Genomic DNA, 112,155 nt, shown 5'->3' with positions numbered 1-112,155 from the left:
CCGCATGTCCGGGTACGAGCGCATCCTGGAGGTCCGGCGGCTGATCGCCAAACGCGTTGGGGCCGAGGCGGCCTCGCACTGCTTTACCGACCACACTCCCCCGCGTCCTGTCCTGCCGGCGCTCGGCCTGCCGCAACGGGACCGGGGCGCGGGCCGGCCCACCAAAAAGGACCGCCGCGAGATGGAGCGTTTACGCGGCCCGGCGTGAAAGGCGTGCCGGAGGCATCAAGCGCCGGACCTGGCGCGCGCCTGCACGAGGTTGGCGAACGGCAACCGGCCGAACTCCGCCACGAACGCTGAATGGTAGGCCGCTTCAGCGCTGTTCAGCTGTTCCGCCGGGAGTTCTTTCCACGCAACGGCCAGTGATCCGGCGCCGGCAAGCTGCCAGATGGCGCGGCCGTCCCAATGCCCGGGCGGCTTTCCCTGCCCGAAATCCACAAACTCCTGGATCTGACGCCGGAGCCCCCGGTTCCCTTTGCTTCCGGGCCCGGCTTTTCCGACGTAGAGAACCACCACGCCGTCCAACCACTCGGCAGCCAGAGCGGCTGCAGGCAGGGACGGTTCCTTCTTCTTGAACACGCCCGCCGTGCTTTTCGTGAGGAAGCGCGGCTGGAAACCTTCGGGAGCCACCACGGCGAAGAGGCCTGTTCCTTGCGGGATCCTCATGGTTTCGAGGTCCTGGATCGGCCGGAAGCCGGCGAAGCCTTCGGCCTTCAGGCCCTTCCTGGTGAACTGCATAATCCATTGAACAGCATGTCCCCGGGCCGTTGCTGCCGCCCGGACTAAACTCGGTGTGCCCACCCTTCCCCGCAAAAGCGTAGAGTGACATAGGACGCCTGATTCTGGACGCCTCGCTGCCAAGGAGAAATCGTGACGATTGATTGGGACGAAAAAAAGGCCCTGCTACAGGAACCGAACATCGCGAAGGTAACCCAGCTATGCGATGAACTCATGGAAAAGAAGCCCGGTTCCACAGTCCCCTACATCGACCCCGTCCACGACGAAGATGAATGCAGGATCATCAGCCTCCAGGCCAGCCCCGGCAAGGGGACCGAATCCGGGTTTGTCTCACACAACAACGATGACGAAGCGGCCCGCCGCGCCACCCAGATCTACGAACTCGCTGAACTGGACCCGCGCTACGTCATGCCGTGGAACGCCTACCCTTGGGTCCGTGAGAGCGGCAGCCCATCGGCCCTGAGCGTCCAGGAGAAGACCGACGGCCTGCGTCCTTTCCGGCAGTTCCTCAAAATCAATTCCCGGGTTTCGGCGATCATTGCCCACGGCACTGACGCGTCCACGTTCCTCACCCTGTTCGAGAAGACCTACCATTCATCGCTGAAGAGCGCCGGCATCAAAATTTACAAGGCCTCCGCCCTTGGCGGGAGGGCCTTTGCTGTTTCCGAAGCCAAGCAGGAAGAGCTGCTGGCCAAGAGCGTGGACACCTACCGTGACGCCATGCAGCGGGCAGGCATCCAACACCTGTAGACCCAGTCCTGCTGCAAGCCCACAAAACTGCGCGCACCTTGATCCAACCTTGATCAATCCTTGCTTCTTCATCTTGAGCATTAGTGGAGTAAACACTCAGGATTCTCCGAGGTAGCGCATTAGAACGGCCTCGTTTCCTGCTGCATTTGGGGGAACTTGGCATGAAGAAACTAATCATTGCGTCACTGGCGGCCACTGGCCTGGTGGCAGGATCGTTCGCTGCGGGCGCGGCTGCCAACGCTGGTACTGGCACGGTAATGCGAGTGGTCGACGGGGACACGCTGGTGGTTTCCATCAACAATGGGGACCACACCATCCGGCTTCTGAACATCGACACTCCCGAAACCAAGGATCCAAACCAGCCAGTCGAGTGCCTCGGGCCGGAGGCCTCAAAGTACCTTGAGGATCTGCTCCCAAAGGGGACCCCGGTCAGGCTCGAGTTCGATGCCGAGCGTCACGACAAGTACGGCAGGACTCTCGCGGGAGTCTTCACTGCCGACGGGACCCTGGTCAACGCCAAGATTGCGCAGCAAGGACTGGGAATTCCAGTCGAGTACGGTGGCAACAGAAAGTTTCTCCCGCCTGTAGCAGCAGCATACGAAGAAGCCAGAACGTCCAAGACCGGGCTCTTCTCCGAGAGTATCGACTGCACACTTCCGGCTCAGTTAACTGAGACAACGAAGGGGCTGGAAACCGCCACCGCTGCTTCACCGGCGACAACCTCTGCTGCGGCAGGTACGGCGGCAAGCGTCATCGCGGCCAAAGTGGCAGCAGCGAAGGCACTGCGCAAAGTCCTTAACGGGGACAAAGCAACGGAGCGGGCCCTTTTGTGGGCAGGACTTTCTACTGCCACCCTGGCCAAACACGTATCGAACCTGGATAAGAAGATCACTGCCGCAGAAACGAAAGCGGAAGATACGAAGGCCCTGAAAGCCACCTTGGCAGCGGCGGAGAAAAAGGCCGAGGAGGAGCGTGTAGCGGCGCAGGCCAGGGCCGCTGCCGAACGCAAAGCAGCAGAGGAGCGGGTTGCGGCGGAGAAGAAGGCCGCAGACGAGGCCGCGGCTGCGGCTGCGGCAGCCGCAGCAAAAGCTGCAGCAGATGAAGCTGCCCGGAAAGCCGCTGCTGAGGCTGAGCGTTTACGCAATCTGCCGGTGCCGGCACCAGCCCCGGCGCCCTATGTCGCGCCAGCACCCCAGCCGTATGTTCCGCCTGCGCCCTCCACCAAATACACCGGACCGCGCTGCTACGCGCCCGGCGGCAAAACCTGGCGGCCGTGCTGACCTGGATTCCGCCCAGGTTCCCGGAACGGCCGAAGAGGCGCCGGAGGACCGACAGCGTCGCGGCCGGCACGCTTTCATAGGTTCAGTCGTCTGCCTCGACCTTCCGCCTCTCCTCAATACTCCGGGCCACGTGCAGGATTCCGTCCTCCACTCCCCCTGCGATCGCTTTAGGTGCTGCAGCCACTCCCCCGGCCACGACACTCACTGCGCCCGCCACCGAGGCTCCTGCCGCTTGTCCCAGCTCCATGACCGACTCGTGCCACTCCCGTCGCTGAAACTCAACGTTCAAGGGCATGTCATAGGCGTCAGAAAATGCTTTTAGAAGCCTGTTGATCTCGGCAACCGAGTCGTACAGCTTGGGCATTTCCAGGGGATTCATTACGCGGGACATCATGTCGACTTTGGCCGCCGCAGCAGCAGCTTCAGCAAGCCTTTGCAGTTTGGCCTTCGTGGCGTCGCGCCTGCGCACGCGGGAGCGCTCAACATGCTCAGCGTGGGGACCTGCGTTTCCTTCGGCAGCTCCGCGAATAATCTCGAGCGAATCCATACGCACCATGTTGGTCAATGCAACTGCGGTGATGATGAGCCAATGTTTGAGTTCTCCAGATGCAGCGAATTTGGCTGCATCCAGCCGTTTCCCAAATCCTCTGGCCTCAAGCCCTTCGCTTATCCCGTCAATATGGTTCAGCGCCACCGCCTGCATCTGGGCGAGCACTGCTGCCTGGCCAGCCACTTGGTCCCACAGCGTGTCGCTCAGCACGCCTGTGTCTTCAAAGTAGCCAAAAGCCTTGCCAAGGATGTGGCTGGTCCCCTGGATGTTGCCGAGAGCTTCATTGCGGGTGTCTCTGAGGACGGTATCCAGCTTGGCGTCGATCGATGCGAGTTGCACCTCCAGGCTGTGGATGGCTGTCCGGATGGCAAGCGTTGCTGCCAAGACATAGATGTTCCCCATAGCAGCAGGATTGACGGGAGTAGAACCGACCAGCTCAACCACTGTGTCGATGGTTCCGTCAGGCTGCCTCAGGACACCACTGACTATGCCGAACTTTTCCTTGGTCGAACCCGCCAATTGCAGGTAGCGGGCATATGACTCTGGTGTCATCTGGAAAGAGTTTCCGCTAATGCCGGCATTTGAAACTGCTCCTGCGACGCCCGCAGCCAGGGCAAGCATGTCCGTTAGCGCACTCCCTAACTTCGAAGACGCTTCTGGAGGAACATCCAGTTTTCGAAACAGTTCCGTGATGGCTTCGGGCGTACCTGCAACCAGGGCTGAGTCGCCGTCGACGTAGAGGGCAAGATTCGGGTCTGCATCATCCATAAGGCAAATCTTCACACACCCGTCCGACAGCTGGGGTCTTTGCCCGCCGCTGTCGTCCCATGACACTAAACTCGCATGGGTGATCACAGGTGAAATTAAGTCCCAGGTAGACAAGGTTTGGAATACGTTCTGGAGCGGCGGTATCTCCAACCCCTTGGAAGTCATCGAACAGATTACCTATCTGCTGTTCCTCAAGCGACTCGACGAGAACCAGACTCGCGAGGAGAAGCGCGCCAACCTGCTGGGGCAGCCGCTACAGAACGCCATCTTTCCTGAAGGTTTGGATCCGCAGGGACGTCCGTACTCAGATCTTCGATGGTCCAAGTTCAAGGACTTCTCCCAGTCCGAAATGTTTACGGTCTTTTCCCAGAGCATCTTCCCGTTCCTGCGCAATGAACTTCCCAAGCTGGCCAACGGCGAGGACTCTACCTACAGCCACCACATGAAGGACGCGCAGTTCAAGATCCCGAACGCGGGCGTCCTGAAGCAGGTTCTCGACGTCCTCGACAGCATCAACATGGACGGCAAGGACACCAAGGGGGACCTCTACGAATACATGCTCTCCAAGCTTGCCTCGGCTGGCACCAACGGCCAGTTCAGGACGCCCCGCCACATCATCGATCTCATGGTAGCCATGACGTCCCCGAAGCCGCTGGAGGCGATCTGCGACCCCGCCTCCGGCACCTGTGGGTTCCTGGTGCAGGCGGTCCAGTACCTCCGGGACAACAATCCGAGCCTGCTCACCAACGCGGAGACCGGCAAGTTCTTCCACCACCAGCAGTTCCATGGATATGACTTTGACTCAACAATGCTGCGTATCGGCTCCATGAACATGTTGCTGCACGGCGTCGAAAACCCGGATATCTCCTACCGTGATTCCTTGGCGGACCTCCATGCTGAAGAGGAAGAGAAGTACGACCTCATCCTGGCTAACCCGCCGTTCGCCGGGAGCCTGGATTACGACAACGTGGCCAAAGACCTCTTGAAGGTCGTCAAGACAAAGAAGACCGAACTCCTCTTCCTGGCACTCTTCATCAAGCTGCTCAAGCCCGGAGGCAGGGCGGCTGTCATCGTTCCCGACGGCGTGCTGTTCGGCTCCACCGGCGCCCACAAGTCACTGCGCAAGACGCTCGTAGAGGGCCATAAGCTCGACGCCGTGGTGAAACTTCCCTCCGGTGTCTTCAAGCCGTACGCAGGTGTATCAACGGCCATCCTGTTCTTCACCAAGACCAACTCCGGCGGCACGGACAACGTCTGGTTCTACGACGTAAAGTCCGACGGCTTCAGCCTCGACGACAAGCGCACCCCGCTCGGCTCCTCCGACCTCCCCGACGTCCTCACCCGCTGGAATGAACGTACGACGACGGAACTTGAGCGGGCGCGCACGGACCAGTCGTTCTGTGTGCCGCTCGCAGAGATCGCCGCGAACGACTACGACCTGTCGCTGAACCGCTACAAGGAGATCGAGCACGAAAACATCGAGCACGCCGAGCCGGAGGATATTCTCGCGTCACTCGACAGCCTCGAAGCCGAGATTTCTGAAGACATGGCGGAGCTGCGGGAGCTGTTGAAGTGAATGTCGTTTCGCTTGGGGACATTGCCACGATTGACCGCAGAACGGTTAAGCCGGAAGACATAGTTAGCGGGACAACGTACGTCGGCCTAGAAAACATCATTTCCGGCGGCGAATTCACATCCGTTGGAACGGTCAACAACGGCGAACTTGCCAGCGGAAAATTCACGTTCGACGATCGACATATCCTCTACGGCAAGTTGCGCCCGTACCTAGCGAAGATTGCAGTGCCTTCCTTCAGCGGTATCTGCAGTACAGACATCCTGCCAATTAGAGTGGGGTCTACTGCGGATAAGATGTTCGTAGCTCACTTTCTTCGGCAGGCTCATATTGTTGACCAAGTCAACGGATTAGCGGCAGGGGCCAACCTCCCTCGCATCAGCCCAACTGCTCTCGCCACGATTCAATTGCCGCTACCGCCACTCGACGAGCAGCGGCGAATTGCGGCGATCCTGGAAAAGGCCGACGAGCTCCGCGCCAAGCGCCGCGAAGCCCTCGCCCACCTCGACACCCTCACCCAGTCGATGTTCCACTTCATGTTCGGCGATCCCACAACCGCACCTCACCAGCAACCCTTGGGTCAATTATTGGCGTCGATCGACAGCGGTTCGAGCCCGGTTTCCGCGGACCGTCCAGCAGACACCGACGAATGGGGAATTCTCAAGCTCAGCGCCATCACAAGCCAGACTTACCTGGAGACGGAAAACAAGGCTCTACTCACAACGGCCCCTGACGCTCGCTATGAAGTCCGGACGGGTGACGTACTGTTTACCCGAAAAAACACGCCGAACTTGGTGGCAGCAGTGGTAATTGTGAGACAGACTCGCCCAAAGCTCCTGCTTCCAGATCTGATTTTCCGACTGAATATTGCCGACCGGCAAAGCCTTGAGAGCGAGTACCTCCAGGCAGTGATGTCCTACCCCACCAAGCGAGCGTCGATCCAACGTTTGGCTGGCGGAGCGGCGGCGTCGATGTCAAACATTTCCAAGGCCAAGCTGCTGACCGTGTCGATTCCCGTCCCTTCAATCGAACTCCAGCAGACCTTCGCGATCCGGATTGCCGCCGTTGAGCGCTTGAAGGAAGCACACCGCAAGCACTTGGCCGAGTTGGACGCACTGTTCGCTTCGCTTCAACACCGCGCCTTCAAGGGAGAACTCTAATGTCTGAAACGGCGACGGAAATGGTGGCAACGGAAGTTCCGATTTGGCCTGCACTGATCGTCCCGGTCCTGCAGGCGCTCGAGGACGGCAGGACGCTGCACCGCAAGGACCTGTTTCATCAGGCCGCTGACAATGCAGGCCTTTCAGAGTCGGCACGCCTTGAAACTCTGAATTCTGGCGGGCTTCGGTACGAACAGCGCATGGGCTGGGTCCTCAGTCACGTCACCCGGGCAAAGTGGATCGACCGTCCTTCTAAGGGCCATTACTGCATCATGGATGAGGGTAGGCGGTGGCTTAAGGAGAATCCTCAGGGCATCAACTACAGCCAGGCTCACGAGATTTTCGCGAAGTACTGGCCCAAGTCCGAAAAGGCCGCCGGTTTCCCGGAGGCAGTTGCCACGGAACCTATCGTGTCCGAAGAACTCGAGCCTGTGGAGCAGATCGAGGATGGCATTAACCGCATCCATGCAGAAGTAGGAGTTTCCCTGCTCGCTCGGCTACGCGAAGGCCACCCGGATTTCTTCGAGGAAGCTGTAGTCAAGCTTCTCCTCAAAATGGGTTACGGCGGCGCGGAACAGCGCGGCCGGCGCATCGGTGGATCGGGCGACGGCGGCGTTGACGGGGTAATAGATCAGGATGCCCTGGGGCTCGACCGGATATACGTCCAGGCCAAACGCTAAGCTGACGGCAACACGGTCGGCCGGGAAACTATCCAGGCTTTCGTGGGCGCGCTGCACGGCGTCGGAGCGTCCCGGGGCGTCTTCATTACCACCAGTGCCTTCACGTCCGGAGCACGGCAATATGCGGAGAACGTCCCCTCCCGGATCATCCTGATCGATTCCGCCCGCCTGGTTGGCCTGATGATCAAGTACCGGGTGGGCGTCCAGGTGAAGCAAAGCTACGACGTTGTGGAGTTGGACGAGGACTTCTTCGAATAGCGCGGAACTCTGAGGCGACCATCTTGTCGCACCTGCGCCATAGGTTGGAGCCGTCATCCAACCAAGGGCAGGGGCCACATGATCTCCGACATTATTTCCGGGCTCGACAAGAAGTTTGAAGGACGAATCAATGCGTTCTATACGTTCACGGCGTCCGCGTTAGCGATTGTCGCCATAATAAGCGTTGGAAAACCACCGCTCACCGTCTTGTCGACCGTGAGCAGCGGGTACTTAGGAGCTTCCATCCCTTGGTTTGAAGCCGGGCAGGCTTGGGTCAGTGCCAGGGACTGGCTAACACCGGGAATTTGCACAGCACTGGTCGTGCTTGCCGCCGTGGCTGTTGTGCTGCAGGGGAGGAAAGCGCTTCAAAGCCGCTCATCGGCGACACTTTGGCTTATTGCCGCTCTGGCCGTCTCCCGCGGAACTGACATGCTCGTCATAACTCTTGCCATTTCGGTAGTTCTCACTTGCGGCGGACTCATCAGGCAGCGCATTGATGAGTCCGGTCTTGTGCCTGCCACCGCAGCGACACTTGGTTTGATCGCTGCCCCTGTCAGATTGGTCGAATGGCTCTGCGGCCTCATTCTCAACGAAGATGAAGTCCAGGAGGTCCGAACGGCCGAGCTGGAAAAGCCGCTGCCGTCCGGCGCGCGAATTGTCCGTTGAGTCCTGGCCGAGCTGCTTTACTGATTGCGCCGCACGCCGTGATTGACTAGTGCCAAACATCGCATCGCGGGATCGGAGAAAGCTGCATGGGGGCAGCGGCAGGCAACAGCAACTTTGGGTTCATGCTGGAGGACTGGCCGGAGCTGGCACAGCAGGCACGCCGCTCAGAACAGTTTGCCCTGATCGATCCACGCGCCTCCGTTTTCTACGCCCGCTACACCATCGAACGGCTCGTCGAGTGGCTATACAAGGTAGAGCCAGCACTCGTTCTTCCCTACAAGGACGACCTCAACGCCCTGCTCAGCGAGCCCGCGTTCAAGAACCTTGTTGGCAGCGCCATCGGCAATAAGCTCACTATCATCCGCAAAGCCGGAAACAACGCTGTCCACAACGCCGTCTCCCCCACGCTGCAGGGCGCGGAACTTGTCCTGCGGGAACTGCACCACGTCTGCTACTGGCTCGCCCGAAACTACGCAAAGAACGGTAGCCAGCTGCCGCCGTCGTTGGCATTCGACGCCGCACACCTTGCCCCGGCGCCCAGGGCTGCTCCCCCACAGCAATCACCCGAGCAGCTGCAAGCGCTGGAAGCGAAACTGAAGGCACAGGACGACGCGCTGGCCCAGGCCGCCACTGAGTCCGCAAGCCTTGCTGCCCAGCTGGCGCAGCTCCAGGCCGAGGTAGCCAAGGCCAAGAAGCAAAACCAGGCCGTCCCGGACCAGCACGACTACGACGAAGCGCTGACGCGCCGGCACCTGATCGACCTTGACCTGCACGAGGCCGGCTGGCCGCTGGACAACGTGGAAGACCGCGAGTTCAAGGTGGACACGATGCCCACCGCCGGCGGAACGCTGACTGGCATCGGCTACGTGGACTACGTCCTGTGGGGCGCCGACGGCCTGCCGCTCGCTGTGGTTGAGGCGAAGCGCACCACCAAGGATCCGCATGTCGGCAAACAGCAGGCCAAGCTCTACGCGGACTGCCTGGAACGGCGGTACGGCCGGCGCCCCATCATCTACTACACCTCCGGCTACGAAACCTGGATCTGGGACGACGCCATGTACCCGGAGCGGCCGCTCCAGGGCTTCCACACACGCGACCAGCTGCAGCTGTTCATCAACCGCCGGCAGACACGGAAGCCGTTGGCCGGGCAGCAGATCGACGACGCCATCGTTGAGCGTCCGTACCAGCACAACGCCATCCGCGCCGTCACGGAGACCTACGAGAAGAACTGGGAGCGCAAGGCCCTGGTGGTCATGGCCACGGGCACCGGAAAGACGCGTACCGTCGTCGCGCTGGCAAAGCTCCTGCAGGAGGCGAACTGGGCCAAGCGCGTCCTGTTCCTGGCTGACCGGGTTGCCTTGGTGAAACAGGCCGCCAACGCGTTCAAGACCCATCTGCCCGGCTCCGGCCCAGTTATCCTGGGCGCCGGCGAGGACGCGGACAGCAGGATCCATGTGGCGACGTACCCGACGATGATGAACCTCATCAACGAGACCGAGGGAAAGCTGGGCAAGCGGAGGTTCGGCATCGGGCACTACGACCTCATTGTGGTGGACGAGGCGCACCGCTCCGTGTACCAGAAGTACCGGGCCATCTTCAGCTACTTTGATTCACTTCTGGTCGGTCTCACTGCGACGCCACAGTCAGAGGTGGACCGCAACACCTACAGCCTCTTCGGCATCGAGGACAACGTTCCCACCTTTGCGTACGAACTCAATGAAGCCATCGATGCGGGGTATCTCGTTCCGCCGCGGGTGGTTCCGGTTCCGCTGAAGTTCCCCTATGAGGGCATCTCCTATGACGACCTTCCTGAAGCTGAAAAGGAGCATTGGGACGAGCTTGAATGGGATGAAGAGGGCGAAATTCCCGAGTCCGTAGACGCCAACGCCCTGAACTCCTGGCTCTTCAACACGGACACCGTGGACAAGGCGCTGGAAGTCCTTATGACGCACGGCCACAAGGTCGCCGGCGGGGACCGCCTGGGAAAGACCATCATCTTTGCCAAGAACAACCTCCACGCACAGTTCATCGAAGAACGCTTCGACAAGAACTACCCACACCTAAAAGGCCACTTCGCCCGCGTCATCACCCACCAGGTGAACTACGCCCAGAACCTGATCGACGACTTCTCACAGCCGGACACCAATCCGCACATCGCGATCTCCGTGGACATGCTGGACACCGGCATCGACGTCCCAGAGGCCGTCAACCTCGTCTTCTTCAAAATGGTCCGGTCCAAGACCAAGTTCTGGCAGATGGTGGGCCGCGGTACCCGGCTTTGCCCCAACCTCTACGGCCCGGGCGAAGACAAGGAAGACTTCTTCATCTTCGACCTGTGCCGCAACGCGGAGTTCTTCAACGCAGGCATGGCGGGCAACGAGGGGTCAATGGGCAAGTCCCTCGCCGAAAATACCTTCGCCACTCGAGTCCAGCTGCTGCGCACGACGGCGGACCTCACCTGGGACGCGAACGTCCCCTTCGTGATGGACCTGAGAAATTCCCTGCAGCACACCGTTGACCGGCTCCCCCGCGACAACTTCCTGGTGAAGCCGGCCCGCAAATGGGTGGACAGGTTTGCGGAACCAGCAGCATGGGACGCACTGGACGTCGAAGACTTCGAGGCGCTGGAAACCCGCGTGGCCAGGCTCGCATCCATTGGCGCCCTGCCGGACACCGAAGAGGCCAAGCGGTTCGACTTCCTCATATTGCAGACCGAGCTGGCGTCACTGCAGGGCAAATCCTTGGGACTGTTCCGGACCAAAGTGCAGGCAGTGGCCGCGGCGCTGCAGGACCAGCCAAACGTTCCCGCCATCGCAGCGCAGCTCCAGCTGATTGACGGAATCCTCGACGACGAAGAGTGGAACTCCGTTTCGGTGGAGTGGCTGGAAGAGATCCGGCTCAAGTTGCGGGAGCTGGTGCATCTGATCGAGAAGCGCCGGCGCAACGTCGTCTATACCAACTTCCAGGACGAACTGGGGGAGCTGGAAGAGATCGAGCTCACCGGTGCCAGCAATGGCCACGTGGACCTGGCCCGATACCGGGACAAGATCCGCCAATACCTGGACCAGTACCAGGAGCACGCCTCTATCCAGCGCCTCCGCCGCAACAAGCAACTGACCGCGTTGGACCTCTCCGAACTCGAACGGATTCTGCTCGAGAGCGGGCTGGGTACCCCGGAGGACCTCACCCGTGCAGCCGCCGATGGACTGGGTCTCTACGTACGGTCCCTTGTGGGCCTGGACCGTGAAGCAGTGCAGGAAGCCCTTGCGGACTTTGTTGCCGGGTCCACCCTCACCTCGCAGCAGCTCGACTTCCTGCAGGTCCTGACCAACCACCTGGTAGACAACGGCAGGGTTCCGCCCTCCGCGCTCTTCGATTCGCCCTACAACGAACTGGCACCATCCGGGCCTGATGTCCTGTTTGGGGACGAAAAGGTCGTCCAGCTATTCAGCATCCTCCGCGACATTGAAGGGCGGGCACGAGCGGTTCAGGCGGGATAATTTTTCAATTCAGCTCACAGGCTTCTTTCAGCCACGCGGGCGCATACTCGTAGGTACCCTAACCGGCGAAAGAACCAGGCTGAACCGTGACGCGCTACCCCAACCCTTCCCGTGAGGCGGCATCCCGAGCGGAGGCTGCAGCCGTACGGATGGCCGCCCTCCCCCAGCTGCGCCACTGGATCGCCGTACCCGTCCTCGCGGCAGTCCTGATCATTGCCGGCGGGCTTGCGCTGAGGTTCATCCCCGCACTGACAACAGCGGATATGTCGGTGGACGCCGAGCTGAGCCATGACCACACGCCGCCGCTGACGGCCGTGGCAATGGTCATCAACGTGATGTTCAGCCCGGCAGGCGGCGTGCTGATGATCGCCGCCCTGTGCCTCTACCTCCTGCTGGTGCGCCGCAGCCCCGTCAACGCCGTCGCAACAGGGCTGGTTGCTGCCGGCGGCTGGGTGAGCAGCGAACTGTTCAAGGTGCTGGTGGCACGCCACCGCCCGGACTCCACGGCCCTGTACAACCCGCTAATTCCAGAGCCGGGAACGGACAGCTTCCCCAGCGGCCATGTGGCCCTGGCTTCCGCGCTGGCCATCGCCATCTTTCTGCTGGCCCGCGGCACCAGGTGGCAGCGGCCGGCGGCCGTCCTCGGCATCACCGTCGCCATGGCCGTGGCGTTTTCCCGCGTCTATCTCGGCGTGCACTATCCCACCGACGTCACAGCGTCCTTCCTCACTGCAGCCACCGGAGCGGCGTTCCTGACCGGCCTGTGGAACCGGTTCGGGCTACTGCTGCTGGCCCGGATGCCGTTCCTGGCAAAACTCGGCCCCGTCCCGGCGCCTCGAGGCTGACGCACTGCCATGACGGACTTCATCGACGGCCTCCTGAACGTCAGTCCGATCGTGGCGTATATCGCCGTCTTCTGCCTGGTGTTTGCCGAGGACGCATTGTTCGTCGGCTTCGTCATCCCAGGCGAAACAGCAGCCGTCCTCGGGGGCGTGGTGGCCAGCCGGGGCGAGGTGCAGCTGGGCACCATGATGGCCCTGGTGGTGGGTGCCGCCATCATTGGCGACAGCGCCGGCTACGAGGTGGGCAAGCATCTGGGCTCCCGCATCCTGGACGCAAAAGCACTCCGCCGCCATGCAGGGAGGCTGGAGAATGCGCAGGATTTCCTCCGCCGGAAAGGCGGTTCCGCCGTCTTCCTTGGCCGGTTCACAGCCTTCTTCCGGGCTGTCATGCCCGCCCTCGCCGGCACTTCCCGGATGCCCTACGGCCGGTTCCTCGCCTGGAACGCGGCGGGCGGCATCGTCTGGGGCATCGGCTTCGTCCTGCTGGGCTTCCTCGCAGGCAACTCCTACGAGGCCGTCGCCCAGGCAGTGGGCCGGGATCTCGCCGTCGTCATCGCTGCCGTGGCCGTGGCGGCGCTCATCGTTTGGCACGTGCGTTCACGACGGCGGCGGCAGCGGCGGCGTGCCGCGAACCAGCGGCAGGTCTAGGGAGAGCTTGACAGCAACTGTGACCAGTGCCATATTTGAGGACGTGAACCTGTCAGACAGCCGGACAGCAGGACAGCCTGCGCACCGTCCCCTTGCCCGGCTGAGCGCTGCCGAGGCGGTGTTCAACGCCATCCGAGGGGACATCGAATCCGGCGCCCTTCCGGTGGGAAGCAAGCTCAGTTCAGAGTCCACCCTCTCGCAGCAGTACGGAGTCAGCCGCTCGGTCATCCGGGAAGCCCTCCGCTCCTGCACAGCCCTGGGCCTCACGGTCACCAGGACCGGCAAGGGCACTTTCGTCGTTGCCAGCAAGGTGGCGAACGACCTCACGCTGGGGCAATACTCGGCGCGGGACCTGACCGAAGCGCGTCCCCATATTGAGGTTCCGGCCGCAGGCCTGGCCGCGGAGCGGCGCACTTCGGAGGAACTGGACATCCTCCGCGGCATCGTGGCCGCCATGGCCACGGAAACGGATCCGGAATCCTGGGTGGCGCTCGATTCCAGTTTCCATGCCACCATTGCGCGGGCCAGTGGCAACAAAGTGTTCGCGAGCGTTGTGGCTGACATCCGCGACGCATTGGCCCACCAGTCCGAGACACTGAACATGGTGGCCGACCGCCAGCACGCCTCCGATATTGAGCACCAGCAGATCCTTGCCGCCATCGAGGCCGGCTCCGCGGAAAATGCCCGCGCAGCCATGGCCCACCACCTGGAAGCCGTGGGCGCAGCCCTGGAATCCATCCTTAACAGCTAGCCGAACCCAACCAACCCTCCCAAGGACTCCATGCCATCCCCCGTGTTTTCTGCTGCCCACACCGCTGCCCCGGATCAGCTGGCCCTGCCACAGCACATCCCGCTGGTAGCCGCCCTCCGTGACGGCCTGGTGGAAAGTGTTCACTATGGTTCCGGGATTGCCCTTGGGGCTGACGGTTCAGTGGCGGCAGCCGCAGGTGACCCGCTGACTCCGTTCTATCCCCGCTCCGCGCTCAAGCCCCTCCAGGCCGTGGCCATGGTCCGCGCCGGCCTGGAACTCCCCGCGGATCTCCTGGCGTTGGCCGCCGCAAGCCATTCGGGCGCGGCAGTGCACCGGGACGGTGCCCTGCGCATCCTGGAACTGCACGGGCTCGCCCCCACGGACCTGGCAAACAGCACGGACCTCCCCTACGGCACCACTGAGCGCGAGGACTGGCTGCGCAACGGCGGCAGCGCCACCCGGATCACGCAGAACTGCTCCGGTAAGCACGCCGCCATGGCCGCGACCTGCGCCATCAACGGCTGGCCCGTCCAGGGCTACCTGGATCCCTCCCACCCGCTCCAGCAGCTCGTCGCACGGACCGTTATTGACCTGACCGGCGAGGAGCCGGCCGGCGTGAGCACCGATGGCTGCGGGACCCCTTTGTTCGCCCTGACCCTCTGCGGCATGGCGCGCGCCTTTGGCCGGATCGCCCAGGCGGCCGCACGGCACGACCGCGATACCTTCGATTCGACGAATGCGGAAGCCGCCGTCGGGCTCGCCATGCAGCGGCACCCGCACATGGTGGCCGGGGAAGGCCGCGACGTCACCGAACTGATGCGCCTGCTGCCCGGCGCCGTGGCCAAGGACGGCTTTGAGGGCGTCCAGCTGGTGGGCCTGGCTGACGGCAGTGCCGTGGCCGTGAAGATTTCCGACGGCGGCGACCGCGCCCGGATGCCCGCCACCGTCCGTCTGCTGGAGGCGCTGGGCATGGACACCGAACCCCTCGGTGGGATCGCCACCGCACCTGTGCTGGGCGGCGGCCACCAGGTGGGCCTGCTGCTGGCCACTGACTTTCTGAACACCACCCAGTCCACGCCCGACAACGAAGCCCTGTGAGGACCTCCATGACCATGATCGACACCGCTGCGGACGCCACCGCCGCCCCCACCACCAGGTCCGAGCACGACCTACTGGGCGACCGGGACGTGCCCGCCCAGGCGTACTGGGGCGTGCACACCCTCCGCGCCGTGGAGAACTTCCCCATCACGGGACAGAAGCTGTCCTCCAACATGCACCTGGTCCGGGGCCTGGCCGCCGTGAAGCTGGCCGCCGCCCGCACCAACCGCGAGCTCGGCCTGCTGGACGCCGAACGCGCCGATGCCATCGAGCAGGCCTGCCAGGACGTCCTGGACGGACAGCTTGCCGACCAGTTCGTGGTGGACGTGGTCCAGGGCGGCGCCGGGACGTCGTCGAACATGAACGCCAACGAGGTCATCGCCAACCGGGCCCTGGAAATCCTTGGCCACCCCAAGGGGGACTACGCGAGGCTGCACCCGAACGACCACGTCAACCTCAGCCAGTCCACCAACGACGTGTACCCCACGGCCGTCAAGCTGGGCACCATCTTCGCCGCCAGGGAGCTGCTCGCAGCACTCGAGGAACTCGAGGATGCCTGCGCTGCCAAGGCCATGGAATTCCGCACCGTGGTGAAAATGGGCCGCACCCAGCTCCAGGACGCTGTCCCCATGACCCTGGGGCAGGAGTTCGGCAGCTACGCCGTCACCATCGGCGAGGACCGGCTGCGCCTGGCAGAGGCTGAACTGCTGATCCACGAGATCAACCTCGGCGCCACCGCCATCGGTACGGGCCTGAACGCGCCGCACGGGTACGCCGAAACCGCCTGCCGGCACCTGGCTGAGGTCACGGGCCTGCCGCTGGTCACCGCCGTCGACCTCATCGAAGCCACGCAGGACGTGGGAGCCTTTGTGCACCTGTCCGGCGTACTGAAGCGCGTGGCGGTCAAACTGTCCAAGATCTGCAACGATCTCCGCCTGCTCTCCTCGGGCCCCCGCGCCGGCTTTGGCGAGATCAACCTCCCGGCCGTCCAGTCCGGATCCTCCATCATGCCCGGCAAGATCAACCCGGTGATCCCGGAAGTGGTCTCCCAGGTGGCCTACGAGGTGATCGGCAACGACGTCACCATCACCATGGCCGCCGAAGCCGGACAGCTGCAGCTCAACGCCTTCGAACCCATCATCGTTCACAGCCTCCACAAGAGCATTTCCCACCTGGAAGCCGCATGCCGCACCCTTACGGCCCGCTGCATCCGTGGGATCACCGCCAACACCGAACACCTGCGCCGCACCGTGGAGCAGTCCATCGGGCTGGTCACCGCATTGAATCCCCACCTCGGCTACGCCACCGCCACTGCCATTGCGCAGGAAGCACTTGCCACCGGCAAGGGTGTGGCTGAACTGGTCCTCGAACACGGACTCCTCACCGATGCCCAGCTCCAGGAACTCCTGAGCCCCGAACGCCTGGCCAACCTCAGCAAGTAGTCCCCACCCCCCAAAAGGACACTCCCATGACAAATACCCCACTTCCTGACCACGTTATTGATGGTGGTCACGCGCATGCGTCCGAGACCTCCCTGCACGCGGAGGACAAGGGTTACCACAAGAACCTCAAGCCCCGGCAGATCCAGATGATCGCGATCGGCGGTGCGATCGGTACCGGCCTGTTCCTGGGCGCCGGTGGACGTTTGAACGCCGCGGGCCCGTCCCTGGTCATCGCGTACGCGGTCTGCGGGTTCTTCGCGTTCCTGATCCTGCGCGCCCTGGGCGAACTGGTCCTGCACCGGCCCTCCTCCGGCTCGTTCGTCTCCTACGCCCGGGAATTCTTCGGCGAAAAAGCCGCGTTCGTCTCCGGCTGGTTCTACTGGATCAACTGGGCCACCACCACCATCGTGGACATCACCGCCGCCGCCCTCTACATGCACTTCTTCGGCAACTACATCCCCTGGATGGCCGACGTCCCGCAGTGGGCCTGGGCACTGACCGCCCTCATCGTCGTCCTCGCCCTGAACCTGGTCTCCGTGAAGGTCTTCGGCGAAATGGAATTCTGGTTCGCCCTGATCAAGGTCGCCGCCCTCGTCGCGTTCCTCATCATCGGCACCTACTTCGTCATCTTCGGCACCCCCGTGGACGGCCAACAGGTCGGCCTCAACCTCCTCAGTGACAACGGCGGGATCTTCCCCAACGGCCTGCTGCCCATGATCATCCTCATGCAGGGCGTCCTGTTCGCCTACGCCTCCATCGAACTCGTCGGCACCGCCGCGGGCGAAACCGAAAACCCCGAAAAAATCATGCCCAAGGCCATCAACTCCGTGGTCTTCCGCATCGCCGTGTTCTACGTCGGCTCCGTCATCCTCCTGGCCCTGCTGCTGCCCTTTACCTCCTACCAAAAAGGCGTCAGCCCCTTCGTGACCTTCTTCGGCTCCATCGGCGTCCAGGGCGTGGACGTCATCATGAACCTCGTGGTCCTCACCGCCGCCCTGTCCTCCCTCAACGCCGGGCTCTACTCCACCGGCCGGATCCTGCGCTCCATGTCCGTCAACGGCTCCGCCCCGCGCTTCGCCTCCCGCATGAACAAAGCAGGCGTCCCCTACGGTGGCATCGCCATCACCGCCGTCGTCTCCCTCCTCGGCGTCCCCCTGAACTACCTCGTCCCCGCCGAAGCCTTCGAAATCGTCCTGAACATCGCCTCCGTCGGCATCATCATGACCTGGGCCACCATCGTGCTCTGCCAGATCCAACTCAAACGCTGGGCCGACAAAGGCTGGGTCACCCGCCCCTCCTTCCGCATGTTCGGCGCCCCCTACACCGGCTACCTCTCCCTCCTCTTCCTCATCAGCGTCCTCATCATGGTCTTCATCGACTCACCCCTGACCATGCTCGTCACCGCCATCGCCTCCATCCTCATGGTCATCGGCTGGTACGCCTGCCGCCAACGCATCCGCGACATCGCCGAAACCCGCGACGGCTACACCGGCACCTCACCGGTGGTAGCTAATGCCCCCGCTGAAACCTTCAAGAAGTAGCTGCCGCCACGCGCATTAACTGCTGAAACGCCCGACGGCGGCACCCAGGTTCCGAAAATCCGGAACCCGGGTGCCGCCGTCGTGGTGTTTAACGCAGCGGTTGTCCTACTTTGACGGCTTGACCACCATGGCCGAGCCGCCGCCGCGCCTGACCGGCTCGGCGGCCGCGAGGGTCCTGCCGTCCTTCAGGAATTCGATGGCGGTGGCCGCCCCGATCTCGGAGGCGGACGAGAACGAGTCGCCGGACGGGGCCAGGATGTGGCCAAACCGGCTGGTCAATTCCGCACCGTACTTGGCAATGAAAGCCGGCTCAGCGCTGACTTTTTCCGTGTTCCGCTGTGCCGCACGGGGAGCCGCAATGGCATCCGGGGTGCTCATGCCCAGGTCGATCCGGTTCACCAGGGTCTGCAGGACGGTGGTGATGATGGTGGATCCGCCGGGGGAGCCCAGGGCCAGGAACGGCTTGTCGTCCTTCAGCACGATGGTGGGCGACATGGACGAACGCGGCCGCTTGCCCGGCTCGATTCGGTTGGGGTCAGCCGCGTCATAGACGGTGGAGAAGTCGGTGAGTTCGTTGTTGAGCAGGAATCCGCGGCCGGGAACCACCATGCCGGAGCCGCCGGTCTGCTCGATGGTCAGCGTGTACTCCACCACGTTGCCCCACTTGTCCGAGACCGTCATGTTGGTGGTGGAGATGTTTTCCGTGTCCTTCTCATCGGCGGCAGCGGCGGGTTTGACCGGGCAGGTGCCGTCGTAGTTGGTGACATCGCCCGCAGTCTCCAGCGGCTTCGTGGCTGCCTTCATCGGGTCAAGCTCGCAGGCGCGCTCCTTGCCGAAAATGGGATCGGTCAGGGCCTTGGTGGGCACCTGCACGAAGGCGGGGTCGCCCACGTACTTGGCGCGGTCCGCGAAGGCCAGGGCGCTGGCTTCCAGGTAGTGGTGCAGCACGGAGGGCTGGTCAGCCTTCAGGGCCGGCAGGTCGAACACGTCCAGGATGTTGAGGGACTCCCCTACCGTGGTGCCGCCGCTGCTGGAGGGCGCCATACCGTAAACGTCATAGCCCCTGTAGTCCACGTGGGTTGGGTCCTGGTCCACAACCTTATAGTTCTCCAGGTCCTTCTCGGACATGGAACCTTTGGGGACCGGCAGCGTGGTGTCCTTTGACTTGGGCGGGTTCTGCACAGTCTTGGCGATCTCCTTGGCCAGCGGGCCGTCGTAGAACGCGTCCATGCCCTTATTTGCCAACAGCCGGTACGTGTCTGCGAGGTCGGGGTTCCTGAAGACCGACCCCACTTCCGGGAGCTTCCCGTCGTGCAGATACAGGTCTTTTGTGGAGGTGAAGGCTTCAAACCGGAGCTGGTTGTCCGCCGTCTGCTGGCGGAACGTCTCATCAACGACAAAGCCGTCTTCTGCAACGTCAATAGCCGGCTCAAGTGCATCCCCCAGACTGATGCTGCCCCAACGCTCCAGCGCGCGCTCCCACGTCGCAGGTGTGCCGGGAACCCCCACCGAGACGCCACTGGTCACCAGATCGGGCGTGAATTTGTAGGGCTGCTTCGTCTTCGGATCTATAAAGGCATCACTTTTGATTTTTGCCGGCGCTGTTTCCCGGCCGTCGATGGTGCTGACTTCCTTGCTCTTGGCGTCGTAGTAAACGAAGTAGCCGCCGCCGCCAATGCCTGCACTGTATGGCTCGGTCACTCCGAGCGTGGCTGCTGCGGCGACGGCTGCGTCCACCGCATTTCCGCCCCCGCGGAGGACTTCGATGGCCGCGGCTGATGCCTCAGGGTCAACGGTGCTGACCGCCCCGCCGTAGCCGGTGGCTACGGGGTCCTTGTGAGTGTGCCGCTCATCGTCGTGCTGATTGGTGGCAAAGGCAGGGCTGATGGCCCCGGTGGTAACGCTCATGGCCAGCGCTGCAGTAACAGCTGCGAGCCGGCGTCCAAAATGTGGCATGGTGGCTCCTACGTGGGGGTTCGAGTGATGTGGGCCACGCTACTCTTCGGGTAGGACACACTCAACGGCCCCGGAAAGGGAGAGTGCACCATGGCAGGATCCAAGCTCGCAGTGGTGGGCGCCGGGAGTGTGGGAACATCGCTGGCATACGCCGCGCTGATCCGCGGCTCGGCCAGCAACATCGCGTTGTACGACGTCAACACCCCCAAAGCGGAGGCCGAAGCCCTGGACCTTGCCCACGGCAGCCAGTTCGCCGCGGCGTCGGCCACCGTCACCGGTGGCGGGGATATCGCCGTGACGGAAGGGGCCGACGTCGTGGTCATCACGGCAGGTGCCAAACAGAATCCTGGCCAGAGCCGCCTGGACCTTGCCGGCACCAATGTGCGGATCCTCGAACAGCTGATGCCGCCGCTGCTTGAACGTGCGCCGGACGCCGTCTACGTGCTGGTGACCAACCCCTGCGACGTCCTGACGGTGGCTGCCCAGCGCATCTCGGGGCTGCCCGCGGAGCGGATCTTCTCCTCCGGCACGGTACTGGACACCTCCCGGCTGCGTTGGCTGCTGGCCCGCGAGGCCGGGGTTTCCGTCACCAGCGTCCACGCCAGCATGGTGGGAGAGCACGGGGACACGGAGTTCCCGTTGTGGTCCGGCGCCACGATCGGCCCCGTCCCCATCCGGGACTGGACGGCCGGCGGGAAACGGATCTTCACGCCCGAATACCTCGACAACACCGCACGGGAAGTAGTGCAGGCCGCCTACAAGGTCATCGCAGGCAAGGGGGCCACGAACTACGCAATCGGCCTGTCCGGCGCCCGCATTGTGGAGGCACTGCTCCGCGACGACAACGCCGTCCTTCCGGTTTCCACCGTGCTGTCAGGACTGTACGGGATTTCCGGGGTGGCGCTGTCCCTCCCCAGCGTGGTGGGCAGGGGCGGGGTGCACCGCGTCCTGGAGACCCCCATGGACGACGCCGAGCTGGCTGCCCTGCAGCGTTCCGCTGACACACTGCGGAACACCATGGACAGGCTGGGGGTCTGAAAGGGCGTCATGCAACGCCACTGCAACCCCGCCCGGCAGCTGCTTCACATATGCTCACCTGAGCATGTCCACGCTGGCTCAACCACGACTGGCTCAATGACGAACCAACAGGAGTAACGCATGACCAACTGGCGGATCAGGGATTTCCACTCGGCGGACCTGGACGGGATCCTGCACCTGTGGGAGACACTGAAGGCACACAATGTGGAACCCGTGTACGCCCTGTCCGAGGTCCTCGCGTCCTGCGAAAAAGACCATGCGGTGGTTGCCGTGCAGGGCGAGCAGGTGGTGGGCGCCGCCGTCGGCCGGGCCGCGCACGACCAGGGGTGGATCGTCTTCCTTGCCACCCTCCCCGAGTACCGGGGCAGGGGTATCGGCACCTCGCTGCTGGCCGCCGTCGAAAACCGGATGGCCCCGCACGGCCTGAACAAGCTTTCCGCCCTGATGCCTGAGTCCGAAACCCGCGTGGAGGCCTTCCTGGGCCGCGGCTTCGCGCTGAAGAAAAACCTGCGCTACTTTGAGCGGACCATCCCTGTCCAGCGCCAGGAACTCGGAGCGCTGGGGCAGCTGGGCGGCCGCGTCCTGGCCCGCGACCTCTGGGAAAACGTGGCGGGCATGCGCAGGGAAAAGGAACTGCTGGAACGGCGCCTGGTGCTGCCGCTCGCGGAGGCGGACCTCGCCGATGAATTCGGCGTGGTGCCGCCGCGCGCCGTCGTCCTTTTCGGCCCTCCCGGCACCGGCAAGACCACCTTCGCCAAGGCCATCGCCTCCCGCCTGGAGTGGCCGTTCGTGGAGGTGTTCCCGTCCCGCCTGGCCGGCGACCCGCAGGGCCTGGCCGGCGCACTGCGTGAGACCTTCCTGGAAATCGCCGAACTGGAGCACGCCGTGGTGTTCATTGACGAGGTGGAGGAGATCGCCTCGCAGCGCTCCGGCGAGCCGCCATCGCCGCTGCAGGGCGTGACCAACGAGCTGCTGAAGATCATCCCCGCGTTCCGTGAACAGCCGGGCCGGCTCCTGGTGTGCGCCACTAACTTCATCCGGGCCCTGGACTCGGCCTTCCTGCGCCACGGGCGGTTCGACTACGTCATCCCCATCGGGCTGCCGGACCGGCAGGCGCGCGAGGCCATGTGGCAGCGCTTCATCCCCGCGGCCGTGGTGGACGCCGTGGACGTGGAGCTCCTGGTGGAACGCACCGAAGGCTTTTCCCCGGCGGACATCGAGTATGCCGCCCGCAGCGCCTCCCAGCGGGCGTTGGAAAAGGCAGTGTACGACGACGGCGGGCTGGCCTCCGGGGGCGACGTTTCCGTCCGTACGGCAGTCAGAAAGGGGCCGTCCACACAGGACTACCTGGACGCCATCGGTGATACCCGCACCACCGTGAGCGCGGAGGTGCAGGCGGACTTCCTCGAGGACATCGAGGCGCTGGGTCGGGTTTAGCCGGCGGCTTTCCATCGGAGGTTTGCAGGGACTTTTGCCCCTTTGCCTGGTTCCTGCGGGACGCCAGAGTGGTGGTCATGGCAAAGATCCTGATCCCCTACGGAACCTCCGAGGGCCAAACGGCCCGCATCGCCGACTACATCTCCGATCTGCTGCAGGCCCACGGCCACCAGGCCGACACGTTGGACCTCAAACACGCGGAGCACGACCTGCCTGACGGCTACGATGCCGTCATTGTGGGCGCCTCCGTCCATGCCGGGAAGCACGAAGGGTTCGTGGCCGACTTTGTCCGCCGCAACCGGTCCAGGCTGGAGAGCCTGCCGACCGCCCTGTTCTCGGTCAGCCTTGCCGCCCACGGCGATCCGGAGGATGCGGAAAAGTACGTTAAGGAGTTTGAGGACAGCACCGGCTGGCAGCCTGACAAAGTGGCCATGTTCGGCGGCGCTCTCCTTTATACCCAGTACGGATTCCTGAAGCGCATGATGATGAAGAAGATCGTCAGCAGCCAGGGCAGCGAGGACACCGATACCGGCCGCGACTACATCTACACCGAATGGGACGGGGTGCGGCGGTTCGCGGAGGAGTTCCTGGTCTACGTCGACAGAAACCCCGGGCCGTCGTCGTAACGGAGGTTCTCGTAGTCAGTGTCGTCGGCCTCGTCCAACTGCGCGTCGAATTCCTCCAGCAGCCAGGGGTTGACCCGCGCCAGGATCTTCCGGACTTCATCCTCCTCCACGGCGGCGTAAAGAACGGGCCGGGCATCCCGGTACTTGGTGACCGGGGGCTTGTCCGGCCATTTCTCCGCCAGCGCCTGGACCCGCTCGGGCAGCGAGTTGTGCGCGTTGTCCGCGATCTTGACCAGGGCGGCGTCATGGTCCCCGGCAATCTCACGGATGCCGGACTGGTAATCGTCCGGGTTGCTGTGCAGCCGGTTAGTGACGCGTTCGATGATGTCCACGGAGCGCTCCGGGACCCCCATGTCCAGCAGGGCCTGCCGGGTCATCGGCGTATCCTCGGCAATGTCGTGAAGGTAGCCCGCGATCCGGATTTCGTCGTCGAAGTCCGCCAGGGCGTCGCCGACCGCGAGGACATGGTCCCGGTAGGGCCGCTTCAGCTTGTCCTTCTGCCGGTTGTGGGCCACCTCGGCCAGGACCTTGGCGGTCTCCACCGTAAACGTGGGCGTGCGGACCTGGTCCGGCATGTGCTCGTCTGACATATCCACAAGCTTAGCCAGCGGACAGGCGCTCCGCTCCGGGCCATACCCAAGGTTGGCGCGGCAGCCGTGCGGGGTCAAGTGCCGGCAGTGCCTGCTCCAGCGTTCCGGCGGGCAGTCCCAGGGACTCCAGCAGCAGGTCCCGGACGTCATGTGCGCCAACGCCGGCCTGGGCGAGGTCTGCCAGAGTGACTGCGCCGTCACGCTTTGCCAGCCTCACGCCGTCGTGGTTCACCACCAACGGAACGTGCACATATTCCGGAACAGGAATATTGAGGAGCGAGGCGAGGTAGGCCTGCCGCGGCGTGGAGAGGAGCAGGTCGTCCCCGCGGACCACCTGGTCTATGCCCTGCGCGGCATCATCCACCACCACGGCAAGGTTGTAGGCAGTGACCCCGTCATTCCGGCGAAGCACGAAGTCATCCACCGCCCCCGTGAATGCGCCATGGAGGACATCCTGCACCGTGTATTCCCGCACGTCCGCCCGCAGCCGTATGGCGGCCGGACGGGTGGCCCGCTTGTACTCCAGTTCCGCGGGCTCCAGGTCGCGGCATGTGCCGGGATACGCTCCCAGCGGGGCATGCGGGGCGGATGGCGCCTCCTGGATCTCCCGTCGGGTACAGAAACACTCATAGGTCAGGCCGGCCTTTCCGAGCCGGCTGATCGCGTCGGCGTAGAGGGCCCCGCGGTCCGTTTGCCGGACCACGTGGCCGTCCCAGGCGACGCCCACTGCCGCGAGGTCGCGCAGCTGCACCGCCTCCGCTCCTGCGCGGGCACGGTCCAGGTCCTCGACACGCAGCAGGAAGCGGCGTCCGGTGGAGCGGGCGAAAAGCCAGGCAAGGATTGCAGTCCGGAGGTTGCCTACATGCAGCTCACCGGAGGGGCTGGGGGCAAAACGGCCGGCGGAGGTCATGGATCAACCCTAGACGGAAGCACACAAGAGCCCCTCAGCTACCGATGACTCCGCCGAATGCGGGCGTCGGTAGCTCAGGGGCTCTTGCCGTGTTTACAGAATGAGCGTGGTGTGAACAAGCGTCAATCAGCGGCGGCCTCCTTGCGGGAAGCGGTGTCCAGGTGCCGGGTGGTGTGCCGGGGAAACTGTAGCCTGCGCGGACCAGCGGTAGCTTTTGTCCTTGTTGCCACTATTCCAGCAGAGAACATACAGTTGGGACAAACGGCTGAACTTCGATTGGTCAGTCTGACTAATCACCCGAGTTCAGAGCGACAGGAAGTGATCAGATTGCAGGAACTGGACGCCACGGACCGGCGGATCCTGAATGCGCTGGACCAGGATCCCCGCGTCCCCATCATGGTGCTCGCGCAGCGCTTGGGCCTGGCCCGCGGGACCGTCCAAAGCCGGCTGGAGCGGATGACGGCGTCGGGAGCCCTCCGGCCCAACAGCAGCCGGGTAATTCCGGCAGCCCTAGGACGCGGGGTGGCTGCTGCGGTCAGCGCCGAGCTGGACCAGAGCCACCTGAACGAGGCCATCGCTGCCCTGCGTACGATCCCCGAGGTCCTGGAATGCCATGCGCCGGCCGGCGATACTGACCTCCTCATCCGGGTAGTGGCCAAAAGCCCGGACGACCTCTACCGGGTGTCGGAGGAAATCCGGCTTTGCCCCGGCATTGTCCGCACGTCCACCAGCATGTTCCTCCGCGAGGTCATTCCGTACCGGACCACAGGGCTCCTGCAGGACCAGGCGGAGTAACCGGCGGCACCAGGGGCAGCTCTCCCCATCGCCGCAGGAAAGATGCCCGGCTAGGCTGGCACGCGGGAGATCCAACAGCGGGGGACCAACAGGGGGACAACATGGTGGGGAACTTTTACGGCGGCGATGTGGCGCAGCTGCGGCAACTGGCCAAAGACCTTTCCGCCGGCGCCAACCGCCTCAACGCCTTGGGGCAGCAGCTCAGCAGCAGCGTTGGTTCCGGCCTCTGGAAAGGGCGCGACGGCGACAGGTTCCGGAGCGAGTGGACGTCATCGCACGCAAAGCTGCTCCGTTCTGCAACGGCAGGGCTGGAGTCGGCCGCCAAGGCAGTCCTGGCCAACGCGGATGAACAGGAGAAGGCCAGCACCACCGGATCGGGCGGCGGCGGTGGTGGTTCCGGAGCAGGCGGGCCTGGCGGCAGCGGTACCGCCCTTGAACTGACAGACACACTGAACGGCATGACCCCCGCGGAGCGGCGCGCCTACCTGCAGAGCGACGAATTCCGCCGGTGGGCCGAGGCGAACCCCGATGCTGCAAAATCCGCCATGGATGCCGCCGCGGACTCGGGCCTGATCAGCAAGAACTCCAAGGGGTACCAGGACTTCCTCAATTCCTACTGGAACGGCCAGGCGATGCTGGAGATGGGCATTGATCCTGCCGACTGGGACACGTCAAAGGGTACGGAATACAACTGGGAGACCATCGCCAAGGTCTATGACTTCTACGGCCAGGCCTACCTTGCCAATCCGGACCTGCAGTGGGCAGGGATGGCCAACATGATCGGCCCATCCTTCGCCGGCGGATTCCGGGATATGGCCATGCTGCGGGACCTGGCCCAACAGATCACCGACAACCCGGCCTCCGACATTCCCCTTCCGGTCCTGGACCAGCTGGAGCAGCTCGCAGGGATGACGGATGGTGAAATCCGGTTCTATGAGACCAGCATGCTGGACATGAACAAGGAAATTTTCCTGGACCAGGCCCGCCAGCACCAGGCGTACCTGAACGGCGGCCTCGATGAGATCAACCGCCTTCGCGACTCCGGCGCCATAGACCACGCCACCGCAAACGCCTGGGCGCAGATCGATTCGGGAGATCCCGGCCAGGTCCGGGAGGGCAACACGGCACTCCTGTACCGCGAGCAAAACGAAATCATCGCCGACGACTACGACACCATGCGCAGCCACGCCGGCGGCGAAGCGGTGACCTACATGGTGACGCTTGCCGGTGAACCCTCCATCCCCGGCGCCAGGAGCTACCCTGAGGTGTTCCCGTACAGCTTCAGCGTGGAGAGCCCAGGCCCGGAGAACATCCCTTTCACCAGCTGGGACAACCCCGCGCAGTTCCGCACCGATTTCACCACCGGGTTTCCGGACGGCAACATCGCCGATGCGGACCAGCGCTGGAACCTCATCAGGCAGGACACCCTCCCCGCTTACCAACACCTCCTGGCCACCGACCCGGACCGCGCCGCTCAGATCATCGGCTCCGACTTCGACGGCCGCGTGGACCAGTACCGTCCCACCAACAACATTCCAGGCATCATGGACCGGTTCCTTGACGGGTTTGACGCGGAGGTCCACCAGTGAGTGCGCCACGCCGGGCCGCCGCACCCGGCGGAGGTGCCGCCGTCGTCATTGCCCTCCTCCCAATCCTTGTCCTGACCGGCTGCCAGGCCCCCACGCCGGCCCCCGCTGATCCGACTGCCGCCACTTCACCTTCTGCAGGGAGCACGATGAAAACCTCCTCTTTCTCCACCCTTGACGCCGCCGGCGTGGAAAACATCCGCGCCACCAGGACTGCCCGGCTGGATATGAGCTCGGGACGCCTGGAGAAGGACGCGGTCCGCGTCACCAAGAACAGTTACGGGCCCGAGATCAACACCCGCGACTCGGGCAGGATCAGCCTCAGCATCCTGGCGCCCAACGGCGAAATCACCGCCGAAACAGACCGGATCCGCTTCAACACCACGGACACCCGCACGGACTTCAGCGAGGTCACCTACTTCCTCACGGCCAGCTCCGCAGAGGAGTACTTTGAGCTGATCAGGGACGGCGTCCAGCGGTACGGGATATCGGCGGAATCGGCTGAAGAGTGGATCAGCAGCACACAGGCGGACCCTGCGGCCAGGAGCGATTTCTCCATCACACCCGGAACAGACACCGGGCTGACGGTGAACTACGACCTTCGCTACGACGGCAGCAAGGACACCCAGGTGATCATCGTCCACATCCTGCCTGCAGCCTGACCGGCCGGGTCAGGTTGCTAGACCGGCGGGCCCGCGTTGGACTTCAGGTTCTTCATCACCAGGGTGGAGGTCAGCCGTTCCACGCCTGGCAGGGACGTCAGCTCGGTGTCGTAGAAGCGCTGGTAGGCGGGCAGGTCCTCGGCGATCACCTTCAGCAGGTAGTCCGGTGAACCAAACAGCCGCTGCGCCTCGACGATGTTCGGGTTGTCGGCGACCCGGTTCTCGAAGATCTCCATGGTGGGCCGGTCCACCTGGCGGAGCGTGACGAACACGATTGCTTCGAACCCCAGGCCCACGGCGGCCGGGTCGACGTCCGCCTTGTATCCGCGGATTACCCCGGACTGCTCCAGATCGCGCAATCGCCGGTGGCACGGTGCCACCGTCAGGCCCACCTTCGCAGCGAGCGCGGTGGCAGTCATGCGCCCATCCTCCTGGAGGTGACGCAAAATATTCCTGTCGATACTGTCAATCACGCAATAAACATACAGTCTCTGCCGCGGGGCGGGCGAAAACAGGACAGCACTTTTGGCGGAATTCTCCCTATGGTTGCTCCTGAGAGCCGTCGACAGGAGAAACCCCATGAATCCGCAGCTGTTCCTGGCCTTCCTGGTGGTGGCTGCAGCCCTGGCCTGCACGCCCGGAGTGGACTGGGCCTACACCATCGCGGCGGGCCTGCGGCAGCGCAGTTTCGTCCCGGCCGTTGCCGGGCTCTGCGGCGGCTATATCCTGCATACTGTCCTGCTGGTGGCCGGGTTGGCCGCTGTGCTGGCCGGCATGCCCGGCGTCCTGGGCTGGATTACCCTGGCCGGCGCGGGTTATCTGCTGTGGCTCGGAGTGGGGACCCTTCGTTCCTGGCGCGGCGCCAGCTTCAGCGCCCACGCGGCCGGTGCCGCCGGAACCCAGCTGCGCACCTTCCTGCAGGGGATGGGCACCAGCGGGATCAACCCCAAGGGACTGCTCTTCTACGTGGCCCTCATACCGCAGTTCGTCAGTTCCGAGGCCGCCCTTCCCGTGCCGGTGCAGTCCGGGCTGCTGGGCATGACGTTCGTGGCGCTGGCGGGCCTGGTCTACACGGTGGTGGCCCTGCTCTCGCGCACCCTGCTGCAGAGCAGGCCTGGCGCCGCGCGGGCAGTAACCCTTGCCAGCGGCATCATCATGGTGGCACTGGGAGCCGTGCTGCTGGGCGAGCAACTGCTGCCGTTCGCAGCCAGCCACATCCAATAGCCGGCCGGGTTCTTAGTCCCCGCTGAGTTCCTTCCAGTCCTGCTCCCAGATCCGCCGCATTTCTTCGTCCTTGCGAATGGGCGCCGGAGCCTCCAGCTCGCGCTGCGGTTCCGGGTCCTCGCGCCGTTTTCCCCAGTCACGGGGGTTCAAGGACCGCCGGCCCGATTCGAGCATGAGCAACGCCCGGTCTGTCAGGGCGTCGTTGCGGAGCGCAAGGTGTGTCTTGCGGCGGCGCAGGACTTCGGCGATCGCCTGGTGCGCAGCATCGAGGCGGCCTTCCCTCCGCAGGGCGCGGGCGCGGACCAGCAGCAGGGCGGCGGAGAGGTCGTCCGCGTTCAGCAGCCCCTCCGTCCAGTCGATGACGGTGCGGCTTCGTCCCAAAGTAAGGGCCAGGGAGCAGCGGGCCAGTGCCATGGGGAGCGACGGCGGCAGCCCGGTCAGCGCGTCGAGCGCGGCTTCGGTGCGGCCGGTCTCGCGCAGTGAATGGGACAGGGCAAGGAACACGGATTCTTCGCTGAACAGGACCGGGATCTCCACCCGCTCAGCCAGTTCAATCCGGGTGACGATCCGGGTGAGGTAGGTCGATGAGTAGCGGTTGGCTTCATCGTCATTCCGGGTGGTGAGGCCGCGTTGCAGGAGCTCGGAAGCACGCAGGTAGCCGCCGTGCTTGTACACCAGGAGCCCGCCCATGAGGTAGCAGAGGCCGGCCCATCCGGGATAGGCGCGGGCAAGGGTAATCAGGCGCTCCGGTTCGCGGCTGGTGAAGACGGCTTCGTGGACCACCTTGGCGGGCTTGGGCAGCAGCCGCTTGAGCCGCGGCACCTCGCCGTCGATGGACAGCAGGGCAGGGTTGCGGCCGCCCAGGACGCCGGTCAGCAGGCCACCCACTCCCCCCGCCAGGTCGTGGACCGGGGTGCGCAGCTGCGCCTGCCCGAAAGGGGTGAGGTCGCGGCTGTCCCAGTAGATCGGTGCGGTGTCCCCGGCGCTCATCTTTCCATGCTAACCGGCAAAGGTTCAGGGCCCGGCGCGCCCAATCCGGCCGGTAGTCACGCCTGGGCCTTGTCCCCTGCGTCATTATCGGGAAAGGTTGTAAGCCCCCTTAGTAATGAACCGACGCAAGGAGAATGCCATGCAGATCGACAAGAACCAGATCCTTGAACTCCTCCGGTCGCAGGGAGACCAGGACAAAGCCTCGCAGGCGGAATCGGAGCTGCCGGACCAGGTGGACACCGAACAGCATGCAGGCCTGCTGTCCAGGCTCGGCATCAACCCGGCCGAGTTGCTTTCCAGGCTTCCCGGTGGGCTGGGAGACAAGCTTCCGGGCGGACTGGGCGACAAGCTCGGTGGTCTGGGGCTCTGAGCCCTCAGCTCCTCGCCATGAACCATTCGGTAAAGGAGCTGGCGCGGCCGGATCCGTCGAACGTGATGACCCACAGGTTGTCGTACGTGGGGCGGCCACCCGAGTAGGTGGTGACGCCTTGGACAAAGGCGGTGGGCCCATCGCAGCCCAGCAGTTCCCAGGTGAACGTCCAGTCCGCGGGCTCGTCACGTGCTGCAAGCCAGCCTTGGACGATCCCGTCCTGGCCCCGCCAGGGTTCTGAATCGTGGGGACGCGTCTCGTAGATCGCATCCGGGGTGAAGAGGGCGCGGATGTCCTCCGGGCCGTTACTGGTCCAGGCAGCCTGGTATTTTTCCATCCAGGAGCCGATGAAGTCTCTGGCTGAAGCCGGTTGGGTCATTATCCGGTTGTACCCGCGGAACATCCCGCGCGCAACAACCGGTTCAGCCGTTGGCGGCGGCGATCCACACGCCGATCACCCAGGTGCTGGCGGCAAGGCAGGCCAGCCCGAATTCTGCCAGCATTCCCAGCCCGGTGGCCTTCAGGGCAGCCCAGCTGGACCTTGCCGCCGTCGAAAAATTCCGTGTCCGGGTGAACTCGCTGACCAGCAGCCCGGCCGCGAAGCCAACGAAGAGGCCCACCACCGGGATGATGAACATCCCGGCCACGCCCGCCACGAGGGCCACCACGATGCTGCGGCTGGGAATGGCGTGCTGCTTGAGCTTCCTGCCCGTGAGGACGGCGCCGGCTGTCATTCCCGCGGCGACAAAGACCATGGCCACCGCGAACACCACCCACCCCGCCGTCCCGGCACCGCCCCAGATAGCCCACGCCAGAAGGCTTAGGCCGATGAGGACGCTGCCGGGCAGGACGGGAATGATGGTGCCGGCCACCCCCACCAGGATTGCCAGGCCGCACAGGATGGTCACTACGGTCTCGGAGCTCATGGACCCCAGTCTAGGGGCCGGTCCTTAATGCCCGACGGCGGTGCCTCCTTTGGGAAAGGAGGCACCGCCGTCGTGGTTTCTGCCGGAAGGCGCTACTCCGCTTCGACTGCCGCTGCCACGGCGGCGGTGACCGCGGGTGCCACCCGCGGGTCCAGCGGGCTGGGGACGATGTAGTCGGCCGAGAGGTCTTCGGCGGCGAGCCCGGCGATGGCGCGTGCTGCTGCGAGCTTCATGGCGGGCGTGATCCGGCGGGCACCGGCGTCGAGGGCACCGCGGAAGATGCCGGGGAACGCCAGGACGTTGTTGATCTGGTTGGGGAAGTCGCTGCGGCCGGTGGCCACCACGGCGGCGTACTTGACGGCCACCTCGGGAAGGACTTCGGGGTCCGGGTTGGACAGGGCGAACACGATGGCGTCCTGGTTCATCGATGCCAGGTGTGCCTCGTCCAGCTTGGAGGAGGAGACGCCGATGAAGACGTCGGCGCCAGCCAGCGCCTCAGCGGGTCCGCCGGTGACGCCGCGGGGGTTGCTGCGGCCGGCAATGTCGGCCTTCTTGCTCGCCGGGTCCGCGGCAAGGTCCTTGCGGCTGCTGTTGATGACGCCGCGGGAGTCGAGCAGGACGACGTCGGTGATTCCGGCTGCGAGCAGGATTTCGGCGACGGCGATCCCCGCCGCACCGGCGCCGGACACCACGACCTTCAGGCCCTCGAGGCCCCGGCCGGTCACCTTGGCGGCATTGGTCAGCGCGGCAAGGGCCACGACGGCGGTCCCGTGCTGGTCGTCATGCATCACCGGGCAGTCAAGGGCTTCGATCAGCTTTTCCTCAAGCTCAAAGCACCGCGGTGCCGAGATGTCCTCGAGGTTGACGGCGCCGAAGCTGGGGCGCAGGCGGACCAGCGTTTCAACGATTTCGTCCACGTCGGTGGTGTTGAGGACCAAGGGGATGGAGTCGAGGTCGCCGAAGGTCTTGAAGAGGGCGGACTTGCCTTCCATGACGGGAAGCGAGGCGCTGGCCCCGATGTTGCCCAGGCCCAGGACGGCAGTGCCGTCGCTGACCACCACTACCAGGCGTTCGGCCCAGGTCAGGGTGCGGGCCAGTTCGGGCTTCGCGTGGATGGCCCGGCTGACCTCGGCCACTCCGGGGGTGTACGCGATGGACAGGTCCCGCTTGTTGGAGAGCGGAACAGTGCTGGTGACGGACAGCTTTCCGCCCTGGTGGGCACCGAAGATTTCGTCTGCGGTCAGGGCCGTGGCTGCGGAACTGTCGGTGGCTGTGAATGCGTCAATGGACACGTCGTTGTCTCCTGGTGCTCGCCGTGGGCGCACGGCACATGGGGCTGGAGCCCGGCCGGGCCCAAGCGGGAAAGTAGTGCGGCAGCAAACCCAGGGGTGGCGGGTCTGTGGGAACGCCGGGGATGTTTCCGCCCTGCCGCTCCTGTGCCCCCATGGTAGGCAGCCCGGGAGGGCCGCTTTCGTCCTCCTTGACAAGGGTCGGCCGGGGCAAAACGTTTAACCAGGCCTTTTAGTGGTCTACATCACGGCATTATGGCGTATTTAATACCTTTTTGGTCTAGACCAGTTACGCAGACTTGGCCACTGTGAAGCCCGCCTCTGCCGCAGGGGACAGCCTTCCGCACGCCTTTTTCAGGTCCTCCTCGGCTTCGAAGAGGGACAACCGCCGGTTGCGCACGGACTGGACCAGACCAGTGACCGTCAGGAGGAGGACCCTCGCCCCCACGGCATCACCGCAGGCACCGGCGACGAGCTTTTCACTCAGCGCATCAATCTCGCGCAGGAGTTCCGTGGTGTCCTTTTCCGGGTGGTACACGCCCCTGCTGAGGCATTGCTCCACAGCGGGCTGCATGACGCGCATGTGGAAGATCTCCATCAGCAGCCCGGACAGTGCACGGCCGCGGAAGCGTGGGGACGAGCCCCTGGTCCCGGCTTGCAGCTCGTCCAGCTGCTGGCGGTACAGCGCCAGCATCAGGTGTGTGGGGGACGGAAAGTACCGGTAGAGGGTGCCCAGCGGGACGTCTGCTTTTTCTGCCACCTGGGAGAGTTCCACGGCATCAAGCCCCGTCCGGGCGAACCCGGCGGCCGTGTCCAGGATCCGGGTGTAGCGGAGGCGCTGGCGTGGAGCGGAAGGCCGGGCGGCCATGGGCGGATGGTCTGAAAAAGTCTCGGGCATCAGCATTCCGGGGTTGTGTTTTAGGGACTGCGGCCAGGAGCGCCCCCACTTCCGTACCGCCCTGCAGCCCTGTTCAACTATACGGCACAGCATTGTGCCCTAATTAGTCAGCGGCCTTAGTTTTGGGGCACGGACCGGTCAGTCGACGCCCTTGATTTTCACTACGAAAACCGCGCCCAGCAGTCCGACGGCAGCGGCCGTAAGGAACAGCGTCCGGTAGCCGCCGCCGTAGGTCACTGCCAGCAGCGCCAGGGCCGGAGCAACCACCTGCGGCAGGGAATTGGCCACATTGATAACCCCCATGTCCTTGCCCCGGCTCGCTGCGAACGGCAGGACCTGGGTCAGCAGCGCAAAGTCCACGGCCAGGTAGGCACCGAACCCGATGCCCAGGACCGCGGCGCCGGCGAGCGCGCCAGGCCAGACCGGGAAGAACGCCATGATGGCGCCGGCCATGGCTATGGTGGCGGAGGAACCGATGACGAAGGGCTTCCGCCTGCCCACCCGGTCACTCCACGGTCCGGCCAGCACCGCAGTGATCATCACCATCACCGCGTAGATACCGGTCAGGACCAGCACCCCTGTGGCGGGATCTTTATGCCCGATGACGTCCCGCAGGAAGAAGAGCAGATAGACGATGGTCAGCTGGTTTCCCACGTTGACCAGGAAGCGCGTGAGCCAGGCCCAGGCGAAGTCCGGGTAGACGAACGGACTGATGTAGAAGCCGCGGACAAAAGTGCGCGGCCGGAACGCCTCAAGTTCTTTCCGGGGCAGGGCGGGATCGTTCGGGTGGAACAGGTACGGCAGCACGGACAGCAGCAGGGCGCCCGCACACAGCCAGTAGCCCACCAGGAAGTTCCCTGACACCACCGCGCCGAAGACAGCCCCCGCAAGGATGCCAAGGGTCTGGCCCATGGCCGCGAGGCCGCCCACTCCCCCGCGCTGGATGAGGGGCACCCGGTCCGGGACGGCCGCGGTGATGGCTGCATAGGCGGCGTTTGCGCCCAACTGCACCAGGCACCAGAAAAGGACCATCAGGGACACCGCAGCGGAGAAGGACATGGCCAGAAGCGCCGCCGTGGCCAGGACTGCCCCGGCCAGCACCCACGGGGAGCGCCTGCCGAACCGGAAGGTGGTCCGGTCCGAGAGAGCACCGAAGAGCGGGTTGGCCACCAGCGAAACCGCCGCGCCGCAGGCGGTGACCAGCGAGAGGATGGCTTCCTTGGACGGTGCATCGATACTGATGGCCTGCTGGCCGATGAACACGTTGATGGGCCCGAAAAAGGCGGCGTTGATGCCCACGTTCACCAGCACCAGCCCGGTCACCCAGCGGGCGGTGACCTTCTGCACCGGCTCGGCGAGCGCCGCCGGGGCTTTTCCTGCCGGTGTGCCGTCCAGCGGCGCAGGCGTGTTGAACGGACTCATTGGCTTGGCTCCCCCTGGTGCGGCCGGCTGGCTGTGGAATCAGACTATCGTGGGCGGTACCCTGCCCGGGCACCCGGGGCCAGGCCACCCCGGCATCATGCTGCCGGGACCATGTAACTGAGAAACAAGGAGAACCAGATGGGCGCATCCACCCCGGCCGAAGGCACAGCGGTGAATACCGCGGACCTCTACGACGAGCGCGGCGACCAGCTGGCGTCCGTCTCCCTGCAGTTCCAGTCCATCGGCGGCCGCTCGCACTTCAGCGGTCCGGTCCGGACTATCCGCTGCTTCCAGGACAACGCCCTGGTGAAGTCCACGCTCGGTTCACCCGGCAACGGGGCGGTACTGGTGGTGGACGGCGGGGGGTCGCTGGGCACGGCCCTGATGGGGGACATGATCGCCGAAAGCGCCGTGGCGAACGGCTGGGCCGGCGTCGTCATCAACGGCGCCGTCCGCGACCGGCTGGCCATCGCGGACCTGGACCTCGGCGTCAAGGCCCTGGGCAGCAACCCGAAGAAGAGCCAAAAGGCAGGCGCGGGTGAGGTTGACGTCGATGTGGTGATCGACGGCGTGACTTTCCGTCCCGGCGCCACCGTCTGGTGCGACCCTGACGGCATCCTTGTGGAGATTTTCCAATAGGCTCTTCTCCCTCGGCGGCGGCCGATATGGGCGTTCCCTCAAGCTGACGCGGTCACGGTACGGTCAGGGCCGAGGCAACTGCCTTGCCCAGTCCCTCGGTAGTGGCATTTCCGCCCATGTCGGGTGTGAGGGCTTCGGGTCCGCGGGCCAGCACGGTTTCCATGGCAGCGGTGATGGCTGACGCCGCTTCAGGTTCTGCCAAGTGGTCGAGCATCATTGCGGCGCACCAGATTTGGCCGACGGGGTTGGCGACGCCTTTCCCGGCGATGTCAGGGGCGGAGCCGTGGACCGGTTCAAAGAGACTGGGGAACTTCCGCTCTGGGTTGATGTTGGCGCTGGGTGCAATGCCGATGGTTCCGGTGCAGGCGGGTCCGAGGTCGGAGAGGATGTCACCGAAGAGGTTGCTGGCAACGACGACGTCGAACCAGTCCGGGTGCATGACGAAGTTCGCCGCAAGGATATCGATGTGGTACTTGTCCACGCTGATTTCCGGGTAGGCCGCGGACATGGCCTGCACGCGCTCGTCCCAGTAGGGCATGGTGATGGAGATGCCGTTGCTCTTGGTGGCTGAAGTCAGGTGCTTCCTGGGCCTGCTTTGGGCCAGATCGAAGGCGTACTTGAGGATCCGGTCCACGCCGGTGCGGGTCATGACTGTTTCCTGGACGACGGTCTCGCGGTCGGTGCCTTCGAAGATCTTCCCGCCAATGCTGGAGTACTCACCTTCGGTGTTTTCGCGCACCACGTAAAAGTCCACGTCTCCCGGGACGCGGCCGGTCAGAGGGCTGGGTACCCCTGGCAAAAGCTTGACGGGGCGGAGGCTGACGTACTGGTCGAAGTGACGGCGGAACTGCAGGAGGCTGCCCCACAGCGAGATGTGGTCGGGGACGACGTCGGGCCATCCGACCGCGCCAAAGAAGATGGCATCAAACTGGTTCAGTTCCTCGAACCATCCGTCGGGCAGCATCTTCCCGTGCCGGGTGTAGTAGTTGGCGGACGCGTAGTCGAAGTGCTCGTATTCGAGGTTGAGCTCAAAGGCTGAGGCCGCGGCATCAAGCACGCGCAGCCCCTCCGGCACAACTTCGGTGCCGATCCCGTCGCCGGGAATGACTGCGATGCGGTGGGATTTCGTCATCAGGGATCCTTCGTTGCTCGATGAGGGGTCGGATTAGCGGTCAACAGGGTGTGCCGGTTCCCGGTTTTCGAGGACATCAATGACGGCGTGCGCGGCGGACAGCGCTGCACGGGTGCGTGCTTCAGCTGTCTGACCGGCGAGGTGGGACGTCATGAGGACATTGTCCAGGTCCCGGAGCGGGCTGTCCGCGGGCAAGGGTTCGTTCTGGAGCACGTCCAGGGCTGCGGCGGCGATGGTGCCGTCGTGGAGCGCTTTGGCCAGGGCCTCTTCGTCCACGAGCGAGCCGCGGGCCGTATTGATGAGGACTGCCGTAGGTTTCATCGCTTGCAGCCGCGACGCATCGATGAGCGGGCCGGTTTGCTGGCCTGCCCGCGTGTGCAGGGAGAGGTAGTCACTGGCGCGGATGACGGTGTCAAGGTCGGTGAACTGGAGCGCCTTGTTGTTGGGCTCAGGATGGCTCGTGCTGACCAGGACCTTCATGCCGAGGGCAGCGCCCAGGTCAGCGGTGGCCCGGCCGCTGGGGCCGTAGCCGATGATTCCGAGGGTGGAGCCACGCAGTTCATGGCCGGCTTCGCGTGGCCAACGTCCTTGGCGCACAGCGGTTGTGACCTCGGAGAGGCGGCGTGCGGTCATGATGATCAGCCCGATGGTTAGCTCGGCGACGGAATGGTGGTTGGTTCCGGGAGCATTGCATACCCTGATTCCGTGCGCGGCCGCCGCGTGGAGGTCGATCGAGTCGTAGCCCACGCCGCTGCGCGCGATGACTTTCAGCGAGGAAGCAGCAGCGAACATGCCGGCGGTGACCGGCTCGCTGGCGAGGATCGCGCCGAAGATACCGTCGAAGAGCGCGCGGCGTTCCTCAAGGGGACGTGGACCTTGGAATGGTGAGTAGACGGGTTCCAGCCCGTGGTCGCGCAGGAGCTGGTCCACGGTATCTCCTTCGTGGAGGTAGTCGGTGGTGATCAGGATGCGTGGGGGCATGGCGCTGGCGGGTTTCCTCGTGGGCGGTGTAAAGGCGGCGGCTGCTGGTTCACCCCGGTCAGGGCCGCCGCGAAGTGCGTGGCGGCCCTGCGGGTGGTTCCGGTGTTAGTGGACGTCGGCAGTTTCGGCTTCCACTGGCTCAGGCGTTGTCGCCTGGAGCTCGTTCTTGTTCTTCTGGCTTGAGGCGTGCAGGGCCTTTCGGGCCTGCTCCGGGTCGAAGTCCTTTTCCCATTTGCCGATGACGACGGCGGCCATTGCGTTGCCGAGGACGTTGATAAACACCCGGCCTTCATTCAGGAGGCGGTCGATGCCGACGATGAGGGCGAGGGCTGCCAGCGGGATGCCGCCGACGGAGCTCAGGGTGCTGGCCAGGACGATGAACGCGCCGCCGGCGATGCCTGCGGTGCCCTTGCTGGTGAGCATCATGACGCCGACCATGACCAGTTGCTGTTCCCACGAGAGGTCCATGCCGACGGCCTGGGCCAGGAACACTGAGGCCATGGTGAGGTAGACGGCGGATCCGTCGAGGTTGAAGGAGAACCCGGATGGGATCACGATGCCGACGGTGGACTTGCCGACGCCCATGTTTTCGAGTTTCTTGATCAGCTGGGGCAGGACCGCCTCGCTGGAGCAGGTGCTCAGGGCGATCAGGAGTTCGGCCTTGAAGTAGCGCATGACGGTGAAGATGTTCATGCCGCAGGCCCGGGCGATCGTGCCGAGGATGACGAGGACGTAGACGATGCACGTGGCGGTGAACAGCAGGACGAGGATGCCCAGTTGCTGGAGGCTTTGGGTGCCATAGTTTGCCACGACGGCGGCCAGGGCACCGAAGGTGCCGATCGGGGCGAGGCGCATGACCCAACCGACGATCTTGAAGATCACGACGGAGAGGGCCTGGATGCCCTTGGTGAGGAACTTACCGGATTCTCCGGCGACGTTCATCGCGGCGCCGAACAGGATGGAGACCATGAGGGCGGCGATGATCGTGTGGCCGGTCAGGGCGCCGAACAGTGATTCGGGGATGATGTTGTTGACGAATTCGAGTCCGTCGAAACCCTTGCCGGCTGCTGCGGGGACCTTGCTGGCATCCAGTTTGTCCGGGTCGATGTTCATGCCTGCGCCGGGCTTGAAGACGTTGGCGACGACCAGGCCGATGAGCATGGACACCAGTGACAGGACAATGAAGTAGCCCAGCGCCTTTACGCCGATGCGGCCGGCCTTGCGCAGGCTGTCCATCGAGGCAATGCCGAGGGAAACGACGCAAAAGACCACCGGGATGACGATCATTTTCACCAGGGCAATGAACCAGTCACTGAGGGGTGTGAGCTGCTTGCCGACCGAGGGCAGGAAGAAGCCGACGGCGATGCCCAGGACGGCGCCCAGGACGACTTGGAACCAGAGTTCACGCAGCAGGCGCCCGAAGCGGGACCGCTGGCGGGGCGGGGAGGAATGCTGCGCGTTCTTAAAAGTGTGGGACGACATCCAGGGTGCTCCTTTGCACGTCAGGCTTGGTGTGGGAAGAGAGGTGGGGTCCCGGGCAGTGGTGCTGCCCGGGACCGGGCACGAACAGCTGGCTTTACTCGTGCAGGCCGCGCAGGACCTTGTAGAACTCGGCCTTGCCTTCCAGGCCGATGCCGGGAAGGTCGCCGGGGGCTACGCGGCTGTTGACGATGACAGCGTCGTCGGTGAAGCCGCCGGTGGGCTGGAACTCGCCAGGGTAGGACTCGTTGCCGCCGAGTTTAAGGGCAGCGGCGATGTGCAGGGAGAACTGGTGTCCGCCGTGCGGGATACAGCGGCGTGAGGACCAGCCGTGCTGGGCGAGCATGTCCTGTATCCGGCGGTATTCGGTCAGGCCGTAGCTAAGGGCTGGGTCGACCTGGATGAAGTCGCGGTCCGGGCGCATCCCGCCGTAGCGGATCAGGTTCCGGGCGTCCTGGAGGGAGAACAGGTTCTCGCCCGTGGCGATCGGGTTCCTGTAGTGCTCGGAGAGGGTGGCGTTCAGGGCGTAGTCCAGCGGGTCGCCGACTTCCTCGTACCAGAACAGCCCGTACTGGTCAATGGCCTTGCCGTATCCAAGTGCTGTTTCCAGGTCGAACTTGCCGTTGACGTCGACCATGAGGCGGGAGCCGTCGCCGTCGAGGACCTCGAGGACAGCTTCGATGCGGCGGAGGTCTTCGGCGAGGTCGGCACCGCCGATCTTCATCTTGACTACGTCATAGCCCTTGGCCAGGAAGCCGCGCATTTCGTTCTGCAGGTCTTCGAGGGTTTTACCCGGCGCGTAGTAGCCACCGGCCGCGTAAACGAAGACGTCCTTGTCCGGGTTGCCGTCGCCGTAGTGGTCCGAAATCCAGCGGTACAGCGGCACCCCGGCGATTTTGGCGGCGAGGTCGTGCAATGCCATGTCCGCGACGCCGACGGCGACAGATCGTTCACCGTGCCCGCCGGGCTTTTCGTTGGACATCATCAGGTCCCATGCCTTCTCAGGCGAGAGCCCGCCGTCCTCGTCAAGAAGGTCCTCCGAGGGGGCGTCGAGCAGGCGGGGGAGAATGCGCTCCTCCAGGATTGCGGTTGCGTTGTAGCGGCCGTTGGAGTTGAAGCCATAGCCCACCAGGGGCTTGCCGTCGACAAAGACATCGCTGACCAAAGCAATGATCGTGCAGTCCATCTTGGTGAAGTCGATGAAGGCGTTGCGGATCGACGAGCTGATGGGGATGGTACCAACGTGGGCGGAAACAATCTTCATCTTTGAATTTCTCCTATCAGGGTCTTATTTCTTATAAGTTGTCTTTGCGGTGAGCTGGAGGAGCATGGTCCGGCAGTACCTGTAGAAAAATATCTTATAAGACTTGCTTCAAGGCTAGCCCGAGGTGACGGGGGGCACAAGCCTTTGGTCGAAATTCTTATAAGATGTTTTCAAGCGGAAGCACGGCAGTCTCATTCAGTAGAAGATTCGGAGCGGCATGAGCACCACGAACGTCTTTTCCAGCAAGGGCAGTCTGGCCTATAGCGAACTCCGCCAGCTGATCCTCTCCGGCAGCCTCGCCCCAGGATCGCGCGTCTCGCAGTACGAACTCGCGGACAAGATGCAGATGAGCATCACACCCCTTCGTGAAGCGATCCGCAGGCTCTCCAGCGAGGGCTTGATCATCATGGATACCCACCGCGACTCCCGTGTGGCTGACGTAAGCGCTGCAGAGGCCCGCGAGCTGCTTGAAGTCCGCCTCTCACTTGAGCCATCAGCGACCGAACTGGCGGCACACCGCCGGACTGAAGCTGACATCGCCGCCATGCGGACTGCAGCGGAGAAACTGCTGCCGGTCACCCGTGTCTGGGGTGAGGATGCCATCACGGCACACCGCGACTTCCACCGGGCTGTTTACGCCGCCTCACACAATGCCAGCATGATCAAGCTCCTGGACGACCTCTGGGACAAGTCCGACCGCTATCGCCGCCTCGGCCTGGAACTTCCATCCGGAGATGAACCCCGGACCATCGACCTGAACCAGCACCACCAGATTCTTGAACTCGTAGCCTCCGGTGATGGTCCAGGCGCAGCCGAACTTGCACGAACCCATATCGCCAACAGCCTCACAGCTTCGGTCACCGGAGCCCTGGAGGAACGCGAGAACGTCCAAGGGACGCCTTTGGTGAAGACCGCCTAGTCTCGTCACGGGCACACATATGGTGGCAGGCCTTTGCATCCTGGCCCGGTCAGCAACGACCCGGACGGCATCCTCGTGGAGCCGTAGCAGGAAAACCGGCAGGGCGGGGAATAGAAACAACGAGTAAGATAGTTACTGAAAGCAACTATCGCTGCTTATATCCCTTCCTTTCCCTTGGAGCACCCATGTCCAAAGCCACTGCCGCGCCCCGCGCCGGAGAAGTCCTGACGCAACGCCAGATCGTCACCGTCATGGTGGGCCTGATGCTGGGCATGTTCCTGGCATCCCTTGACCAGACCATCGTCTCCACCTCCATCTACACCATCGCCAATGACCTGGACGGGCTCTCCCTGCAGGCGTGGGCCACCACGGCGTACCTGATCACCTCCACCGTCAGCACGCCGCTGTACGGCAAGCTGAGCGACATCTTCGGACGCCGCCCGCTGTACCTGACCGCGATCGTCGTCTTCCTGGTGGGCTCGCTCTATGCCGGCTCGGTCCACTCGATGACCGAACTCGCGGTTGCCCGCGGCATCCAGGGCCTGGGTGCCGGCGGCCTGCTGGCCCTGGCGCTGACCATCATCGGCGACATTGTCTCGCTCAAGGACCGCGCCAAATTCCAGGGCTACTTCATGTCCGTGTTCGGCATCTCCTCGGTCCTGGGCCCGGTGGTGGGCGGCGCGTTCGCCGGTTCCTCGAACATCCTGGGCTTCGATGGCTGGCGCTGGGTCTTCTTCATCAACATCCCCATTGGCCTCGCCGCCCTGACGGTGGTGTTCCTGTTCCTGCACCTGCCGGCGAAGCACCTGAAGCAAAAGATCGACTACTGGGGCGCCGCCGCCATCACCGTGGCCATTGTTCCGCTCCTCCTGGTGGCTGAGCAGGGCCGCACCTGGGGCTGGACCTCGGTGAACTCCTTCCTCTGCTACGGCCTGGGCGTGGTGGGCATTGCCTGGTTCCTGCTGGCTGAAAGGCGTGCCGGAGACTACGCCCTGATTCCCCTGCGGCTCTTCCATAACGTCACGTTCGGGCTGTCCTCGCTGCTGAACTTCATCATCGGCATCGGCATGTTCGGCGCCATCGCGATGCTCCCGATGTACCTCCAGCTGGTCAAGGGACTCACCCCCACCGAGGCCGGCCTGATGATGATCACCTTCACCGTGGGCATCCTGTTCGGCTCCATCACGGCAGGCCGCACCATCTCGGCCTCCGGCACGTTCCGCATCTTCCCCATCATGGGCACCGGCATCCTGACCGCGGCCGCCCTGGTGATGGGCTTCTCCCTGGCAGTGGACACCGAACTCTGGGTTCCCGGCCTGATCGCCGTGTTCTTCGGCGTGGGCCTGGGCTTCTGCATGCAGCCGCTCACCCTGGCCATGCAGACCTCGGTGCCGCCGCGGGACATGGGCGTGGGGACCTCCTCCGCAGCCTTCTTCCGCTCCATGGGCGGCGCCGTGGGCACTGCCGTCTTCATCTCCATGCTCTTCAGCCTGGCTGCCAGCCGGATCGCCGACGGCATGAAGACCGCCGCCACCGATCCCGCCTTTCTGGCCGTCCTCAAGGACCCTGCCGTCGCGTCGGACCCCGCCAACGCCAAGCTGTACGAGTTCTTCAAGAATGGGGCGTCCAACGATTCCCTGAACGACACGAGCTGGCTGCACACCGCCAACAGCACGCTGACCAGGCCCATCACCGAGGGCTTCGCCACGTCCATCGACACCGTGATGCTGACGGCGGCGGCGCTCACCGGCCTGGCGTTCCTCATCAGCTTTGCCCTTCCCCGCAAGAAGCTGACCGACCAGAAGGCATCCCCGCAGGACAGGGACAGCATGGAGATTCCGGCGCACTGACCCGGGAGCGCAGGGAACGGACGACGACGGCGGCACGGCCCGCCGTCGTCGTCCTGCGTTTAAGGGGCAACAGGCGCCAAGTGGAACCTCGGGCGGTGACGTGCCACACTGTTTAGCGCGTGTGCGCCGGCCCCTCTGGCCGGTACCGCAGCCGACGACGTCCGCACCGCATCCATAAACCCCCAAACCCAGGGAGAACCATGCCCACTGCACAGGAGCAGACCACAACCGGGATACCGCGGCGGGTGATCTGGCTGGCGCTCGCGGGGGCGGTGGGCGGATTCCTCTTCGGCTTCGACTCATCAGTGGTCAACGGAGCCGTGGACGCCCTGAAGGAGGAGTTTGCGCTCTCCGAGGCCGTCACGGGCTTCGCCGTGGCCATCGCCCTGCTGGGCTGCGCAGCCGGCGCCTTCCTGGCCGGTAAGGTGGCAGACCGCTACGGCCGCATCCCGGCCATGAAGCTGGGCGCGCTGCTCTTCCTGGTCAGCGCCGTGGGCACTGGCTTTTGCTTCGGAGTGTGGGACCTGATCTTCTGGCGCCTGGTGGGCGGCCTGGGCATCGGGTTGGCCTCCGTCATCGCCCCTGCCTACATCTCCGAAATTTCGCCGCGGAAGGTGCGCGGACGCCTGGCGTCGCTGCAGCAGCTGGCCATCACCACGGGTATCTTCGCCGCGCTGCTGTCCGACGCGCTCCTGGCCACCAGTGCCGGCGGCGCGGACCAGGCCTTCTGGCTGGGCATTGAATCATGGCGCTGGATGTTCCTGGCCGCCGCCGTTCCGGCCGTCGTTTACGGCTGGGTTGCCTTCACCCTGCCCGAGTCCCCGCGGTTCCTGGTGTTCCAGGGCAAGGAGGACCAGGCCCGGAAGGTCTTCGAGTCCATCGCGCCCTCGGAGGATGCCGACCGCCACATCCGGGACATCCGCGAAGCCATCGAGGAAGACAAGCTGGCCGGCCAGAAGGGGTCCCTCCGCGGCAGGACGTTCGGCCTCCAGGCTGTGGTCTGGGTGGGCATCACGCTGTCGGTCCTGCAGCAGTTCGTGGGGATCAACGTGATCTTCTACTACTCCACCACCCTGTGGAAGGCCGTAGGGTTCCAGGAGAAGGACTCCCTGGCCATCTCGGTGGCAACCTCCATCACCAACATCCTGGTCACCCTGGTAGCCATCGCCCTGGTGGACCGGGTGGGCCGCCGGCCCATCCTGCTGGCCGGATCCGTGGGCATGGCCGTGTCCCTGGGCGCCATGGCCCTGGCCTTTTCCTCTGCAACGGGCAGCGGCGAGGACATCAGCCTGCCGGGTGCGTGGGGTCCCGTGGCCCTGGTGGCCGCGAACATCTTCGTGGTCAGCTTTGGCGCGTCCTGGGGGCCGCTGGTGTGGGTCCTCCTGGGCGAGATCTTCCCGTCCAGGATCCGCGCCCGGGCGCTGGGCCTTGCCGCCGCGGCGCAGTGGGTGGCCAACTTCGCGATCACCCTCAGCTTCCCGGTCATGGCCGCGGCTTCACTGCCACTGACCTATGCCATGTACGCCCTGTTCGCTGCGGCGTCCTTCTTCTTCGTCATGTTCAAGGTCCCGGAGACCAACGGCATGTCCCTGGAGCAGGCGGAGACCCTGTTCGTGCCCAAGGGTTCAGCCAAGTAACGCCCCATCACTTTTGGCGGCCTCCCCCGGGACGCCCCATCAGCTTTCGCAGGAAAACAACAAACCCTCCATCATTTGACGTGATGGAGGGTTTGCTGTTTTGCGGCTGCTTACACGACGTGCGGCTCGTGCGAGGACAGGTAGGCGCGGCCGCCGAATGCCACCAGGATGGCGATGGCCATGGCCACCGCCCCGGCAAAGAACGGAACCTGGGGGCCAAAGTGCTCACCGAGCTGTGCCGCCGCGAACGGGGCGAGGGCGCCGCCCATCCAGCGGACAAAGTTGTAGCCGGAGGAAGCCACCGGCCGCGGCGAATCAGAGACGCCCATGGCCAGTTCCGTGTAAATGGTGTTGTTGATGCCCAGCAGCGCACCGGCAGCAATGACCAGGACGACGACGGCCGGCACCGAGTGCCCCGCCGCGAGTCCCAGCCCGGCCAGGTCCAGCATGAGGACGAACAGCGTACCGGTCAGTACCTTGACGGCGCCGAAGCGGCTCTGCAGGACCGGCGCAACGAAGACGGAGAAGACGGCCACGGCCACACCCCAGCCGAAGAAGACGCCGCCGATGCCGTAGGCGTCCATGCCCAGGATGAACGGGGTGAAAGCCAGGATGGTGAAGAAGCCGTAGTTGTAGAACAAGCCGCTTGCCGCCGTCGTCCGCAGTCCCTTGTGGCCCAGCGCCAGCAGGGGGTCCCGCAAGCGAACCTTGCGCTCTGGCAGGGGCGTTTTGGGCAGGAGCGCGATCAGGGCAATGAAGGCGGCGGCCATCAGGACCGCGGTGCCGAAGAACGGTGCGCGCCACTGCCAGCCGCCCAGGAGGGCGCCGAGCAGCGGGCCGAGCGAGATGCCCAGGCCCAATGCGGCTTCGTAGAGGATGATGGCGGTGCCGGCGCCGCCGCTGGCCACGCCCACGATCACGGCGAGCGCGGTGGCGACGAACAGGGCGTTGCCCAGCCCCCAGCCAGCGCGGAAGCCCACGAGTTCACTGACGCTGCCGGACAGGCCGGACAGCGAGGAGAAGACGACAATCACGGCCAGTCCGATCAGCAGCGTCCGCTTGCCGCCGATCCTGGAGGAGACGAACCCGGTGATCAGCATGGCCAGCGCGGTGACCAGGAAGTAACTGGTGAAGAGCAGGGATACCTGGCTGGGGCTGGCGTCCAGGTTGATGGCGATGGCGGGGAGGATGGGGTCCACTAGCCCGATGCCCATGAAAGCGAACACTGCGGCGAGGGCGGTGGCCCAGACCGCCTTTGGCTGCTTGAGGAACGAGGCCTTTTCGGCCTTCAAGGTTGTTTCTGGTGCTTGCAGGGTTTCTGCGAGCTGGCCGTCCATGGAGGGTTCTCCTAAGTTCGTGGCTGGTTCAGTTCAGTTCTGGAGGGAGGCGTTGATTTTGTCGATGACCGGCAGGGCCGCAGCCAGGGCTTTGCGGTCCTGGTCGGTGAGCGTGCCCAGGATCCCGGCCATCACCTGGTTGCGGCGCCGGTTCGCGGAGTCGACGGCGGCGCGGCCTTCGTCAGTCAGGATCACCCGGACAGCGCGGGAGTCCGCCGGGTCCGGCTCGCGGCGGGCCAGGCCCGCGCGCTCGAGCTTGATGATCTGTTCCGTGGCACTGGGCACGCGGACTCCGAGGTTCCGGGCAATCTCGCCGACGCGCTGGCCCTCGCCGAGCATCATCTTGAGGGTGCTGAGCTGGGACGCACTGAGTTCGCCGTCCCCGTCGAGGCGGCGGACCAGGTAGACGCTGTGGCGCAGGGCTTCTCGGAAGCCGCTGGCGAGTTCCTGCAGTTGGGAGTCGTCGTCATTCATCGTTAGGTAGCCTAACATTTAGGGTACCTAACATGCAAGGGGTTAGAGCGCCAGTTTCATGCCGACATGGCTGGCGTCAAAGCCCAGCTGCTCATAGAACCGATGGGCCGCGGTGCGGCTCTTGTGGGTAGTCAGCTGCATCAGGTTGCAGCCGCGCTTCCGGGACTCCTGGACGGCCCATCCCACCATCAGCTTGCCGATGCCCTGCCCGCGAAGGGACGATGCCACCCGGACGCCCTCCAGCTGCGAGCGCCACGCCCCCTGCCTGGAGATTCCGGGGAGGAAACTCAGCTGGAACGTCGCAACCACCGGCCCGGCTTCTTCGCCGGGAGCCACCAGTTCGCCCACCAACAGCAGGTGGGACGGATCGGCGTCGATCGCTGTGAAGGCCCGCTCGTAGGGCTCCATGTCCATGGCTGCTTCGCGGCCGGCGCCCAGGGCATCATCCGCCAGCAGGCGCACCATGGCGGGCAGGTCGGCCTGGTTGGCATGGCGGAGCCGGAAGGTCCCGCCGTCCACATCGGCGGTGAGCAAAGCGGCATCCGTATTCTGGTTCACCCGCCCAGCTTTGCACAGGATCTGCGCGGGGGTTCGGGAAAAACGCTTCAAAGGTGAGCGGGCGTTGGATGAGGCGCGGCAAAAAGGGCGACGCCGGCACTCGGCTGAGTGCCGGCGTCGCCCTCTCTGCAGTACGTCGATTGGTTCGGAAGGCGGACCCGGTCAGGCGGGGGTGTCGGCCATTTCCGCCTGCCGCTCCTCCACAAGGGTGGCAACGGCGGCGAACAGCGGGTGGCCAGGCGCCAGCCCTGTGATCCTTTCGGTGGCATCGGCGGGGCTGGTCGATGCCAGGATGCCGGCAAGCTCGGTGGCCTCGGCATCAGCGGGGTCATTGAACCGGAGGGCTGCCGCGATGGCACCGAGCAGGGCTTCCGGCACCACGCCGCGTTCTGCCAGTTCGGCGGCCGGGCCGATGAAGCGCTCGTTCCGGCTCAGCTTCCGCAGTGGAGCCCGCCCTACGCGGTTGACGGTGTCCGGCAGGTACGGGTTGGAGAACCTGACCAGGATCTTCTGGACATAGGCTTCCTGCTCGTCGTTGCTGAACCCGTGCTTGGCCACCAGGAGCTGCTTGGTTTCCTCCAGCACGGCCCGGACGTCCTCGGCCACGTCCTGGTCCGCCATGGCGTCGGAGATCTTTTCCAGGCCCGCCTCGAACCCGAAGTATGCCGCCGACGCGTGGCCGGTGTTCACGGTGAACAGCTTCCGCTCGATATAGGGCGAGAGGTCGTCCACGAACGTTGCGCCGGGGATCGCGGGAGCGGAGTCACCGAAGGCAGTGCGGTCGATGACCCATTCGTAAAAGGTCTCCACGGTGACGTCCAGGCCTTGGCCGGCTTCCTGGTTGGGCACGATCCGGTCCACCGCGGTGTTGGCAAAGACGGCTTTGTCGTCCAGGACTGCGGCGGTGGCTCCCGGCTGGGCCGCCACTTCCTTGGCCAGGATGTCCGTGGCATTGATCGCGTTCTCGCAGGCCATCACCTGCAGGGGCGCCCGGCCGGGCTCCCGCGCAACGATGCCCTTGGCGATCACGGGCGCCACGAACTTCAGGATGTGCGGACCCACCGCGGTGGTGACGATGTCCGCCGTCGCGATCTCTGAGACCAGTTCCGCTTCCTGGGCGTTGGAGTTCAGCGCCCGGAAGTTGTCCACGGTGCGCACGGCGGGGTTCTCCCCCACCTCGTGCACGGCGTAGCTGTCCGCTTCCTTGAGCCGGTTGATCAGGTCCTCGGCCACGTCCGCGAACACCACTTCGTAGCCGGCGTCATGCAGGAGCAGCCCCACGAAGCCGCGGCCGATGTTGCCGGCCCCAAAATGTACTGCCTTCACTATGCGTTGACCTTCCCGAAGAGTTCCAGGACTTCATCCTCGGACGTGGCGGCCTCGAGCCGGGCGACCTGTTCCTTGTTGGTGAAGACCTTGGCGATGGAGGACAGGATGTGCAGGTGCTCGTTGTTGATGCCGGCAACGCCCACCACGAACTTGACCTGCTTGCCGTTCCAGTCAATGCCTTCCGGGTAGCGGATCACGGACACGGCTGACTTGCGGATGTGGTCCTTGGCGGCGTTGGTGCCGTGCGGGATGGCCAGGAAGCTGCCCATGTAGGTGGACACGGATTCTTCCCGCTCGTGCATGGCGGCGATGTAGCCCTCATCCACAGCTCCGCGGGCCAGCAGCAGCCGGCCGGCCTCGTCAATTGCAGCGTCGCGGCTGGTGGCCGAACCGCGCATGACCACGCTCTCGCGGGCCAGGATGTCGGAGCTTCCGTTCGTGGAGGCTGCGGCGGCACCTGCTCCGGCAGGGGCTGCGTCCACCGGGGCATCGGCGGCGTGGGCGCCATGGGTGGTGCCGGCGTCGGACGTTCCACCCTCGGTGTTGCTCTCGCGGACCAGGTCCACGATCTCCTCATAGCGCGGGCTGCTCATGAAGTTGTCCACGGAGTAGTGGACGGCGCTGGAGGTGGCGGGCTTGGCCCGTTCGGTCAGGTCCTGGTGGGTGACCACGACGTCGTACGTGTCGCTCAGGTTCGCGATGGAGGCGTTGGTGACCTTGACGTCCGGGAAGCCGGCCGCCTTGATCTTGTTCCGCAGCACTGAGGCGCCCATGGCGCTGGAGCCCATGCCGGCGTCGCAGGCGAACACGATGTTGCGGACGGGGCCGGCCAGGACGCCCACTCCGCCGCGGCCTGAGGCGGCACCGGCGGAAGCCCCTGCACCGGTGAGGGTGGAGGACACTGAGCTCTTCTTGCCCTTCATGGCCTCCATGCGGGCGGTGGCGTCGCCCAGGTCGGCTTCGTCGCTGTGCTTGGTGGTCTTCATGATCACGGAGGCCACCAGGAAGGATGCCGTGGTGGCGAGCAGCACCGACAGGATCACGCCGAGGTAGCTGTCACGGGACGTCTGGGCCAGCACCGCGAGGATGGATCCCGGGGCGGCAGGGGCAACGAGGCCTGCGCCGGTGACGGCCAGGGTGGCGATGCCGGTCATGCCGCCGGCGATGGCCGCCAGGATCAGCAGCGGGCGCATCAGCACGTACGGGAAGTAGATTTCGTGGATGCCGCCCAGGAAGTGGATGATCGCAGCACCGGGGGCCGACGCCTTGGCGGCACCGCGGCCGAAGAACATGTAGGCCAGCAGGATGCCCAGGCCGGGACCCGGGTTGGCCTCGAGCAGGAACAGGATGGACTTGCCCTGGTCCAGGGACTGCTGGACGCCCAGCGGGGTGAGCACACCGTGGTTGATGGCATTGTTCAGGAACAGCACCTTGGCAGGTTCGATGAAGATGCTGGTCAGCGGCAGGAGGCCGTTGTTGACCAGGAACTGCACCACGTTTCCGGCGGCGGTGCTGAACGCCGTCACCAGTGGCGAGATCCCGAAGAAGCCCAGCATGGCGAGCAATGCGCCCCAGATGCCGGCGGAGAAGTTGTTGACCAGCATCTCGAAGCCGGGGCGGATCTTGCCGTCCCACAGCATGTCGATCTTCTTCATGGTCCAGCCGCCCAGCGGGCCCATGATCATGGCACCGATGAACATGGGGATGCCGGCGCCGACGATCACGCCCATGGTGCCGATGGCTCCCACCACGCCGCCGCGGACGTCATAGACGTTCTTGCCGCCGGTGTAGCCGATCAGGAGCGGCAGGAGGTAGGTGATCATGGGCCCTACCAGGCCGATGTTGGGCTTGCCGCCTGTCTCACCGAACCCACCCAACTGCGGAACGGGCAGCCAGCCCTTCTCGATGAAGAGGGCGGTGATAAGGCCCCAGGCGATGAACGCCCCGATGTTGGGCATGATCATGCCGGACAGGAATGTCCCGAACTTCTGGACGTGCACGCGCGCGCTGGTGCGGGGTTTTGCAACTGTCTCTGTTGCCATGTGATTTCCTAACCTTATTCCTGCTGCTCCGCAGGAGTGGTCCGATGATTACGACGACGTACTGCTGGGTACTACGGGGGTTGCGGGGCTAACCGGCGGGGCTGGTGGAGATCCGGTGCAGCCATTCGAGGAAGAGCTTGAGTTCCGAGCTGGAAAGCTGGTCAGAGTGCGAAGCCTGAAGTGCGGCGTTCAGGGCGATCGCTGCCACCACCACCGAGGACTTTCCGGTGCCGCCCGGGGCCGGGCCGCTGGCGGGCTCGGCGGACACCGCGAAGATCATGGCGTCCCGGGTCATGGTGGACAGTTCAAGGTTGCGTTCGGAAGCGGGCTCCGCAATCAGCATCAGCGTCACGCCCACATTGGCCGCCAGGATGGACCTGGCTGCCTCCCTGGGCTGGACGTTCAGCTGGCCCGCCGCCGCTGCCTTGTTCAGCATCTCCTCCATGAGCGCCTCGGCGTCTGCCACGATGGCAGGCCGGCTCTCCGGACGGATGTTGCCGAACATCACCAGGTACAGCTCGGGCTGGTTCAGCCCGAACTGGACGTGGTTGTCCCACATTCTCCGGATGTCCTCGATCGGCTGCCCGGAGGGGGCGAAATCCCTTTCGCCCGCGACATATTCTTCAAACCCTGCGGCGACGACGGCGTCGAACAGACCTTCCTTGTCACCGAAGTGGTGGTACAGGGTGGGCGCCGAAACCCCCGCCAGCTGGGTGATCTGGCGGGTGGACACCGGAGCCCCCGCGGATTTTGCCAGCAGTTCCGCGGCAGCACGGAGCAGCCGCATTTTGGGGGGAAGCTGGCCATCCAAACTCATAACCGCTACCCTAGCACCTATAGCGTTGCTATATGAACTGAATCACATACAATTTTTTCAGGCACGTTTCCCGCCCTGGACGTAGCAGTCCCCGGGCGGACCCGGCACGGCGCCGGAGAACTTGGCGGGCCTGTCTACCGGCAGAGAATGAGGACCTTCAGTGCAGAACTTCCCAGGAGTAGGCGTCAGCCCAGGCCGCGTCATCGGCACCGTCCGGCAGATGCCCAAACCGATCAGTGAGCCTCCCGCCGGTGAACAGCTGGCCCCGGGCACCACTGCCGAGGAAGCCACCGCGGCACTGAAGGCAGCCTCACAGGCCGTGCACGACGAACTGAAGGACCGCGCCGCCCATGCCACCGGCGACGGCAAGGCGGTCCTGGAGGCCACCGCGCTGATGGCCAAGGACACCATGCTGATCAAGGGGGCAGCCAAACTGGTGGCCCGGGGCACCTCCGCCGAACGCGCCATCTGGGAATCCGGTTCCTCCGTATCCGAGATGCTGCACAACCTGGGCGGCTACATGGCCGAACGCGCCACCGATGTCCTGGACGTGCGTGCCCGGATCGTGGCCGAACTCCGGGGGGTTCCAGCACCCGGCATTCCCGCCTCCAACACTCCGTTCGTCCTGGTGGCAGAGGACCTGGCCCCCGCGGACACCGCGACCCTCGACCCGAACAAGGTCTTGGCGCTGGTCACCGCAGGCGGCGGCCCCCAGTCGCATACGGCCATCATCGCCCGGTCCCTCGGCCTGCCCGCAGTGGTCGCCGCCGTGGGCGTGGACGAGCTCCCGGACGGCACCGAGGTGTACGTGGACGGCGCGGCCGGCCTCATCACCTCCGGGCCCGACGAATCCCTGCGGGCAACAGCGGAAGCATGGGCTGCCACGGCGTCGCTGCTGGCAGAGTTCACCGGCACGGGCGCGACGGCGGACGGCCACGAGGTGCCGCTGCTTGCGAACGTGGGCGGCGGCAAGGACGCCGAAGCGGCCGCCAAGCTGGGGGCCCAGGGCGTGGGCCTCTTCCGCACTGAGTTCTGCTTCCTTGAACGCGATACCGAACCCAGCGTCGAAGAGCAGGCCGCTGCCTACAAGAGTGTCTTTGATGCCTTCCCGGGCAAGAAGGTGGTCCTGCGCACCCTGGATGCCGGCGCGGATAAGCCGCTGCCGTTCCTGACGGATTCCACCGAGCCCAACCCGGCCCTCGGCGTCCGCGGCTACCGCACGGACTTCACCACTCCGGGCGTGCTGGACCGGCAGCTGGAAGCCATCGCGCTGGCCGAGAAGCAGTCCCAGGCCGATGTCTGGGTCATGGCCCCGATGATCTCCACGGCGGAAGAAGCGGCCCGGTTCGCTTCCATGTGCGCCGATGCCGGCATCAAAACCCCCGGCGTGATGGTGGAGGTCCCGTCGGCAGCCCTGACCGCCGAGTCCATCCTCCGCGAGGTCGGTTTTGCCAGCCTTGGCACCAACGACCTCACCCAGTACGCCATGGCCGCAGACCGCCAGCTTGGCCCGCTGGCCAACCTGAACACCCCGTGGCAGCCTGCCGTCCTGCGCCTCGTCGGCCTCACGGTTGAAGGATCCCGCGCGGAGGGCCACAACAAGCCCGTGGGGGTCTGCGGCGAGGCTGCCGCCGATCCCGCCCTCGCCGTCGTCCTTACCGGCCTTGGCGTCAGCACCCTGTCCATGACGGCACGCTCCCTCGCCGCGGTGGCAGCAGTCCTGAAGACGGTGACCCTGTCCGAAGCCCAGGACCTGGCCAAGCTCGCCCTGTCCGCGCCGAGCGCCACCGAGGCGCGGGCGTGGGTCCGGGAAAAGCTGCCGGTACTGGAGGAGCTGGGACTCTGACGCGTCCGCGGCCAGGCCGGCCGCGGCCGGGATAGGCTACGTCCATGGCACTGATAGCCCCCCGCGTCACGGCCGGCCTGCCTGCCGGCGACGCCCGCAGCCTTGCGCGCGCCCTGGCGGACAGCAATGACATCACCGTTTTCGTGGACGGCACGGTCCACCGCCTGCCCGGGCAGGCCCGGGACGCCGTCGTGGATCTTCTCGCCCGGCTCAGCCGGGGCGAAACGGTGACCGTGAGCAGCGTGGAGGAAATGCTGACCACGTCCCAGGCGGCCGAGCTTGCAGGCATCTCGCACACCTACCTGCGGAACATGACGGACCGCGGTGAGATCCCGGTGGAGTACCGCGGCTCGCACCGGCGGATCCGGACAGCTGACATCATGGCCTGGCTCGAGGCCCAGAAACTCGCAGAACAAAAACGCCGGCATGACAAGACCGCCGGGGCCGACGCCGCCGGCACGGGCGAGTAGTGCGCATCGCCTTGCCCCGGGCCCGGAAGGAGCCGCTGAGGTCAGCCGACGTGGAAGCCGACGGGCTCCAGGGCCGCATCCTCTGGGCTGACGGTACTCCTGCGCCGGGAATGGAGAGCGCCGGCAGCCAAGCCGCGCCCGCCTACATCCTTATCCACGGCATCGGAGTTTCCCACCGCTACCTGCGGCGCCTGCACAACGAGCTCGCCGCCGTTGCCCCCACCTATTCGCTGGACCTGCCGGGTTTTGCCGGCACCCCCAAGCCCGGGCGGCAGCTGTCCGTGGAGGACTACGGCGCGTTCATCGCGCAGGCATTGAAGGCCTGCGGCATTGGCCCGTACGTCCTGGTGGGACATTCGATGGGAGTCCAGTTCGCCATCGAAGCCGCGCTCTACGCCCCGGAGCAGGCGCGCCGGCTGGTGCTGATGGGTCCGGTCGTGGACTCGGAGCACCGCAGCGTCCGGCGGCAGGGCCTGGCGCTGTTCCTGGACTCGCTCCTGAGGGAAAGCGCCTCCTCCAACTGGCTGGTCTTCTCGGACTATTTCCGCTGCGGCCCGCGCTGGTACTTCACTGAGCTGCCCGTCATGATGGCCTACCCCACCGAACTGCGGCTGGCGGGCATCAACGTGCCCGTGCTGGTCCTGCGGGGTGATCACGACCCCGTGGCGGGCGCCGACTGGTCGCTCCGGCTCTCGCAGGTTGTGCAGCAGGGAAGCCTCGTTGAGATTGGCCGGGCAGGACACGTGGCCCAGCACCTGCGGCCCCGGCAGGTTGCGGACGCCATCAGGTCTTTCGCCGAAGCTTCCGCCTAGCGCCGGATTGCGGGCCTCAAATCCTGGGCCTCCCCGCCCAGCGCCGCATCTTGAGGGCGGCGTGCAGTTCCAGGCGCAGCATGCCCTTCAGCGGGTCCACCCCCAGCAGCTGCCGGATGCGGCCCAGCCTGTTGTAGATGCTGCTCCGGTGCAGGTGGAGCCTGCGGGCCACGTCCTGCACTGAGCCGTCGTTGTCATACAAGAGTTCAAGGACCGGGATGAGTTCGTCGTTGCGGTCGTGGTCCTCAAGCATGCGGAAGTAGACCGAACCGGAGTCCGCCCAGGCCCCGACACCTCCCCCGGCCGACGCGAGAAGCTGGTAGACGCCCGTTGCGCGGCAGTCCACCAGCTCGCCCAACTGCGGGTCCACCGCCGCTGCCTGCGCCGCCACCCGGGACTGCCGGTATGCCTCCGACAGCTGGCGGGTCTTCGAGAAGCCCTCGCTGATGCCCAGGATGATCCGGTGGACCGGGCGGCCGGACCGCTTAGCAAGCTCCAGCTGGTAGTGGACCAGGACCTGCGCGTGGTTGGCCCGGCCCGTGGACTCGCGGAACAGCACCACGGAATGCGTCTCCGTTCCGGCGCTGAAAAGGGCGGCGTCCACGCCAACGGTTGCCTGCAGCGCGGTGGAGCGGTGGATCAGGGTGGACGCGATGGGGTCCGGTCCGCTGGCCCAGCCGTCCGCATCGAGCACCGTAACCATCTGCCACGGGCCCCGGCCCTGGACTTCCTTCCAGCCGGCCACGGCGGCCACGGCGTTGGGTTCCCCGGCACAGGCGGCGAGGAACTCCCGCTCGCGGCCCCGCCGGAATTCGGATTCGGCTGTGTTCGAGTCGAGCAGGAGGCCCGAGAGCAGCTCAAGCTCGTGGTTCACGCCCGGCAGCTGGGTGAGAATCGCCGTCGGGCTTTCCTCCGCGGAGTCCTGCTGCACCCAGAGGTAGCCCACGCGGAACCCGCGCACCATGAGCGGAACGCAAACCCGGCCCAGCATGCCCAGGTCGGGGTTGGCGGGAACCACAACGGGCCGCACGGCGGTGGCGATGCCGTGGGAGAGCTGCCAGGCGCTTACGTCCGCCGGGACCTTCTTGCTCAGGAGGAAGTTCACCCGCACCCGGTCCGCGTGGGACTGGTTGGAGCTGTAGGCGAGCAGCAGGCCGTCCAGGTCCTCGAGGGAAAGGCCGCGTCCCAGCTTCTGTGCCACCTGTTCCACGAGCTGTTCCACACCCTGCTGCTGCATGGGCCCACACTACTGCTCCGGAAGCCCGGTGGACGAACGGACACGAGGCGACACCTGACGCTTCGCGGTTCGACAGATGTCTAGCCGGCGGCGGCAAAAACCGCGGAATTCCGCGGCTTCTGGTGCGGAGCTTCGGGCTCACGCATGTCACGTGGCTCACAGGCGGATTTATCGTTGAAACACGAAATCCTTCCGTTTTACGGCCCACCGGCCTCACACCCTGGAGCAGACGATGATCATCGGCGTCCCCAAAGAAATCAAGAACAACGAGTTCCGCGTGGCCATCACCGCGGCCGGCGTCCACGAGTTCCTTACTCACGGGCACACCGTCCTGGTGGAGCGCGGGGCCGGCCTGGGCTCGGGCATTACCGACGAGGAATACTCGATCGCCGGTGCCGAAATCGTCAACGAGGCCGATGACGTCTGGGCCCGCGCGGACATGGTCATGAAGGTCAAGGAACCCATCAAGGCCGAGTACCACCGCTTCCGGAAGGGCCTGATCCTCTTCACCTACCTGCATCTGGCCGCCGAGCCGGAACTGACCAGGGAGCTCATCAACTCCGGCGTCACCGCCATCGCCTATGAAACAGTGCAGGAGGGCCGGTCGCTGCCGCTGCTCGCCCCGATGTCCGAGGTTGCAGGCCGCCTGTCCGTCCAGGTGGGTGCCACCTCCCTGATGGCTCCGGCCGGCGGCAAGGGCGTCCTGCTGGGCGGCGTGCCCGGCGTGCGCCCCGCCAAGGTGGTTGTCCTCGGCGCCGGCGTGGCCGGCACCAACGCCGCCGCCATGGCCCTTGGCCTGGGTGCCGACGTCACCATCCTGGACATCAACATCAACCGCCTGCGCGAACTGGACGCCCAGTACCAGGGACGGCTGAAGACGGTCGCTTCCAACAAGTACGAGATCGAAAAGTCCGTGGTGGACGCAGACCTGGTCATCGGTTCCGTCCTGATCCCAGGCGCCAAGGCCCCCAAGCTGGTCACCAACGACCTCGTGGCCCGGATGAAGCCCGGCTCTGTCCTGGTGGACATCGCCGTGGACCAGGGCGGCTGCTTCGAGGACACGCACCCCACCACGCACCAGGAACCCACGTACAAGGTGCACAACACCATCTTCTACTGCGTGGCCAACATGCCCGGCGCCGTGCCCAACACCTCCACCTACGCGCTGACCAACGTCACCCTGCGCTACGCGGTGTCCCTCGCCAACCTGGGCGTCAAGGCCGCCTTCGACCGCGACCCCGCCCTCGCCGCCGGCCTGAACATTGCCGCCGGCCACGTGGCACACCACTCCGTATCCGAGGCCCACGACCTGCCCCTCGTTGCCGACTGGCACGAGCTGGTTTCGGCCTAGTCCACTCCATCGATTGCTCCGTACTTGTCGTTTTGAACCTCCAGAACGACACTTATGGAGCAATCGATGAGTCTTTTAAGCAAGTTCCCGGGCGGCCTCGATGATTTTGAGAACCTCGACGGCGTCTTCCGGGTTTACTGGGAGCGGCTGGGGTGATGCCGGGCCGCCGTCGAGGATCTTCTCCGCAAGGAGCCGATAGAACTCCGGGTAGGCGCCGCGTTCGGTGGGGAGGCGGTCCAGGTGGCCGTCGCGGCCCAGGAGGCCTGCCCATTCCGGCGCTTCCTGGCCGTAGGCGGGGTCCAGGGGACTGCCGCCGGCTGCGATGTAGGGCTCCTGCGGATCCACGCCGTTCTTGGTGAAGCCGCCGATTGAGCCCAGCACCCGGAAGCGCGGACCCTGCTGAGCGCACAGCATGTTCATGGTCAGATGGCTGGTCACACCGGAATCATGCCGGAGGACCAGGAAGACGTCGTCGTCCGCCCGCTCGTCGGACCGCCGGGCCTTCAGCTCCGCATGCATGACGGTGGCCGGGCCAAACAACTGCAGCGCCTGGTCGATCAGGTGGCTGCCGAGATCGAACAGGGTCCCTCCCCCGTCGGCGGCCGTGGCCCGCGCCTTCCAGGCTTTGGCGATGGCCGGGGACCAACGCTCGAAGCGGGACTCGAACCGGGTCACGTTTCCAAGGGCCTGGGCGGCCAGGAGCTTCCGCAATGTGAGGAAGTCGCCGTCCCACCGGCGGTTGTGGAACACCGTGAGCACCCGGCCCCGCTGCCGCGCCAGCTCGATCAGTTCCTGCCCCTGGCTGCTGGTGACCGCGAAGGGCTTGTCCACCACCACGTCCAGCCCCGCCTCCAGCGCCGCCCTTGCCAGCGGATAGTGCGTCGCGGGCGGCGTCGCCAGGACCACCAGGTCGAGGTCGGCTGCCCGCCCCAGGACGGCATCGGCGTCGCGCACCACTGCCGCGCCCGGAAGCCGGGATGCGGCAGCCGCGCTCCGGCCGGCGTCGGACGTGGCGACGCAGTCCAGCGAGTAATCGCTGTTGGCCGCCAGCAACGGCACGTGGAACACGCTGCCGGCAAGCCCGTAGCCGACGACTGCGGTACGGATGGTGCGGGGGTTGCCTTCAGTTCCGGTCATGAAGGCTACGCTACCCCCGGGCCCGGCACCGTTGGACAGGAACCGTTAAACGCCGAAGCCGGCACCCCTGGTCACCAGGGATGCCGGCTTCGGTTAAGCGGCTACAACCGGAGGGGTTACTTCTTTTCCCAGCCGATGGTGGTCCAGTCCGGAACCTGCGAGGTGCTCTGGAACAGGGACGGGCCATAGTTGGCCAGGCCGGTGCGGACGAAGGAGATCTGCGGGCCGTTCATGACCACGCCCATGGAGAAGTACTTCGCCATGTGCTCCTTCTCCACGTCCATTGCGGCCTTGTTGCGGGCTGCGTTGTCCTCGATGGAGGCAAGGTCCGCGATCTTCTTGTCCAGCTCCGCGTCGCCCAGCTTGTTCTCGTTGGTCTTGGAGTCGTAGTACTGCTTGACGGCGTCGGTGGCGTCCGCGCCCACGGTGTAGCCGGAGACGCTCATGTCGAACTCGCGGGAACCGAGAACCTTGCCGAAGTCGGCGGAGGCGCGCTGGTCGATGCCCACGTCCATGCCACCTGCCTGGAGCTGCTTCTGCAGGGTCTGGGTGAAGGCGAGGGTGGTGGGATCGTCACCGAAGTTGCTGATCTTGAAGGCCGCGGGCTTGCCGTCCTTCTCCATGATGCCGTTGGCGTTGGCCGTGTAGCCGGCGTCGGTGAGGACCTTCTTGGCAGCGTCCGGGCCGGTTTCCTTGACCGGGTAGTTGTCCTGGTAGTACTCGGAGAAGGGCAGCAGCATCATGGAACCGGAGCTGGGCTCTTCCCAGTTCAGGCCGTTGAAGCGCACCTTGCGCAGGGCTTCGCGGTCCACGGCGGCGAAGATGGCCTTGCGGACGTTGACGTCGGTAATGCGCTGGGCGTTGAGATTCATGCCGCCTGCGAAGAGACGCTGGCCGCGGCGGACTTCTGAATTCTTGCTGCCGTCGAGCTGCTTGTAGAGGGAGATGGTGTTGGCGGACATGGCGTCGATCTCGCCGTTCTTGAAGGCCGCGATCTGCGCGCTGGTTTCAAGCTGGCGGAAGGTCACGTTGGCCAGTACCGGCTTGGTGCCCCACCACTTGTCGTTGGGCACCAGGGTGACCGTCTTGGCGGCGGTGTCGTACTGGTCGAGCTTGAAGGGACCTGCCATCCACTCGGGGTGCATGTTGCCGTTGAAGCCCTCGTTGAAGACCTCCGGGGTGTTGACGGCAGGGTGGATGAGACCGAAGAAGAGCGAATCCACCGGGAAGACCGGGCGGCTCGTCTTGACGATGACTTCCTTGTCGCTGCTGCCTGCCTCGACGGAGTCAACGAATTCGTAGGCGCCCGAGCTGACGATGTCGTAGCCTGCGTCCGGGCTCTTGAGGATGTTCCAGGTGTTCTTGAAGGCCTTCACGTCGATGGGCGTGCCGTCGTTGTACGTTGCCTTGGGGTTCACCTTGATGGTGATGGTCTGCTTGCCGTCCTTGACCTCGCTGTCCACCGACTCACAGAAGTCGGTGTTGGGCGTGACCTTGCCCTTGAAGTCCACTTTCCAGCACCCGCCGACGCCGCCGCTGTTCATGGCAACCGGGTTCATGGGGACCTGCAGGGCCGAGTTGTCCGCGCTGTTGCCGTTGTTGGAGAACCCGTTGAAGTCGGGCCCGATGTTGCCCAGCGGCAGGGTGACCTTGCCGCCCTGCTGAAGGTCCGCCGCAGGCTTCTCGTTGATGCTGATCAGCTTGGACAGGTCGCTGCCTGCCTCCTGCCCCTTGGCTGTTTCGGGCCCGCTGGCACCGCCGCCACCGCCGCAGGCCGTCAGCGCCAGGGCCGCAGCAACGGCTGCAGCTCCGCCGATCCTGTTCAGTTTCCTCATGGTTTTCCCTTCATTGGTGCGAGTGGTGGTGCGTGTGGGTCGATAAGTTTCAGGGGGCATGGTGGTCCGCCGTCTCGTGGACCACCAGCATGTCTTCATCCAGTTCGCCGTCCGGGAAGAAGCAGGCGAACTGCTGGTCCGTGGCGGACGCCGCTGCTTCCAGGGGCGGTTCCAGGGTCAGGCATTTCTCCTGCTTGGCCGGCGGCAGCGCCGCGAAGACCGGACAACGGGTGGCGAAGTTGCAGCCCTTGGGCGCCTGCAGCGGTGAGGGCAGGTCGCCCTGCAGGATGATGCGTTCACGGGTGCGTTCCAGCTGGGGGTCCGGCACGGGGATGGCGGACAGGAGGGCCCGTGTGTAGGGGTGGCGGGGGTTGTCGAACACCCGGTCCACAGCGCCAATCTCCACGATCTTGCCCAGGTACATCACTGCCACCCGGTTGGAAATGTGGCGCACCACCGAGAGGTCATGCGCCACGAGCAGGTAGCTCAGGCCCAGTTCGGCGCGCAGGTGGTCCAGCAGGTTGATCACGCCGGCCTGGACTGAGACGTCTAGGGCCGAGACGGGTTCGTCCAGCACCACCAGCTTGGGGTTAACGGCCAGTGCGCGGGCGATGCCGATGCGTTGGCGCTGTCCACCGGAGAACTGGTTGGGGAAGCGGTTCACGTGGTCCGGCTGCAGGCCCACGAGCTTCATCAGCTCCATGATCCGCTTCCTGATGACAGCACGGTCCATGCCCGCGTTCTGCAGCGGTTCGGCAAGGACTTCATACACCGTGAACCGCGGATCCAGGGCGCCGGTGGGGTCCTGGAACACCATCTGCAGCTCGCGCCGCATTTTCGCTTTGGTCTTCGAATCGGCCGCCTGCTTGTTGCTGAGGCCGCCGATCACCACCTCGCCATCCTGGTCCGCGTGGAACTCCATGATTTCCAGGAGCGTGGTGGTCTTTCCGGACCCGGACTCGCCCACGATCGAGAAGCATTCTCCCTCGCGGATATCGAAGCTCAGGCCGTCCACCGCCTTGACGGTGCCGATCCGGCGCTTGATCAGGGCACCCCTGGTGAGCGGGAAATGCTTCCGCACATCCTTGAGCTGCAGGACAGTGGACCGCTCTGCCCGGGGAACTGCGTCGAAGCGGGACACCGGCACCGGCGGGGCGGCGAACACGTCGTGGACGTCCACGTCCCCGCCCAGGGCCTCGGACTTGATGCAGGCCGCCCGGTGCAGCGCCCCGCCGTCGACGGGTGCCAGGGCGGGTTCGCCGTCAAGGCAGGCTTCCGAGGCAAGGGGGCAGCGGGGAGCGAACGAGCACCCGGTGGGGGGGTGGAGCAGGTTGGGCGGCATCCCCTCGATGGGAACGAGCGAGGACTTCTCCGCCACGTCAACCCGGGGCACGGCGCCGAGCAGGCCCATGGTGTACGGCATCCGCGGGTTGTAGTAGATGTCATCCACTGCACCGGTTTCCACCGGCTTGCCCGCATACATGACCATGATGTCGTCAGCCATGCCGGCCACCACGCCGAGGTCGTGCGTGATCATCACCACTGCGGCACCGGTCTCCTCCTGCGCCGTGTGGAGCACCTCAAGGACCTGGGCCTGGATGGTGACGTCCAGGGCCGTCGTCGGCTCATCCGCGATCAGGACGCGGGGGTTGTTGGCGATGGCGATGGCAATCATGACACGCTGCCGCATGCCCCCGGAGAACTCGTGCGGGAAGGCCTTCAGCCGTTCCCTGGGGCTGGGGATTCCCACCATGGCCAGAAGCTCGACGGCGCGGGCTTCCTTTGCTTTCCTGCTCATGGAGGGGTGGTGGATGGTCAGCGCTTCGATGATCTGGGTGCCCACCGTGAACACGGGTGTGAGGGAGGAGAGCGGGTCCTGGAAGACCATGGCGAGCTCGTTCCCGCGGTATTCGCACATGGCCTTGTCGCTCAGCCCCAGCAGCTCCCTGCCCTTGAGCCGGACGGAACCGGAGACCTGGGCCGTGGGCGGAAGGAGGCCCATGATGGCCAGCGAGGTCACTGATTTTCCGGAGCCTGATTCACCGACGATTCCCAGGGTTTTGCCGGGCATCAGGTCGAAGTCGACGCCCCTGACGGCGTGGACCACGCCGTTCTCCGAACTGAACCGGACGTTCAGGTCACGGACGGAGAGCACGGCGTCGGTTGGGGCGTGCAGACCCGCCACGTGCAGGCGCTCCACGTCTGACCGCGCGGGTTCCATGGCTCCGGTGGTGGTTTCGCTGCTCATGCCGTCTTCTTTTCCGCGCGGATGGTCCGCGCCTTGGCCTTCTTGGCTTTGCCGGTGGAACTGGAGCTGGGGTCGAACGCGTCCCGCAGGCCGTCGTTCATCATGGCCAGCGAGCCGGTCAGCAGGAACATGACGGCCAGCGGCACCCAGAACATCCAGGGGAAGGTCTGCACCTGGGACGTCGCGCCGCCGATAAGCACGCCGAGGCTCACGTCCGGGACCTTGATCCCGATGCCAATGAAGGAAAAGGCCACCTCCGCGAGGATGGCTGCGGTGACGCCGCGGGTGATGTCCAGGATCAGCAGCGAGCCGATGTTCGGCACCAGGTGCCGCCAGACGATCCGGCGCGGCGGGACACCCATGTACTGGGCTGCCTTGACGAAGTCCCGCTGCATGAGGGACATGGACATGGAGCGGATCAGCCGGGCGGTGCCCATCCAGCTGAACACCAGCAGGACAATGATGAGCAGCAGCCAGGAGGGAAGGTCGCGTTTGAGGCCGGCGCCGCCGCCGCTGGTGGCCACGGCCACCACCAGGAGCGCCGGCATCATGATCAGCGCCTCCAGGATGAACAGCATGACCTTGTCCACCTTGCCTCCGAAGTAGGCCATGCTGCAGCCGTAGACGGCCGCAATCAGGACCGACACCAGGCCCACCACCAGGCCGATCAGGATGGAGATCCTGGTGCCTTCGACCGTCATGGCGTACAGGTCGATGCCCGCCTGCGACGTGCCGAGGAAGTGGTCGGCCGACGGTGGCATCCCGATGTTGAAGGGGTCGATGGTTTCCTTGTCCCACGGGGTGAAGAACCCCCCGATGAACGAGAACACCGTGAGGGCCACGAAGATGGCCAGGCCCGCCACAGCGGTCTTGTTCCGCAGGAAGCGGCGGAAAATGATGGTGTTCTTGCCAATGACGACGTCGGCGCTCTCCAGGTGCGCGTCCTGCGCCACGGCTGCCGGGTCAACGGCGTTCAGGTTGGTCATGGCTACTGCACCCGCACTCTCGGGTCGACAAGCGTGGTGGCGAAGTCCGCCAGGATGGCGCCGAGGGCGAAGATCACGGAGCCGTAGGCCAGGGTGGCAGTAGCGGCGTTGACGTCCTGCAGCGAGATGGCGTCGATGCTCCACGACCCGACACCCGGCCAGGCGAAGATCTTTTCGGCGAAGAAGCCGCCGGCGAAGATGGCAGGGATGGTGAACGCGATGCTCTGGGCCACCGGAATGAAGGAGACGCGGAGCGCGTGCCGTGCGATCGCCTGGTTGCGGCTCAGGCCCTTGGCCCGGGCGGTCCGGACGAAGTCGGCGTTGACGTTGTCCAGCAGGTACTGCCGCTGCGCAATCTGGTAGGCACCCCAGCCCACGAGCGTGATGGCCACCGTGGGCACCACGTAGTGCGCCGCCAGGTCAAGGAACTGGGGCCAGCCGGGCGCTACGCCCGGAGTGGAGATGCCGGTGACGAAGAAGATCCGGTCCCCTACGGATTCATTGACGTTAATGGCTCCCAGCTGAACCAGGAAGTAGGCAATGGGCGCGGGCACGATGTAGGCAAGGTAGCTGTAGGAGGTGATGACGCGGTCCTGGAACTTGTACTGCCGCGCCGCCGAATAGACGCCGAGCGCGACGCCGATAACCAGGGTCAGGATGATGGACGCCAGGAAGAGGCGGGTGGAGATCCAGACCCGGTCGCCGAACTCGGCGTTGATATAGGCGCCGTTGGGGCTCCGGCCCCAGTCCCAGCGGGTGACGACCCCGGTGAGCCAGTCAACGTAGCGCTCCCATGGGCTGAGGTCCGGGTCCAGGCCCTTGAGCCGCATTGAGTTGGCAACCTGTTCGGGGGTGGGCCGGGGAATGCGTTCCTGCTCCAGCAGCGCCGGCTTGAGGGAGCTCACGGCCAGGAAATAACCGGCGGAGGTGGTAAGGAAGATCATCACCACATAGGTGAGGCCGCGCTTGGCAAGGTACTTGAGCATGGGGTGCTATTTCTTCGGCAGCGCCGCCGGATGCTGGACGGAGGAACACTCCGGTGTCCGCTGGCGTGCCGTGCTGCTGGCCAAATCAACCATCACTGCTGGATCCTTCCGTCGTCCCCGGACAAGCACGGGTTGTGCCGCCTCACCGGGTTCTGCACCAGCGGGTAGCTGGCCTCCCGCAGCCCCAAGGGCAGGTCCTGGTGGACTATGTCGCGGGTCACATTCCAGAGGAAACTATCACAAGCCGTCACCGGAAAAGTGCCGCAATCCCGGGAAATCAGGCGCGCCGTATCAGATCGTTATGAATAGTTCTGTGAAGTTGGTTTGACTGGACGCAAAGGCGTTCCACCGCGTAATCTACGCGCCGCCCGCCACCCGTGTGACAAGATCGCGCCAGGAAGTTGCCAGCCGGCCGGTGGTGACCCCATGCCCGCGGACGAGGTGGAGGAGCCGTTCAGCGTCCAGGGTGGCATTGAGGGATCCCGCCATCAGCCATGGTTCAGGGGAATCGACGCCGGCTTCGCGCAGGAGCAGCTCCACGTGCTGGTTCCAGAGCGCGGCGGCCGGGACGTCAAACCTATCGCGGGAGGCGTGGCCGGCGGCGAGGACCAGGTCCCCGTATTCCAGCACGTAGGCGATCCGCTCGGCGCCGAAGGCGATGAGCCGGTCAAGCGGCGCGGCGCCTGGCCCCAGGGGCGGGGGGCCGAACAGAACGCGGGCCTGGAAGGCGGCCTCCGAGTCATCCAGCAGCGTCAGCATCAATCCCGCCCGGCTGCCGAAGCGGCGGAAGACGGTGCCCTTGCCAACGCCGGCGTGTTCCGCCAGGCGGTCCATGGTGAGTGCCGCCACCCCGCCCTGCCCAATCAATTCCCGGGCAGCCAGCAGGAGCCGTTCCCGATTCCGGGCAGCATCGCTGCGTTCCGCGGCCGTTACCGGTGTCATTCCCGGCCGCACTGGGATGGAACTCACAAAGACAGTGTAGCCACCGGGAATAGAACCGGACTACGGTCCGTTTAGTCCAGTGAAGGCTTCCTAGCCTCCTTTCCTAACCGCACGCGGTCCCCGCCGCGACCCTAGCCAGGAGTTTCCATGACCAAGAGCACCGTCCTTACCCTTGTGGGCAGCCTCCGCGCCGAGTCCACCAACCAGAAGCTGGCCGAAGCCATCCAGCTCAATGCCCCTGAGCAGGTGGACGTCGTGATTCACGAGAGCCTGGGCAACATCCCGTTCTACAACGAGGACATCGACGTGGAGGGCCAGGTGCCCGCTGCCGCCGCCGCACTGCGCGCCGCCGCCGAAGAGGCCGACACCCTCCTGCTGGTCACGCCCGAACACAACGGCACCGTTCCCGCCGCCCTGAAGAACGCCGTCGACTGGCTGTCCCGCCCCTTCGGCGCCGGCGCCCTGGCAGGCAAGCCCACCGCCGTCGTCGGTACCGCGTTTGGCCAGTACGGCGGAGTGTGGGCCCAGGACGAGGCACGCAAGGCCGCCGGCATTGCCGGCGCGCAGATCCTGGATGACGTCAAGCTCGCCGTCCCCGGCTCGATGGTGCGTTTCGCCGAAGTCCACCCCAAGGACGACGCCGAGGTAGTGGAGCAGATCAAGGGCATCTTCGACGTCCTGGCCGCAGCACCGGCAGCCTAGGCTCCCGCGCAACCTGCGCCCGGCACGCAACTCCGCGTGCCGGGCGCGGTGCGTTAAAGGGCACTTCCAGGGCCGTGACCAACTCTTGTCCCAACCGGTACCTTCCGGACATCCGGGCAGGCAGGGGCAGCCGTAGCGTTAATCCACTGGACCTACCGGATCGGATTGCGGTGCCCCATGGCAAAAAGACGGAGTTGGGGCGGCGGCCCCGGCAGCCTGGCGGCGGCAGCGGGCTGCCTTGCGCTGCTGCTGTCCGCCTGCAGTGCCCCGCTCCCCCAGCTCGAAGGATCTTCCCTGCCCGCGCCCGGCGGAACTGCCACAACCAGCGCCGCCCCGCTGGCCCTCCTGCCGGCCACGGTGGGCGGCAGTACCCCCGGCGCGCAGTACGGACGGGCGGCAGAAGAGCCGGAAAACCTCCCGCAAGGAACGGCAGTGTCCACGCCTGGCAGGAGTGCTGCCGCGGCCCCGCCGGTAACGGCGTACTTGGTGATGGTGGACGACGGCGGCAGGCACGGCGTGCGCTTTGGCTGCAACGACAGCCTGGTTGGCCTCGCCCCGGCAGGCGGCGCCGGGGATGCCGGGCTCAAGGCGGCAATCGGAGCCCTGCTGGACGGCGAACAGCACCAAGGTGGGCTGTTCAACGCGGTGGGCGGCTCCCGGCTGAAGTTCCTGTCCGGCAGTTTTGACGGCACCACGGTCACGGTCTACCTGGCAGGCACCCTGAAGCCCGGCGGGACTGCGACATTCCCCGCATAGAGGCCCAGCTCACCCAGACGGCCCTTCAGGCAGTGGGAGCCATCAGGGCCGACATCTACATCAATGGCGAGGCCCTCGCCGATTTCCTGAAATTAAAGTAGGCCGCTCGGTCAATCGTTGATAAACAAGTGTTGCTTTGCAAGCAACAAGTAGCTGTATCCTGACTCTGTGACCCACGAAACACTTGACGCTTCAGCAGGTACGCTGCCCGCGGAGGCCATTGACGCGATCGAGCGTGCCGCCACATCCGCACACCGGCATGAGGAGCTCTTTTCCGAGCGCGCGGCAAACATCCGGCAGTCGGCAGTCAGGGACGTCTTCGACATCTCCCTGCGGCCGGGCCTGGTGTCCCTGGCGGGGGGAAGTCCCTACCTGCAGTCGCTGCCCCTGGACCGGCTGGCAGCAACGGCAGCCAAAATCATCGCGGAGGACGGCCTGACCGCCCTCCAGTACGGGGCCGGGCAGGGAACGGCGGAGCTCCGCGCGCAGATCTGCGAGGTCATGGCGGCGGAAGGAATTTTGGATGCCCGGCCGGAGAACGTGGTGATCACCGCAGGTTCCCAGTCGGCCCAGGACGTGGCCACCAAACTCTTCTGCAATCCAGGTGACGTGGTGCTGGTGGAGGACCCCACCTACGTGGGTGCGCTCAACACGTTCGAGTCCTACCAGGTCCAGGTGGAGACCGTGGAGATGGACCAGTACGGGCTGGTTCCGGAGCTGCTGGAGGCCCGGATCGCCGCCCTGCAGCTTGCCGGGAAAAGCGTCAAATTCCTGTACACCATTCCCAACTTCAACAATCCGTCCGGCATCACCCTGGCCAGGGAGCGCAGGCAACAGGTGGTGGATATATGCCGGCGCGCGAATATCCTGGTGCTGGAGGACAACCCGTATGGCCTGCTCCGGTTTGAAGGGGAGCCGCTGGCTCCCCTGCGGGCGGCAAACCCTGACGACGTGATCTACCTGGGGTCCTTCTCCAAGATTTTCGCGCCGGGACTGCGCATCGGCTGGGCGCTTGTGCCGGAGCACCTCCAGCGACGCTACTACCTGGCGGCGGAGTCGGTAACGCTTTGCCCGCCTGCCCTGAACCAGATGCTGGTCTCGGCGTACCTGCGCGGGTACGACTGGAAAGGTCAGATCAAAACCTACCGCGGGCTGTACGCCGAGCGCTGCCGTGCCATGCTGGCCGCCCTCAAGGAATACATGCCCGCGGGGACCACCTGGACCAGCCCGCAGGGCGGCTTCTTCGTCTGGGTGACGCTGCCTGAGGGCGTTGATACCTACCCGCTGCTGCACAAGGCGATCGATGCGGGCGTCGTGTTTATCCCCGGCGCCGCCTTCACGCCGTCGGACGATCCGTCCAACAAGCTGCGGCTCGCGTTCAGCGCCGTACCTCCCGAAGCCATCGCCGAGGGAGTGCGCCGGTTGGCGCCGGTGCTGCAGGAAGCCATTGCCGCGCTGTAGCGTAAGCCACACGAGTGCCGAAAACCGAGCAAAGGAGCATGCATATGGCTGGAATCATTGTTGTAGGGGTTGACGGCAGCGAGACCGCGAAGAGGGCGGCGCAGTCAGCCAAGGACCTGGCGGCAGCCCTGGGCGCGTCCCTGCACGTCGTGTCCGCCTTCGACAGCGACAAGACCGAAGTGTTCGGCAGCGGCAGCGACCGCTGGATCGTCTCTGACGCCGACGCCGCGGAGCAGGTTGCCAGGACGGTGGCGGAATCGCTGGGCCGCGACATCACGGTGACGTATTCTGCGGCACGGGGACGCCCGGCCGACGCCCTCATCAAGGAAGCCCTGCGGATGGATGCACGGATCATCGTGGTGGGAAACCGGCGCATGCAGGGCATCGGGCGCGTCCTTGGCAGCGTGGCCAACAGCGTGGCCCACAACGCGCCCTGCGACGTGTACATCGCCAACACCTACGACACCGACTAATCCCTCAGGACTGGCTGCTGGCGTAACGGCGGACACGCCCCGTGGTGGCGGATATCGCTGCGGGGGGTGTCCGTTCTCACCGCCATATCACCGTTTCGGCTGCTGGCGCAAAGATAAAATTGGAGGAGGCCCCAAAGGCGTGGACACTGACGAATCCACCCCCAGCGAAGGGCTCCCCTTGATCACCTTGCAGCGCCGCCAGCTCGTTGGCCACGACATCCTCCTGGCCCGCCACGGCAACCACATCTCCTCCATGCGGGTGGACCGCAGCAACGGCAGGGTTGTTGCACTCCTCGATGACGGCACCCTGGACAGCGCCCCCAACCTGATCGCGCCGGGGCTTGAGCTTCCCCAGACCGTGCGGAGCGTCCTGCGTGAGGACTGGAAGCTCCTGGGCGCGTGGGCCGGCATGGCGGCCGTGATGGGCGGCTTGATGACCGCAGCCGCGGTGGTTTTGGGAACCACGGCTGATCCTGCCCTGCTTGAGGCACTCACCGCCTACTCCGCGTACTAGGACGGGCGCCTCCCGGCACGGATGCCTTCAGGCCACCAGCAAGCCCTGCAGCAGCCACCAGGTTCCGGCCATCACCATCCCGCCATAGAGCGAACCGGCCACCACCTGCGCCGGAGTATGAGCCCGCAGGACCACGCGTGACCAGCTGACCGCGGGAACCAGGAGCAGCAGCGGCGCCCAGGCGGGGCCGAGCATCAGCACCAAGACGACGGCGGCGCAGGACACGGCAGCGGCGTGGCCGCTCATTTTCCAGAACGGACTGACGGCCGCCAGGACCGCTACTCCGCCCACCACCGCCAGGACCATCGCGGTCACACTCCGGGGCGCGTCCACGGCGTTCAGCACCAGCAAACCCACAGCAATGCAGCCCAGCGCCATCAGGAGCACAGGGGCGCGCTGCTTCCGGTCGCTCACGTGGTGGTCGGTGACCTTTCCCAGCCGGACCAGCACCAGCAACACCAGGAGCGGAACCACACACACAAAGAGTGCCGCCAGTGCCCCGTAACCGATGGTTTCTGGGAATCCGGCCTCCGGCAGGGGGCTGACCAGCAGTTGGATGCTGACCACCACCGGCGGCTGGAAGACCTCCGTCAGCCACTTGGCGGCGTGGTTCCTGACCCGGATGGAGCCGCTGCTTACCGTCACTTCCTTGTCCAAGATCTGGCCCAAGGGCCCTAGTCCAGGAGGAGCGCCGGCTCTTCCAGGATGGCCGCGACGTCGGCCATGAACCGGGCCGACAGATCACCATCCACCACGCGGTGGTCGAAGGATCCTCCCAGCGTGGTGATCCAGCGGGGAATTACCTCACCGTCCAGGACCCAGGGCTTTTGCTTGATGGTTCCGAAGGCGACGATGGCCACCTCGCCCGGGTTGATGATGGGCGTGCCGGTGTCGATGCCCAGGGCGCCGATGTTGGTGATGGTGAGCGTGCCGCCCTGCATCTCGGCCGGCTGGGTCTTCCCGGCCCTGGCAGTGGTGGCCAGGTTGTTCAGCGCGAGGGCCAGCTCCTTCAGGGACAGGTCCTGGGCGTTCTTGATGTTGGGGACCATCAGTCCGCGCGGGGTTGCAGCGGCAATGCCCAGGTTCATGAAGTGCTTGACATGAATTTCAGCCGTGTCGGAGCCTTCGTTGTCCACCCATGAGGCGTTCACGCTGGGGTTCCGGGCGGCCGCCCAGATGACGGCCTTGGCCAGGATGAGGAGCGGCGAGACCTTGATCCCCTCGAAGTCCCGGGAGGCCTTGAGCCGCTTGACGAATTCCATGGTGCGGCTGGCATCGACGTCCACGAAGATGCTGACATGCGGCGCGGCGAAGGCGGATTCCACCATCGCCTTTGCCGTGGCCTTGCGGACGCCCTTGACCGGGATGCGCTCCACGCGCTGGTCCTGCGGTTTTCCGGCCTTGCCCCAGAAGCCGTCTGCCTTGTCCAGTTCGGCGTCGCGCTGCGCCTGGTAGCTGACCAGGTCCTCCCGCGTCACCTCGCCCCGTGAACCGGTGGCAACAACATCCGCGAGGTCGATGCCCAGGTCCCGGGCGATTTTGCGGACCGGCGGCTTGGCCAGCACCCGATTGACCAGGCCCGTAATGGTGCCGCCAAGGGTGGGCCGGTTGTCGACGGCGGCGGGTTCGGTGGCGGTCACAGCAGCGGGCGTGTGCGGCTGGACGGGCTCGACCTGCGGGGCGTTGACGGTCACGGCGGCGGCCGGCGTGGTCTTCCGCGGGCGCCGCTTGACGGCATCGGCTTTGGGGCCGGAACCCACCAGCGGACCGGCGGCCGGGGCACTTTCCCCAGTGCCGCCGTCGGCCGCTGCCTCCTCTGCAGCGTCCTCCGGGAGCTTGCCGTAAAGCGGCTGCACCGGCGTTTCGTGGGCAACGGGCGCCTCCGGTGCGCGGACGTCTGCCGGCGTAGGATCGCCGGAGACGTCGTCGCTGACGCTGATGATGGCGGTGCCGACGTCCACGGTCACCCCTTCGTCCACCAGCAGTTCGCTGACCGTTCCGGCGAACGGGGACGGCAGTTCCACGATGGACTTGGCGGTTTCAATCTCGCAAAGGACGTCATTGATGGCCACGGCGTCGCCCGGCTTGACCTTCCAGGAGACGATTTCCGCCTCGGTGAGGCCCTCGCCGACATCAGGCAGGTTGAACTTGTTCAGGGTCATGGTGTCCTCAGTAGGAGAGGGCGCGGTCCAGCGCCTCCAGGATGCGGTCGATGTCCGGAAGGTAGTCTTCCTCCACCTTGGCAACGGGATAGGGCATGTGGAATCCGCCGACGCGGATCACCGGGGCCTCGAGCGAGTGGAACGCACGTTCACTGATGCGGGCGGCGATTTCACCGCCGATTCCACCGAACGTCGGTGCCTCGTGCGCCACGATCAACCGGCCGGTCTTTTGGACGGACGCGGTGACGGTGTCGAAGTCGATCGGCGAGATGGACCGCAGGTCGATGACTTCCACACTCCTGCCGTCCTCGGCCGCGGCGTTGGCGGCGGCAAGCGCCACGGGAACCAGGGGACCGTAGGCAACCACCGTGGCATCGGTGCCTTCACGCAGCACGTGGGCCTTGAACGGGTCTTCCGACGGGCCCGGGGCCTGGACGTCGACGTCGCCCTTGAGCCAGTAACGGCGCTTGGGCTCGAAGATGATCACCGGGTCCTGGCACTCCACGGCCTGCTGGATCATCCAGTAGGCGTCATGCGGGTTGGAGGGGGTGATGATGCGCAGGCCCGCCGTGTGGGCGAACAATGCCTCGGGGGATTCGGAGTGGTGCTCCACGGAACCGATGCCGCCACCGTACGGGATCCGGATGACGACGGGAACCGTGAGGTTGCCGTGGCTGCGGGCGTGCATCTTGGCCAGCTGCGTGGTGATCTGGTTGAAGCCGGGGAAGACGAACCCGTCGAACTGGATTTCGCAGACCGGGCTGTACCCGCGCAGGGCCAGGCCGATCGCGGTGCCGATGATGCCGGATTCGGCCAGCGGCGTGTCCACCACCCGGTCCGGGCCGAACTCGCCGATCAGGCCGTCCGTCACCCGGTAGACGCCGCCCAGGGGACCGATGTCCTCGCCCATGAGCAGGGACTTGGGGTTGGCGGCCAAGGCGGCCCGCAGACCCTCGTTAATGGCCTTGGCGATGGTCATGGTGGTCATCAGTGGCCTGCCTTTGCTGCCTGCCCGGCGGACTCTTCCTCGCCGGCGAATCCTGCACTGTACTCCTCGAACCACGCCAGTTCCTCGGCCACCAGCGGGTGCGCCTGGGCATAGACGTTGGCGAAGGCCTGCCGGATGTCCGGGTCTTCAAGGTCATGGGCGGTGCGCCGGACATACGCGGCCAGCTCATCGCCGTCGGCTTTGACCTTGGCGAAGAAGGCATCGTCCGCAAGATCCTGGGCACGCAGGTACTTCTCGAGCCTTGCCAGCGGATCCTTGGCACGCCAGGCGTCTTCCTCCGTCGACGGGCGGTACTTGGTGGGGTCGTCGGCGGTGGTGTGGGCGCCCACGCGGTAGGTGAACGCCTCAATGAGGACGGGACCGTTGCCCTGGCGCGCATGCTCCAGCGCCCACTCCGTGACTGCGTGTACGGCGATCACGTCATTGCCGTCCACCCGGATCCCGGGGAAACCGTAGCCCTTGGCGCGGTTGGAGAGCGGCACCCGGGTCTGGACGTTGGTGGGTACCGAAATGGCCCAATGGTTGTTCTGGCAGAAGAACACCACCGGCGCCTTGTAGGAGGAGGCGAACACCATGGACTCGTGTACGTCGCCTTCAGAGCTGGCGCCGTCGCCGAAGTAGGCGATGACCGCTGCATCCGGCTGCTCTTTGGCTCCGTCCGTTGCGGCGGCGAGCTTCTGGTCGCGCTGGATCCCCATGGCGTAGCCCACGGCGTGGAGGGTCTGGGCAGCCAGGACCAGGGTGTAGAGGTGGAAGTTGGTGTCCTTGGGGTTCCAGCCGCCATTGGAGACTCCCCGGAACTGGCGCAGGAGTTCGGCCAGATCCACGTTGCGGGTAAGCGCGACGCCATGCTCCCGGTAGGTGGGGAAGATGTAGTCCTGAGGCTGGCTGGCCCTGCCCGAGCCGATCTGCGCTGCTTCCTGTCCCGTCAACGGTACCCACAGTGCCAGTTGGCCCTGGCGCTGAAGAGCCGTTGCTTCAACGTCGAACCGGCGGATGGCGGCCATGTCCGCGTACAGCCCGCGCAGGTCCTCCTGGGTCAGTTTGTCCGCGTAGGCGCTGAAGACCGGATCGGTGCCCAGCTTCCCGTCCGGGCCGAGCAGCTGCACCATCTGGGCCGCGGGCTCGCCCATAACGGCCTCAGCATCGGCTTCCCGCTGGTCGTCTACCGCTGTTCCGTCGAACTCGGTGGAAGGCAGATGAGTGCCCATACCGTCTCCTTGCTTGCCGCATCCGGATGCAATGCAAATGTCGCTGGGATATATGCCTCATAAGGAATAGATTCCCTTCACGGCATATACATTGGCTTACTGATCCTAACTTTATCTTCGGTAGGTAGCGGGCGGGCTACTTGTTAAGTGCTAGGAAGTTGCCGGCGCCTTTGTATAGTCGGCACACAACTGGAGGAACCGGGTGTTCGCCTCCGGTTCCCCGATGCTGACTCTCACACCCTCCCCGGGAAAGGCCCGCACGGAGAGCGCGCGGGTCCCTGCCAGCTCCGCGAAAGCGGCACTTTCAGCACCAAGTGCAAGCCATACGAAGTTGCCCTGGGCGTCCGGAATATCCCATCCGAGCTCCCGGAGACCCGCCGTGACCCGCGCCCGTTCATCCACCAGTTTTTGTACCCTTTCCACAACCTGGGCGTGATTCCCAAGGGAAACAATTGCGGCTTTTTCGGCTATTTGGGACACGGCGAACGGGGTTGCCGCAACCCTCAGGTACTGCGTCAATTCCGGATGGGAGACGCTGTACCCAACACGCAGGCCGGCCAGGCCGTGTGCTTTGGAAAAGGTCCGAAGCACCACCACGTTCGGGTATTTGCGGTAGAGGTCGATCCCGTCGACAGCGTCAGCGGCCCTGACAAATTCCTGGTAGGCCTCGTCAATGACCACCACGACGTCGGCCGGCACGGACCGGATGAACGCTTCCGTTTCATCCGCGGCAAGTGCCGGCCCGGTGGGGTTGTTCGGTGTGCAGAGGAGAATGACTTTGGTGCGGGCGGTTACGGCGGCCGCCATCGCTTCCAGGTCATGCCGCCCGTCCGCGCTCACGGGGATGCGAACGCTTTCGGCACCCGCAAGGCCCACGCTGATGGGGTACGCCTCAAAGGAGCGCCAGGCATAGATGACTTCATCCGCCTTGCCGTCCTCGTTCTGGCCGGCAAACGCGGCAAGGATCTGGTTCAGGGCGCCCAGGCTTCCAGCCCCGGTGACGATGTCTTCGGCGGGCACGCCAAGGAATTCCGCCAGGGCTGCCCGGAGCTTGCTGCTGAGCGGATCGGGGTACCTGTTGAAGTCCGTCTGGTTGGCGATCGCCTCGAGCACGGCTGGAATCGGCGGCAGCGGGTTTTCGTTGGATGACAGCTTGTAGCTGGCCAGTCCATTGACGGTGGCCGGCGGCTTTCCTGCGGCGTAACGGGGCAACCGGTCCAGCACAGGGCGGGGTGCGATGCCGCCGGCCCTGGTCTCAGGTGAAGTCATGGCTTCTAGCCTACTTCCAGGGTCCCAGGGGGATCAGGGAGCAACCCAATGAAATTGAGGGCATGCTGCCGGCCGCTCACCAGGACCGATATGGAACCATGGTGCCATGGGTTCACTTATCCTCCGGGTCATCGTCAATGCCGCAGCTCTTTGGGTGGCCAGCTGGATCCTGCCCGGCATGGACATCTCAAGCACGGCGGCATCGGATGCGGTGGCCAGGACGGGCATTTCACAGGACACCGACACCATTGGGATTGTCCTGGCCTACCTCTTTATCGGCCTCATCTTCGGTGTGGTTAACGCCCTCGTGCGGCCACTGGTCAGGCTCCTGGCACTTCCCATCACCATCCTGACCCTCGGCCTGTTCGCGATCGTGATCAACGCCGCCATGCTGTACCTGACAGCCTGGATCAGCAGTTACACGCCCGTGCACCTCATCATCGATTCCTTCTTCTGGACTGCTGTCCTTGCCGCGATCATCATCTCCCTGGTCTCACTGGTGGCGGGCTTGCTGCCGGGCGGCAGGCGCTGAGTCCGGGCGGGGATTGGAACCCGAGTAGGCGGGCAGGCGGAAACAGGTACCGACTAGTGCCGTCCCCGTAGGCAATTCCCAAAACTTCAGTACCCGCCACCCATGACCCCCAAGGCACGGGCCGCTTAGGCTGCCAATCGGGCCCCTCCAGAGGCCTGCTTCCTGCCAGTTTCGAAACACGGGGGCCCACGAATGAAGCCCATCAAAATCCTGCTTGCCGCCTGCCTGCTTTTGGCTTGGCAGGTGGGCCCTGCACAGGCGGACGCCGAAGCCGGGCCGGTACAGGAGGCCGCCGCCGCGCTGGGAAATGACATTTCGTGGCCGCAGTGCGGGAGCGATCTCCCGGCGCCCCCGGCGTTCGCGGTGGTGGGTGTCAACGGCGGGAGGCCGGATACGGTCAACCCCTGCCTGGCGGCCCAACTGGCCTGGGCGGACCAAACGTCAGATGCAGCCGGGGGAACTCCCGCGGCGGTATATGTGAACACCGCCGCAACAGGACCTGTGGATTCACTATGGTGGCCGGCAGCCAACACTTACCGCGGCATGGACATCATTAATCCCTATGGGGGGTGTGATGGCAGTGAAACACCTGCCTGCGCCTACGTTCACGGTTACGCCATGGCCTTCAATGACGTGGAGATCCTGAAGGGTTCGGGCGATGCCGCGGTGCGGCGCGTGTGGTGGCTGGACGTGGAAACCGGCAACAGCTGGCTTTGGGACAAGGCCGTCAATGCTGCCGAACTGGAGGGCATGACCGCGTATCTGACGAGCACCGGTGTGGAAGTGGGGATCTATTCCACCGAGTACCAGTTCGGCGAAATTGTGGGCGAGGTGGGTCCGGGCAGCAACCTCTACCGGCTGCGGAATTGGCTGGCGGGCGCGGAATCCACTTCCTCTGCCCGGGAATACTGCACAGCTTCCCCGCTCACGTCCGGCGGCACCGTGGCGCTGACCCAGTTCACTGAAGGCGACCTCGACTACAACTATCGTTGCCCCCGCGCTCCGGTAACGGCTCAGCACCCCGACCCGCAGCCGGCTCCGCAACCGGAGAAGGCGCGCAGCAGAGCGTACGCGGAACTGCACGCCGCTCAGATCTCTTGAACCCTGCTGATCTGGATGGCGGCAGGGTTCTGCCTGGCAGCCGTTCCCAAAAGGCACATTCCTACCTGGCACCCGGCTGCGGCCGGCCTGAAAAGGGGTCCCTGCGTTCCCGGGGAAGGGCAGGCGGTGGCGGCTTGGCCAGGGAAAACCTGGTGGCAGTAGCAGCACCGCCCGCGCCAAGGACACCGCCCAGCACGGCCGTCGACTGCATCAGGGAAGGGTCCTTGCTGGCGGCCACCAGCCGGGCTGCCTCCTGGTACCCGCCGAGATTGTGGCCCGGTCCCAGTCCGGCCTTCTCTCCACCGCGGACATAAAGGTCATTGGTCACTGTCACCGTGACTTGGTTCCGGGCGTCCCGGTTGTCCATGCCGTCGCTGCCCGGAACCCAGTCCGTGCGGTGCTCCAGGTGGAGGGTGCTGACGTCGGGGGGAGGCGTGATGCGTGAAATGGGCGACCCTGCAGTCAGGACGTACTTCATGTCGTACTCCTTCAGGAACTCCCGGTCTGCCGCCAAGTTCATGGCGTGGATGCCGCCCTGGCTGTAACCCACTGCCACCACGTCCGCCCCCGGCTGGGCACCGGCCGCCCGGAGCGCCTGGAGGACAGCGGCATTCACCTGCCGGGAACTGCTGCCCAGGGCATCGGCAATCCCGGCAAGATCGAAAGGATTGGTGCCTTCGTCTTCGTCATTCACCTGGGTTCCCGGTACCACCACCACGTATGCCTTCGCACCCCTGTTGTCCACCTCGATGACTTCGATGTAGCCGCTGCCGCGCTCCTCCACCAGCCTGACCCGTTCAAGCAGGCCGGCGGGAGTGGAGTCCAGGTAGATGGGCACACGTTCCTGCTGCCGGGCCGTAACCGCGCCCGGGCGCAGCGCGGGGTTGATTCCCTCAACCAAAGACTTCAGCAGCGGCAGGTTGGTGACCGCATTCGCCACCAGCATCTCCATGGCATCTCCATTGAGGAATCCCGTCCGCCAGAAGTCCACATGCTTCTGGAGTTCAACATCCGGATCCGACAGGCCCAGCATCCACTGCGTGTGGGCGGCCGATTCGGCCATGTCGTAGTCCCGCCTGCAGCTGCGCACCTGGCTGCTGATCCGCTGCAGCTCCAGCCGGACCAGGAGGACCGCGTCCCGCGCCTCCCCCACGGCAATGAGCGCGGCAGTCCCCGTGGTTCGCGGCTGGTTCTGGTAGGAACCAAGCTCCTGCCACGTCCCGGAAAGTTCCGCCTCGATCGAGGCGAGGCGGGCGGCGAGTCTGTCGAGCTTTCCGGCCCCCACATCCAATTCCTCCAACTGGACGGTGATGCCGCCCACGCCACCTGAAATTGTCAGGATGCCGTCCGGGGGCGGGGGTGAGACGTGGATGGGTCCTCCTGAGCCGGCGGGTGTTGCCTCGGCCATCAGAAACGGTTGCCAGGCGAACAATCGGCGGTCAATGCGGCACGCGCGTGGGCGGCCACTGCGGCAGAGGCTTCCCGCAGCCGGTCCAGCGCCCTCCGGACCGCCACCGCCTGCAGGCTTACCGAATCGCGGTACGCCTGCCCGGCGGGTGACTCCCAGTTCGTTAGTTGAATCTCGTGGAATCCGGCAAGTACCTCTTCCGTCCTGTCGGAGCACTGCGCCACCCTTCGGCCCAGTTCCTGGACTTCAAGGCTGACGCCCAGCCCCTGGCCCCATATTCCGTCCGTCAGATCGTTCCCCATGCCAGCTTCCCGTCGCCGCCTCGCGGGCGCATGATTCGCCCTGACCTTGCTGTTTCCAACGCTAGGGATGGTCTCTTCCCGGGGTAAGCACCGCCGCAGGCTATGTGGATAAGTAACGTGGATACCGGGCTTAAGGCCGCGCGGGACTTCATGAAAGAATCAGCACATGCCTGAAACTGCCGCCACAGCTGATACCCGTACGCCCTCAGGACGCCTGGCCCTCGCCGCGTCATCGGAAAAAATCGCGCTCGGACCCCTGGACGGCCGCTACCAGTCCGCCGTCGCGCCCCTCGTTGACTACCTGTCCGAGGCAGCCCTGAACCGTGACCGCGTTGCCGTGGAAGTCGAATGGCTCATCCACCTGACCAGCAACAATGTGCTGCCGGGCGCCGGGCCCCTGAGCCGGGAGCAGCAGGACCAGCTCCGCGCCGTCGTCACCGAATTTGACGCCGCCTCCGTGGCCGAACTCGCAGAGATCGAGGCCGTCACAGTCCACGATGTCAAGGCCGTGGAGTACTACATCGGCCGCCGCCTGCCCGCGATCGGCATCGAAAACCTGACCGCCATGGTGCACTTCGGCTGCACCTCCGAGGACATCAACAACCTGTCCTACGCGCTCGGGATCAAGGGTGCCGTGGAGGACGTGTGGCTTCCTGCAGCAAGTGCCCTGGTGGCCCAGATCAGCAAGATGGCGGAGGACAACCGGGCCGTCCCCATGCTGTCCCGGACCCACGGGCAGCCGGCCACCCCCACCACGCTGGGCAAGGAGCTGGCTGTCATCGCGCACCGGTTGACCCGCCAGCTGGACCGGGTGGCAAAGACGGAGTATCTGGGCAAAATCAACGGCGCCACCGGCACTTACGCCGCCCACGTTGCGTCCGTACCGGGCGCCGACTGGCAGCACGTCTCCAAGTCCTTCGTTGAAGGGCTCGGGCTGACCTGGAACCCGCTCACCACGCAGATCGAGAGCCACGACTGGCAGGCAGAACTGTATGCCGACGTCGCGCGTTTTAACCGCATCCTGCACAACGTCTGCACGGACATCTGGAGCTACATCTCCATCGGTTACTTCGCGCAGATTCCTGTTGCCGGCGCCACGGGTTCGTCCACGATGCCGCACAAGGTCAATCCCATCCGCTTCGAGAACGCAGAAGCGAACCTGGAGATCTCCAACGGCCTGCTGGACACCCTGGGCGCAACCTTGGTCACGTCCCGCTGGCAGCGGGACCTCACAGACTCCTCCAGCCAGCGAAACATCGGCGTGGCCTTTGGCCACTCGCTGCTCGCCATTTCGAACGTGGCCAAGGGCCTGGAGCGCCTGGACGTCGCTGAGGACGTGCTGGCCGGAGACCTCGATACCAACTGGGAAGTCCTGGGCGAGGCCATCCAGATGGTCATGCGTGCCGAGGCGATCGCCGGCGTCGAAGGCATGGAAAACCCCTACGAGCGGCTCAAGGACCTCACCCGGGGCCAGCGCGTCGACGCAGCACGCATGCGTGAGTTTGTGCAGGGTCTGGGCCTTTCCCCGGACGCCGAGGCACGCCTCCTGGACCTCACGCCGGGCAAGTACACGGGCATCGCTGACCAGTTGGTGGACCACCTGAAGTAAGCCCCGCAGCAGGGCAGGAACGTACGACGGCGGCGCCGGGCTCCCAAGGGGGCCCGGCGCTTTTCTGCGCCCCGGCGGCGTGACGACCCTTTCCGCCGTGCGTCGGCCACCTTCCGGGGTGCGAAACTGGAACCATGAAGTTGCTCCTGATCCGCCATGGCGAAACCCCCGGCAACGTGCTGGGCCAGTTGGATACCGACCACCCCGGCCCCGGACTGACCGAACTGGGCGAACGCCAGGCGGAGGCGATGGCGCGCTCCCTTGCCAACGAACGCATCAGCGCCCTGTATGCCTCCACACTGATCAGGACCCAGATCACCGCTGCACCGCTGGCGCGGCTGCACACCCTTGATATCGAGGTACTGGACGGGCTGCACGAAATCGAGGCGGGGTCGCTGGAAAAACTCACCGACCACGAATCCCACAAGCGGTACATGGGGACGGTTATCTCCTGGGCGGCCGGGGACCTGGATCTCCGGATGCCTGCAGGTCCGGACGGCCACGCCTTTTTTGAACGGTTTGACGCCGCCATAGCCGAAGTGGCCCAGCGGGCCGAAAGACAACAGCATGGCACCGTTGCCGTGGTGAGCCATGGTGCCGCGATCCGCACCTGGGCCGGACTCCGGGCGGACGGCGCCGACCACGAATTCGCCGCCCGCCACGTCCTGGCCAACACCGGGATCGTGGCCTTGGAGGGCGACCTGCGTGCGGGCTGGAACCTGATCCACTGGGACGGGAGCCCGGTGGGAGGCCTTGCCCTCGCAGACCCCACCGCCGAGGACCCTACGGGGCGGGACGTGTCCGCTCCCTAAACCCGCTGCCGGTGGCGCCGGGGCGAAAATATGCGCATTGCCCTGCACGGGACTGCGTCCGCCTGCACCCGCTGGGGGCTGTAGCTGCGCTGGCCGTCCCGGCTTCCTTCTCCGGGCACTGGCACCACGGGAATCAGGCGGGCGGCCATCGCCGCGGCGCCTGCCGCCGTCGGCCGTTCCCTGGGATCCATGGCGGTGAGGGCACGCAGCAGGACGGACCATTCGCCTAGCTGGTCCGGAACGTCCGGGGACCGAAGGGTCCGCGCCACGAGGGATTCGATGGCGGTGCCCGGAAACGCCTTGGAGCCGGTGAGAAGCTCCAGCAGGACCAGGCCCATCGAGTACACATCCCAGGAGGGTTCCACTGCGCCGCCGGATGCCTGCTCGGGGCTCATGTAGTGCACCGTGCCGAAGGAAATTCCGGGTTCGGGCGCAGACCCCGCCGCGGCGGCGATGCCAAAATCAATGATCCTGACGGGACTTCTGCGCAGGCCGCTCAGCATCAGGTTGGCCGGTTTGATGTCCCGGTGAACAAGTCCGTTGGAGTGAACATGCGCCAGCGCGCCGAAAAAATTCCGTGCCCAAAGCGCAACATCGGCCGGACCGGGGTGCTGTCCCCGGATGGTTTCGGCCAGGCTCGTGCCGAAAGCCAGTTCCTCCACCAGAAAGGGGCGCCCGGAGTAGAGCCCGCCCCCAGGCATGACGCCCTGGGCGAGAAGCCGCGCAATGGAGGGGTGGTTGAGCTTGGCCAGCACGTCAGCCTCATTGCGGAGCCGCTGGTGCTGCTTGCGGCCATTGGCTGACGCGATCTTCACTGCTGCATCAGGACCACCCTCCAGGTCAACCGCGCGAAAGACCTCGGCAGCGGCACCCCGGCCCAGGCGTTCCCTGAGCTGGTAGCGCCCGGCAATAAGACCGCCGGCCCCGGGTTTCATCGGGTCAAGCGGAAGTGCCGGCGCTGCTGGCGCCGCAATGCTCATGCGGAAAGGGTGACGGAGGCGCGCGGTGCGCGGAGATCAGCTGCAGGCCAGGCGTCCAGCTGGAACCCGCAGGCGCAGCGCCATACTGGCGGAAGCTCAACGCCTCCCGTATCGGCTGGCCCGAACGTGTAGCTGGCACCTTCCCATCCCACGGCCGGCGTCACCAACTGCATGGCGGCACCGCAGTGGACCGCCGGCTCTCCCTGCGGCGCAATGGTGCCGTCCAGGGGAACTTGCAGCAGCCCGCTCGTCACGTACGGCGCGGCAGCGCCGGGACGGGGCGGTGAAACTTCGGTGAAAGAAACCAACACACTCACGACTCCGTTGGGAAGCAACTTTGGGACGATCGTAAGCTTACATATAACTAGCTCATCTAGCTAGTCCAGCTAGTGAATTTTGCTGTTTCCGGCTTCAGGAGCGTGAAGGGCGTCGGTCATCCGCTGGAGGAAATCGACCACCACGCGCGCCTCCTCAGCGGTCAGCCCTTCAGCTACCTGCATCATCCGGCGATGCATGGCACCAAGCGTTTCGCGGACTTCCTTGTCCGATTCGACCGTGGGGATGACAACCACCGAGCGGCGGTCGGTGGGGTGCGGCTCGCGGCGAACATGTCCGCTGGCCACCAGCCTGTCAATCAGGGAGGTAGTGGAAGCGCTAGTAATGTTGAGGAAATGGCTCAGGTCCTTGGGGACCACCTGCTTGCCGGAGGCCTGCACGCGCAGCAGGTACCGGAGTGCAAGAATGTCGGTTTCCCCCATGCCCATGGAATCCCTGGTGGAGCGGCGGACTTCCGTCTCCGCTGCCCGATAGTCCCGGAGTGACTTCAATACCGCAGCACTGTAGTCCAGCTGCCCGTCAGGTCCGTACCAGTAACCGGATCCCTCGTTGCCCATAGAAACCATGCAATTATTTTAGAGCAACTGGTAACTAGACTGCCAAGCAACCCTCGAATGCGTTCCAACTGCTCGTTATCCAGGTGCTAACCGCCAGGAAACACCTCCGTAACTCCTCCCGCCTAGCCTTATCAGGCATACCCCTCCGGCGAATCGAGGCAGATATGCAGACCAATCCAAGGCTGAACATCCGGCAGGTCTCCTGGTCCCACCCTGTTGGCGCCGACCTCCGCCGGGCCCAGCAGGCCGAACTTGACGCCCGCTTTGGCCGGCCTGACCACGAACCCGGCCAGCCGCCGTCGGGCGCCGACTGCGCAGTCTTCCTGGTGGCATACGACAAGGGCTCCGGGCAGCCCGTGGGCTGCGGGGGACTACGGCTCCTCGATTCATCAACGGCCGAAATCAAGCGTCTCTACGTCTTGCCCTACACCCGCGGGTCCGGCGTAGCCAGCTCCATCCTGGCAGCCCTCGAAGCGGAGGCACACAAGCAGGGGATCACCCGCATCAAGGCGGAGGCAGGGTCAGCGCAACCGGACGGCCGGAACTTCTACGAGAATTCGGGGTTTGAGGCCATCCCGAACTTTGGCCCCTACCTGGGGGTGGAACACTCCTACTGCTACGCCAAAAGCATCAATGCCCGCAGCGCGGCCCACACCGCCATGGCCTAGAACCGGAGCCCTGGCACCGCGCGTCCTGCAGGCGTCACCCGGCACCGTCACACTGGGAGTGCACGCGGTCCTGTCAGCTAATCTCAGCCTATGGAAACAGCGGACATCACTTTCCGGACCCGCAAGTGGGTCCGGCCCGAGGACCTCAACGCCAACGGCACGCTCTTCGGTGGCAGCCTGCTGAAGTGGATTGACGAAGAAGCCGCCATCTACGCCATTCTCCAGCTGGGAAACGGCCGCGCCGTCACCAAATACATCTCGGAGATCAACTTCGTCAGCTCCGCCGTCCAGGGCGACCTCATCGAGATGGGCCTCACGGCCACCCGGTTCGGACGGACCTCCCTGACCATGCGGGCCGAGGTCCGCAACATGATCACCCGGCAAAGCATCCTCACCATCGAGGAGATCGTCTTCGTGAACCTGAACCAGGACGGCAAGCCCGAACCGCACGGCTACACGGAGATCACCTACGACCGGGACCGGATCCCCACCCATCACCTGACCGGTACCGTCGCTAAGGACTAACGTTCGCCCCTGGTTCACACCCAGGGCCCCCACCGTTTTCCCAACTGGGCCAACGTGGGCAGCCGGGCTGTTTATCGAATCGATAGCTATAACAGCCCGGTTTTTGTCATGCCCGGCTATAGGCTGTGCGGACATGCTCCGATTCCAGTCCAGAAATGAGTCCTGATCGTGCGTAAATTGCAGACTTTGGTTGCCGCCGCCGTCGCCGTCACCCTCCTCGCCGGATGCGGTGGTGGTTCCACTCCGCCGACGTCATCGGGGGAAGCGACCGGCGCTCCGGCAGGTGGTTCCGGGGACACTTTGGTTGTCTATACCAACTCCAACGGAGAGGGCCGGGGCGATTGGCTGGCCGGCAAGGCGGCAGAGGCCGGGTTCAAGATTGAGATCGTGGGGGCCGGCGGTGCCGATGCCACCAACAAACTCATTGCCGAGAAGAACAATCCCATTGCGGACGTCGCCTTCGGCCTGAACAACATGTACTTCTCGCAAATCAAGAACGAGGGCGCATTGGAGGCCTACCAGCCTGCCTGGGCCGGTGATGTGGACAAGGGACTCGGCGATGGGGAGACGTACTGGCCCCTGGTGAAGCAGGCCATCCTCCTCGGCTACAACTCGGACAAGATCAGCAAGGACGCCGCGCCAAAGGACTGGACGGACCTGTGGACGAAGGACGAGTTCAAGAGCCGCTACGAGCGGGTCACCGGCCTGGGCACGGCCACGGCGCAGCTGGTCTTCGCCGGCATCCTCTCCCGGTACCGGGACGACTCCGGGGATCTGGGTATCTCGGACGACGGATGGAAGCAGGTTGAGCAGTACTTCAAGAATGGCAGTCCCGCCGTTGCAAAAACTGACCTGTTTGCCCGCATCGCCTCCGGCGAAGTGGACATGGGCCAGATGCCGTCCTCGATCATCGCCGAGCGCGAAAAGTCCTTCAAGGTGAACGTCGACACGGTCATCCCTACCGTTGGCGTCCCGCTGGCGGTGGAGCAGATCGCACTGGTGAAGGGCACCAAGAAGAAGGAGCAGGCGCAGAAATTCATCGACTGGTTCGGCAGCGCCGAGGTTCAGGGCGAGTTCGCCCAAAAGTTCAATTCCATGCCCGTCAACAAGGCTGCCCAGGCAAAGGCAAACCCCGACGTCGTGGGCTTCTTTGCCGATCTTAAGCAGCAGGACATCGACTGGGGCTTCGTCCAGAAGAACATGGGTGCCTGGGTGGAGAAGATCGAGCTCGAATACATGACGTAACCTGCCCTGCCAGCCGCCGTTCCCGCGTTCCATCAGACAGGTATGCCATGATTCGTTTGGAAGACATTGAAGTTACCTTTGGCGGGTTCACCGCCATTCCTAACCTGGACCTGCATGTCCGGCCCGGCGAGTTCTTCACCCTCCTGGGACCCTCCGGTTGCGGAAAGACGACGGCGCTGCGCACCCTGGCCGGATTCATCCAGCCGTCCAGGGGTACGGTCCGTGTCGATGGCAAGGATGTGACCCGCCTTCCCAGTGATAAGCGGCAGGTGGGCATGGTGTTCCAGAACTATGCCCTGTTCCCGAGCATGAGTGTTTGGGAAAACATCGCCTTCGGACTCCGGGTCCGGAAGGAAAAACCGGCAGACAGCGACGGTCTTGTGCGGGACATCGCACGGCGCGTCGAGCTCAGCGATGAACAGCTGGCGAAGAACGTGGCGGAGCTGTCCGGCGGCCAGCAGCAGCGGGTTGCCGTAGCGCGGGCCCTGGTGCTGCGGCCAAAAATCCTGCTGCTGGACGAGCCACTGTCCAATCTTGACGCCAAGCTCCGCCACCAGCTGCGCCAGCAGCTCAAGGACCTGCAAAGCGAGTTTGGCATCACTACCGTCTATGTCACCCACGACCAGGACGAGGCACTTGCCATGAGTGACCGCGTCGCGGTCTTCAACAAGGGCGTCATAGAGCAAGTGGGTACGCCGCAGGACATTTACGACCATGCGGCTACTGAGTTTGTCTGCAATTTCATCGGCGACAGTTCCGCGCTTACACCTGAATTTGTCTCGGAGGTCAACAGGCTCTCAGGCGCCGGCCTCAGCGCCGACGCCAGATCCTACCTGCGTGTGGAAAAGGCCTCCCTTGACCGCCCCGCTGACGGAGGCACCGCCGTCGGACTTCCCGCCACCGTTGTTTCCCGCACCTACCACGGCCTGCACAGCCGCTATGTGGTGCGCAGCCACGGCGCGGACATCCGTCTCCTGGTCAGGGAGGACGGAAGCACCCACCCGGAGTCCGGCACGAACACAACCGTCTACGTCCAGCCTGAGCACATCCTCCAGTACCATCCAGGCAGTGGTGCCGCACTACGCCAGGACCAGGCGGTTGCCCTGCCATGAGCACCAACGCCACAGTGCGCAGCATGGGCCGATCACCCTTCGTCCTGGTGGTGGGCGTTGTCCTCACCTGGTTCATTGCCGCGTTCCTGGTATGGCCCAACGTCAACATCCTGATTGCCACCTTCTTTCCTGACAGGAGCTTTTCGGGCCGCGCCGCGGAGAAACTGTTTTCCTCGCAGCGGGCCATGAAGGCATTGGGCAACAGCTTCCTCCTGGCCGTGGCTCTGTCTGTCACCGTCAACCTGGTGGGCGTCTTCATTGTCCTGGTCACCCACTACTTCCGGATCAGGGGCTCGCGCATCCTCTTCCTGGGCTACGCCTCCACCTTCATCTACGGCGGCATCGTGCTGGCCGCGGGGTACAAATTCATCTATGGCGACAAAGGAATAGTCACCACACTGCTGGTCAAGCTGATCCCCGGAATGGACCCGGCGTGGTTTTCCGGATTTTTCGCCGTCCTGGTAGTCATGACCTTTGCCACCACCACCAACCACATGCTGTTCGTCGCGAACGCGCTCAAGTGCATTGACTACCAGACCATCGAGGCCGCGCGGAATCTTGGCGCCTCAACCTGGACCATCCTGCGGCGCATCGTCCTCCCAATGCTCAAGCCCACGCTGTTCGCCGTCACCATCCTGTCGTTCCTCACCGGCCTTGGCGCCTTGAGTGCCCCGCAGGTGCTGGGCGGCCGCGATTTCCAGACCATCACGCCGATGATCCTGACGTTCACCAACAGCCCCACATCGCGGGACCTGGCGGCGCTGCTGGCCGTGATCCTGGGCCTGGCCACCATGCTGATGCTCGCCGTCATGTCCCGGCTGGAGAAGGGCGGCACCTATTTCTCGGTGTCCAAGGTGTCCTCGGAGCTGCAGAAGCAGGACATCATCAATCCCGCAGTAAATGTGGCCGTGCATGGCGTGGCATATGTCCTGTTTGCCGTCTATACGCTCCCGGTGGTGTTGATCGTGCTTTACTCGTTTGCCGACGGCGCAGCCATTCAGACGGGGCAGCTGTCGCTGGCGAACCTGACGCTGGACAACTACGTCCGCGTCCTCACCCAGCAGTCCGGGCTCCGTCCGTTCATCGTCAGTGTTGTGTACAGCGCCCTGGCCGCCGTCATCGCCGTCGGCGGACTGCTCTTCGTGGCCCGGCTGCTGCAGAAATACAAAAACTGGTTGGCCTCAGCCTTCGAGTACCTGTTGCACATCCCGTGGATCCTGCCGTCCGCGCTGCTGGCCCTGGGCCTTATCGTCAGCTACGACCATCCAAACCCCTTGGTGGGCGGAGCCGTGCTCACCGGAACAACCGTGATCCTGCTCATCGCCTTCGTCACTGTGAAGATTCCATTCACCCTCCGGATGCTCAAAGCGTCCTTTGCCTCTGTGAACTCTTCGCTGGAGGAGGCTGCTGCCATCATGGGCGCCAAGACTATGTACGTCTTTCGGCGTATCCTCCTGCCGCTGGTGCTCCCGGCCGCAGCAGCCATTACGGCCCTGAACTTCAACAGCCTCCTGGACGACTACGACACCGCCATCTTCCTGGCCCATCCGCTGGTACAGCCGCTCGGCCTGGTGATCAAGGCCAACACCGACGGGGCTGAAGGCACTGAGGGCGTCGCGAACACGTTCGTGTATACGGTGCTCCTCATGGTCATCACCGGGGTGACGATGTACCTGGTGTACGGCAGGTCCGGGCGGCGCAGGGCCAGAAAGCAACTGCCCACGGACTCTCCCGGCCGGCAGGCCTCCGGCCCGGTACTTCCCGGCACCCAGGCCCCGGACGAGGACGACGTTACACGCCCGGCCGCTGCCGTCCGCTGACTACCTTCCCGCACCGCTGCCGACGGCGGCCCGCTTGTTCCGCCGTCGGGCCAGGTTGAGCAGGCGGTCGCGGAGCGGCTGGCCACGGTCAGCGAGGGCTACCCGTCCGAGTGCCGAGGAGGCGAGGCTCACGGCGCGCGTCCGAAGCCGCCGCCTGATGTCAAAGGCACGGAGTGCCTGGTTTTCGGGCAAGGTGTTGAGCAGGTCTGCGAGTGTTACGGCGTCCACCAATGATTCGCAGGCGCCGCGGCCAAGGGTGGGCATCATTGCGTGTGCCGCATCCCCGATGAGCACTGCCCGGCCCCGGACGTAGGAGTGCAGATGCGGCACTGTCCACAGGCGCTGGACCAGGCATGCCTCCGGAGTGGCTGTGGCCAGCGCGCGCCGGATGGAAGGCGCATGGCCGGCGTAACGCTCCCGGGCCTGTTCCAGCACTAACGGCACATCGATTCCGTACGGGCCAAGTCCGGACCGGTAACTGGCGTACCAGAAGGACCCGCCCCGGGCGGCTGCCATGCCGAACAAGTCGCCGCGGCCCCAGTACTCGCCCACCTCGTCCGGGGCGACGGGAGTCGGGAGGGTCCCCCGGAGGGCAAGGTAGGGCGTCAGGCGGGCATCTGTTCCGGGGCCCCACGCCTTGCTGCGGACCACACTGTGTACGCCGTCAGCGCCCACCACCAGTGCCCCGTCCGTGGGCAGTTCGCGTATTTGGCCGGTGATTCGATGGACGCTTGCAGGGACGGCGGCGTCGAGGAGCTGCAGCAGGTCGGCCCGGGAGATGCCGAACATGTCCCCGGCATCGACGGTGATCCACGGTTCGCCCTGGGCGTTACGGACCGATCCGCTGCCGAGGACCGGGCTCACCACCCGCGCCTGGTCCAGTATCCCCAGCCGGGCCAGGGCGCGCTGGGCATTGGGCCACATCCCCAACGCGTTGCCCACTCCGGGCAGCTCCGGCCGCTTTTCGTACACGGTCACGTCGAAGCGGCCGGCGTCCAGGGCTGCCGCAAGGGCAAGCCCGGCGATGCCGCCACCCACGATCGTGATGGTCTCCATGCCCGCAATTTTACTACTTTTGTAGTGACTTGGAAGGGGTCGCATTACACTGGGCAAATGCCGGACAGACGCATCCAACTGCTTGACGCTGCCCTGGCCGTGGTGGCTGACAAGGGCATGAAGGGACTCACCCACCGCGCCGTGGACGGCGCCGCGGGCCTCTCCCAGGGCACCACGTCCAACTACTACCGCAGCCGCACAGCCTTGGTTGAGGCCGTCCTGGACCGGCTGCTGGAGCTGGACTCAGCCCTCCTGGCCAATCAGGCGCCGGCAGGCCCACCGCGGGATATTGGGGAGCTGGCACGACAGTTGGCGGCCCTGGTGCTGGCACTGGCCGGACAGCATGCCGGCTTGACCCGCGCCAGGCTGACACTCTCACTGGACAGGCCCGAGTCTGTGACCGCCGGCCACTTCCAGCTGGTGGGCGGCCTGGAACAGGCCCTTGCCGGGCTGGGAGTGCCGGACGCTCGAGCCCGGGCAAGGGATGTTGCCGACTATGGCGACGGGGTGCTGTTGCACCTCCTTACCGTAAGACGGGACGAAGAGCCCGACGCTGCCGCCATCGCGGCGGCAGTCCGGCGGCTGCTGGGTTCCTAGGCGCCGGCAGGCCAGCCCGTATACGCCTCAGCCAGGTAGGCCCTTCCATGGCGGGAGGAGACCACGGAGTTCAGTTCACCGAGCTGCCGCGCGCGGGAGAAGTCATCGGCGTCGGCGGGAGTGTGCAGCATGGTGGTCATCCAGTAGGAGAACTGCTGCGCCTTCCACACCCGGTCCAGGGCGCGGTCGCTGTAGGTCTCCAGCAGCCGGTCGGAGCCGGAGTTGTAGTGGCTGTCCAGCCCCTCGAAGAGAACCTTGACGTCGTTGATGGCCAGGTTGAGGCCCTTGGCGCCGGTGGGCGGCACGGTGTGCGCGGCGTCGCCGGCCAGGAAGAGGTTGCCATGGCGCATGGGAGTGTGGACGAAACTGCGGAAGGGGAGGACCATCTTCTCGATGACCGGCCCTTCCTTGAGTTCAAAGCCGTTGCCGTTGACCCGGCTGCGGAACTCTGCCCAGATCCTGTCGTCATCCCACTCGGCCACGTTCTCCTTGGGGTCGCACTGGAAATACATCCGCTGTACATTTTCCGTGCGCTGGCTGATCAGGGCGAAGCCGTTGGCGGAGTTGGCGTAGATCAGCTCGTCGGAGCTGCGCGGCGCTTCGGCCAGGATGCCGAACCAGGCGAAGGGGTATTCGTGGAAGTACCACTTGCGGTGCGCCTCCGGAATCTGGAAGCGGCAGTGGCTGCGCGATCCGTCGGCGCCCACCAGGAAGTCGGCCTGGATCTCGAAGTCAACGCCTTCGGAATCGGTGAACCAGACTTTCGGACTGCCCTCCAGATCATGGACGGACGTGTCCGTGACGCTGTAGCGGACGTCGCCGCCGTCGTCCTTCCTGCGTGCGGCAAGGTCCAGGAAAACGTCCGTTTGCGGGTACAGCCATACGGACTCCCCCACAAGGTCCTTGAAGTCGATGCGGTGGCTCTCGCCGTTGAAGCGCAGCTCGATACCGTCGTGCCGATCCCCGTCGCGCAGCACCCGGTCCGAGACCCCGCTGTCCACCAGCAGGTTGACGGTGCCATGCTCCAGGATGCCGGCGCGCACCGTGTGGGAAATTCCTTCATGGCTGCGGACCTCGATCACCGTGGATTCGATGCCTGCCTTTGCCAGGAGATGGGAGAGCATCAGTCCCGCCGGGCCGCCTCCCATGATGGCCACCTGGGTGGTGATGACTTTTCGTGCCATGGCTGCGTCTCGCTTCGTTGCGGGCCCGGGAAAGGGCCGGAATGGTTGCCTGGCTTCAGTGTGCGGGAAGGAGGGTGACACGCGTTACAACGGTTCCGTTCAACGGAAGCCAAAACAGATGCCTGGCCGAACCCCGGAACAGTCAGGCCCCGGCCAAGCCCCTGGCGATGCCGCGGGCGGCCGTTTGCAGTGCCGGCACCAGGGCCTGCAGGCGCATCTCCTGCAGCGGCACCACGACGCCCAGCGACGCAACGGCCCGCTTGCGGCGATCCAGCACGGGCACCGCGATCCCCCAGGTGCCGGCGTCCACCACGCCTTTGAGCTGCGCGAAGCCCTGGCGGGAGGTTTCGGCCAGCAGCCCCCGGACGTCCGCCGCAACCAGCTTCCCGTCGGGGTCGGCGAACTGGTCCAGGTACTCCTGCTGCAGCGCCTTGTCCTGGTGGGCCATGAGGGCCAATCCGGCGGATGAAATATGGACGGGCATCCGGCCCGCCACCTGGGCCCGGTTGGCCACCGAGCCCCGGCGGGACAGCCGCTCCACGAAGAGCGCTTCCCAGCCGTCCAGCACCGCGAGGTTCACATTCTGGTTCAGGACCTGCTGGATGTCCTCCATGAAGGGCATGGCCGCCTGCCGAAGCGCCAATGCCGGCGAGGCGCGGTTCACCAGCTCCCACAGCCGGAGTCCGGGCCGCACCATGCCGCCGGGAGCGGTCTCCAGCAGCCCATGGCCGGCGAGCTGCTGCACCAGACGGTGGGTGGTGGTCAGCGGAAGGCCTGCCCGGTCAGCCAGGTCGGACAATCGCAGGGCACCGACGTCCTGGGGGAAGGCGGAGATCAGCCGCACGATCCGGTCCACCACCGAATCCCCCGAGTTTGAGTTCGCCACGGCCGCATCCCTTCCGTTCAATGGGACGTCTAGCGTACCGCGCACGCCGCAAACGCAAACGCAGGTTGGAAACCCGGGCCGGAAAGGCGGTCAGGCCGCCGTCGTCCGCTCCGTGATCCTGCGCCGCTGCCTGATGCGGCGCCACGCGCCGGGAGCCAGCACCACGGCGATGCCGACGGCGGCGCCGATCACGGTCTCGATGATGCGGTCCCGCAGCAGGATGGAGGGTGAGGCCGGGACCACCAGCAGTGTTGAGACCAGGGCGAGGGGTGTCACGAACACCTGGGCCAGCAGGTACTGGCGGATGATGAACATTTCGGCGCCGAACTGGCACAGCGCCATCACCAGCACGGTCTGCCACGGCTGCAGGCCCACCAGCAGCACGGCAGCCAGGACCAGCAGGCCCAGGACGGTGCCGATGATCCTTTGGATGCCGCGCCGCACCCGGTGCCGGGTGGTGTGGCCCACCAGCGGCACCACGGCAGCCACCATGGCCCAGTAGTTGTGCCCGAACCCCAGGCGCTCCCCGGCCCAGGTGGCCAGCCCGCCGGCAAGGCCGGCGGCCACCAGGTACCCGAGCCCCTCAAGCCAGGCCGCGCGCTTCTCCGCGGGCGTGCGCCGGATGCGGGGAGGCCGGGTCCAGGGAGTGCGGTGGCTGCGCAGGATCCGGGACGAGAAGCCCACCAGCAGGGCGAACGCCGTGGTGAGGACGGCCACCAGCATGCCCTGCCACAGCGGCGGCTGGTTGGGAATGGAGGCGATGGCGGCGAAGGCAAAGATATGGAACAACGAGCCCGCCGGGCGCAGTCGAAGCCAGGAAATGGCAACGGAACAGGCGCCGGCCACCAGCGTGGTGGCCAGGACCAGCAGCCAGGTGTGGGCGGCGGCGTCCAGGCCCCAGGCCGGACCCATCCGGGCCGCGAGCGCTGCCAGGAGCATGACCAGCAGCATCAGCAGCCCGGCCCGCAGCTGCAGCACAAACCGGACAGCGTGGGGTTCACCGCGGCCGTAGATCCCGGTGAAGGCGCCGAAGGACGCGAAGATTGCCAGGTCCAGCCTGCCGAGCAGCACCAGCGTGATCAGTGGAACGAAGACGCCCACGGCACACCTCAAGGCGGGGTGGTGGTCCTTGTTGCCGGGGCCAATGCTGAACATTTCAGCAAGCATCTTCACGGGCAGCGCCTTCCTGCGGTTCCTGGGTGGATTTTCACGGGCGGCCGCGCTGACGTTCCTGGTAAATCCTACGGGGCGGGCCCTGGAAGTGCCCGGGCGCGTTCCCCTGAATGGAATCAGGAGGCAACGCAGCGGAAACAGCGCAGGACGATGCTGGTGTCATGAAGCGCCCTGCAAACCACACGCCCGCTGCCGAACTGCGCTGCGAGGTCTGCGGCCTGATGCCCGACCCGCCCAAGGCGCGGCTGACCCTGGCCAACATCGCAGTGATGCTGCCCATAGAGCTGCTGGTCCACGCCCTGATAGTGGAAACCCACCTTCCCTATGTGGCCAAGGTCCTGGTGCTGACCCTGACCGCGACAGTCCTGGTGATCTGGGTGGCCGAGCCTTCAGCGGCCCGGATGCTGCTGCGCTGGCTGCACGCCCCGGCCCTCCGGCACCGGCGGCAGCTGGCGTCGGCGCCGTCCCTTTGGCGGGCGCGCACGCTGCTCAGGGACCAGCCGGGGTCACTGCAGCGGATCACGGCGGCATTGGCCCGGCTGGACACCAACATCCTGAGCATCCACGTCCACCCGGTAGCGGACGGGGTCCTGGATGAGTTTGTCCTCTCGGTCCCCGGCGAGGTGGGCGAGCACGAGCTGCTGGCGGCATTGCACGACGGCGGCGGCAGCAGTCCGCACGCCTGGCCCACTACTGCGCTGGCCATGGCTGACGGGCAGACCAGGGCGCTCAGCCTGGCAGCGAGGATCGCTGCCGCCCCCGACGAACTGCCCCTGGCGGTGGCCGAGCTTTTGCACGCACGGATTGTGCCGTCGTCGGACGCCGGCTTAAAAGTGTCCGACGACGGGACGCACCTTAAGATCCCCACCGCCTGGCACGGCCCCATCACCTTCGCCCGGCCGGGAGAGCCGTTCACTCCCGCGGAGTCGGCGCGGGCCCACCGGCTGGCGGAACTGGCCGAGATCATGTCCTACCGGCCGGCCGGGTCCCCAGCAGCGCGTTGAGGCCCCACCCCACGACAGCCACCAGGACAATGGCGCCGGCCATGGACGCCAGCTGCACCGGGGTGGACAGGATGCCAAGGCTGACAATCAGCGTGGTGGCGCCCGCAGGAGGATGCGGCAGGCCAAGCCAGGTCAGGACCAGGGTGGTCAGCCCAACCGACAACACGCCGCTGAGGACATGCAGCGGCGTCAGCCCGCCCACGGCCGCGGAGGGCTGGTCCTGCAGGCCCAGCCCATACAGGCAGAGCGCCCCCGCGGCCAGCCCCACGCCGTGGCCTACCAGGGTGTTGATCGGCCGTGAAGCCTTCTGTTCGGGCGACTCGAAGAACAGCATCACCGTGGGGCCGAGGCTTGGGAACAGCCAGGGAAGGTGTAACAGGAGGCCCACCAGGCCACTGACGGCGAGGACCACGATACTCAGGACACCGGCGTAGATGGCGGCGCCCAGCTTGTCCCAGCGTTGCTTTGCGCGGTCCAGGAGTGCGGTTGTCATGGCTGTTCCTCTCTGCGGGTGCGACTGGCGGCCGGGGAGTTTTCCATGCCGCCCTCACCCGGGCCTTACCCCTTGCGCGGCGGTCACAATCCGTCAGGAAGTCCCTGCGGGCTTCCCGGGAGCAAAAACCCTTGACAGTGGTCCGAGTCACTCCTACCGTTGTTTTTGGGATCCCAAGTCGGGATCCCAAAAACGCACTTCCCGCTCTACGCTCCGGATCGTCCAGCGGGCCTTTTCCCCACCGGCAGGCCACCGCCCTGCCAGGCAAAGTACTCCACATCCATTCGCATCCTCCCCATCCGTAAACTTCCCCGTGAAGGAGAAGCTGTGTCCATCCCAAACACTGAAACAACGGCCACGTCTGACGAGGCCACGCCCGGCACTACCGAAACGCGCGGAAAGGACGGAACGCAACGGCGCACTTCCGTCCGCTGGAAAATGTTCCTGCTCCTGCTCGTCCTGGTTGCCGTCAACTACATCGACCGCGGCTCCATTTCAGTCGCGCTCCCTATCATCCAAAAGGAATTCAATCTCGCCCCGGAGCTTGTGGGCCTGCTGCTCTCTGCCTTCTTCTGGACCTACGCCCTCATGCAGATCCCTGTAGGCCTGCTCATCGACAAGTTCGGTCCCCGCAAGGTGATGACCGCCTCCTGTGTGGGCTGGGGCGCCGCAACTGCCGCATCAGGGATGGCCGGAGGCTTCCTGAGCATGTTTATCGCCCGCCTCGGCATCGGCGTGACCGAAGCAGGTGTCATGCCGGCCGGCGGCAAGCTCAACGCCATCTGGATGCACAAGTCGGAGCGCGGCCGCGGAGCCACCATTTTGGATGCCGGCGCCCCGCTGGGAGCAGGCCTTGGCGGCATCCTCATCGCCGGCCTCATCGCCGCAACGGGCAGTTGGCGCAGTTCGTTCGTGATCGCCGGCGCCGCAACAGTCCTGATGGGCCTGGCCGTCTGGTGGTATGTCCGCGACAATCCGCGGCAGCACCGCGGTGTCAATGCCGCCGAAGCCGATTACATCGAAGCGTCGCACGCTGCCGAGGATGCCGAAGCCGAGCTCGACGGCAGCCGGGGCAAGCGCGCACTGCTCCCCTACCTTAAGTTCCGTTCCTTCTGGGCCATGTGCTTCGGCTGGCTCGGCTTCAATGGAGTGTTCTATGGCCTGCTGACCTGGGGCCCGCTCTACCTCGCCCAGGCCAAGGGCTTCGACTTGAAGACCATCGGCTGGTCCACCTTCGTCATCTTCGGCGCCGGCTTCGTGGGTGAAATCCTGGGCGGCACCATTGCTGACAAGTGGCGGGCGTCCGGCGCCTCAGCCAACCGGGTGATGCGCACCCTCCTGGGCATCTCCAGCGCCGTGGTGATCGGCGGCCTGGTGGGCGTCACCGTGGTCCCGGACCCCACCACCGCGGTGGTGCTGCTCTCCCTCGTCATGTTCTTCCTGCGCTGGGTGGGCCTGTTCTGGAGCATCCCCTCCATCCTTGGCGGCCGCACCAACGCGGGCGTTCTGGGAGGCGCCATGAACTTCAGCGGCAACATCTCCGGGTTCGTCACTCCGATCGCCGTCGGCCTGATCGTAGGGGCAACGGGTTCCTACACCTGGGCGCTGCTGTACTTCGTCGCTTCCGCGGTGATCATGGGCGCCTCAGTGCTCACCCTGAACTACAACAAGCGGCTTCCTGTCTAAGCTGACCCTCGCAGGGAAACTTGCAAACAACGCCCCCGCAGCCGGGAGCAGTGCCACACGAAAATCCGAATGGAGCATCATGCTGACCGCCGAAGAGACCCAGGACAAGGACCGCCCCCTCCGCGAAACCGTCCGGGACACCCTCCGCACCAGGATTTTTGAAGGACACTACGCTCCCGGCACGCGGCTGGTGGAGCGCGACCTGGCAGCCGAATTCTCCGTTTCCCGGCTGCCGGTCCGGGAGGCCCTGCGCATGCTCCGCCAGGAAGGCCTGATCAGCGACCGCGGCGCACGCGGGGCCGAAGTGAGCAGCCTCAGCCCCAAGGACGTGGAGGACCTCTTCGACGTCCGCCAGTCCCTGGAAGTCCTGGCCTGCCGGCTCGCCGCCAGGCGGGCCACCAGGGAGGACCTCGCCTATTTGAAGGGGCTGCTGGACAACGCGGAGGCCTTCCTGGCCAAGGGTTCCGTGATGGAGGCGCACCGCTCCAACAGCGAATTCCACGACGCCATCACCGCCATCGCGGACAACAACTTCCTCAAATCCGCCCTGGAACCCCTCCAGGGCCGGATGCACTGGCTGTTCCGGCACGTCAGCGACCTGCCCGAACTCATCCGCGAACACCGCGACCTGTACGCCGCCATTGCCAGCGGCGATCCGGACAAGGCAGCCGCCCAGTCCGCATCCCACATCGGAAAGTACCGGGACCAGTTCCCCGAGGACTTCCAGAAGACCGAACCAGAATTCCACCGGAAGAGAAAATGAAACTCCTGGTCATCAACCCCAACATCAGCGCCGACGTCACGGCCCTGATCGAATCCGAGGCCCTCCGATCCGCCTCCCCCGGCACCGAACTGCTGGTCCGGACTGCCGGCCACGGCGTGGAATACATCGAGACCCGCTTCGAATCCCTGATTGCCGCCGGCGCCGTGGCGGAGCTCATCGCCGAACACACCCGCCCCGGCGCAGACCCGGTGGATGCCGTGGTGGTGGCAGCCTTTGGCGACCCCGGCATGCCCGCCCTCAAGGAACTGGCCGACGTGCCGGTCATCGGCATCACCGAGGCCGCATTGTGCGCAGCCGCACTGCAGGGCCACCGGTTCTCCATCATCGCCATCTCGGACCGGATCAGGCCCTGGTACCGGGAATGCGTGGAGCAGTTCGGACTCGCCGGGCGGCTGGCCTCCATCCGTTCCATCAATGACTCCCTGAACAGCATCGCCTCCGTGCAGCAGGACTTCAGGGAAACCCTGCTGGCACTCAGCCGGCAGGCAGTGGCTGAGGACGGCGCCGACGTCGTCATCCTTGCCGGCGCCCCGCTGGCCGGCCTTGCCCGCGAACTCAAGGGGCAGATCCCCGTCCCTGTGGTGGACGGCATCTCCGCCGGCGTCCGCATGGCCGAGGCCGTCGCCGCACTCCAGTCCGGTCCGCACCGGGCCGGCGCCTTCGCCCCGCCCCCGGCCAAGGACCGCATGGGACTGTCAGGCAACCTGGACGCGGCCCTCGCCGCCCGCCAGGAACATGCCGGCACTCCCCAGCCCACCGCCTAGCCACAGCCCACCAACTTCAGGAGGACACCGATGTCCCGCCAGCCTCAACTTGTCATTGCCAACGCCACCGTGGTGAACAGCCACGGCCGCCAGGAAGCGCACGTCGTGGTGCAGGACGGACGGATTGCCCGGCTTGTCGACACCGCCCAGCCCGTGCCCGCGGCGGACCACACCATCGACGCCACAGGCAAGCTGCTGATCCCCGGCGGCGTGGACGGACACTGCCACGTTGCCCAGGTGACCGGGCGCTTCCGCACCCTGGACGACTACCGGACCACCTCCACCGCAGCGCTGTGGGGCGGGACCACCACCATCATCGATTTCGGCATTCCCCGCGACGCCCAGGAAACCCCGCTCGCCGCCGCCCTGCACAAGAAGGAACTCGCCACGCAGTCCCGCTGCGATGTTGCCCTCCACGGTTCCGTGGTCAGCTGGGACGAAACAGTCCCGTGGCAGCTTGAGCAGCTGGCAGCGGAAGGCATCAGGTCGGTGAAGATGTACACCACCAACCGGGGCAGCACGATGGCAGACGGCGACACCATCCTGAAGGTCATGCGGGAAATGGTGCGGCTGGACGGGTTGACCTACATCCACGCCGAGCACGATCCGATCATTGCCGACTGCACGGGGCAGCACGCCCAGGATGGCCGGATCGGCATCGAACACCTGCACCGGACCCGGCCGGAGCTGGCCGAGGAGATCTCGGTCAAGGAGACCCTGGCCATGGCCGAATACACGGCCGCCCCGGTCTACTTCGTCCACCAGTCCACCCCCGGCGCCGTGGACCTGGTGAGCCAGGCACGGGACCGCGGGCTGGAGGCGTACTCCGAGACCTGCCCGCATTACGTGACGCTGGACGACTCCGTGTACGGCTCGAGATTCCCCGAGTGGTTCGCGTGCTGCCCACCCATGCGCAACGCGGAAACCGTGGCCGCCCTCAAGGAACGGCTGGTCTCCGGAGCCATCCACACCATGTCCTCCGACCACTCCTGTTACGACCTGTCCCAGAAACGCGAGCGCACCGATGACGTGCGCGCCATGCCGCACGGCCTGCCCGGCGTGGAGACGCGGATGCCGGTCACGTTCACCGCGATGACATCCGCCGGGGCAACCGTGGAGCAGTTCGTGGAGGCCTTCGCCGCCGCGCCTGCCCGCATCAACGCCGTGCCCGGCAAAGGCCGCATCGCCGAAGGGTTCGACGCCGACCTGGTGCTTTTCGACCCCGCCGAGGAACGCACGGTGGACGGCTCAGCCCTGCACATGGGAACGGACTTCTCACCCTTCGACGGGAAGGCACTCAGGGGCTGGCCCGCCGTCGTTGTTTCCAACGGGCGGGTGGTCCTGGACGCGGACGGCTTCCATGACCCCGGGGCCGTGGGCCGCTTCATCAACCGCAACGGCTTCCGCGAGCACCGGTCCGGCGCCCCCGAAGCCTCCCAGATCACCGCCGCCCTCTAGGAGCCACCATGCCCGCAAGCACACGCCCACGCAGGATCGGCATGATCGTGCCGTCCTCCAACACCTGCCTGGAACCCCAGACCTACCGCATCCTGGGCAGCCGCGCCGACGTCACCGTGCACTTCACCCGGATCCCCGTCACCCGCATCGCCCTCGACGATTCCTCCGACCGCCAGTTCGACCCGACAGTCATGCAGGAGGCAGCCGGGCTGCTGGCGACGGCCGATGTGGACGTGATTGCCTGGAACGGCACGTCGGGCTCTTGGCTGGGCTCGGCGCACGACCGGGAGCTGGCGGCCGGGATCACAGGCGCCACCGGCATCCCCGCCACCACCTCCACCCTGGCCTACCTCGAGGCCTTCCGGAGCTTCGGCACGGAGCGGATCGGCTTGTTCACCCCGTACACGGAGGACGTGAACCACCAGGTCATCGCGTCCTACGAGCGCGAAGGCATCAAGACCGTGGACCACCGGGCGCTGGGCCTCAGTGACAACGAGTCCTTTGCCCGGGTCACCGACGACGAAATGCGCCCAGGCTCCCTGGAGCTCGCTGCCGCCGCCCCCGACGCCCTGGTATACCTGTGCACCAACCTTTACGGGGCCAACATCACCGCGGACATCGAGGACGCCACCGGGGTTCCGGTGCTGGACTCCGTGGCCGTCACCCTCTGGCATGCCCTGAAACTGGCAGGCGCGCCGCTGCTCGAGCCCCGGTGGGGGCGGCTGCTGGCATAGCCGGCCTTCACATGCGCAGGGCCGTTACATCCGCACGGCCGTTACATCCGCAGGGTCAGGGCACCGGGCTCCATGGTCATGAGCACGTGCTTGCCCTGGCCCTCGTGGTCCCCGTCCAACTGGTAGTCGTCCTTGTGTTCCAGCGTGATCTCAACGGTGGTTCCCTGGAAGTACTCCACGGCAGTGTCCTTGCCGCGGCCCTTGCCGATCATTCCCGCCACCACCGAGAGCCACCCCAGCTTCCCGTGGTGCGGTGCCAGGACCGCGATATCCAGCAGACCGTCGTCCACTTTGGCATCAGGGAAGATCTCAAGGCCGCCCTGGACCTTGCCGCAGTTGCCCACCATCACGCTGCGGACGCCACGGTGGACAGCCCTCTTGCCGTCAATCACCACGGTTGCCTTAACCGGTTTTCCGGGCAGGTTCCGTATACCGGCGTCCACGTAGGCCAGCCAGCCCACCTTGTGCTTCAGTTCCTGGTTGGTGTCCGCCATGATGGTGGCGTCATAGCCCATGCCGGCCATGACCAGGAACATTTGCTCCTTGTCCGGATCGCTGCGGCGGGCGCGGACCACGTCGATCTTCCTTTCCGTGCCCACCAGGGCTCCGGACAGGGCGCCGTCATAATCAGTGACGTCGATGCCCAGGTTGCGCGCCAGCAGGTTGCCCGTTCCCAGCGGCAGCAAGCCCATCGGAATGTCCCCGCCGGCCAGGACCTCGGCCACGCAGCGGACTGTCCCGTCGCCGCCGGCCGCGATCACCAGGTCAGCGCCCTGGGCCAGGGCTTCCTTCGCCTGCCCGACGCCGGGGTCCTCCTCCGTGGTCTCGAACCAAAGCGTCTCACCCCAGCCGTTCTCGTCAGCGTGCTTGGCCATGAGCTCCCGCACGTCGATGTCCACCGTCTTTGCGGGGTTGATGACGACGGCGGCACGCTTGGGGGAAGGGGAATGGTGTTCAGTCATGGCGTCCTCTGATGGCGGATGGAAAGCAAGCTCCTGAAAGAAGGGTAACCCGCGCCTGGTGCCTTTCCATGCCTACAGCGCCTTCACTGCACCGAGCACCTGGGCCAGGGAGTCCTTGGCGTCGCCGAACAGCAGTGACGTCTGCGGCTGGTACAGAAGGTCATTCTCGATGCCGGCGAACCCCGGGCGCATGGACCGCTTGAGGAACACCACCTGCCGTGCCTCCGCCACCTCCAGGATGGGCATCCCGTAAATCGGCGAGCCGGACGAGGTCTTGGCCGCCGGGTTCACCACATCGTTGGCGCCCACCACCAGGGCCACGTCCGTCGTCTTGAACTCCGGGTTGATCTCGCCCATCTCCTTCAGCGACTCGTACGGGACGTTGGCCTCGGCCAGGAGCACGTTCATGTGGCCCGGCATGCGGCCGGCCACCGGGTGGATCGCGAAGTCCACCTCGATGCCGCGGGCCTCCAGGGCCAGTGCCAGTTCGGCGGCCGTGTGCTGCCCCTGGGCCACGGCCAGGCCGTAACCGGGGACGATGATCACCCGCTGGGCGTACCCCAAAAGAACAGCCACGTCCTCGGGCGAGGACGAACGGACGGGACGCTCGCTGACGGCCGTTGAGCCCGCCGTCGAACCTCCCCTGAAAGCCCCGAACAGGATGCCCGCCACGCTCCGGCCCATGGCGGCCGCCATGGCCCGGGTGAGGATGGTGCCCGAAGCCCCCACCAGGGTCCCTGCCACCACCAGCAGCACGTTGCCCAGCACCAGGCCGGACGCCGCGACGGCCAGGCCGGTGAAGGCGTTCAGCAGCGAGATGACGATGGGAACGTCCGCGCCGCCCACGGGCAGCACCAGCAGGACGCCGGCGGCGAGGCCCAGGGCCAGCAGCAGGACCGCAAGGGGCAGCGAACCAGTGACGACCACGGCCACGCCGGCGGCCACCGCGGCGAGCAGGACCGCGGACATCACCACCGGCAGGCCCGGGAACACCACGGGACGGGTGGTCATCAGTTCCTGCAGCTTGGCGAACGTCAAGCCCGAGCCGGCGAAGGAAACGGCACCCACCAGGAGCGTGAACACGATGGCCACCCGCACCCAGGGATTGTCCGAATGGGCCAGTTCCAAGAGCGCCACCAGGGCAGCCGCGCCGCCGCCCACCCCGTTGAAAAGGGCAACCAGTTGCGGCATCTGCGTCATCTTCACGCGCCGGGCCACCGGCGCCGCCACGGCCGAGCCTATGGCGATTGCCGCCAAGATCCAGGGAATGTTGTCCAGCCGGGCGGACAGGAACACCGTGATGACGGCGATCAGCGCCCCGAGTGCGCCCACCAGGTTTCCCCGCCGGGCCGTTCGCGGGGAGCTGAGGCCCCGCAGGGCCAGGATGAAGCAGACCGCCGCGGCGAGGTAAAGCAGGGAGGTCCAGACGGGGTCGAGGAGGCTCATTTGCCGCCTCCCTTGGGCTCGACGGCGCGCGCCTTGGCCGTGTCCTTCTTCGCGTGGAACATATGCAGCATCCGGTCCGTCACCACGAACCCGCCCACCAGGTTGGCGGTGGCAAGGACGACGGCGAGCAGCGCCACCGCCAGGACCCAGGGGTCTGCTGCCTGGCCGGCCACGATGATGGCACCGACCAGGATGATGCCGTGGATGGCGTTGGCGCCGGACATGAGCGGGGTGTGCAGGGTGCTGGAGACCTTGGACACCACTTCGAAGCCGACGAACACCGCCAGTACCGTGATGGTCAGCAGCGCTGTTCCGTCCATCAGAGCGCCCCTTCCTGCCGGGCCGCAGCCGTGGCGGGCTCCGCGGAAGCACGTGCCCGGGCCCTCAGCAGCTCCGCCGTGGGCTGGTGTCGTACCACGCCGTCGTGGGTGAGGCAGGCGCCGGCCACCACTTCATCGTCGAAATCCAGGTGCAGGGTGCCGGGGCCGTCATCGGCGCGGACCAGCAGGGCCAGCAGGTTGGCCACGTTCTTGGCGTAGAGGCGGGAGGCGTCCGAGGCCATGGCCGAAGCCGGGTCCTTCAGGCCCACCAGGGTGATGTGCCCCATTCCGTCGGCGGTGGGGATCGGGATGTCCTGGCCCGGAACGGATCCCTCCACGTTGCCGCCGGATTCGGCCGCCAGATCCACGACCACCGATCCCGGCCGCATGCCCTGGACCATCTCGCGCGTCACCAAAAGGGGCGCTGGCCGCCCGGGGACCGCCGCCGTCGTAATCAATACGTCCGATTGCGCCACGTGCGGCGCCAGCAACTGCCGCTGCCGGGTGCCGGCGTCGGAGCTCAACTGCCGGGCGTAGCCGCCGGCCGCCTCCGCCGTCTCAAGGTCCAGGCGGATGAAGGTGCCGCCCATGGAGGCGACCTCGTCCGCGGAGGCGGGGCGGATATCGTTCGCGAAAACCCGGGCGCCCAGGCGCTTGGCGGTGCCGATGGCCTGCAGCCCCGCCACCCCGGCGCCGAGCACCAGCACCCGGGCGGGCGGGACGGTGCCGGCGGCCGTCATGTACAGCGGGAAGAAGCGGGGCAGCCGGATGGCCGCCTCCAGCACGCAGCGGTACCCGGCCACCAGCGCCTGGGAAGTCAGGGCGTCCATGGACTGGGCGCGGGAAATGCGCGGCACCAGTTCCAGGGCGAAGGACGTCACCTCGTTGTCCGCGAGCGCCTGCACGGCCGGCAGTTCGGACGACGGCGACGCGAGCCCCACGGTGACGGTTCCCCCTTTTCAAGGATGCGGCGGTCTCCGGGTCAAGGGGGCGGACGTGGGCAAGGATGTCGAGGGCGCCAACGTCCAGCTCCGGGACGATGGCCGCACCGGCGTTTTGGTATTCCTGATCCGCGTGCCCGGCACCGTCCCCTGCTCCGGTTTCCACGAGGACCTCCAGCCCCAAACCGGCCAGCTGCCGGACGGTGTCCGGAGTGGCGGCAACACGCCGCTCACCCTCCCGGCGTTCCCGCGGTATGCCCAGTTTCACCCGGTGACTCCTCTTCCCGACAAGCAGTGCAGCGGCTCCGCTGCACGCAGTTGGCTTGAGTCTAGGGCCACTGCAGCGGCGACGGGAGTGGGATGGCAAGCTTGGGTGGCAAACAGTTACCTCGCGCCGCGTGCCGATGTGCGCAGCGAAGGTCCGGTTCGCTGGGCAGGGACAGTCACTGCGCAGCGTGACCGGAGGTGGCTGCGCAGTGCGGAGGTCCTAACCGCGGGCCGTGAGGTCTGCCGAGATGAGCTTCGCGGTGGCCACGATCTCCTGCGCCACGGATGCCAGGTAGGCGTCCCGGTCCGGCTTCGCATCGACGGACTGGGCCTGCAGGGACACGTTCACCGCGGCCACCACCTTGGATCCGTCGTAAACAGGAGCGGCTACGGACATCAGGCCCAGCTCCAGTTCCTGGTCCAGCAGGCACCAACCTTGCGCGCGGATGGTCTCCAGCACGGCCAGAAGGTCCTGGACAGATCCGAGCGCACGCGGTGTCAGCGGTTTGATGTCGGCAGCAGCAAGGTATGCCTTGAGGTCTGCCGGCGGCAGGTATGCGAGCAGCACCCGGCCCATCGAGGTGGCGTAGGCCGGGAAGCGGGTGCCCACCGTGATCCCGATGGTCATGATGCGCCGCGTGGTCACGCGGCCGATGTAGGCGATGTCCGTGCCGTCCAGCACGGCGGCGGAGGTGGACTCCCCCAGCTTGAGCGAGAGCTCCTCCAGGTGCGGCTGCGCCAGCTGCGGCAGGGACAGCCCCGAAAGGTACGCGTACCCCAGCTGGAGGACCTTGGCCGTCAGCGCGAACGTCTTGCCGTCGGTACGGACATAGCCCAGCTCCACCAGGGTGTGCAGGAACCGGCGTGCGGTGGCACGGGTCAGGCCGGTGCGGCCTGCCACCTCGGTGAGCGTCATGACCGGACGGTCGGCGTCGAAGGCGCGGATCACGGCCAGGCCCCGCGCCAGCGACTGGACGTACTGGTCGCTGGCCTGCGGGGCGGGCTGGATATCGGTACCTGCGGCGTCGGTCATGGTTACCAATCCTAGGGCTGTCCTCAGGCGGCAGCCTTGAGGGGAACGGGAACGAGTTCCTGGAGTTCCTCGAGGGTGCAGCCGAAGGTTTCGCGGACGGTGACGCCGTCCGGGCCGATGAGGAAGACGGCTTTGTCGGTGTAGACGCGGGTGACGCAGCCGACGCCGGTGATCGGGTAGGTGCAGGCGTCCACGATTTTCGAGGCGCCTTCACGGGTGAGGAGGGTCATCATGACGAAGACGTCCTTGGCCCCGGTGGCCAGGTCCATGGCACCGCCGACGGCGGGAATCGCCCCGGGTGCCCCGGTGTGCCAGTTGGCCAGGTCACCGGTGGCGGATACCTGGAAGGCGCCCAGGACGCAGATGTCCAGGTGCCCGCCGCGCATGATCGCGAAGGAATCGGCGTGGTGGAAGTAGGACGCGCCCGGGAGTTCGGTAACGGGGATTTTGCCGGCGTTGATGAGGTCCCCGTCGATCTGGTCACCTTCCGCCACCGGTCCCATGCCCAGCATGCCGTTCTCGGTGTGGAGGGTGATGTTCTGGTCCTCTGTGAGGTAGTTGGAGACCAGGGTGGGCTGGCCGATGCCCAGGTTCACGAAGGAGCCCGGGGCGATGTCCCTAGCCACCAGCCGGGCCAGATCGTCCCTGCCCAGCGGCGTGGTGGAGGTCTGGAGGGTTGTTGCGGTGCTCATTTCAGGCCACCTTTCCTGCTGTGTTGGAGGTGCCTTGGCCGCTGCCGGCAACCTTGACGATGCTGTTGACGTAAATGCCGGGCGTGACCACGTTCTCCGGGTCCAGCCCGCCGGTGGGGACTATCTCCGAGACCTGGACGATGGTCTGCCTGGCGGCGGCGGCCATAATGGGGCCGAAGTTCCGGGCGGTCTTGCGATAGACCAGGTTGCCCTTGCCATCGGCCTTGAGCGCCTTGATCAGGGCGACGTCGGCGTGGATGGGGGTTTCGAAGACCTGGCCGCGGCCGTCAATGATGCGGGTTTCCTTGCCCTCGGCCAGCGTGGTGCCGTAGCCGGTGGGGGTGAAGAACCCGCCGATCCCGGCGCCCGCGGCGCGGATGCGTTCGGCCAGGTTGCCCTGTGGCACCAGTTCCAGCTCGATCTCGCCGGCCTTGTACTTGGCATCGAAGTGCCAGGAGTCGGACTGCCGCGGGAAGGAGCAGATCATCTTCTTCACCCGGCCTTCCTTGATCAGCAGCGCCAGGCCCTGGTCGCCCTGCCCCGCATTGTTGTTCACCACGGTCAGGTCCGTGGCGCCGCATTCGAGCAGCGCGTCGATCAGTTCGAACGGCTGGCCGGCGTTGCCGAACCCGCCGATCATCACGGTGGAGCCGTCCTTGATGCCGGCCACGGCCTCCTGGACCGAATCTACGAAGTTCAGCATTACTGGTCCTTTCCAGCGGTGACGTTTTCGAGCACGACGGCCAGGCCCTGGCCGACGCCGATGCAGATCGCAGCGACGCCCCAGCGTTCGCCGGAGGCCTGCAGGCTCCTGGCGAGGGTGCCCAGAATCCGGGTTCCGGAAGCGCCGAGCGGGTGGCCCATGGCGATCGCGCCGCCGTGCCGGTTCACCATCGAGGGATCGATGCCCCAGGCGTTGATGCAGGCCAGCGACTGCGCGGCAAAGGCTTCGTTAAGTTCGACGGCGCCCACTTGGTCCCAGCCGATACCCGCCTTCGCCAGGGCCTTGTTCGCCGCCTCAACGGGTGCGTAGCCGAAGTACTGCGGATCGTTCGCGTGCGCCCCGCGACCGGCAATGCGGGCCAGCGGGTCCAGCCCCAGCAGCCCGGCGGCAGCTTCGGAACCGATCCAGGCCGCGGAGGCGCCGTCGGACAATGGCGAAGCGTTGCCGGCAGTGACTGTGCCGCCCACCTCAGCGCCCTCGGGTTCCTTACGGAACACGGTCTTCAGCGCCGCCAGCTTCTCGGCGGTGGACCCCGGGCGGATGCCCTCGTCCCGCACCAGGTGAGTTCCCGGCACCGGAGCCACGAGACTGTCATAGAACCCCTCGTCCCAGGCGGCGGCGGAGAGGTTGTGGGAGTTGGCGGCGAACTCGTCCTGCGCCTGGCGGGTCACGCCGTACTTCTCCCGCAAACGTTCGGTGGCCTCGCCCAGGGAGATGGTCCATTCCTTGGGCATGGCCTTGTTCACCAGGCGCCAGCCCAGCGTGGTGGAGGCCAGCGTCATGTCGCCGGCCGGGTAGGGCTTCTCGGTCTTGGGCAGCACCCAGGGCGCACGGGACATGGATTCGGCGCCGCCCACCAGCATCAGGTCCGCGTCGCCGGCGTTGATCTGGCGTGAGGCGATGATCGCGGCATCCAGGGACGAGCCGCACAGCCGGTTGACCGTGGTCCCCGGAATCGACACCGGAAGGCCCGCCAAAAGCGTTCCCATCCGGGCAATATTCCGGTTCTCCTCACCGGCGCCGTTGGCGTTGCCGAACACCACCTCGTCAATCCGCTCGGGATCAAGGCCGGGGGCACGCTTCACGGACTCCTTGATCACGTGCGCGGCAAGGTCATCCGGACGGACTGCTGCGAGGCCGGAGCCGAACTTGCCGAACGGGGTGCGCACGGCGTCGTACACAAAAGCCTGGTTCATTACTTGTTCCTCTGGTTTGCGTCTGGGATTCCCAGCTAGGTAGCAGTTAATGTCGTTTTGGAGCCCCATAACGACATCTGCTGCTACCTAGTTGGGCTGGGGTTCTTCGCTGTGGGTTGCGTCCAGCTCGCGGAAGACCTGCTGTGCCGTCTTGAAGGCGGTATTGGCGGATGGGACGCCGCAGTAGATGGCGGTCTGCAGCAGGATTTCCTTGATCTCGTCCCTGCTGAGGCCGTTCCGGAGGGCGGCGCGGATGTGCATGGCCAGCTCTTCCCAGTGCCCGTGGGCCACCATGGCGGTGATGGTCACGGCGGAGCGCATCTGGCGCGGAAGCCCGGGCCGGGTCCAGATTCCACCCCAGGCGATGCGGGTGATCATGTCCTGGAAGTCCTCGGTGAATTCGTCCTTGTTGGCGTTGGCCCGGTCCACGTGCGCGTCCCCAAGGACTTCGCGCCGGACCTTCATGCCGCCGTCGTAAATCTCCTGGCTGGTGGCGCCGGGCTGGACCACCCCGTGCCGCTCGTTGCCGCTCATTTGGCTGCTCCCTGTGATTCGGCCCAACTGATCAGGCTGCGCATCAGGTCTGCCACGTGTGCCGGTGCCTCGGCGGGTGCCAGATGCGCCACGCCCGCAAGCGTGACCGCGGTGGCGGTGCCGCCCCCTGCGGTGATTCCTGCCGCGACTTCTTCAGCCATTTCCGGTGTGGCCACGGCGTCCAGCGCCCCGGCGATGACCTGGGTAGGAACGCGGATGCTGCCCAGCTCGCTGCGGACATCGAAGGAGGCCAGGGCCTCGCAACAGAAGGCGTAGCTGAACCGGTCGGCGTCCCGCAGGGCGTGCAGGAGCCGGCTGCTGAACTCGGGTTCCCGGTCCATAAAGCCCGGTGCGAACCAGCGCTGGGCGGACCCCTGGATCATCACGGGCGTGCCCTGGCTGCGGACGGTTTCCGCGCGCTCCAGCCAACCCTCCGGCGTGCCGATTTTGGCACCGCTGTTCTGCACGGACAGGCTCTTCAGCCGTTCCCCGTGCTTGATGCCGAGCTGCAGGCCCACGGCGCCGCCCAGGGAGACACCGGCGTAGTGGAAAGCCTCACCGGGGGCGATCGAATCGACCAGGTCCACCACGGCGTCCGCGAGGGCCGCGACGTCGAAGGTTTCGGTGGCGGCGGGCGATACACCGTGGCCGGGGAGGTCCCAGGCCACGATGTCGACGTCAGTGCCGAGCAGGGTGGCCACGCGGTTCCACAGGATGGAGGAGGTGCCCAGGGAGGGGCCGGCCACCAGCAGGGGGTGATCGCCCAGGGGTCGCTGGGGTGACAGCAGCGCTGCCTTGAGGGCCGGTTTAGCCACGGGAAGCTCCGTTCGCGTCGGTGGTCAGGGATACAAAGTCGGGGAAGGCCGCCAGGATGCGGCGGGATATTTCGGTAGCCTGGCCAAGGTAGTTGCCGGGGTCCAGGAGTTCTTCCAGCCGCTGGTCCGGGACGACGGCGGCGGGGACGGCGTCGCGGAGCAGCCTGCGGTAGGCGGCGGCTTGCTCCGTCGGGGGCGCCTGGAGGGTCCGGTCCACCACGTCCTGCAGCTGCTGCTTGCCGCTGCGGCCGTCCTTCCCGTCCAGCAGCGGTGCCACCGCGGCGTTGATGCCCTCGGCCAGCAGCAGCGGGCCGGCAAGATCCAGGTTGCGGCGCATGGCGTCGGGGAACACCTGCAGCCCTTCGGCCAGTTCGCGGATATGTCCGGCGGCGCCGAGGGTGAACGCCAGCAGCTGGCGCAGCGCCGGCCACTCGCTGTGCCAGGCGCCGTCCGGGCGTTCGTCATTGAAGGTGGCGGCAGCCAGGTGCAGCTGGGCAGCCAGCCCGGGTGCCTGCAGTGCCGCACTGCGGACCAGGACAGACAGGACGGGGTTTTGCTTCTGCGGCATGGCGGAGGACACCCCGCGTCCGGCAGCGCGCGGCTCGGCCAGCTCGGCCACCTCCGGGCGGCTCAGGAACAGGACGTCCGCGGCGATCTTGCCGAACGCGTCCAGGACCGACACCAGCGCATGCCCAAGGGATGTCACGGGCAGGCGGTTGGTGTGCCAGGGAGCCGCTGCGGGGGCCAGGCCCAACTGGGCTGCCAGGGCACCGGCCAGGGTGAACGGTGTGGCGGAGGATCCTTCCGTCAGTACGGTTCCGGCCGCGAGCGTTCCCGCAGCCCCGCCGAACTGGACCGGGAACTCCAGGCCCTCCAGCTGCCGGCCGGCTGCGGCCACACCCTGGAACCACTGCGCAGCCCGCAACCCGAAGGTATAGGGAAGCGAATGCTGGGTCAGGCTCCTGCCCACGCACAGTGTGCCTTCATGCTGCCCGGCCAAAGCGGCCAGCGCCGTGGTGGTGGCTTTCAGATCTGCGAGTACGGCGTTCACGGTGTTGCGGGCCACCAGCATCAGGGCAGTGTCCAGGACGTCCTGGCTGGTGAGGGAGGCGTGGACAGCCTTTCCCGCGCCGACACCGGCGCTGTCCAACGCGGCCACGTTCTTCCGGAGATCGGCCAGCAGCGGGATCACCGGGTTGCCGCCGCCCTGGGCACGGAGGGCAATATCGGCCAGGTCGTAGCGGCCCGCTTCGGCAGCGGAAGCCACGACGGCGGCCGAACCGGCAGGTGCCAGGCCGGCCCGTTGCAGCACGGCTGCCCAGCCGGATTCGACGGCGAGGATCGCCGCCAGCACTGCCCGGTCCCCTGTCAGTGCCGCCACGAGGGGTGACGCTGATACGGGACTGAGCAGGCCGGCGTCGGCCTCCTCCGCGAAGGCGCGCAGGTCTCCCAAGGCGGCAGCGTGGGTCACTGGAAGTCCAGGAAGACCGTCTCGCCCTCACCCTGCAGGCGGATGTCCCAGGTGAGACCGCCATCAGGGTCGCGGCGGGCGATGAGCGTCCGGCGGCGTTCCGGGTCCAGCGAGCTGAGTAGCGGGTCGTTGGCCAGCGCCTCGGTGTCCTCCGGCAGGTAGATCCGGGTGAACAGGCGGTTGGTGAGGCCGCGGGCGAAGAGCGCCACGGAGATGAATGGCGCCGCCCCCGGCTTGGTGGGGCCTGGGTTGACGGTGGTGAAGGTGAAGACACCGGAGTTGCCCACGGCGCCGCGGCCCCACCCGGTGAAGGTGTAGCCGTCGCGGACCAGGGAGCCGGTGCGCTGGACAACCTTGCCGTCGGCGTCCGGCTGCCAGATTTCCAGGATGGCGTCCGGGATGGTGTGACCGGCGCCGTCGTAGACGGTGCCCTGCAGGCGGATGGAGCCCGGGAAGCCGGGAGGCAGCAGCTCGTTGTCCTTTTCGAACGGAAGCGCGTAGCCGTAGAAGGGGCCTACGGTCTGGCCGGGGGTGGGTACCAGTTTGGTGCTCATCGTCTACTCCTCGTCACCTTCTGCGCCCAGCGCCTCGTTTTCGGTCCAGGTCCGCTTGGGACCGGTCAGGACGATGTCCCAGTTGTACCCCAACGCCCACTCGGGCTCGGTGAGGCTGTGGTCGTACGTGGCCACCAGCCGGTCGCGGGCGTCCTGGTCCACGATGGTCTGGTAGATGGGGTCCAGCGGGAAAAGCTGGTCGCCCGGGAAGTACATCTGGGTGATGATGCGCTGGGTGAACTCGGTGCCGAAGAGCGAGAAGTGGATGTGAGCGGGGCGCCACGCGTTCAGGTGGTTCTTCCAGGGGTAGGCGCCGGGCTTGATGGTGGTGAACCGGTAGGAGCCGTCCGGGCCGGTGATGCAGCGGCCGATGCCCGTGAAGTTGGGGTCGATGGGAGCCGGGTGCTGGTCGCGCTTGTGGATGTAGCGGCCGGAGGAATTGGCCTGCCAAATCTCCACCAGCTGGCCCGCCACCGGGCGGCCATCGCCGTCCAGGACCTTGCCCGAAACAATGATCCGTTCACCCAGCGGCTCGCCGTTGTGCTGGATGGTCAGATCGGACTCCAGCGCGTGCACATCCTGGTGCCCGAACGCCGGCGAGTACAGCTCGATGGTTTCGGGGTCTGCGTGCTGCAGGCTCTTGGTGGGGTGGCGCAGGATGCTGCTGCGGTACGGCGCGTAGTCCAGGCGCGGCTGGGTCTCCGGACGGGCACCGTCCTTGAGCGCCCGCTGGTAGGCGTCACCGATGGCGTTGATCTCTGCGCTGAGGTCCGCCTGCGACTCGATGGCCTTGTCCAGGGGCTGGTGGGCAGCCTTCGGTTCAGCCGGGGGCACGAGTTCCTCCGACTCCAGCTCCGCGGTGATGTCTTCCGGCATTGCTGGCTCCTTTCCGGTTGGTTGTTCTCTTAATGGTCTGGCGTGGATGGTTCAGGTGCGGTGCAGGGAGTCGTACTGGACTGCGTGGCGCACCGGGGCATTGGGGGCCCCGTAGCCGTCGTAGTTGCCGCGGCGTTCCACCATTTCGAAGAACACGCTGCCCACGGTGGCGGTATAGAAGTGCAGGAACTCGCCGTCGGCGTCCCGGTCGAACAGGAGGTTGAGCTCCTGCAGGGTGGCCAGGAAACCGGGTTCAAGGTCGAACCGGGCGTCCAGGTCCTCGTAGTAATTGGCCGGGATCTGCAGGAATTCCAGGCCCCGGTCCCGGGCGGCCCTGGCGGTGGCCACGAGGTCGTCCACGGCGAACGCGATGTGTTCCTGGTAGGTCTTGCGGGCTTCGTTCTGCGCCTGCTGCACCGGTGCCAGGTTCAGCACCAGGCGCACGTCGCCGTTCGAGGCCTGCATGACCTGCGAGCGCACCAGCCCGCTGGGGCTGGGCACCTCCGCGAACGGCTGCGGCTCCAGGGCGAGCGCGCTGGTGTAGAAGAGGACTGCTTCATCGAAGTGCTGCCACGGCTGGGCCAGGTTGACGTGGTCGATCACCGCGCTGGCTCCGGCGGAAGGGTGTTCCAGGCCTTCCCCGAACTCATGGGTCCATGCCGCGGTGCC

Annotated in this window: 108 protein-coding genes and 2 pseudogenes (2 of these 110 only partly in view); 51 read left to right on the top strand and 59 right to left on the bottom strand. The window is 65.6% G+C overall.

Going from position 1 to position 112,155, the window contains the following annotated elements; all coding sequences use genetic code 11:
• Nucleotides 1-208, top strand: partial view of an RNA-binding S4 domain-containing protein gene (locus QFZ60_RS21445; RefSeq protein WP_056332115.1) — the 3' portion only. It extends 176 nt beyond the left edge of the window; the window shows 208 of its 384 coding nt (coding positions 177-384); its start codon lies off the left edge, out of view; its stop codon occupies nt 206-208.
• A 17-nt stretch (nt 209-225) separates the two neighbouring features.
• Here QFZ60_RS21445 and QFZ60_RS21440 read toward each other — a convergent pair whose 3' ends face one another.
• The gene (locus tag QFZ60_RS21440; RefSeq protein ID WP_307093106.1) at nt 226-738 is read right to left on the bottom strand and encodes a hypothetical protein; all 513 of its coding nucleotides are present in this window, start codon (nt 736-738) and stop codon (nt 226-228) included.
• A 132-nt stretch (nt 739-870) separates the two neighbouring features.
• Here QFZ60_RS21440 and QFZ60_RS21435 point away from each other — a divergent pair, with 132 nt between their 5' ends.
• Together QFZ60_RS21435 and QFZ60_RS21430 are read left to right on the top strand one after the other, a co-directional pair.
• Nucleotides 871-1,488: a uracil-DNA glycosylase gene (locus QFZ60_RS21435; protein WP_307093104.1), complete on the top strand. Its 618-nt coding sequence runs from the start codon at nt 871-873 to the stop codon at nt 1,486-1,488.
• A gap of 161 nt (nt 1,489-1,649) precedes the next feature.
• Nucleotides 1,650-2,768 carry a thermonuclease family protein gene (locus tag QFZ60_RS21430; protein ID WP_307093103.1) on the top strand — a complete coding sequence of 373 codons (1,119 nt, stop codon included), beginning with the start codon at nt 1,650-1,652 and terminating at the stop codon, nt 2,766-2,768.
• Nucleotides 2,769-2,850: 82 nt separating this feature from the next.
• Here QFZ60_RS21430 and QFZ60_RS21425 read toward each other — a convergent pair whose 3' ends face one another.
• Nucleotides 2,851-4,086: a hypothetical protein gene (locus tag QFZ60_RS21425; RefSeq protein WP_307093101.1), complete on the bottom strand. Its 1,236-nt coding sequence runs from the start codon at nt 4,084-4,086 to the stop codon at nt 2,851-2,853.
• A 79-nt stretch (nt 4,087-4,165) separates the two neighbouring features.
• On the opposite strand from QFZ60_RS21425, the gene QFZ60_RS21420 reads away from it, so the two are divergent.
• From QFZ60_RS21420 to QFZ60_RS21370, 11 genes and pseudogenes are all read left to right on the top strand, one after another.
• Nucleotides 4,166-5,662 (top strand): class I SAM-dependent DNA methyltransferase, encoded by a 1,497-nt coding sequence (locus QFZ60_RS21420; protein WP_307093100.1) that lies wholly within the window; start codon nt 4,166-4,168, stop codon nt 5,660-5,662.
• A complete protein-coding gene (locus QFZ60_RS21415) occupies nt 5,659-6,819 on the top strand; it encodes a restriction endonuclease subunit S (RefSeq protein ID WP_307093099.1) in 1,161 nt (386 codons plus the stop codon). The genes QFZ60_RS21420 and QFZ60_RS21415 overlap by 4 nt, the downstream gene beginning before the upstream one ends.
• Nucleotides 6,819-7,757 (top strand): annotated as a pseudogene (locus QFZ60_RS21410) (restriction endonuclease). Before QFZ60_RS21415 ends, QFZ60_RS21410 begins: the two are co-directional and overlap by 1 nt.
• 78 nt (nt 7,758-7,835) lie before the next feature.
• Nucleotides 7,836-8,423 (top strand): hypothetical protein, encoded by a 588-nt coding sequence (locus tag QFZ60_RS21405; RefSeq protein WP_307093097.1) that lies wholly within the window; start codon nt 7,836-7,838, stop codon nt 8,421-8,423.
• Nucleotides 8,424-8,509: 86 nt separating this feature from the next.
• Complete coding sequence (locus QFZ60_RS21400) at nt 8,510-11,923, top strand: DEAD/DEAH box helicase family protein (protein ID WP_307093096.1); 3,414 nt, start codon at nt 8,510-8,512, stop codon at nt 11,921-11,923.
• Between the two features lie 86 nt (nt 11,924-12,009).
• The gene (locus tag QFZ60_RS21395) at nt 12,010-12,768 is read left to right on the top strand and encodes a phosphatase PAP2 family protein (protein WP_307093095.1); all 759 of its coding nucleotides are present in this window, start codon (nt 12,010-12,012) and stop codon (nt 12,766-12,768) included.
• 9 nt (nt 12,769-12,777) lie between these two features.
• Nucleotides 12,778-13,413, top strand: coding sequence for a DedA family protein (locus QFZ60_RS21390; RefSeq protein WP_307093094.1), 636 nt, complete (start codon nt 12,778-12,780; stop codon nt 13,411-13,413).
• 43 nt (nt 13,414-13,456) lie between these two features.
• Nucleotides 13,457-14,164 carry a FadR/GntR family transcriptional regulator gene (locus tag QFZ60_RS21385; RefSeq protein WP_307093092.1) on the top strand — a complete coding sequence of 236 codons (708 nt, stop codon included), beginning with the start codon at nt 13,457-13,459 and terminating at the stop codon, nt 14,162-14,164.
• Between the two features lie 30 nt (nt 14,165-14,194).
• Nucleotides 14,195-15,262 (top strand): asparaginase, encoded by a 1,068-nt coding sequence (locus QFZ60_RS21380; protein WP_307093091.1) that lies wholly within the window; start codon nt 14,195-14,197, stop codon nt 15,260-15,262.
• A gap of 8 nt (nt 15,263-15,270) precedes the next feature.
• Complete coding sequence (locus tag QFZ60_RS21375; protein ID WP_307093089.1) at nt 15,271-16,704, top strand: aspartate ammonia-lyase; 1,434 nt, start codon at nt 15,271-15,273, stop codon at nt 16,702-16,704.
• 26 nt (nt 16,705-16,730) lie between these two features.
• Entirely contained in the window at nt 16,731-18,245 is a 1,515-nt protein-coding gene (locus tag QFZ60_RS21370; protein ID WP_307093087.1) for an amino acid permease, read from the top strand.
• Between the two features lie 105 nt (nt 18,246-18,350).
• On the opposite strand, the gene ggt is transcribed toward QFZ60_RS21370, so the two are convergent.
• Nucleotides 18,351-20,201, bottom strand: a complete 1,851-nt coding sequence (gene ggt / locus QFZ60_RS21365; protein ID WP_307093086.1) for a gamma-glutamyltransferase — start codon at nt 20,199-20,201, stop codon at nt 18,351-18,353.
• A 90-nt stretch (nt 20,202-20,291) separates the two neighbouring features.
• Here ggt and QFZ60_RS21360 point away from each other — a divergent pair, with 90 nt between their 5' ends.
• From QFZ60_RS21360 to QFZ60_RS21350, 3 genes are all read left to right on the top strand, one after another.
• Entirely contained in the window at nt 20,292-21,239 is a 948-nt protein-coding gene (locus QFZ60_RS21360) for an L-lactate dehydrogenase (protein ID WP_307093085.1), read from the top strand.
• A gap of 120 nt (nt 21,240-21,359) precedes the next feature.
• Entirely contained in the window at nt 21,360-22,676 is a 1,317-nt protein-coding gene (locus tag QFZ60_RS21355; protein WP_056335586.1) for an ATP-binding protein, read from the top strand.
• 77 nt (nt 22,677-22,753) lie between these two features.
• Complete coding sequence (locus tag QFZ60_RS21350) at nt 22,754-23,302, top strand: flavodoxin domain-containing protein (RefSeq protein ID WP_307093082.1); 549 nt, start codon at nt 22,754-22,756, stop codon at nt 23,300-23,302.
• On the opposite strand, the gene QFZ60_RS21345 is transcribed toward QFZ60_RS21350, so the two are convergent.
• The gene (locus QFZ60_RS21345; protein WP_307093081.1) at nt 23,269-23,892 is read right to left on the bottom strand and encodes an HD domain-containing protein; all 624 of its coding nucleotides are present in this window, start codon (nt 23,890-23,892) and stop codon (nt 23,269-23,271) included. The two genes, QFZ60_RS21350 and QFZ60_RS21345, sit on opposite strands and share 34 nt — an antisense overlap.
• Nucleotides 23,893-23,902: 10 nt before the next feature.
• The gene (gene gluQRS, locus QFZ60_RS21340) at nt 23,903-24,802 is read right to left on the bottom strand and encodes a tRNA glutamyl-Q(34) synthetase GluQRS (protein WP_307093079.1); all 900 of its coding nucleotides are present in this window, start codon (nt 24,800-24,802) and stop codon (nt 23,903-23,905) included.
• Between the two features lie 327 nt (nt 24,803-25,129).
• Here gluQRS and QFZ60_RS21335 point away from each other — a divergent pair, with 327 nt between their 5' ends.
• The 3 genes from QFZ60_RS21335 to QFZ60_RS21325 all read left to right on the top strand — a co-directional run bounded on the left by QFZ60_RS21335 (nt 25,130) and on the right by QFZ60_RS21325 (nt 27,845).
• Entirely contained in the window at nt 25,130-25,597 is a 468-nt protein-coding gene (locus tag QFZ60_RS21335) for an Lrp/AsnC family transcriptional regulator (protein WP_307093424.1), read from the top strand.
• Nucleotides 25,598-25,698: 101 nt separating this feature from the next.
• The gene (locus QFZ60_RS21330) at nt 25,699-27,186 is read left to right on the top strand and encodes a WXG100 family type VII secretion target (RefSeq protein ID WP_307093077.1); all 1,488 of its coding nucleotides are present in this window, start codon (nt 25,699-25,701) and stop codon (nt 27,184-27,186) included.
• Between the two features lie 146 nt (nt 27,187-27,332).
• Nucleotides 27,333-27,845, top strand: coding sequence for a hypothetical protein (locus QFZ60_RS21325; RefSeq protein WP_307093076.1), 513 nt, complete (start codon nt 27,333-27,335; stop codon nt 27,843-27,845).
• Nucleotides 27,846-27,862: 17 nt separating this feature from the next.
• Here QFZ60_RS21325 and QFZ60_RS21320 read toward each other — a convergent pair whose 3' ends face one another.
• Nucleotides 27,863-28,318, bottom strand: coding sequence for an Lrp/AsnC family transcriptional regulator (locus QFZ60_RS21320; RefSeq protein WP_307093074.1), 456 nt, complete (start codon nt 28,316-28,318; stop codon nt 27,863-27,865).
• A 106-nt stretch (nt 28,319-28,424) separates the two neighbouring features.
• Here QFZ60_RS21320 and QFZ60_RS21315 point away from each other — a divergent pair, with 106 nt between their 5' ends.
• Nucleotides 28,425-29,069: a LysE family translocator gene (locus tag QFZ60_RS21315; RefSeq protein ID WP_307093072.1), complete on the top strand. Its 645-nt coding sequence runs from the start codon at nt 28,425-28,427 to the stop codon at nt 29,067-29,069.
• 12 nt (nt 29,070-29,081) lie between these two features.
• Here QFZ60_RS21315 and QFZ60_RS21310 read toward each other — a convergent pair whose 3' ends face one another.
• Nucleotides 29,082-30,059, bottom strand: coding sequence for a hypothetical protein (locus QFZ60_RS21310; RefSeq protein ID WP_307093070.1), 978 nt, complete (start codon nt 30,057-30,059; stop codon nt 29,082-29,084).
• 139 nt (nt 30,060-30,198) lie between these two features.
• Between QFZ60_RS21310 and QFZ60_RS21305 the strand changes: the two genes are divergently transcribed.
• On the top strand, nt 30,199-30,429 hold the full coding sequence (locus QFZ60_RS21305) for a hypothetical protein (protein WP_142118398.1): 231 nt from the start codon (nt 30,199-30,201) through the stop codon (nt 30,427-30,429).
• 4 nt (nt 30,430-30,433) lie between these two features.
• Here QFZ60_RS21305 and QFZ60_RS21300 read toward each other — a convergent pair whose 3' ends face one another.
• The 5 genes from QFZ60_RS21300 to QFZ60_RS21280 all read right to left on the bottom strand — a co-directional run bounded on the left by QFZ60_RS21300 (nt 30,434) and on the right by QFZ60_RS21280 (nt 34,964).
• A complete protein-coding gene (locus tag QFZ60_RS21300; RefSeq protein ID WP_307093068.1) occupies nt 30,434-30,808 on the bottom strand; it encodes a nuclear transport factor 2 family protein in 375 nt (124 codons plus the stop codon).
• A 43-nt stretch (nt 30,809-30,851) separates the two neighbouring features.
• Nucleotides 30,852-31,355: a DUF456 domain-containing protein gene (locus tag QFZ60_RS21295; RefSeq protein WP_307093067.1), complete on the bottom strand. Its 504-nt coding sequence runs from the start codon at nt 31,353-31,355 to the stop codon at nt 30,852-30,854.
• Nucleotides 31,356-31,447: 92 nt separating this feature from the next.
• The gene (locus QFZ60_RS21290) at nt 31,448-32,647 is read right to left on the bottom strand and encodes an NADP-dependent malic enzyme (protein WP_307093065.1); all 1,200 of its coding nucleotides are present in this window, start codon (nt 32,645-32,647) and stop codon (nt 31,448-31,450) included.
• A gap of 286 nt (nt 32,648-32,933) precedes the next feature.
• The gene (locus tag QFZ60_RS21285; RefSeq protein ID WP_056335620.1) at nt 32,934-33,542 is read right to left on the bottom strand and encodes a TetR/AcrR family transcriptional regulator; all 609 of its coding nucleotides are present in this window, start codon (nt 33,540-33,542) and stop codon (nt 32,934-32,936) included.
• Between the two features lie 138 nt (nt 33,543-33,680).
• The gene (locus tag QFZ60_RS21280) at nt 33,681-34,964 is read right to left on the bottom strand and encodes an MFS transporter (protein ID WP_307093063.1); all 1,284 of its coding nucleotides are present in this window, start codon (nt 34,962-34,964) and stop codon (nt 33,681-33,683) included.
• A gap of 138 nt (nt 34,965-35,102) precedes the next feature.
• Here QFZ60_RS21280 and rraA point away from each other — a divergent pair, with 138 nt between their 5' ends.
• Nucleotides 35,103-35,603: a ribonuclease E activity regulator RraA gene (gene rraA / locus QFZ60_RS21275; protein WP_307093062.1), complete on the top strand. Its 501-nt coding sequence runs from the start codon at nt 35,103-35,105 to the stop codon at nt 35,601-35,603.
• 52 nt (nt 35,604-35,655) lie between these two features.
• Here the strand turns inward: rraA and QFZ60_RS21270 are convergent, their stop codons facing one another.
• The 4 genes from QFZ60_RS21270 to QFZ60_RS21255 form a co-directional block, all read right to left on the bottom strand.
• Nucleotides 35,656-36,735, bottom strand: coding sequence for a tartrate dehydrogenase (locus QFZ60_RS21270; protein WP_307093061.1), 1,080 nt, complete (start codon nt 36,733-36,735; stop codon nt 35,656-35,658).
• Nucleotides 36,736-36,768: 33 nt separating this feature from the next.
• Nucleotides 36,769-37,716, bottom strand: coding sequence for a phosphoglycerate dehydrogenase (locus tag QFZ60_RS21265; RefSeq protein ID WP_307093059.1), 948 nt, complete (start codon nt 37,714-37,716; stop codon nt 36,769-36,771).
• Nucleotides 37,717-37,821: 105 nt separating this feature from the next.
• Entirely contained in the window at nt 37,822-39,198 is a 1,377-nt protein-coding gene (locus QFZ60_RS21260; protein WP_307093058.1) for a cation:dicarboxylate symporter family transporter, read from the bottom strand.
• Nucleotides 39,199-39,292: 94 nt separating this feature from the next.
• Nucleotides 39,293-40,459: a mandelate racemase/muconate lactonizing enzyme family protein gene (locus QFZ60_RS21255; protein WP_307093056.1), complete on the bottom strand. Its 1,167-nt coding sequence runs from the start codon at nt 40,457-40,459 to the stop codon at nt 39,293-39,295.
• Between the two features lie 217 nt (nt 40,460-40,676).
• Between QFZ60_RS21255 and QFZ60_RS21250 the strand changes: the two genes are divergently transcribed.
• From QFZ60_RS21250 to QFZ60_RS21240, 3 genes are all read left to right on the top strand, one after another.
• The gene (locus QFZ60_RS21250; protein ID WP_307093054.1) at nt 40,677-41,378 is read left to right on the top strand and encodes a GntR family transcriptional regulator; all 702 of its coding nucleotides are present in this window, start codon (nt 40,677-40,679) and stop codon (nt 41,376-41,378) included.
• A gap of 185 nt (nt 41,379-41,563) precedes the next feature.
• The gene (locus QFZ60_RS21245; protein WP_307093052.1) at nt 41,564-43,228 is read left to right on the top strand and encodes an MDR family MFS transporter; all 1,665 of its coding nucleotides are present in this window, start codon (nt 41,564-41,566) and stop codon (nt 43,226-43,228) included.
• Nucleotides 43,229-43,428: 200 nt separating this feature from the next.
• On the top strand, nt 43,429-44,865 hold the full coding sequence (locus tag QFZ60_RS21240) for a sugar porter family MFS transporter (protein ID WP_142118412.1): 1,437 nt from the start codon (nt 43,429-43,431) through the stop codon (nt 44,863-44,865).
• Nucleotides 44,866-44,975: 110 nt separating this feature from the next.
• Here the strand turns inward: QFZ60_RS21240 and QFZ60_RS21235 are convergent, their stop codons facing one another.
• The 6 genes from QFZ60_RS21235 to QFZ60_RS21210 all read right to left on the bottom strand — a co-directional run bounded on the left by QFZ60_RS21235 (nt 44,976) and on the right by QFZ60_RS21210 (nt 51,422).
• A complete protein-coding gene (locus QFZ60_RS21235; protein WP_307093049.1) occupies nt 44,976-46,202 on the bottom strand; it encodes an MFS transporter in 1,227 nt (408 codons plus the stop codon).
• A gap of 33 nt (nt 46,203-46,235) precedes the next feature.
• The gene (locus QFZ60_RS21230) at nt 46,236-46,676 is read right to left on the bottom strand and encodes a MarR family winged helix-turn-helix transcriptional regulator (protein ID WP_307093047.1); all 441 of its coding nucleotides are present in this window, start codon (nt 46,674-46,676) and stop codon (nt 46,236-46,238) included.
• Nucleotides 46,677-46,718: 42 nt separating this feature from the next.
• Nucleotides 46,719-47,210: a GNAT family N-acetyltransferase gene (locus tag QFZ60_RS21225; protein WP_307093423.1), complete on the bottom strand. Its 492-nt coding sequence runs from the start codon at nt 47,208-47,210 to the stop codon at nt 46,719-46,721.
• 186 nt (nt 47,211-47,396) lie between these two features.
• Complete coding sequence (locus QFZ60_RS21220) at nt 47,397-48,560, bottom strand: mannitol-1-phosphate 5-dehydrogenase (protein WP_307093046.1); 1,164 nt, start codon at nt 48,558-48,560, stop codon at nt 47,397-47,399.
• Entirely contained in the window at nt 48,560-50,605 is a 2,046-nt protein-coding gene (locus QFZ60_RS21215) for a PTS mannitol transporter subunit IICBA (RefSeq protein ID WP_307093045.1), read from the bottom strand. Before QFZ60_RS21215 ends, QFZ60_RS21220 begins: the two co-directional genes overlap by 1 nt.
• A gap of 88 nt (nt 50,606-50,693) precedes the next feature.
• Entirely contained in the window at nt 50,694-51,422 is a 729-nt protein-coding gene (locus QFZ60_RS21210) for a TetR/AcrR family transcriptional regulator (RefSeq protein WP_026265838.1), read from the bottom strand.
• A gap of 160 nt (nt 51,423-51,582) precedes the next feature.
• Between QFZ60_RS21210 and ptsP the strand changes: the two genes are divergently transcribed.
• Genes ptsP through QFZ60_RS21195 form a run of 3 tightly spaced genes read left to right on the top strand, consistent with a single transcriptional unit; the run spans nt 51,583 to nt 54,550 of the window.
• Nucleotides 51,583-53,268 carry a phosphoenolpyruvate--protein phosphotransferase gene (gene ptsP / locus QFZ60_RS21205; protein ID WP_307093043.1) on the top strand — a complete coding sequence of 562 codons (1,686 nt, stop codon included), beginning with the start codon at nt 51,583-51,585 and terminating at the stop codon, nt 53,266-53,268.
• Nucleotides 53,269-53,312: 44 nt separating this feature from the next.
• Nucleotides 53,313-53,738, top strand: coding sequence for a helix-turn-helix domain-containing protein (locus tag QFZ60_RS21200; RefSeq protein WP_307093040.1), 426 nt, complete (start codon nt 53,313-53,315; stop codon nt 53,736-53,738).
• Entirely contained in the window at nt 53,738-54,550 is an 813-nt protein-coding gene (locus QFZ60_RS21195; RefSeq protein WP_307093039.1) for an alpha/beta fold hydrolase, read from the top strand. The genes QFZ60_RS21200 and QFZ60_RS21195 overlap by 1 nt, the downstream gene beginning before the upstream one ends.
• A 16-nt stretch (nt 54,551-54,566) precedes the next feature.
• Here the strand turns inward: QFZ60_RS21195 and QFZ60_RS21190 are convergent, their stop codons facing one another.
• Nucleotides 54,567-55,787: a PucR family transcriptional regulator gene (locus QFZ60_RS21190; RefSeq protein WP_373427703.1), complete on the bottom strand. Its 1,221-nt coding sequence runs from the start codon at nt 55,785-55,787 to the stop codon at nt 54,567-54,569.
• Between the two features lie 232 nt (nt 55,788-56,019).
• Between QFZ60_RS21190 and ald the strand changes: the two genes are divergently transcribed.
• Complete coding sequence (gene ald, locus QFZ60_RS21185) at nt 56,020-57,138, top strand: alanine dehydrogenase (protein WP_142118425.1); 1,119 nt, start codon at nt 56,020-56,022, stop codon at nt 57,136-57,138.
• Between the two features lie 75 nt (nt 57,139-57,213).
• On the opposite strand, the gene QFZ60_RS21180 is transcribed toward ald, so the two are convergent.
• The 7 genes from QFZ60_RS21180 to QFZ60_RS21150 form a co-directional block, all read right to left on the bottom strand.
• A complete protein-coding gene (locus QFZ60_RS21180) occupies nt 57,214-58,275 on the bottom strand; it encodes a Gfo/Idh/MocA family oxidoreductase (RefSeq protein ID WP_307093037.1) in 1,062 nt (353 codons plus the stop codon).
• Nucleotides 58,276-58,391: 116 nt separating this feature from the next.
• Nucleotides 58,392-60,110 carry an ABC transporter family substrate-binding protein gene (locus QFZ60_RS21175; RefSeq protein WP_307093035.1) on the bottom strand — a complete coding sequence of 573 codons (1,719 nt, stop codon included), beginning with the start codon at nt 60,108-60,110 and terminating at the stop codon, nt 58,392-58,394.
• A gap of 49 nt (nt 60,111-60,159) precedes the next feature.
• A complete protein-coding gene (locus tag QFZ60_RS21170) occupies nt 60,160-62,358 on the bottom strand; it encodes an ABC transporter ATP-binding protein (protein WP_307093032.1) in 2,199 nt (732 codons plus the stop codon).
• On the bottom strand, nt 62,355-63,344 hold the full coding sequence (locus QFZ60_RS21165; RefSeq protein ID WP_307093031.1) for an ABC transporter permease: 990 nt from the start codon (nt 63,342-63,344) through the stop codon (nt 62,355-62,357). The genes QFZ60_RS21170 and QFZ60_RS21165 overlap by 4 nt, the downstream gene beginning before the upstream one ends.
• A gap of 2 nt (nt 63,345-63,346) precedes the next feature.
• A complete protein-coding gene (locus QFZ60_RS21160; protein WP_307093029.1) occupies nt 63,347-64,330 on the bottom strand; it encodes an ABC transporter permease in 984 nt (327 codons plus the stop codon).
• Between the two features lie 92 nt (nt 64,331-64,422).
• The gene (locus QFZ60_RS21155; protein ID WP_268815550.1) at nt 64,423-64,551 is read right to left on the bottom strand and encodes a hypothetical protein; all 129 of its coding nucleotides are present in this window, start codon (nt 64,549-64,551) and stop codon (nt 64,423-64,425) included.
• Nucleotides 64,552-64,687: 136 nt separating this feature from the next.
• Complete coding sequence (locus QFZ60_RS21150) at nt 64,688-65,299, bottom strand: TetR/AcrR family transcriptional regulator (protein ID WP_373427702.1); 612 nt, start codon at nt 65,297-65,299, stop codon at nt 64,688-64,690.
• A gap of 120 nt (nt 65,300-65,419) precedes the next feature.
• Here QFZ60_RS21150 and QFZ60_RS21145 point away from each other — a divergent pair, with 120 nt between their 5' ends.
• The 5 genes from QFZ60_RS21145 to QFZ60_RS21125 all read left to right on the top strand — a co-directional run bounded on the left by QFZ60_RS21145 (nt 65,420) and on the right by QFZ60_RS21125 (nt 69,178).
• Complete coding sequence (locus tag QFZ60_RS21145; RefSeq protein ID WP_307093027.1) at nt 65,420-65,974, top strand: NAD(P)H-dependent oxidoreductase; 555 nt, start codon at nt 65,420-65,422, stop codon at nt 65,972-65,974.
• A gap of 177 nt (nt 65,975-66,151) precedes the next feature.
• Nucleotides 66,152-66,730: a hypothetical protein gene (locus QFZ60_RS21140; protein WP_307093026.1), complete on the top strand. Its 579-nt coding sequence runs from the start codon at nt 66,152-66,154 to the stop codon at nt 66,728-66,730.
• Nucleotides 66,731-66,898: 168 nt separating this feature from the next.
• Nucleotides 66,899-68,191, top strand: coding sequence for a PLP-dependent aminotransferase family protein (locus QFZ60_RS21135; RefSeq protein WP_307093024.1), 1,293 nt, complete (start codon nt 66,899-66,901; stop codon nt 68,189-68,191).
• A gap of 44 nt (nt 68,192-68,235) precedes the next feature.
• Entirely contained in the window at nt 68,236-68,664 is a 429-nt protein-coding gene (locus QFZ60_RS21130) for a universal stress protein (protein WP_307093021.1), read from the top strand.
• A 178-nt stretch (nt 68,665-68,842) separates the two neighbouring features.
• Entirely contained in the window at nt 68,843-69,178 is a 336-nt protein-coding gene (locus QFZ60_RS21125) for a hypothetical protein (RefSeq protein ID WP_307093421.1), read from the top strand.
• A gap of 27 nt (nt 69,179-69,205) precedes the next feature.
• Here QFZ60_RS21125 and QFZ60_RS21120 read toward each other — a convergent pair whose 3' ends face one another.
• The 5 genes from QFZ60_RS21120 to QFZ60_RS21100 all read right to left on the bottom strand — a co-directional run bounded on the left by QFZ60_RS21120 (nt 69,206) and on the right by QFZ60_RS21100 (nt 74,829).
• Nucleotides 69,206-69,838, bottom strand: a complete 633-nt coding sequence (locus QFZ60_RS21120) for a phosphatase PAP2 family protein (RefSeq protein WP_373427729.1) — start codon at nt 69,836-69,838, stop codon at nt 69,206-69,208.
• 14 nt (nt 69,839-69,852) lie between these two features.
• Nucleotides 69,853-71,340, bottom strand: coding sequence for a dihydrolipoamide acetyltransferase family protein (locus QFZ60_RS21115; protein ID WP_307093019.1), 1,488 nt, complete (start codon nt 71,338-71,340; stop codon nt 69,853-69,855).
• Between the two features lie 7 nt (nt 71,341-71,347).
• Nucleotides 71,348-72,328, bottom strand: a complete 981-nt coding sequence (locus QFZ60_RS21110; RefSeq protein ID WP_307093017.1) for an alpha-ketoacid dehydrogenase subunit beta — start codon at nt 72,326-72,328, stop codon at nt 71,348-71,350.
• Nucleotides 72,328-73,560: a pyruvate dehydrogenase (acetyl-transferring) E1 component subunit alpha gene (pdhA, locus tag QFZ60_RS21105; protein ID WP_307093016.1), complete on the bottom strand. Its 1,233-nt coding sequence runs from the start codon at nt 73,558-73,560 to the stop codon at nt 72,328-72,330. Before pdhA ends, QFZ60_RS21110 begins: the two co-directional genes overlap by 1 nt.
• Before the next feature lie 150 nt (nt 73,561-73,710).
• Nucleotides 73,711-74,829: a histidinol-phosphate transaminase gene (locus QFZ60_RS21100; RefSeq protein ID WP_307093015.1), complete on the bottom strand. Its 1,119-nt coding sequence runs from the start codon at nt 74,827-74,829 to the stop codon at nt 73,711-73,713.
• Between the two features lie 106 nt (nt 74,830-74,935).
• Between QFZ60_RS21100 and QFZ60_RS21095 the strand changes: the two genes are divergently transcribed.
• Both QFZ60_RS21095 and QFZ60_RS21090 read left to right on the top strand, forming a co-directional pair.
• Nucleotides 74,936-75,361: a phage holin family protein gene (locus tag QFZ60_RS21095; RefSeq protein WP_307093014.1), complete on the top strand. Its 426-nt coding sequence runs from the start codon at nt 74,936-74,938 to the stop codon at nt 75,359-75,361.
• A gap of 192 nt (nt 75,362-75,553) precedes the next feature.
• Nucleotides 75,554-76,462: a hypothetical protein gene (locus tag QFZ60_RS21090; RefSeq protein WP_307093012.1), complete on the top strand. Its 909-nt coding sequence runs from the start codon at nt 75,554-75,556 to the stop codon at nt 76,460-76,462.
• Nucleotides 76,463-76,523: 61 nt separating this feature from the next.
• On the opposite strand, the gene QFZ60_RS21085 is transcribed toward QFZ60_RS21090, so the two are convergent.
• A complete protein-coding gene (locus QFZ60_RS21085) occupies nt 76,524-77,870 on the bottom strand; it encodes a hypothetical protein (RefSeq protein WP_307093010.1) in 1,347 nt (448 codons plus the stop codon).
• A complete protein-coding gene (locus tag QFZ60_RS21080) occupies nt 77,870-78,172 on the bottom strand; it encodes a hypothetical protein (RefSeq protein WP_307093008.1) in 303 nt (100 codons plus the stop codon). Before QFZ60_RS21080 ends, QFZ60_RS21085 begins: the two co-directional genes overlap by 1 nt.
• A gap of 166 nt (nt 78,173-78,338) precedes the next feature.
• Here QFZ60_RS21080 and purB point away from each other — a divergent pair, with 166 nt between their 5' ends.
• Nucleotides 78,339-79,781 (top strand): adenylosuccinate lyase, encoded by a 1,443-nt coding sequence (purB, locus tag QFZ60_RS21075; RefSeq protein ID WP_307093007.1) that lies wholly within the window; start codon nt 78,339-78,341, stop codon nt 79,779-79,781.
• Between the two features lie 134 nt (nt 79,782-79,915).
• Nucleotides 79,916-80,593 (top strand): histidine phosphatase family protein, encoded by a 678-nt coding sequence (locus tag QFZ60_RS21070; RefSeq protein ID WP_307093005.1) that lies wholly within the window; start codon nt 79,916-79,918, stop codon nt 80,591-80,593.
• On the opposite strand, the gene QFZ60_RS21065 is transcribed toward QFZ60_RS21070, so the two are convergent.
• The 3 genes from QFZ60_RS21065 to QFZ60_RS21055 form a co-directional block, all read right to left on the bottom strand.
• Complete coding sequence (locus tag QFZ60_RS21065) at nt 80,590-81,573, bottom strand: serine/threonine-protein kinase (RefSeq protein WP_307093003.1); 984 nt, start codon at nt 81,571-81,573, stop codon at nt 80,590-80,592. The two genes, QFZ60_RS21070 and QFZ60_RS21065, sit on opposite strands and share 4 nt — an antisense overlap.
• Nucleotides 81,570-81,890 (bottom strand): hypothetical protein, encoded by a 321-nt coding sequence (locus QFZ60_RS21060; protein ID WP_307093002.1) that lies wholly within the window; start codon nt 81,888-81,890, stop codon nt 81,570-81,572. Before QFZ60_RS21060 ends, QFZ60_RS21065 begins: the two co-directional genes overlap by 4 nt.
• A gap of 69 nt (nt 81,891-81,959) precedes the next feature.
• Complete coding sequence (locus QFZ60_RS21055) at nt 81,960-82,475, bottom strand: MarR family winged helix-turn-helix transcriptional regulator (RefSeq protein WP_307093000.1); 516 nt, start codon at nt 82,473-82,475, stop codon at nt 81,960-81,962.
• 155 nt (nt 82,476-82,630) lie between these two features.
• Between QFZ60_RS21055 and QFZ60_RS21050 the strand changes: the two genes are divergently transcribed.
• From QFZ60_RS21050 to QFZ60_RS21030, 5 genes are all read left to right on the top strand, one after another.
• On the top strand, nt 82,631-83,134 hold the full coding sequence (locus QFZ60_RS21050) for a GNAT family N-acetyltransferase (protein ID WP_142118465.1): 504 nt from the start codon (nt 82,631-82,633) through the stop codon (nt 83,132-83,134).
• Nucleotides 83,135-83,224: 90 nt separating this feature from the next.
• Nucleotides 83,225-83,659 carry an acyl-CoA thioesterase gene (locus tag QFZ60_RS21045; protein ID WP_082566804.1) on the top strand — a complete coding sequence of 145 codons (435 nt, stop codon included), beginning with the start codon at nt 83,225-83,227 and terminating at the stop codon, nt 83,657-83,659.
• 168 nt (nt 83,660-83,827) lie between these two features.
• A complete protein-coding gene (locus tag QFZ60_RS21040) occupies nt 83,828-84,904 on the top strand; it encodes an extracellular solute-binding protein (RefSeq protein ID WP_307092999.1) in 1,077 nt (358 codons plus the stop codon).
• A gap of 47 nt (nt 84,905-84,951) precedes the next feature.
• On the top strand, nt 84,952-86,016 hold the full coding sequence (locus QFZ60_RS21035) for an ABC transporter ATP-binding protein (RefSeq protein ID WP_307092997.1): 1,065 nt from the start codon (nt 84,952-84,954) through the stop codon (nt 86,014-86,016).
• Nucleotides 86,013-87,836 (top strand): iron ABC transporter permease, encoded by a 1,824-nt coding sequence (locus QFZ60_RS21030; protein ID WP_307092996.1) that lies wholly within the window; start codon nt 86,013-86,015, stop codon nt 87,834-87,836. Before QFZ60_RS21035 ends, QFZ60_RS21030 begins: the two co-directional genes overlap by 4 nt.
• Here QFZ60_RS21030 and QFZ60_RS21025 read toward each other — a convergent pair whose 3' ends face one another.
• Nucleotides 87,837-88,892, bottom strand: coding sequence for an FAD-dependent monooxygenase (locus QFZ60_RS21025; protein WP_307092995.1), 1,056 nt, complete (start codon nt 88,890-88,892; stop codon nt 87,837-87,839).
• Between the two features lie 57 nt (nt 88,893-88,949).
• On the opposite strand from QFZ60_RS21025, the gene QFZ60_RS21020 reads away from it, so the two are divergent.
• Nucleotides 88,950-89,489, top strand: a complete 540-nt coding sequence (locus QFZ60_RS21020) for a TetR/AcrR family transcriptional regulator (protein WP_307092994.1) — start codon at nt 88,950-88,952, stop codon at nt 89,487-89,489.
• Here QFZ60_RS21020 and QFZ60_RS21015 read toward each other — a convergent pair.
• From QFZ60_RS21015 to QFZ60_RS21005, 3 genes are all read right to left on the bottom strand, one after another.
• Nucleotides 89,486-90,673: a 4-hydroxybenzoate 3-monooxygenase gene (locus QFZ60_RS21015; protein WP_307092992.1), complete on the bottom strand. Its 1,188-nt coding sequence runs from the start codon at nt 90,671-90,673 to the stop codon at nt 89,486-89,488. The two genes, QFZ60_RS21020 and QFZ60_RS21015, sit on opposite strands and share 4 nt — an antisense overlap.
• A 142-nt stretch (nt 90,674-90,815) precedes the next feature.
• Entirely contained in the window at nt 90,816-91,559 is a 744-nt protein-coding gene (locus tag QFZ60_RS21010) for an IclR family transcriptional regulator (RefSeq protein WP_307092991.1), read from the bottom strand.
• Between the two features lie 90 nt (nt 91,560-91,649).
• Nucleotides 91,650-92,732 (bottom strand): FUSC family protein, encoded by a 1,083-nt coding sequence (locus QFZ60_RS21005; protein WP_307092989.1) that lies wholly within the window; start codon nt 92,730-92,732, stop codon nt 91,650-91,652.
• A gap of 161 nt (nt 92,733-92,893) precedes the next feature.
• On the opposite strand from QFZ60_RS21005, the gene QFZ60_RS21000 reads away from it, so the two are divergent.
• Nucleotides 92,894-93,736: an ACT domain-containing protein gene (locus tag QFZ60_RS21000; protein WP_307092988.1), complete on the top strand. Its 843-nt coding sequence runs from the start codon at nt 92,894-92,896 to the stop codon at nt 93,734-93,736.
• Here the strand turns inward: QFZ60_RS21000 and QFZ60_RS20995 are convergent.
• Nucleotides 93,696-94,229: an HPP family protein gene (locus QFZ60_RS20995; RefSeq protein ID WP_307092986.1), complete on the bottom strand. Its 534-nt coding sequence runs from the start codon at nt 94,227-94,229 to the stop codon at nt 93,696-93,698. The genes QFZ60_RS21000 and QFZ60_RS20995 overlap by 41 nt on opposite strands.
• A gap of 327 nt (nt 94,230-94,556) precedes the next feature.
• On the opposite strand from QFZ60_RS20995, the gene QFZ60_RS20990 reads away from it, so the two are divergent.
• The 5 genes from QFZ60_RS20990 (at nt 94,557) to QFZ60_RS20970 (ending at nt 99,655) form a co-directional block, all read left to right on the top strand.
• Nucleotides 94,557-95,915, top strand: coding sequence for an MFS transporter (locus QFZ60_RS20990; RefSeq protein ID WP_307092984.1), 1,359 nt, complete (start codon nt 94,557-94,559; stop codon nt 95,913-95,915).
• 79 nt (nt 95,916-95,994) lie between these two features.
• Nucleotides 95,995-96,678: a GntR family transcriptional regulator gene (locus QFZ60_RS20985; RefSeq protein ID WP_307092982.1), complete on the top strand. Its 684-nt coding sequence runs from the start codon at nt 95,995-95,997 to the stop codon at nt 96,676-96,678.
• Nucleotides 96,675-97,463, top strand: coding sequence for an aspartate/glutamate racemase family protein (locus QFZ60_RS20980; RefSeq protein ID WP_307092981.1), 789 nt, complete (start codon nt 96,675-96,677; stop codon nt 97,461-97,463). The genes QFZ60_RS20985 and QFZ60_RS20980 overlap by 4 nt, the downstream gene beginning before the upstream one ends.
• 30 nt (nt 97,464-97,493) lie before the next feature.
• A complete protein-coding gene (locus QFZ60_RS20975; RefSeq protein WP_307092979.1) occupies nt 97,494-98,921 on the top strand; it encodes an amidohydrolase family protein in 1,428 nt (475 codons plus the stop codon).
• An 8-nt stretch (nt 98,922-98,929) separates the two neighbouring features.
• Entirely contained in the window at nt 98,930-99,655 is a 726-nt protein-coding gene (locus QFZ60_RS20970; RefSeq protein WP_307092977.1) for an aspartate/glutamate racemase family protein, read from the top strand.
• Between the two features lie 41 nt (nt 99,656-99,696).
• On the opposite strand, the gene QFZ60_RS20965 is transcribed toward QFZ60_RS20970, so the two are convergent.
• The 14 genes and pseudogenes from QFZ60_RS20965 to QFZ60_RS20900 all read right to left on the bottom strand — a co-directional run.
• Nucleotides 99,697-100,617, bottom strand: a complete 921-nt coding sequence (locus tag QFZ60_RS20965) for a diacylglycerol kinase family protein (protein ID WP_307092976.1) — start codon at nt 100,615-100,617, stop codon at nt 99,697-99,699.
• Nucleotides 100,618-100,689: 72 nt separating this feature from the next.
• Nucleotides 100,690-102,063 (bottom strand): NAD(P)(+) transhydrogenase (Re/Si-specific) subunit beta, encoded by a 1,374-nt coding sequence (locus tag QFZ60_RS20960; RefSeq protein ID WP_307092975.1) that lies wholly within the window; start codon nt 102,061-102,063, stop codon nt 100,690-100,692.
• Nucleotides 102,060-102,383 carry an NAD(P) transhydrogenase subunit alpha gene (locus QFZ60_RS20955; RefSeq protein WP_307092974.1) on the bottom strand — a complete coding sequence of 108 codons (324 nt, stop codon included), beginning with the start codon at nt 102,381-102,383 and terminating at the stop codon, nt 102,060-102,062. Before QFZ60_RS20955 ends, QFZ60_RS20960 begins: the two co-directional genes overlap by 4 nt.
• Nucleotides 102,383-103,592 (bottom strand): annotated as a pseudogene (locus QFZ60_RS20950) (Re/Si-specific NAD(P)(+) transhydrogenase subunit alpha). Before QFZ60_RS20950 ends, QFZ60_RS20955 begins: the two are co-directional and overlap by 1 nt.
• 219 nt (nt 103,593-103,811) lie before the next feature.
• Complete coding sequence (locus QFZ60_RS20945) at nt 103,812-104,624, bottom strand: IclR family transcriptional regulator C-terminal domain-containing protein (protein ID WP_307092972.1); 813 nt, start codon at nt 104,622-104,624, stop codon at nt 103,812-103,814.
• Nucleotides 104,625-104,647: 23 nt separating this feature from the next.
• Nucleotides 104,648-105,316: a 3-oxoacid CoA-transferase subunit B gene (locus QFZ60_RS20940; RefSeq protein ID WP_307092971.1), complete on the bottom strand. Its 669-nt coding sequence runs from the start codon at nt 105,314-105,316 to the stop codon at nt 104,648-104,650.
• A gap of 1 nt (nt 105,317) precedes the next feature.
• Complete coding sequence (locus tag QFZ60_RS20935) at nt 105,318-106,019, bottom strand: 3-oxoacid CoA-transferase subunit A (RefSeq protein ID WP_307092969.1); 702 nt, start codon at nt 106,017-106,019, stop codon at nt 105,318-105,320.
• Entirely contained in the window at nt 106,019-107,236 is a 1,218-nt protein-coding gene (locus QFZ60_RS20930) for a thiolase family protein (RefSeq protein WP_307092968.1), read from the bottom strand. Before QFZ60_RS20930 ends, QFZ60_RS20935 begins: the two co-directional genes overlap by 1 nt.
• A gap of 87 nt (nt 107,237-107,323) precedes the next feature.
• Nucleotides 107,324-107,770 (bottom strand): 4-carboxymuconolactone decarboxylase, encoded by a 447-nt coding sequence (pcaC, locus tag QFZ60_RS20925; protein ID WP_307092966.1) that lies wholly within the window; start codon nt 107,768-107,770, stop codon nt 107,324-107,326.
• On the bottom strand, nt 107,767-108,585 hold the full coding sequence (locus QFZ60_RS20920; RefSeq protein ID WP_307092964.1) for an alpha/beta fold hydrolase: 819 nt from the start codon (nt 108,583-108,585) through the stop codon (nt 107,767-107,769). Before QFZ60_RS20920 ends, pcaC begins: the two co-directional genes overlap by 4 nt.
• Nucleotides 108,578-110,056, bottom strand: a complete 1,479-nt coding sequence (locus tag QFZ60_RS20915) for a lyase family protein (RefSeq protein ID WP_307092963.1) — start codon at nt 110,054-110,056, stop codon at nt 108,578-108,580. The genes QFZ60_RS20920 and QFZ60_RS20915 overlap by 8 nt, the downstream gene beginning before the upstream one ends.
• Nucleotides 110,053-110,610, bottom strand: coding sequence for a protocatechuate 3,4-dioxygenase subunit alpha (gene pcaG / locus QFZ60_RS20910; RefSeq protein WP_307092961.1), 558 nt, complete (start codon nt 110,608-110,610; stop codon nt 110,053-110,055). The genes QFZ60_RS20915 and pcaG overlap by 4 nt, the downstream gene beginning before the upstream one ends.
• A gap of 3 nt (nt 110,611-110,613) precedes the next feature.
• A complete protein-coding gene (pcaH, locus tag QFZ60_RS20905) occupies nt 110,614-111,486 on the bottom strand; it encodes a protocatechuate 3,4-dioxygenase subunit beta (RefSeq protein ID WP_307092960.1) in 873 nt (290 codons plus the stop codon).
• Between the two features lie 51 nt (nt 111,487-111,537).
• A protein-coding gene (locus tag QFZ60_RS20900; protein ID WP_307092958.1) for a bifunctional sugar phosphate isomerase/epimerase/4-hydroxyphenylpyruvate dioxygenase family protein crosses the window boundary here: on the bottom strand, nt 111,538-112,155 show its 3' portion. Its footprint extends 1,251 nt past the window's final position; the window shows 618 of its 1,869 coding nt (coding positions 1,252-1,869); its start codon lies off the right edge, out of view; its stop codon occupies nt 111,538-111,540.

This window comes from Arthrobacter sp. B2I5 (genome assembly GCF_030816735.1).
Classification (GTDB): Bacteria; Actinomycetota; Actinomycetes; order Actinomycetales; family Micrococcaceae; genus Arthrobacter.
This window is presented reverse-complemented; position numbering and strand designations above follow the sequence as displayed.

Bases quoted from the DNA above. Each gene is read 5' to 3' on its own strand.
- QFZ60_RS21440 (WP_307093106.1), bottom strand. From the start codon at position 738: ATGCAGTTCACCAGGAAGGGCCTGAAGGCCGAAGGCTTCGCCGGCTTC.
- QFZ60_RS21430 (WP_307093103.1), top strand. From the start codon at position 1,650: ATGAAGAAACTAATCATTGCGTCACTGGCGGCCACTGGCCTGGTGGCA.
- QFZ60_RS21425 (WP_307093101.1), bottom strand. From the start codon at position 4,086: ATGGATGATGCAGACCCGAATCTTGCCCTCTACGTCGACGGCGACTCA.
- QFZ60_RS21405 (WP_307093097.1), top strand. From the start codon at position 7,836: ATGATCTCCGACATTATTTCCGGGCTCGACAAGAAGTTTGAAGGACGA.
- QFZ60_RS21400 (WP_307093096.1), top strand. From the start codon at position 8,510: ATGGGGGCAGCGGCAGGCAACAGCAACTTTGGGTTCATGCTGGAGGAC.
- QFZ60_RS21390 (WP_307093094.1), top strand. From the start codon at position 12,778: ATGACGGACTTCATCGACGGCCTCCTGAACGTCAGTCCGATCGTGGCG.
- QFZ60_RS21380 (WP_307093091.1), top strand. From the start codon at position 14,195: ATGCCATCCCCCGTGTTTTCTGCTGCCCACACCGCTGCCCCGGATCAG.
- QFZ60_RS21375 (WP_307093089.1), top strand. From the start codon at position 15,271: ATGACCATGATCGACACCGCTGCGGACGCCACCGCCGCCCCCACCACC.
- QFZ60_RS21370 (WP_307093087.1), top strand. From the start codon at position 16,731: ATGACAAATACCCCACTTCCTGACCACGTTATTGATGGTGGTCACGCG.
- ggt (WP_307093086.1), bottom strand. From the start codon at position 20,201: ATGCCACATTTTGGACGCCGGCTCGCAGCTGTTACTGCAGCGCTGGCC.
- QFZ60_RS21360 (WP_307093085.1), top strand. From the start codon at position 20,292: ATGGCAGGATCCAAGCTCGCAGTGGTGGGCGCCGGGAGTGTGGGAACA.
- QFZ60_RS21355 (WP_056335586.1), top strand. From the start codon at position 21,360: ATGACCAACTGGCGGATCAGGGATTTCCACTCGGCGGACCTGGACGGG.
- QFZ60_RS21350 (WP_307093082.1), top strand. From the start codon at position 22,754: ATGGCAAAGATCCTGATCCCCTACGGAACCTCCGAGGGCCAAACGGCC.
- QFZ60_RS21345 (WP_307093081.1), bottom strand. From the start codon at position 23,892: ATGTCAGACGAGCACATGCCGGACCAGGTCCGCACGCCCACGTTTACG.
- gluQRS (WP_307093079.1), bottom strand. From the start codon at position 24,802: ATGACCTCCGCCGGCCGTTTTGCCCCCAGCCCCTCCGGTGAGCTGCAT.
- QFZ60_RS21330 (WP_307093077.1), top strand. From the start codon at position 25,699: ATGGTGGGGAACTTTTACGGCGGCGATGTGGCGCAGCTGCGGCAACTG.
- QFZ60_RS21325 (WP_307093076.1), top strand. From the start codon at position 27,333: ATGAAAACCTCCTCTTTCTCCACCCTTGACGCCGCCGGCGTGGAAAAC.
- QFZ60_RS21315 (WP_307093072.1), top strand. From the start codon at position 28,425: ATGAATCCGCAGCTGTTCCTGGCCTTCCTGGTGGTGGCTGCAGCCCTG.
- QFZ60_RS21310 (WP_307093070.1), bottom strand. From the start codon at position 30,059: ATGAGCGCCGGGGACACCGCACCGATCTACTGGGACAGCCGCGACCTC.
- QFZ60_RS21305 (WP_142118398.1), top strand. From the start codon at position 30,199: ATGCAGATCGACAAGAACCAGATCCTTGAACTCCTCCGGTCGCAGGGA.
- QFZ60_RS21300 (WP_307093068.1), bottom strand. From the start codon at position 30,808: ATGACCCAACCGGCTTCAGCCAGAGACTTCATCGGCTCCTGGATGGAA.
- QFZ60_RS21295 (WP_307093067.1), bottom strand. From the start codon at position 31,355: ATGAGCTCCGAGACCGTAGTGACCATCCTGTGCGGCCTGGCAATCCTG.
- QFZ60_RS21285 (WP_056335620.1), bottom strand. From the start codon at position 33,542: ATGCCCGAGACTTTTTCAGACCATCCGCCCATGGCCGCCCGGCCTTCC.
- QFZ60_RS21280 (WP_307093063.1), bottom strand. From the start codon at position 34,964: ATGAGTCCGTTCAACACGCCTGCGCCGCTGGACGGCACACCGGCAGGA.
- rraA (WP_307093062.1), top strand. From the start codon at position 35,103: ATGGGCGCATCCACCCCGGCCGAAGGCACAGCGGTGAATACCGCGGAC.
- QFZ60_RS21270 (WP_307093061.1), bottom strand. From the start codon at position 36,735: ATGACGAAATCCCACCGCATCGCAGTCATTCCCGGCGACGGGATCGGC.
- QFZ60_RS21265 (WP_307093059.1), bottom strand. From the start codon at position 37,716: ATGCCCCCACGCATCCTGATCACCACCGACTACCTCCACGAAGGAGAT.
- QFZ60_RS21260 (WP_307093058.1), bottom strand. From the start codon at position 39,198: ATGTCGTCCCACACTTTTAAGAACGCGCAGCATTCCTCCCCGCCCCGC.
- QFZ60_RS21255 (WP_307093056.1), bottom strand. From the start codon at position 40,459: ATGAAGATTGTTTCCGCCCACGTTGGTACCATCCCCATCAGCTCGTCG.
- QFZ60_RS21250 (WP_307093054.1), top strand. From the start codon at position 40,677: ATGAGCACCACGAACGTCTTTTCCAGCAAGGGCAGTCTGGCCTATAGC.
- QFZ60_RS21245 (WP_307093052.1), top strand. From the start codon at position 41,564: ATGTCCAAAGCCACTGCCGCGCCCCGCGCCGGAGAAGTCCTGACGCAA.
- QFZ60_RS21240 (WP_142118412.1), top strand. From the start codon at position 43,429: ATGCCCACTGCACAGGAGCAGACCACAACCGGGATACCGCGGCGGGTG.
- QFZ60_RS21235 (WP_307093049.1), bottom strand. From the start codon at position 46,202: ATGGACGGCCAGCTCGCAGAAACCCTGCAAGCACCAGAAACAACCTTG.
- QFZ60_RS21230 (WP_307093047.1), bottom strand. From the start codon at position 46,676: ATGAATGACGACGACTCCCAACTGCAGGAACTCGCCAGCGGCTTCCGA.
- QFZ60_RS21215 (WP_307093045.1), bottom strand. From the start codon at position 50,605: ATGGCAACAGAGACAGTTGCAAAACCCCGCACCAGCGCGCGCGTGCAC.
- QFZ60_RS21210 (WP_026265838.1), bottom strand. From the start codon at position 51,422: ATGAGTTTGGATGGCCAGCTTCCCCCCAAAATGCGGCTGCTCCGTGCT.
- QFZ60_RS21200 (WP_307093040.1), top strand. From the start codon at position 53,313: ATGGCACTGATAGCCCCCCGCGTCACGGCCGGCCTGCCTGCCGGCGAC.
- QFZ60_RS21190 (WP_373427703.1), bottom strand. From the start codon at position 55,787: ATGCAGCAGCAGGGTGTGGAACAGCTCGTGGAACAGGTGGCACAGAAG.
- ald (WP_142118425.1), top strand. From the start codon at position 56,020: ATGATCATCGGCGTCCCCAAAGAAATCAAGAACAACGAGTTCCGCGTG.
- QFZ60_RS21180 (WP_307093037.1), bottom strand. From the start codon at position 58,275: ATGACCGGAACTGAAGGCAACCCCCGCACCATCCGTACCGCAGTCGTC.
- QFZ60_RS21175 (WP_307093035.1), bottom strand. From the start codon at position 60,110: ATGAGGAAACTGAACAGGATCGGCGGAGCTGCAGCCGTTGCTGCGGCC.
- QFZ60_RS21170 (WP_307093032.1), bottom strand. From the start codon at position 62,358: ATGAGCAGCGAAACCACCACCGGAGCCATGGAACCCGCGCGGTCAGAC.
- QFZ60_RS21165 (WP_307093031.1), bottom strand. From the start codon at position 63,344: ATGACCAACCTGAACGCCGTTGACCCGGCAGCCGTGGCGCAGGACGCG.
- QFZ60_RS21160 (WP_307093029.1), bottom strand. From the start codon at position 64,330: ATGCTCAAGTACCTTGCCAAGCGCGGCCTCACCTATGTGGTGATGATC.
- QFZ60_RS21145 (WP_307093027.1), top strand. From the start codon at position 65,420: ATGACCAAGAGCACCGTCCTTACCCTTGTGGGCAGCCTCCGCGCCGAG.
- QFZ60_RS21140 (WP_307093026.1), top strand. From the start codon at position 66,152: ATGGCAAAAAGACGGAGTTGGGGCGGCGGCCCCGGCAGCCTGGCGGCG.
- QFZ60_RS21130 (WP_307093021.1), top strand. From the start codon at position 68,236: ATGGCTGGAATCATTGTTGTAGGGGTTGACGGCAGCGAGACCGCGAAG.
- QFZ60_RS21115 (WP_307093019.1), bottom strand. From the start codon at position 71,340: ATGACCCTGAACAAGTTCAACCTGCCTGATGTCGGCGAGGGCCTCACC.
- QFZ60_RS21110 (WP_307093017.1), bottom strand. From the start codon at position 72,328: ATGACCACCATGACCATCGCCAAGGCCATTAACGAGGGTCTGCGGGCC.
- pdhA (WP_307093016.1), bottom strand. From the start codon at position 73,560: ATGGGCACTCATCTGCCTTCCACCGAGTTCGACGGAACAGCGGTAGAC.
- QFZ60_RS21100 (WP_307093015.1), bottom strand. From the start codon at position 74,829: ATGACTTCACCTGAGACCAGGGCCGGCGGCATCGCACCCCGCCCTGTG.
- QFZ60_RS21095 (WP_307093014.1), top strand. From the start codon at position 74,936: ATGGGTTCACTTATCCTCCGGGTCATCGTCAATGCCGCAGCTCTTTGG.
- QFZ60_RS21090 (WP_307093012.1), top strand. From the start codon at position 75,554: ATGAAGCCCATCAAAATCCTGCTTGCCGCCTGCCTGCTTTTGGCTTGG.
- QFZ60_RS21085 (WP_307093010.1), bottom strand. From the start codon at position 77,870: ATGGCCGAGGCAACACCCGCCGGCTCAGGAGGACCCATCCACGTCTCA.
- QFZ60_RS21080 (WP_307093008.1), bottom strand. From the start codon at position 78,172: ATGGGGAACGATCTGACGGACGGAATATGGGGCCAGGGGCTGGGCGTC.
- purB (WP_307093007.1), top strand. From the start codon at position 78,339: ATGCCTGAAACTGCCGCCACAGCTGATACCCGTACGCCCTCAGGACGC.
- QFZ60_RS21070 (WP_307093005.1), top strand. From the start codon at position 79,916: ATGAAGTTGCTCCTGATCCGCCATGGCGAAACCCCCGGCAACGTGCTG.
- QFZ60_RS21065 (WP_307093003.1), bottom strand. From the start codon at position 81,573: ATGAGCATTGCGGCGCCAGCAGCGCCGGCACTTCCGCTTGACCCGATG.
- QFZ60_RS21055 (WP_307093000.1), bottom strand. From the start codon at position 82,475: ATGGTTTCTATGGGCAACGAGGGATCCGGTTACTGGTACGGACCTGAC.
- QFZ60_RS21050 (WP_142118465.1), top strand. From the start codon at position 82,631: ATGCAGACCAATCCAAGGCTGAACATCCGGCAGGTCTCCTGGTCCCAC.
- QFZ60_RS21045 (WP_082566804.1), top strand. From the start codon at position 83,225: ATGGAAACAGCGGACATCACTTTCCGGACCCGCAAGTGGGTCCGGCCC.
- QFZ60_RS21035 (WP_307092997.1), top strand. From the start codon at position 84,952: ATGATTCGTTTGGAAGACATTGAAGTTACCTTTGGCGGGTTCACCGCC.
- QFZ60_RS21030 (WP_307092996.1), top strand. From the start codon at position 86,013: ATGAGCACCAACGCCACAGTGCGCAGCATGGGCCGATCACCCTTCGTC.
- QFZ60_RS21025 (WP_307092995.1), bottom strand. From the start codon at position 88,892: ATGGAGACCATCACGATCGTGGGTGGCGGCATCGCCGGGCTTGCCCTT.
- QFZ60_RS21020 (WP_307092994.1), top strand. From the start codon at position 88,950: ATGCCGGACAGACGCATCCAACTGCTTGACGCTGCCCTGGCCGTGGTG.
- QFZ60_RS21015 (WP_307092992.1), bottom strand. From the start codon at position 90,673: ATGGCACGAAAAGTCATCACCACCCAGGTGGCCATCATGGGAGGCGGC.
- QFZ60_RS21000 (WP_307092988.1), top strand. From the start codon at position 92,894: ATGAAGCGCCCTGCAAACCACACGCCCGCTGCCGAACTGCGCTGCGAG.
- QFZ60_RS20995 (WP_307092986.1), bottom strand. From the start codon at position 94,229: ATGACAACCGCACTCCTGGACCGCGCAAAGCAACGCTGGGACAAGCTG.
- QFZ60_RS20985 (WP_307092982.1), top strand. From the start codon at position 95,995: ATGCTGACCGCCGAAGAGACCCAGGACAAGGACCGCCCCCTCCGCGAA.
- QFZ60_RS20980 (WP_307092981.1), top strand. From the start codon at position 96,675: ATGAAACTCCTGGTCATCAACCCCAACATCAGCGCCGACGTCACGGCC.
- QFZ60_RS20975 (WP_307092979.1), top strand. From the start codon at position 97,494: ATGTCCCGCCAGCCTCAACTTGTCATTGCCAACGCCACCGTGGTGAAC.
- QFZ60_RS20970 (WP_307092977.1), top strand. From the start codon at position 98,930: ATGCCCGCAAGCACACGCCCACGCAGGATCGGCATGATCGTGCCGTCC.
- QFZ60_RS20965 (WP_307092976.1), bottom strand. From the start codon at position 100,617: ATGACTGAACACCATTCCCCTTCCCCCAAGCGTGCCGCCGTCGTCATC.
- QFZ60_RS20960 (WP_307092975.1), bottom strand. From the start codon at position 102,063: ATGAGCCTCCTCGACCCCGTCTGGACCTCCCTGCTTTACCTCGCCGCG.
- QFZ60_RS20955 (WP_307092974.1), bottom strand. From the start codon at position 102,383: ATGGACGGAACAGCGCTGCTGACCATCACGGTACTGGCGGTGTTCGTC.
- QFZ60_RS20945 (WP_307092972.1), bottom strand. From the start codon at position 104,624: ATGACCGACGCCGCAGGTACCGATATCCAGCCCGCCCCGCAGGCCAGC.
- QFZ60_RS20940 (WP_307092971.1), bottom strand. From the start codon at position 105,316: ATGAGCACCGCAACAACCCTCCAGACCTCCACCACGCCGCTGGGCAGG.
- QFZ60_RS20935 (WP_307092969.1), bottom strand. From the start codon at position 106,019: ATGCTGAACTTCGTAGATTCGGTCCAGGAGGCCGTGGCCGGCATCAAG.
- QFZ60_RS20930 (WP_307092968.1), bottom strand. From the start codon at position 107,236: ATGAACCAGGCTTTTGTGTACGACGCCGTGCGCACCCCGTTCGGCAAG.
- pcaC (WP_307092966.1), bottom strand. From the start codon at position 107,770: ATGAGCGGCAACGAGCGGCACGGGGTGGTCCAGCCCGGCGCCACCAGC.
- pcaG (WP_307092961.1), bottom strand. From the start codon at position 110,610: ATGAGCACCAAACTGGTACCCACCCCCGGCCAGACCGTAGGCCCCTTC.
- pcaH (WP_307092960.1), bottom strand. From the start codon at position 111,486: ATGCCGGAAGACATCACCGCGGAGCTGGAGTCGGAGGAACTCGTGCCC.